The sequence below is a fragment of the Kitasatospora sp. NPDC101183 genome, assembly GCF_044767945.1.
Taxonomy (GTDB): Bacteria; Actinomycetota; Actinomycetes; order Streptomycetales; family Streptomycetaceae; genus Kitasatospora.
Window position 1 is genome coordinate 278,265 of sequence record NZ_JBIWOW010000002.1, and the last position, 109,877, is coordinate 388,141.

Annotated in this window: 114 protein-coding genes and 1 pseudogene (2 of these 115 cut by a window edge); 51 read left to right on the plus strand and 64 right to left on the minus strand. The window is 74.4% G+C overall.

Going from position 1 to position 109,877, the window contains the following annotated elements:
* A protein-coding gene (locus tag ACIRRS_RS03410; RefSeq protein ID WP_402964279.1) for a LysR family transcriptional regulator crosses the window boundary here: on the plus strand, window positions 1-480 show its 3' portion. 426 nt of this gene lie to the left of the window's left edge; 480 of the gene's 906 nt are visible here — the last part of the coding sequence; its start codon lies beyond the left edge, outside the window; it ends in the stop codon at window positions 478-480.
* Window positions 481-500: 20 nt separating this feature from the next.
* Here ACIRRS_RS03410 and ACIRRS_RS03415 read toward each other — a convergent pair whose 3' ends face one another.
* Window positions 501-1,148: a flavin reductase family protein gene (locus ACIRRS_RS03415; RefSeq protein WP_402964282.1), complete on the minus strand. Its 648-nt coding sequence runs from the start codon at window positions 1,146-1,148 to the stop codon at window positions 501-503.
* Between the two features lie 173 nt (window positions 1,149-1,321).
* Window positions 1,322-2,506 (minus strand): PQQ-binding-like beta-propeller repeat protein, encoded by a 1,185-nt coding sequence (locus tag ACIRRS_RS03420; RefSeq protein WP_402964285.1) that lies wholly within the window; start codon window positions 2,504-2,506, stop codon window positions 1,322-1,324.
* Between the two features lie 190 nt (window positions 2,507-2,696).
* On the opposite strand from ACIRRS_RS03420, the gene ACIRRS_RS03425 reads away from it, so the two are divergent.
* The 3 genes from ACIRRS_RS03425 (at window position 2,697) to ACIRRS_RS03435 (ending at window position 5,752) form a co-directional block, all read left to right on the plus strand.
* Window positions 2,697-3,536: a hypothetical protein gene (locus ACIRRS_RS03425; RefSeq protein ID WP_402964288.1), complete on the plus strand. Its 840-nt coding sequence runs from the start codon at window positions 2,697-2,699 to the stop codon at window positions 3,534-3,536.
* A gap of 68 nt (window positions 3,537-3,604) precedes the next feature.
* Entirely contained in the window at window positions 3,605-4,408 is an 804-nt protein-coding gene (locus ACIRRS_RS03430; protein ID WP_402964291.1) for a phosphotransferase, read from the plus strand.
* 165 nt (window positions 4,409-4,573) lie between these two features.
* Window positions 4,574-5,752 (plus strand): serine hydrolase domain-containing protein, encoded by a 1,179-nt coding sequence (locus tag ACIRRS_RS03435; protein WP_402964294.1) that lies wholly within the window; start codon window positions 4,574-4,576, stop codon window positions 5,750-5,752.
* On the opposite strand, the gene ACIRRS_RS03440 is transcribed toward ACIRRS_RS03435, so the two are convergent.
* Window positions 5,733-6,212, minus strand: a complete 480-nt coding sequence (locus ACIRRS_RS03440) for an Lrp/AsnC family transcriptional regulator (RefSeq protein ID WP_402964297.1) — start codon at window positions 6,210-6,212, stop codon at window positions 5,733-5,735. The two genes, ACIRRS_RS03435 and ACIRRS_RS03440, sit on opposite strands and share 20 nt — an antisense overlap.
* Window positions 6,213-6,306: 94 nt before the next feature.
* Between ACIRRS_RS03440 and ACIRRS_RS03445 the strand changes: the two genes are divergently transcribed.
* A complete protein-coding gene (locus ACIRRS_RS03445; protein ID WP_402964300.1) occupies window positions 6,307-7,119 on the plus strand; it encodes an LLM class flavin-dependent oxidoreductase in 813 nt (270 codons plus the stop codon).
* Window positions 7,116-7,553 (plus strand): nucleoside deaminase, encoded by a 438-nt coding sequence (locus tag ACIRRS_RS03450; protein WP_402964303.1) that lies wholly within the window; start codon window positions 7,116-7,118, stop codon window positions 7,551-7,553. The genes ACIRRS_RS03445 and ACIRRS_RS03450 overlap by 4 nt, the downstream gene beginning before the upstream one ends.
* 44 nt (window positions 7,554-7,597) lie before the next feature.
* Here the strand turns inward: ACIRRS_RS03450 and ACIRRS_RS03455 are convergent, their stop codons facing one another.
* The 3 genes from ACIRRS_RS03455 to ACIRRS_RS03465 all read right to left on the minus strand — a co-directional run bounded on the left by ACIRRS_RS03455 (window position 7,598) and on the right by ACIRRS_RS03465 (window position 12,188).
* Window positions 7,598-10,588 (minus strand): hypothetical protein, encoded by a 2,991-nt coding sequence (locus ACIRRS_RS03455; RefSeq protein WP_402964306.1) that lies wholly within the window; start codon window positions 10,586-10,588, stop codon window positions 7,598-7,600.
* Window positions 10,589-10,726: 138 nt separating this feature from the next.
* Window positions 10,727-11,329 (minus strand): TetR/AcrR family transcriptional regulator, encoded by a 603-nt coding sequence (locus ACIRRS_RS03460; protein ID WP_402964309.1) that lies wholly within the window; start codon window positions 11,327-11,329, stop codon window positions 10,727-10,729.
* Window positions 11,330-11,396: 67 nt separating this feature from the next.
* Window positions 11,397-12,188 (minus strand): SDR family NAD(P)-dependent oxidoreductase, encoded by a 792-nt coding sequence (locus tag ACIRRS_RS03465; RefSeq protein WP_402964312.1) that lies wholly within the window; start codon window positions 12,186-12,188, stop codon window positions 11,397-11,399.
* Between the two features lie 126 nt (window positions 12,189-12,314).
* Here ACIRRS_RS03465 and ACIRRS_RS03470 point away from each other — a divergent pair, with 126 nt between their 5' ends.
* The gene (locus tag ACIRRS_RS03470) at window positions 12,315-12,953 is read left to right on the plus strand and encodes an NAD(P)-dependent oxidoreductase (protein ID WP_402964315.1); all 639 of its coding nucleotides are present in this window, start codon (window positions 12,315-12,317) and stop codon (window positions 12,951-12,953) included.
* 132 nt (window positions 12,954-13,085) lie between these two features.
* Complete coding sequence (locus tag ACIRRS_RS03475) at window positions 13,086-13,997, plus strand: NAD(P)H-binding protein (protein ID WP_402964318.1); 912 nt, start codon at window positions 13,086-13,088, stop codon at window positions 13,995-13,997.
* On the opposite strand, the gene ACIRRS_RS03480 is transcribed toward ACIRRS_RS03475, so the two are convergent.
* From ACIRRS_RS03480 to ACIRRS_RS03495, 4 genes are all read right to left on the minus strand, one after another.
* Complete coding sequence (locus tag ACIRRS_RS03480) at window positions 13,994-14,488, minus strand: hypothetical protein (RefSeq protein ID WP_402964321.1); 495 nt, start codon at window positions 14,486-14,488, stop codon at window positions 13,994-13,996. The two genes, ACIRRS_RS03475 and ACIRRS_RS03480, sit on opposite strands and share 4 nt — an antisense overlap.
* A gap of 42 nt (window positions 14,489-14,530) precedes the next feature.
* Complete coding sequence (locus ACIRRS_RS03485; RefSeq protein ID WP_402964324.1) at window positions 14,531-14,683, minus strand: hypothetical protein; 153 nt, start codon at window positions 14,681-14,683, stop codon at window positions 14,531-14,533.
* Between the two features lie 61 nt (window positions 14,684-14,744).
* On the minus strand, window positions 14,745-15,230 hold the full coding sequence (locus tag ACIRRS_RS03490) for a YbaK/EbsC family protein (RefSeq protein WP_402964327.1): 486 nt from the start codon (window positions 15,228-15,230) through the stop codon (window positions 14,745-14,747).
* A gap of 7 nt (window positions 15,231-15,237) precedes the next feature.
* A complete protein-coding gene (locus ACIRRS_RS03495; RefSeq protein WP_402964330.1) occupies window positions 15,238-16,956 on the minus strand; it encodes a 2-isopropylmalate synthase in 1,719 nt (572 codons plus the stop codon).
* 205 nt (window positions 16,957-17,161) lie between these two features.
* Between ACIRRS_RS03495 and ACIRRS_RS03500 the strand changes: the two genes are divergently transcribed.
* From ACIRRS_RS03500 to ACIRRS_RS03530, 7 genes are all read left to right on the plus strand, one after another.
* Complete coding sequence (locus ACIRRS_RS03500) at window positions 17,162-17,857, plus strand: FadR/GntR family transcriptional regulator (RefSeq protein ID WP_402964333.1); 696 nt, start codon at window positions 17,162-17,164, stop codon at window positions 17,855-17,857.
* 423 nt (window positions 17,858-18,280) lie between these two features.
* Window positions 18,281-20,914 (plus strand): nitrate- and nitrite sensing domain-containing protein, encoded by a 2,634-nt coding sequence (locus tag ACIRRS_RS03505; protein ID WP_402964671.1) that lies wholly within the window; start codon window positions 18,281-18,283, stop codon window positions 20,912-20,914.
* Window positions 20,911-21,381: a roadblock/LC7 domain-containing protein gene (locus ACIRRS_RS03510; RefSeq protein WP_402964336.1), complete on the plus strand. Its 471-nt coding sequence runs from the start codon at window positions 20,911-20,913 to the stop codon at window positions 21,379-21,381. Before ACIRRS_RS03505 ends, ACIRRS_RS03510 begins: the two co-directional genes overlap by 4 nt.
* Window positions 21,382-21,479: 98 nt before the next feature.
* Window positions 21,480-21,845 carry a DUF742 domain-containing protein gene (locus ACIRRS_RS03515; RefSeq protein ID WP_402964674.1) on the plus strand — a complete coding sequence of 122 codons (366 nt, stop codon included), beginning with the start codon at window positions 21,480-21,482 and terminating at the stop codon, window positions 21,843-21,845.
* Window positions 21,846-21,849: 4 nt separating this feature from the next.
* Window positions 21,850-22,428, plus strand: a complete 579-nt coding sequence (locus tag ACIRRS_RS03520) for a GTP-binding protein (protein WP_402964339.1) — start codon at window positions 21,850-21,852, stop codon at window positions 22,426-22,428.
* Window positions 22,429-22,496: 68 nt separating this feature from the next.
* Window positions 22,497-23,630 carry an FAD-dependent monooxygenase gene (locus ACIRRS_RS03525; RefSeq protein ID WP_402964342.1) on the plus strand — a complete coding sequence of 378 codons (1,134 nt, stop codon included), beginning with the start codon at window positions 22,497-22,499 and terminating at the stop codon, window positions 23,628-23,630.
* Between the two features lie 45 nt (window positions 23,631-23,675).
* Window positions 23,676-23,876 carry a hypothetical protein gene (locus ACIRRS_RS03530; protein ID WP_402964345.1) on the plus strand — a complete coding sequence of 67 codons (201 nt, stop codon included), beginning with the start codon at window positions 23,676-23,678 and terminating at the stop codon, window positions 23,874-23,876.
* On the opposite strand, the gene ACIRRS_RS03535 is transcribed toward ACIRRS_RS03530, so the two are convergent.
* Window positions 23,873-24,466 carry an NAD(P)H-dependent oxidoreductase gene (locus ACIRRS_RS03535; RefSeq protein WP_402964348.1) on the minus strand — a complete coding sequence of 198 codons (594 nt, stop codon included), beginning with the start codon at window positions 24,464-24,466 and terminating at the stop codon, window positions 23,873-23,875. The genes ACIRRS_RS03530 and ACIRRS_RS03535 overlap by 4 nt on opposite strands.
* A gap of 144 nt (window positions 24,467-24,610) precedes the next feature.
* On the opposite strand from ACIRRS_RS03535, the gene ACIRRS_RS03540 reads away from it, so the two are divergent.
* Entirely contained in the window at window positions 24,611-25,699 is a 1,089-nt protein-coding gene (locus ACIRRS_RS03540) for an aminotransferase class I/II-fold pyridoxal phosphate-dependent enzyme (protein ID WP_402964351.1), read from the plus strand.
* Window positions 25,700-25,718: 19 nt separating this feature from the next.
* Here the strand turns inward: ACIRRS_RS03540 and ACIRRS_RS03545 are convergent, their stop codons facing one another.
* From ACIRRS_RS03545 to ACIRRS_RS03565, 5 genes are all read right to left on the minus strand, one after another.
* Window positions 25,719-26,480 carry a serine hydrolase gene (locus ACIRRS_RS03545; protein ID WP_402964354.1) on the minus strand — a complete coding sequence of 254 codons (762 nt, stop codon included), beginning with the start codon at window positions 26,478-26,480 and terminating at the stop codon, window positions 25,719-25,721.
* A 25-nt stretch (window positions 26,481-26,505) separates the two neighbouring features.
* A complete protein-coding gene (locus ACIRRS_RS03550; RefSeq protein WP_402964357.1) occupies window positions 26,506-27,030 on the minus strand; it encodes an AAA family ATPase in 525 nt (174 codons plus the stop codon).
* Between the two features lie 117 nt (window positions 27,031-27,147).
* Window positions 27,148-28,617 carry a hypothetical protein gene (locus ACIRRS_RS03555; protein ID WP_402964360.1) on the minus strand — a complete coding sequence of 490 codons (1,470 nt, stop codon included), beginning with the start codon at window positions 28,615-28,617 and terminating at the stop codon, window positions 27,148-27,150.
* Between the two features lie 110 nt (window positions 28,618-28,727).
* Window positions 28,728-29,495 (minus strand): leucyl/phenylalanyl-tRNA--protein transferase, encoded by a 768-nt coding sequence (locus ACIRRS_RS03560; RefSeq protein WP_402964363.1) that lies wholly within the window; start codon window positions 29,493-29,495, stop codon window positions 28,728-28,730.
* The gene (locus tag ACIRRS_RS03565) at window positions 29,492-32,689 is read right to left on the minus strand and encodes an amino acid adenylation domain-containing protein (protein ID WP_402964366.1); all 3,198 of its coding nucleotides are present in this window, start codon (window positions 32,687-32,689) and stop codon (window positions 29,492-29,494) included. The genes ACIRRS_RS03560 and ACIRRS_RS03565 overlap by 4 nt, the downstream gene beginning before the upstream one ends.
* Before the next feature lie 192 nt (window positions 32,690-32,881).
* Between ACIRRS_RS03565 and ACIRRS_RS03570 the strand changes: the two genes are divergently transcribed.
* Window positions 32,882-36,043, plus strand: coding sequence for a putative bifunctional diguanylate cyclase/phosphodiesterase (locus ACIRRS_RS03570; protein ID WP_402964369.1), 3,162 nt, complete (start codon window positions 32,882-32,884; stop codon window positions 36,041-36,043).
* Here the strand turns inward: ACIRRS_RS03570 and ACIRRS_RS03575 are convergent.
* The 4 genes from ACIRRS_RS03575 to ACIRRS_RS03590 form a co-directional block, all read right to left on the minus strand.
* Entirely contained in the window at window positions 36,022-36,933 is a 912-nt protein-coding gene (locus ACIRRS_RS03575) for a hypothetical protein (protein WP_402964372.1), read from the minus strand. The two genes, ACIRRS_RS03570 and ACIRRS_RS03575, sit on opposite strands and share 22 nt — an antisense overlap.
* A gap of 82 nt (window positions 36,934-37,015) precedes the next feature.
* Window positions 37,016-37,495 (minus strand): hypothetical protein, encoded by a 480-nt coding sequence (locus tag ACIRRS_RS03580; RefSeq protein ID WP_402964375.1) that lies wholly within the window; start codon window positions 37,493-37,495, stop codon window positions 37,016-37,018.
* Window positions 37,496-37,607: 112 nt separating this feature from the next.
* On the minus strand, window positions 37,608-37,940 hold the full coding sequence (locus ACIRRS_RS03585) for a hypothetical protein (RefSeq protein ID WP_402964378.1): 333 nt from the start codon (window positions 37,938-37,940) through the stop codon (window positions 37,608-37,610).
* Entirely contained in the window at window positions 37,937-38,434 is a 498-nt protein-coding gene (locus tag ACIRRS_RS03590) for a DUF6232 family protein (RefSeq protein ID WP_402964381.1), read from the minus strand. Before ACIRRS_RS03590 ends, ACIRRS_RS03585 begins: the two co-directional genes overlap by 4 nt.
* A 194-nt stretch (window positions 38,435-38,628) precedes the next feature.
* Here ACIRRS_RS03590 and ACIRRS_RS03595 point away from each other — a divergent pair, with 194 nt between their 5' ends.
* Entirely contained in the window at window positions 38,629-39,222 is a 594-nt protein-coding gene (locus ACIRRS_RS03595) for a dihydrofolate reductase family protein (protein WP_402964384.1), read from the plus strand.
* On the opposite strand, the gene ACIRRS_RS03600 is transcribed toward ACIRRS_RS03595, so the two are convergent.
* Complete coding sequence (locus ACIRRS_RS03600) at window positions 39,209-39,565, minus strand: winged helix-turn-helix transcriptional regulator (protein ID WP_402964387.1); 357 nt, start codon at window positions 39,563-39,565, stop codon at window positions 39,209-39,211. The genes ACIRRS_RS03595 and ACIRRS_RS03600 overlap by 14 nt on opposite strands.
* Before the next feature lie 98 nt (window positions 39,566-39,663).
* Here ACIRRS_RS03600 and ACIRRS_RS03605 point away from each other — a divergent pair, with 98 nt between their 5' ends.
* On the plus strand, window positions 39,664-40,533 hold the full coding sequence (locus ACIRRS_RS03605) for an NAD(P)-dependent oxidoreductase (protein WP_402964390.1): 870 nt from the start codon (window positions 39,664-39,666) through the stop codon (window positions 40,531-40,533).
* Between the two features lie 58 nt (window positions 40,534-40,591).
* Here the strand turns inward: ACIRRS_RS03605 and ACIRRS_RS03610 are convergent, their stop codons facing one another.
* Both ACIRRS_RS03610 and ACIRRS_RS03615 read right to left on the minus strand, forming a co-directional pair.
* Window positions 40,592-40,717: a hypothetical protein gene (locus ACIRRS_RS03610; protein WP_402964393.1), complete on the minus strand. Its 126-nt coding sequence runs from the start codon at window positions 40,715-40,717 to the stop codon at window positions 40,592-40,594.
* Between the two features lie 21 nt (window positions 40,718-40,738).
* Complete coding sequence (locus ACIRRS_RS03615; protein ID WP_402964396.1) at window positions 40,739-42,043, minus strand: alpha/beta hydrolase; 1,305 nt, start codon at window positions 42,041-42,043, stop codon at window positions 40,739-40,741.
* A gap of 67 nt (window positions 42,044-42,110) precedes the next feature.
* On the opposite strand from ACIRRS_RS03615, the gene ACIRRS_RS03620 reads away from it, so the two are divergent.
* Window positions 42,111-42,713 carry a TetR/AcrR family transcriptional regulator gene (locus ACIRRS_RS03620; protein WP_402964399.1) on the plus strand — a complete coding sequence of 201 codons (603 nt, stop codon included), beginning with the start codon at window positions 42,111-42,113 and terminating at the stop codon, window positions 42,711-42,713.
* Here the strand turns inward: ACIRRS_RS03620 and ACIRRS_RS03625 are convergent.
* Window positions 42,706-44,040 carry an RCC1 domain-containing protein gene (locus ACIRRS_RS03625; RefSeq protein ID WP_402964402.1) on the minus strand — a complete coding sequence of 445 codons (1,335 nt, stop codon included), beginning with the start codon at window positions 44,038-44,040 and terminating at the stop codon, window positions 42,706-42,708. The two genes, ACIRRS_RS03620 and ACIRRS_RS03625, sit on opposite strands and share 8 nt — an antisense overlap.
* Window positions 44,041-44,166: 126 nt before the next feature.
* Between ACIRRS_RS03625 and ACIRRS_RS03630 the strand changes: the two genes are divergently transcribed.
* Both ACIRRS_RS03630 and ACIRRS_RS03635 read left to right on the plus strand, forming a co-directional pair.
* Window positions 44,167-44,544, plus strand: coding sequence for a hypothetical protein (locus ACIRRS_RS03630; protein WP_402964405.1), 378 nt, complete (start codon window positions 44,167-44,169; stop codon window positions 44,542-44,544).
* A gap of 118 nt (window positions 44,545-44,662) precedes the next feature.
* Window positions 44,663-45,391 carry a pentapeptide repeat-containing protein gene (locus ACIRRS_RS03635; protein ID WP_402964408.1) on the plus strand — a complete coding sequence of 243 codons (729 nt, stop codon included), beginning with the start codon at window positions 44,663-44,665 and terminating at the stop codon, window positions 45,389-45,391.
* 37 nt (window positions 45,392-45,428) lie between these two features.
* On the opposite strand, the gene ACIRRS_RS03640 is transcribed toward ACIRRS_RS03635, so the two are convergent.
* The 4 genes from ACIRRS_RS03640 to ACIRRS_RS03655 form a co-directional block, all read right to left on the minus strand.
* Entirely contained in the window at window positions 45,429-45,797 is a 369-nt protein-coding gene (locus tag ACIRRS_RS03640) for a nuclear transport factor 2 family protein (protein ID WP_402964411.1), read from the minus strand.
* Window positions 45,798-45,800: 3 nt separating this feature from the next.
* Complete coding sequence (locus ACIRRS_RS03645) at window positions 45,801-46,037, minus strand: DUF397 domain-containing protein (RefSeq protein WP_402964414.1); 237 nt, start codon at window positions 46,035-46,037, stop codon at window positions 45,801-45,803.
* Window positions 46,038-46,104: 67 nt separating this feature from the next.
* The gene (locus ACIRRS_RS03650; RefSeq protein WP_402964417.1) at window positions 46,105-46,293 is read right to left on the minus strand and encodes a DUF397 domain-containing protein; all 189 of its coding nucleotides are present in this window, start codon (window positions 46,291-46,293) and stop codon (window positions 46,105-46,107) included.
* Window positions 46,290-47,168 (minus strand): Scr1 family TA system antitoxin-like transcriptional regulator, encoded by an 879-nt coding sequence (locus ACIRRS_RS03655; RefSeq protein WP_402964420.1) that lies wholly within the window; start codon window positions 47,166-47,168, stop codon window positions 46,290-46,292. Before ACIRRS_RS03655 ends, ACIRRS_RS03650 begins: the two co-directional genes overlap by 4 nt.
* A gap of 112 nt (window positions 47,169-47,280) precedes the next feature.
* On the opposite strand from ACIRRS_RS03655, the gene ACIRRS_RS03660 reads away from it, so the two are divergent.
* Window positions 47,281-47,748, plus strand: a complete 468-nt coding sequence (locus tag ACIRRS_RS03660) for an ATP-binding protein (protein WP_402964423.1) — start codon at window positions 47,281-47,283, stop codon at window positions 47,746-47,748.
* 555 nt (window positions 47,749-48,303) lie between these two features.
* On the opposite strand, the gene ACIRRS_RS03665 is transcribed toward ACIRRS_RS03660, so the two are convergent.
* Window positions 48,304-48,651, minus strand: coding sequence for a winged helix-turn-helix transcriptional regulator (locus ACIRRS_RS03665; RefSeq protein WP_402964426.1), 348 nt, complete (start codon window positions 48,649-48,651; stop codon window positions 48,304-48,306).
* Window positions 48,652-48,735: 84 nt separating this feature from the next.
* Between ACIRRS_RS03665 and ACIRRS_RS03670 the strand changes: the two genes are divergently transcribed.
* Complete coding sequence (locus ACIRRS_RS03670) at window positions 48,736-49,131, plus strand: YybH family protein (RefSeq protein WP_402964429.1); 396 nt, start codon at window positions 48,736-48,738, stop codon at window positions 49,129-49,131.
* On the opposite strand, the gene ACIRRS_RS03675 is transcribed toward ACIRRS_RS03670, so the two are convergent.
* Both ACIRRS_RS03675 and ACIRRS_RS03680 read right to left on the minus strand, forming a co-directional pair.
* Complete coding sequence (locus ACIRRS_RS03675) at window positions 49,098-49,652, minus strand: hypothetical protein (RefSeq protein ID WP_402964432.1); 555 nt, start codon at window positions 49,650-49,652, stop codon at window positions 49,098-49,100. The two genes, ACIRRS_RS03670 and ACIRRS_RS03675, sit on opposite strands and share 34 nt — an antisense overlap.
* Window positions 49,653-49,762: 110 nt before the next feature.
* Window positions 49,763-50,356 (minus strand): hypothetical protein, encoded by a 594-nt coding sequence (locus ACIRRS_RS03680; RefSeq protein ID WP_402964435.1) that lies wholly within the window; start codon window positions 50,354-50,356, stop codon window positions 49,763-49,765.
* A 156-nt stretch (window positions 50,357-50,512) separates the two neighbouring features.
* On the opposite strand from ACIRRS_RS03680, the gene ACIRRS_RS03685 reads away from it, so the two are divergent.
* The 3 genes from ACIRRS_RS03685 (at window position 50,513) to ACIRRS_RS03695 (ending at window position 53,237) form a co-directional block, all read left to right on the plus strand.
* A complete protein-coding gene (locus ACIRRS_RS03685) occupies window positions 50,513-51,469 on the plus strand; it encodes an ArsR family transcriptional regulator (RefSeq protein WP_402964438.1) in 957 nt (318 codons plus the stop codon).
* 108 nt (window positions 51,470-51,577) lie between these two features.
* Window positions 51,578-52,054: a hypothetical protein gene (locus ACIRRS_RS03690; RefSeq protein WP_402964441.1), complete on the plus strand. Its 477-nt coding sequence runs from the start codon at window positions 51,578-51,580 to the stop codon at window positions 52,052-52,054.
* A gap of 97 nt (window positions 52,055-52,151) precedes the next feature.
* Entirely contained in the window at window positions 52,152-53,237 is a 1,086-nt protein-coding gene (locus ACIRRS_RS03695; protein ID WP_402964677.1) for a transposase, read from the plus strand.
* Window positions 53,238-53,383: 146 nt separating this feature from the next.
* Here ACIRRS_RS03695 and ACIRRS_RS03700 read toward each other — a convergent pair whose 3' ends face one another.
* The gene (locus tag ACIRRS_RS03700) at window positions 53,384-53,560 is read right to left on the minus strand and encodes a hypothetical protein (protein ID WP_402964444.1); all 177 of its coding nucleotides are present in this window, start codon (window positions 53,558-53,560) and stop codon (window positions 53,384-53,386) included.
* 233 nt (window positions 53,561-53,793) lie between these two features.
* On the opposite strand from ACIRRS_RS03700, the gene ACIRRS_RS03705 reads away from it, so the two are divergent.
* A complete protein-coding gene (locus ACIRRS_RS03705) occupies window positions 53,794-54,012 on the plus strand; it encodes a ferredoxin (RefSeq protein ID WP_402964447.1) in 219 nt (72 codons plus the stop codon).
* Between the two features lie 94 nt (window positions 54,013-54,106).
* A complete protein-coding gene (locus ACIRRS_RS03710; RefSeq protein ID WP_402964450.1) occupies window positions 54,107-55,324 on the plus strand; it encodes a cytochrome P450 in 1,218 nt (405 codons plus the stop codon).
* Between the two features lie 147 nt (window positions 55,325-55,471).
* Here the strand turns inward: ACIRRS_RS03710 and ACIRRS_RS03715 are convergent, their stop codons facing one another.
* Window positions 55,472-55,972 (minus strand): hypothetical protein, encoded by a 501-nt coding sequence (locus ACIRRS_RS03715; protein ID WP_402964453.1) that lies wholly within the window; start codon window positions 55,970-55,972, stop codon window positions 55,472-55,474.
* A gap of 203 nt (window positions 55,973-56,175) precedes the next feature.
* Here ACIRRS_RS03715 and ACIRRS_RS03720 point away from each other — a divergent pair, with 203 nt between their 5' ends.
* The 4 genes from ACIRRS_RS03720 to ACIRRS_RS03735 all read left to right on the plus strand — a co-directional run bounded on the left by ACIRRS_RS03720 (window position 56,176) and on the right by ACIRRS_RS03735 (window position 59,605).
* Entirely contained in the window at window positions 56,176-57,306 is a 1,131-nt protein-coding gene (locus ACIRRS_RS03720) for a WD40 repeat domain-containing protein (RefSeq protein ID WP_402964456.1), read from the plus strand.
* A gap of 42 nt (window positions 57,307-57,348) precedes the next feature.
* Window positions 57,349-57,780 (plus strand): tol-pal system YbgF family protein, encoded by a 432-nt coding sequence (locus ACIRRS_RS03725; protein ID WP_402964459.1) that lies wholly within the window; start codon window positions 57,349-57,351, stop codon window positions 57,778-57,780.
* The gene (locus ACIRRS_RS03730; protein WP_402964462.1) at window positions 57,777-58,814 is read left to right on the plus strand and encodes a hypothetical protein; all 1,038 of its coding nucleotides are present in this window, start codon (window positions 57,777-57,779) and stop codon (window positions 58,812-58,814) included. Before ACIRRS_RS03725 ends, ACIRRS_RS03730 begins: the two co-directional genes overlap by 4 nt.
* Window positions 58,815-58,957: 143 nt before the next feature.
* Window positions 58,958-59,605, plus strand: coding sequence for a hypothetical protein (locus ACIRRS_RS03735; RefSeq protein ID WP_402964465.1), 648 nt, complete (start codon window positions 58,958-58,960; stop codon window positions 59,603-59,605).
* Window positions 59,606-60,117: 512 nt separating this feature from the next.
* On the opposite strand, the pseudogene ACIRRS_RS03740 reads toward ACIRRS_RS03735, so the two are convergent.
* A pseudogene (locus ACIRRS_RS03740) lies at window positions 60,118-60,480 on the minus strand (HD domain-containing protein); the annotation flags it as partial.
* Window positions 60,481-60,644: 164 nt separating this feature from the next.
* Between ACIRRS_RS03740 and ACIRRS_RS03745 the strand changes: the two are divergent.
* On the plus strand, window positions 60,645-60,977 hold the full coding sequence (locus ACIRRS_RS03745) for a hypothetical protein (RefSeq protein ID WP_402964468.1): 333 nt from the start codon (window positions 60,645-60,647) through the stop codon (window positions 60,975-60,977).
* Here the strand turns inward: ACIRRS_RS03745 and ACIRRS_RS03750 are convergent.
* Entirely contained in the window at window positions 60,974-61,495 is a 522-nt protein-coding gene (locus tag ACIRRS_RS03750; RefSeq protein WP_402964471.1) for a GNAT family N-acetyltransferase, read from the minus strand. The two genes, ACIRRS_RS03745 and ACIRRS_RS03750, sit on opposite strands and share 4 nt — an antisense overlap.
* A 45-nt stretch (window positions 61,496-61,540) precedes the next feature.
* On the opposite strand from ACIRRS_RS03750, the gene ACIRRS_RS03755 reads away from it, so the two are divergent.
* Window positions 61,541-62,227, plus strand: a complete 687-nt coding sequence (locus ACIRRS_RS03755; RefSeq protein WP_402964474.1) for a DUF6882 domain-containing protein — start codon at window positions 61,541-61,543, stop codon at window positions 62,225-62,227.
* 72 nt (window positions 62,228-62,299) lie between these two features.
* Here ACIRRS_RS03755 and ACIRRS_RS03760 read toward each other — a convergent pair whose 3' ends face one another.
* The 3 genes from ACIRRS_RS03760 to ACIRRS_RS03770 form a co-directional block, all read right to left on the minus strand.
* Window positions 62,300-62,611: a hypothetical protein gene (locus ACIRRS_RS03760; protein ID WP_402964477.1), complete on the minus strand. Its 312-nt coding sequence runs from the start codon at window positions 62,609-62,611 to the stop codon at window positions 62,300-62,302.
* A 93-nt stretch (window positions 62,612-62,704) separates the two neighbouring features.
* The gene (locus ACIRRS_RS03765; protein WP_402964480.1) at window positions 62,705-63,967 is read right to left on the minus strand and encodes an MFS transporter; all 1,263 of its coding nucleotides are present in this window, start codon (window positions 63,965-63,967) and stop codon (window positions 62,705-62,707) included.
* Window positions 63,964-64,818, minus strand: a complete 855-nt coding sequence (locus ACIRRS_RS03770) for a DMT family transporter (RefSeq protein WP_402964680.1) — start codon at window positions 64,816-64,818, stop codon at window positions 63,964-63,966. Before ACIRRS_RS03770 ends, ACIRRS_RS03765 begins: the two co-directional genes overlap by 4 nt.
* Before the next feature lie 135 nt (window positions 64,819-64,953).
* On the opposite strand from ACIRRS_RS03770, the gene ACIRRS_RS03775 reads away from it, so the two are divergent.
* The gene (locus ACIRRS_RS03775; protein ID WP_402964483.1) at window positions 64,954-65,880 is read left to right on the plus strand and encodes a LysR family transcriptional regulator; all 927 of its coding nucleotides are present in this window, start codon (window positions 64,954-64,956) and stop codon (window positions 65,878-65,880) included.
* A gap of 161 nt (window positions 65,881-66,041) precedes the next feature.
* Here the strand turns inward: ACIRRS_RS03775 and ACIRRS_RS03780 are convergent, their stop codons facing one another.
* The 5 genes from ACIRRS_RS03780 to ACIRRS_RS03800 form a co-directional block, all read right to left on the minus strand.
* On the minus strand, window positions 66,042-66,878 hold the full coding sequence (locus ACIRRS_RS03780) for an arylamine N-acetyltransferase (protein WP_402964486.1): 837 nt from the start codon (window positions 66,876-66,878) through the stop codon (window positions 66,042-66,044).
* A gap of 33 nt (window positions 66,879-66,911) precedes the next feature.
* The gene (locus tag ACIRRS_RS03785) at window positions 66,912-68,246 is read right to left on the minus strand and encodes an alpha/beta hydrolase family protein (RefSeq protein ID WP_402964489.1); all 1,335 of its coding nucleotides are present in this window, start codon (window positions 68,244-68,246) and stop codon (window positions 66,912-66,914) included.
* A 165-nt stretch (window positions 68,247-68,411) separates the two neighbouring features.
* Complete coding sequence (locus tag ACIRRS_RS03790; protein ID WP_402964492.1) at window positions 68,412-69,167, minus strand: hypothetical protein; 756 nt, start codon at window positions 69,165-69,167, stop codon at window positions 68,412-68,414.
* 112 nt (window positions 69,168-69,279) lie between these two features.
* Window positions 69,280-71,316, minus strand: a complete 2,037-nt coding sequence (locus tag ACIRRS_RS03795; RefSeq protein WP_402964495.1) for an FAD-dependent oxidoreductase — start codon at window positions 71,314-71,316, stop codon at window positions 69,280-69,282.
* A 174-nt stretch (window positions 71,317-71,490) separates the two neighbouring features.
* Complete coding sequence (locus ACIRRS_RS03800; RefSeq protein WP_402964498.1) at window positions 71,491-72,066, minus strand: TerD family protein; 576 nt, start codon at window positions 72,064-72,066, stop codon at window positions 71,491-71,493.
* A gap of 211 nt (window positions 72,067-72,277) precedes the next feature.
* Here ACIRRS_RS03800 and ACIRRS_RS03805 point away from each other — a divergent pair, with 211 nt between their 5' ends.
* Together ACIRRS_RS03805 and ACIRRS_RS03810 are read left to right on the plus strand one after the other, a co-directional pair.
* Window positions 72,278-72,574 (plus strand): hypothetical protein, encoded by a 297-nt coding sequence (locus ACIRRS_RS03805; protein ID WP_402964501.1) that lies wholly within the window; start codon window positions 72,278-72,280, stop codon window positions 72,572-72,574.
* A gap of 47 nt (window positions 72,575-72,621) precedes the next feature.
* The gene (locus tag ACIRRS_RS03810) at window positions 72,622-73,023 is read left to right on the plus strand and encodes a hypothetical protein (RefSeq protein ID WP_402964504.1); all 402 of its coding nucleotides are present in this window, start codon (window positions 72,622-72,624) and stop codon (window positions 73,021-73,023) included.
* Between the two features lie 94 nt (window positions 73,024-73,117).
* Here ACIRRS_RS03810 and ACIRRS_RS03815 read toward each other — a convergent pair whose 3' ends face one another.
* Together ACIRRS_RS03815 and ACIRRS_RS03820 are read right to left on the minus strand one after the other, a co-directional pair.
* Complete coding sequence (locus tag ACIRRS_RS03815) at window positions 73,118-74,674, minus strand: glycerol-3-phosphate dehydrogenase/oxidase (RefSeq protein WP_402964506.1); 1,557 nt, start codon at window positions 74,672-74,674, stop codon at window positions 73,118-73,120.
* A complete protein-coding gene (locus ACIRRS_RS03820; RefSeq protein ID WP_402964509.1) occupies window positions 74,671-75,273 on the minus strand; it encodes a TetR/AcrR family transcriptional regulator in 603 nt (200 codons plus the stop codon). The genes ACIRRS_RS03815 and ACIRRS_RS03820 overlap by 4 nt, the downstream gene beginning before the upstream one ends.
* 20 nt (window positions 75,274-75,293) lie before the next feature.
* Here ACIRRS_RS03820 and ACIRRS_RS03825 point away from each other — a divergent pair, with 20 nt between their 5' ends.
* The 3 genes from ACIRRS_RS03825 to ACIRRS_RS03835 are packed head-to-tail and all read left to right on the plus strand — an operon-like array spanning window position 75,294 to window position 78,146.
* Window positions 75,294-76,916, plus strand: a complete 1,623-nt coding sequence (locus ACIRRS_RS03825) for an FAD-binding oxidoreductase (RefSeq protein ID WP_402964512.1) — start codon at window positions 75,294-75,296, stop codon at window positions 76,914-76,916.
* Window positions 76,913-77,815, plus strand: a complete 903-nt coding sequence (locus tag ACIRRS_RS03830; protein ID WP_402964515.1) for a diacylglycerol kinase — start codon at window positions 76,913-76,915, stop codon at window positions 77,813-77,815. Before ACIRRS_RS03825 ends, ACIRRS_RS03830 begins: the two co-directional genes overlap by 4 nt.
* A 40-nt stretch (window positions 77,816-77,855) precedes the next feature.
* The gene (locus ACIRRS_RS03835; RefSeq protein ID WP_402964518.1) at window positions 77,856-78,146 is read left to right on the plus strand and encodes a hypothetical protein; all 291 of its coding nucleotides are present in this window, start codon (window positions 77,856-77,858) and stop codon (window positions 78,144-78,146) included.
* Window positions 78,147-78,299: 153 nt separating this feature from the next.
* Here the strand turns inward: ACIRRS_RS03835 and ACIRRS_RS03840 are convergent, their stop codons facing one another.
* The 10 genes from ACIRRS_RS03840 to ACIRRS_RS03885 all read right to left on the minus strand — a co-directional run bounded on the left by ACIRRS_RS03840 (window position 78,300) and on the right by ACIRRS_RS03885 (window position 88,904).
* Entirely contained in the window at window positions 78,300-78,659 is a 360-nt protein-coding gene (locus ACIRRS_RS03840) for a hypothetical protein (protein WP_402964521.1), read from the minus strand.
* Between the two features lie 30 nt (window positions 78,660-78,689).
* On the minus strand, window positions 78,690-79,310 hold the full coding sequence (locus tag ACIRRS_RS03845) for a hypothetical protein (RefSeq protein ID WP_402964524.1): 621 nt from the start codon (window positions 79,308-79,310) through the stop codon (window positions 78,690-78,692).
* A gap of 242 nt (window positions 79,311-79,552) precedes the next feature.
* Entirely contained in the window at window positions 79,553-80,911 is a 1,359-nt protein-coding gene (locus ACIRRS_RS03850) for a DUF2252 domain-containing protein (protein WP_402964527.1), read from the minus strand.
* 116 nt (window positions 80,912-81,027) lie between these two features.
* A complete protein-coding gene (locus ACIRRS_RS03855) occupies window positions 81,028-82,584 on the minus strand; it encodes a multicopper oxidase family protein (RefSeq protein WP_402964530.1) in 1,557 nt (518 codons plus the stop codon).
* On the minus strand, window positions 82,581-83,054 hold the full coding sequence (locus ACIRRS_RS03860; RefSeq protein ID WP_402964533.1) for a hypothetical protein: 474 nt from the start codon (window positions 83,052-83,054) through the stop codon (window positions 82,581-82,583). The genes ACIRRS_RS03855 and ACIRRS_RS03860 overlap by 4 nt, the downstream gene beginning before the upstream one ends.
* 264 nt (window positions 83,055-83,318) lie before the next feature.
* Complete coding sequence (locus ACIRRS_RS03865) at window positions 83,319-85,859, minus strand: ABC transporter permease (protein ID WP_402964536.1); 2,541 nt, start codon at window positions 85,857-85,859, stop codon at window positions 83,319-83,321.
* Window positions 85,856-86,680: an ABC transporter ATP-binding protein gene (locus tag ACIRRS_RS03870; protein WP_402964539.1), complete on the minus strand. Its 825-nt coding sequence runs from the start codon at window positions 86,678-86,680 to the stop codon at window positions 85,856-85,858. The genes ACIRRS_RS03865 and ACIRRS_RS03870 overlap by 4 nt, the downstream gene beginning before the upstream one ends.
* A 112-nt stretch (window positions 86,681-86,792) precedes the next feature.
* Window positions 86,793-87,581 (minus strand): aminotransferase class IV, encoded by a 789-nt coding sequence (locus ACIRRS_RS03875; protein WP_402964542.1) that lies wholly within the window; start codon window positions 87,579-87,581, stop codon window positions 86,793-86,795.
* Window positions 87,574-88,464 (minus strand): GNAT family N-acetyltransferase, encoded by an 891-nt coding sequence (locus ACIRRS_RS03880; protein WP_402964545.1) that lies wholly within the window; start codon window positions 88,462-88,464, stop codon window positions 87,574-87,576. The genes ACIRRS_RS03875 and ACIRRS_RS03880 overlap by 8 nt, the downstream gene beginning before the upstream one ends.
* Before the next feature lie 68 nt (window positions 88,465-88,532).
* Window positions 88,533-88,904, minus strand: coding sequence for a hypothetical protein (locus ACIRRS_RS03885; protein ID WP_402964548.1), 372 nt, complete (start codon window positions 88,902-88,904; stop codon window positions 88,533-88,535).
* 1,233 nt (window positions 88,905-90,137) lie between these two features.
* Here ACIRRS_RS03885 and ACIRRS_RS03890 point away from each other — a divergent pair.
* Window positions 90,138-91,250: a glycosyltransferase family 4 protein gene (locus ACIRRS_RS03890; RefSeq protein ID WP_402964551.1), complete on the plus strand. Its 1,113-nt coding sequence runs from the start codon at window positions 90,138-90,140 to the stop codon at window positions 91,248-91,250.
* 102 nt (window positions 91,251-91,352) lie between these two features.
* The gene (locus ACIRRS_RS03895; protein WP_402964554.1) at window positions 91,353-91,916 is read left to right on the plus strand and encodes a GNAT family N-acetyltransferase; all 564 of its coding nucleotides are present in this window, start codon (window positions 91,353-91,355) and stop codon (window positions 91,914-91,916) included.
* Between the two features lie 16 nt (window positions 91,917-91,932).
* On the opposite strand, the gene ACIRRS_RS03900 is transcribed toward ACIRRS_RS03895, so the two are convergent.
* Genes ACIRRS_RS03900 through ACIRRS_RS03910 form a run of 3 tightly spaced genes read right to left on the minus strand, consistent with a single transcriptional unit; the run spans window position 91,933 to window position 94,818 of the window.
* A complete protein-coding gene (locus tag ACIRRS_RS03900; RefSeq protein WP_402964557.1) occupies window positions 91,933-92,589 on the minus strand; it encodes a LuxR C-terminal-related transcriptional regulator in 657 nt (218 codons plus the stop codon).
* The gene (locus ACIRRS_RS03905) at window positions 92,574-93,875 is read right to left on the minus strand and encodes a sensor histidine kinase (protein WP_402964560.1); all 1,302 of its coding nucleotides are present in this window, start codon (window positions 93,873-93,875) and stop codon (window positions 92,574-92,576) included. The genes ACIRRS_RS03900 and ACIRRS_RS03905 overlap by 16 nt, the downstream gene beginning before the upstream one ends.
* A gap of 22 nt (window positions 93,876-93,897) precedes the next feature.
* A complete protein-coding gene (locus ACIRRS_RS03910) occupies window positions 93,898-94,818 on the minus strand; it encodes a DMT family transporter (RefSeq protein WP_402964563.1) in 921 nt (306 codons plus the stop codon).
* Window positions 94,819-94,906: 88 nt separating this feature from the next.
* Between ACIRRS_RS03910 and ACIRRS_RS03915 the strand changes: the two genes are divergently transcribed.
* Window positions 94,907-95,803: a LysR family transcriptional regulator gene (locus ACIRRS_RS03915; protein WP_402964566.1), complete on the plus strand. Its 897-nt coding sequence runs from the start codon at window positions 94,907-94,909 to the stop codon at window positions 95,801-95,803.
* Window positions 95,804-95,881: 78 nt separating this feature from the next.
* The gene (locus ACIRRS_RS03920) at window positions 95,882-96,283 is read left to right on the plus strand and encodes a hypothetical protein (protein ID WP_402964569.1); all 402 of its coding nucleotides are present in this window, start codon (window positions 95,882-95,884) and stop codon (window positions 96,281-96,283) included.
* On the opposite strand, the gene ACIRRS_RS03925 is transcribed toward ACIRRS_RS03920, so the two are convergent.
* Window positions 96,239-97,471 (minus strand): PucR family transcriptional regulator, encoded by a 1,233-nt coding sequence (locus tag ACIRRS_RS03925; RefSeq protein ID WP_402964572.1) that lies wholly within the window; start codon window positions 97,469-97,471, stop codon window positions 96,239-96,241. The genes ACIRRS_RS03920 and ACIRRS_RS03925 overlap by 45 nt on opposite strands.
* Before the next feature lie 129 nt (window positions 97,472-97,600).
* On the minus strand, window positions 97,601-98,218 hold the full coding sequence (locus ACIRRS_RS03930) for a DUF4232 domain-containing protein (protein WP_402964575.1): 618 nt from the start codon (window positions 98,216-98,218) through the stop codon (window positions 97,601-97,603).
* A gap of 276 nt (window positions 98,219-98,494) precedes the next feature.
* Here ACIRRS_RS03930 and ACIRRS_RS03935 point away from each other — a divergent pair, with 276 nt between their 5' ends.
* From ACIRRS_RS03935 to ACIRRS_RS03945, 3 genes are all read left to right on the plus strand, one after another.
* Window positions 98,495-99,199 carry an AMP-binding protein gene (locus tag ACIRRS_RS03935; RefSeq protein WP_402964578.1) on the plus strand — a complete coding sequence of 235 codons (705 nt, stop codon included), beginning with the start codon at window positions 98,495-98,497 and terminating at the stop codon, window positions 99,197-99,199.
* Window positions 99,196-99,657 carry an SsgA family sporulation/cell division regulator gene (locus ACIRRS_RS03940; RefSeq protein ID WP_402964581.1) on the plus strand — a complete coding sequence of 154 codons (462 nt, stop codon included), beginning with the start codon at window positions 99,196-99,198 and terminating at the stop codon, window positions 99,655-99,657. Before ACIRRS_RS03935 ends, ACIRRS_RS03940 begins: the two co-directional genes overlap by 4 nt.
* A gap of 162 nt (window positions 99,658-99,819) precedes the next feature.
* A complete protein-coding gene (locus ACIRRS_RS03945) occupies window positions 99,820-101,142 on the plus strand; it encodes a chitinase (RefSeq protein ID WP_402964584.1) in 1,323 nt (440 codons plus the stop codon).
* Window positions 101,143-101,208: 66 nt separating this feature from the next.
* Here ACIRRS_RS03945 and ACIRRS_RS03950 read toward each other — a convergent pair whose 3' ends face one another.
* The 4 genes from ACIRRS_RS03950 to ACIRRS_RS03965 all read right to left on the minus strand — a co-directional run bounded on the left by ACIRRS_RS03950 (window position 101,209) and on the right by ACIRRS_RS03965 (window position 108,553).
* On the minus strand, window positions 101,209-104,163 hold the full coding sequence (locus ACIRRS_RS03950) for a hypothetical protein (protein WP_402964587.1): 2,955 nt from the start codon (window positions 104,161-104,163) through the stop codon (window positions 101,209-101,211).
* Window positions 104,163-106,034, minus strand: coding sequence for an HSP90 family protein (locus tag ACIRRS_RS03955; RefSeq protein WP_402964590.1), 1,872 nt, complete (start codon window positions 106,032-106,034; stop codon window positions 104,163-104,165). Before ACIRRS_RS03955 ends, ACIRRS_RS03950 begins: the two co-directional genes overlap by 1 nt.
* Before the next feature lie 58 nt (window positions 106,035-106,092).
* A complete protein-coding gene (locus ACIRRS_RS03960) occupies window positions 106,093-107,145 on the minus strand; it encodes a hypothetical protein (RefSeq protein WP_402964593.1) in 1,053 nt (350 codons plus the stop codon).
* Window positions 107,146-107,545: 400 nt separating this feature from the next.
* Complete coding sequence (locus ACIRRS_RS03965; RefSeq protein WP_402964596.1) at window positions 107,546-108,553, minus strand: LuxR C-terminal-related transcriptional regulator; 1,008 nt, start codon at window positions 108,551-108,553, stop codon at window positions 107,546-107,548.
* A gap of 322 nt (window positions 108,554-108,875) precedes the next feature.
* Between ACIRRS_RS03965 and ACIRRS_RS03970 the strand changes: the two genes are divergently transcribed.
* From ACIRRS_RS03970 to ACIRRS_RS03980, 3 genes are all read left to right on the plus strand, one after another.
* Window positions 108,876-109,205, plus strand: coding sequence for a hypothetical protein (locus tag ACIRRS_RS03970; protein ID WP_402964599.1), 330 nt, complete (start codon window positions 108,876-108,878; stop codon window positions 109,203-109,205).
* Window positions 109,206-109,454: 249 nt separating this feature from the next.
* Window positions 109,455-109,673, plus strand: coding sequence for a hypothetical protein (locus ACIRRS_RS03975; protein WP_402964602.1), 219 nt, complete (start codon window positions 109,455-109,457; stop codon window positions 109,671-109,673).
* 51 nt (window positions 109,674-109,724) lie between these two features.
* Window positions 109,725-109,877: the 5' end (the start) of a LuxR C-terminal-related transcriptional regulator gene (locus tag ACIRRS_RS03980; protein ID WP_402964605.1), read on the plus strand. Its footprint extends 516 nt past the window's final position; 153 of the gene's 669 nt are visible here — the first part of the coding sequence; its start codon is at window positions 109,725-109,727; its stop codon lies beyond the right edge, outside the window.

A 109,877-nucleotide genomic window follows, 5' to 3' on the forward strand; every position in this document is an offset into this window, starting at 1 on the left:
CAGGGCCTGGTGGACGTCGCCTTCGTCTGGCTGCCGCTGCCCGACGAGGAGCGCTACGGCTGGACGGTCGTCGCCGAGGAGGCGCGCCTGCTCGCCCTCCCGGAGGCGCACCCGCTGGCCGCCCTCGACGAGATCGACTTCGCCGACCTGCTGGACGAGCCCTTCCTCGCCCTGCCCCCGAGCGCGGGCCCGCTGCGCGACCACTGGCTGGCCCTGGACGCCCGCGGCAGCCGCCCGGCGCGGATCGGCGCCGAGATCGCGGGCGCCGAGGAGACGTACGAGGCCCTGCTGGCGGGCCTGGGCGTCTGCCTGGTCGCGGCGGGCAACGCCCTGCTGGTCTCCCTGGACGGGGTCACCACCCGCCCGCTGCGGGGCGTGGGCGGCAGCCGCTACGCCCTGGCCTGGCGGCGCGAGGACGGGGACCGGCCGCTGGTGCGGGCGTACGCGGACGCCTGCCGGGCGACGGTCGCGGGCCAGTAGGGGCCTCCCGTCGGCCTCGGTCAGCGCGCCGGGACGGGAGGGCTGAGCCGGTGCGGCATCTTCCAGCCCTCGGCGAGGCTGGAGGGGTGGACGTTGTGGCCGCCGCCGAAGTACTCGCAGAACTTCATGATCAGCGGGTCCCAGCCGACGGGGTCCACGTACTGCGTGCCGGGCATCACCAGGTCCTCGTCGACGTGCACCCGCAGGACCTCCAGCTCGAAGCCGGTCAGGTTCGAGGCACCGGCGCCGGCGAACGGGTGCGTGGCGGCGACCCGGCACTCCACCTGGATCGGGCACTCGGCGACGCGCGGGGCGGCCACCGTCTCGGAGGGCTGCGGGGTGAGCCCGGCCGCCCCGAACTTGTCGCGCTCGTGGCGGTAGCCCCGCGAGGTCTTGAACTCGGAGAGGGTCGGCGTCCCGGTGAGCAGCGCGATCCGGTCGACGGCGTCGACCATCTCCGCCGACGGCAGGTTGAGCACGCATTCGCGCTCGCGCCGCAGGTTCGCCGTCGTCCGGCTGCTGTTGCCCAGCCCGATCATGCAGGACTGGTTCAGCCACCAGGCGGAGGAGTTCGGGGCGAGGTTGGGGGTGCCGTCCTCGTTGAGGGTGCTGATCAGGACCACCGGGGTGCCGAAGTACAGCACCTTGAGCCCGGGCACGACGTGCATGGGAACACCTTCCACGGATTCCACGGAGCGTGAGCGGATCGGGCCAGCGGCCGGTCGGGGCCGCGGGCCGTCAGCGACTCTGCCCGGGGCGGGCGGGCGGCGCTGGCGGTAATCCGACCTGGCGTTCCCCGCGCTCGGGCAACGGCGTTCGTCGCACCCCCGCCCGGCGCTCCTCAGAGGGAGAAGGCCTGCACCCCCGCGTCGCCGCCGCGGAACACGACCCCGCCGGCGGCGGCCAGGAACACCCTCGCGTACGCGCCGCCCGCGCCGATGCCCTCCGGGGCGTCGCGCCAGCGCGTCGCGCCGCCGGTGTCGACCGTGTGCACCCGGCCTCCGCCGGTGGCGACGTACACCCGCCCCTCCCCCTGCGTCATCGCGAGGGTTCCGCGCCCGGCGCCCTCGAACACGGCCGTCTGCCAGCGGGGTTCGCCGCTGTGCAGGTCGACGCCGACGACCCGGTCCCCGGTGAGCTGCAGGATCGTTCCGCCGACGGCGGCGGGCGGGCCGATCTGGGTGCCGCCCAGGTCCCGCCCCCAGAGCTTGGTCCCCGTCGCCCCGTCGAACGCCGCGAGGAAGGAGGCGCCCGCGGTCTCGACCGTCTGCGACAGCAGGACGAGGCCCTGGTTCACCACCGGCGGGACGCCGACGGCGGAGAACCCCGAGTTCTGCTGCCACCGCTGCTCGCCGCTCTTCGCGTCGAAGGCGTAGAGCCCCTTCAGGAAGTGGGCGGTGTAGACGGTGTCGCCGGCCAGGGCGAGGAAGCCGCTGCTCACCGGCGGGCTGCTCCAGCGGAGGCTGCCGGTGGCCGCGTCGTAGGAGTGCACCGTGGTGCCGGTGCTGGAGGTGCCGTTGGCCGTGGTGCCGTGCACGGCGAACACGGCGCCGCCGCCGATCGCCGGGTCCTGCACCCAGGGAAGGCTGGGCCGCCCCGGGGTCGGCACCGCCCACCGCACCTCGCCGGAGGCCGCGTCCAGGGCGAACAGGCGCGTCCCGGTGGCCACGCAGACCACCCCCTCCCCCGCCGCGACGGGCCAGCCGCCCTGGTCGCCGCCCACGGCCGGCTCCCCGAGGGCCCTCGTCCAGCGGACGGCGCCCGACCCGGCGTCCAGCGCCCGGACGGTGCCGTCCGTGGCGGAGGCGTAGAGCGTGTCCGGCGCCCCGGGCGCCAGCGCGAGCCGGCCGGTCGCCTCCGTGGTGCCCCACTTCCGCGCCCCCTGGCCGGAGCCCCCGCCCGCCCACATCCTGACGCCGCCCCACACGGCCAGGGCGGCCGCACCCCCCACCACGGCGCCCAGCACGCGCCGGCGCTCGGGAAGCGAGCGCTGGAGGGGTTCCATCCGTATCGTCTCTTCACTCACGCCGACATGATCGCGTACGGAGTCAAATCCCCGGCCGCCCCGGCCCGGCCGTCCAGCAGGCCGGTCGGCCCGACTCCCCGCGCCTACCGGGGAATTCGCCCTCGCGGGGCGGGGCCGCTGCCCTACTCTCGTGCCCGCCGTCGATCGACCGCGCCGGCCCGTACACACGCACGCACGCCCGAGGAGCACCATGGCCGACACCGTCAACTCCCTCGCCTCCCGCGTCCACGAGCTCCTGGTGGCGCATCTGAGCAGCCCGGCCGCCGCCGCGATACCCGGGCAGGGCGCGTTCGCCACGCTCGCGCGGGCGGTGCTCGGGGCGCCGCAGGGCGTGCACGTCGCGGCGGGGTTCCAGGACGTGATCGCCCGGGCCTCGGTGCTCGGCCCGGACGCGGCCTGGCTGGTCGCCGCCGGGCACGGCGGGCTGGCCGGGCTGGCGCTGAAGCAGAGACAGCCCGACCAGGCGCTGTACCACCTCGACCGGGCCGTCGCGGCGGGCTACAACGACTGCCTGGCCCTGCACGCCGCGCCGATGCGCGCCTTCCACGCCGACCCGCGCTTCCGGGCGGCCTACCAGCGGATGCGCATCACCCTCGCCGACCTGGACGAGATCACCTGGGCGCACCGGGAGATGCAGATCATGTCGCGCGACGCGAGCCGCGCCGCCGTGGACAACATCGGCCGCCGTGACACCGGCATCGGCCTCCTCCCCCAGGCCCCGATCCCCACCCGGGTGCCGGACACCCCCGGCGTGTGGATCGTCCGGATCGAACTCGCCGCCGTCCAGACCGTGTTGCAGCGCGCGATGATCAAGGCCGACACCAGCCGGGCCTCCGGCAACGCCGCGATCAGCGCCATCAGCGACACCTGGGACTACGCGGGCGCCCGCCGCGACGCCTGGCGCGCCGACGAACTCGCGGCCCACCGCCAACAGGCCGCCGACGCAAGGGCGTTCGTCGAACGCCCGGGCGTGAGCACCCTGGTGATCCCCTGCCCGCCGCTCGGCTCCCTCGTCCACCCGGCGGGCTGATCCGGCCACCGGGTCGGGTCGTGCGAACCCCCGGGGAGTGAGCCCCGCCGGGCGGTAGCGTGGGGCGCATGGCGAGCGACGGCGAGGAACTTGCGGGCGGGATGGTCAACGCGGGCGCGGTCTTCCGCCTCGGGTCGCTGGTGGACCGCCCCGCGCCGCCGAACGCCCGTGCCCTGCACGCGCATCTGCGGGCGCTCAGGGCCCACGGTTTCGACGGCGCGCCGACGCCCGTCCGCGTCTCGGCGGACGGGCTGCGCGAGCAACTCGGCTTCGTCCCCGGGGAGGTGGCCCTGCCGCCGTTCCCGGCCCCGGCGATGGCGGGGGCCGCCCTGCGCTCGGTGGGCGCCCTGCTGCGGCGGCTGCACGACGCGGCCGCGCACGTCCCCGTCGAGGCGGGCGTCGACTGGCCCTCCGACCTCGCCGACCCGATGGGCGGCACGCTGCTCTGCCACAACGACCTGTGCCCGGAGAATGTCGTCCTGCGCGGCGGACGGGCCGTGGCGTTCATCGACTTCGACCTCGCGGCCCCCGGGCGGCCCGTCTGGGACCTCGCCATGGCCGCCCGCTACTGGGTGCCGATGCTCGACCCCGAGTCCGCCGCCGCCCTCTACCCGCCCGGCCTCGACCCCGCCGCCCGGCTGCGCGCCCTCGCGGACGGCTACGGTCTCGCCCGCGCCTCGCGCGTCGAACTCCCCCTCGTGATCGAGCAGACCACCGCCGCCTGCCGCGCCTCCGTGTCCCGCCGGGTCGCCGCCGGGAACCCGGAGTACGTACGGGCGCTCGCCGAGCGCGGCGGCTGGGAGCGCTGGGACCGCGTGCAGGCCTGGCTGGTCGCCCGCCGGGCGGAGTTCACCGCCGCGCTCCTGCACTGAGCCCCCCGCGCGACTCCCCCGGGACTCCCTCGCGACTCCCTCGCGCAGGGGAGGCGGTGAATCACCGGCACCGGCGATCCGCGACCAGGGGGCGGCCCGGCAGGATCGTCCTCGTCGAAACCGGCCGGCACACGGCCGGCACCACCGCCGAGGAGCCCCACCGCCATGAACCGCCGCCGCGCCGCCCGCCTCGCCACCGTCCTGCTCTCCGCCGCCTCCCTGCTGCCGCTGGCCGCCCCCGCCTTCGCCGATTCGGCCCCCGCCACGGCCCCCGCGAACTCCGCCCCCACGAAGGCCCCCGCCGCGGCCCCCGCGACCACCGACCGGGCCGCCCTGCAGAAGGCGCTGGACGAGGTGGTCGCGGACGGCGTGCCCGGCGCCGTCGTCGAGGTGCGCGACGCCCACGGCACCTTCCGCGCCACCAGCGGCGTCGCCGACCTGGCGAGCCACCGCCCCGCCAAGGCCGAGGACCGGTTCCGGGCGGGCAGCGTGACCAAGAGCTTCGTCTCCACCGTCGTCCTCCAGCTGGTCGCCGAGGGCCGCCTCGGCCTGGACGACCCGATCGAGCGCGACCTGCCGGGCGTGGTGCCGAACGGGCAGAACATCACGGTGCGCCAGCTCCTGGGCCACACCAGCGGCCTGTACGACTACACCAACACCCTGCTCCAGCACCCGGACCCGATCCGCAGCGCGCGGACGGCCACCTACACCCCGCTCGAACTGATCGCGATGGCCGGCGCGCACGGCCCGCTGTTCGCGCCCGGCACCTCCTGGTCGTACAGCAACACCAACTACACCGTCCTCGGCCTGCTGGTCGAGCACCTGACCGGCCGCCCGCTCGGCGAGGAGATCGGCCGCCGCATCCTGCGCCCGCTGCACCTGAGGGACACCTACTTCGCCACGACCCCCGAGGTCTCCGGCCCGCACCTGAACGGCTACGAGTGGCTCGACGGCCCGGGCACCGCCCCCACCGACCTGACCGTCTTCAACCCGAGCATCATCTGGGGCTCCGGCACCATGGTCTCCACCACCGCCGACCTCGACCGCTTCTTCCGCGCCCTCCTCGGCGGCGCCCTCCTCCCCGCCGGCCTGCTGGACGAGATGCGCACCGGCCGCCTCATCGGCCCCGACGCCCGCGCCTACGGCCTCGGCCTGGAGTCCCGCACCTACTGCGCGGGCACGCCCGCCTGGGGCCACAGCGGCAGCGTCCCCGGCTACGAGACGTTCAGCTTCACCACGGCGGACGGGCGCCGCCAGATCACCCTGTCCCTCAACCGCAACCTCACCAACGCCCCGCAGACGAACGACGCCATCAACCGCGTCCTCACGGCCGGCCTGTGCTGAAGCCGGGCCTGGCGATCCCCCGCAGCGGCAGCGTGCGGCGGTACACGACGCTGGTGGTGGTGCTGCCGAAGCCCGCCAGTTCGTCCACCAGGGCCTCCAGGTGCTCCATCGAGGTCGCCGCGACCTTCAGCGTGTAGCAGTCGTCCCCGGTGGTGCGCAGGCACTCCAGCACCTCGCGCCGGTCGGCGAGGAGGCGGTGCAGCGGCTCGTGGCGGTTGCCGGGGTACTTGAGGCGGACGACGGCGAGGACGGGGTAGCCGACCCGGGTGAGGTCGACGGTGGCGTGGTAGCCGGTGACGACCCCGGCGGCCTCCAGGTGGCGCACCCGCTCGGTGGTGGCGGAGGGGCTGAGGTTGACGCGCCGGCCGAGCTCGCTCAGCGAGATCCGGGCCTCCTGCTGGAGCTGGTCGAGGATGGCCCAGTCGGTGTCGTCGAGGTCGGGAACGCCGTTCACGGTCATGGCGCGAATCTACCGGGAATTCCCCTGCGGGGAGCGGGGATCACCGCGAGGATTTCGTTCCGGTCGCCGTGATCACGGGCATAGCCTCGTCGGCATGCACCTTGGCGTCAACGTCCCGAACTTCGGGCCCGGCACGGACCCCGGCCTGCTGCGCGACTGGGCGCGCGTGGTGGAGGGGCTCGGCTACGACCTGCTCATGCTCTCCGACCACGTGGCGGTCACCCCCGACGTGGCCGTCCGCTACCCCGAGCCGTTCTACGAACCGTTCACCGCGCTGTCCTGGCTGGCCGGCGTGACCAATACGATCCGGCTGGGCACGACCGTCCTGATCGTCCCCTACCGGCACCCGCTGCTGACCGCCCGGATGGCCGGGAACCTCCAGCGCCTCAGCGGAGGCCGGCTCGTCCTCGGGGTCGGAGTCGGCTGGGCACGGCAGGAGTTCGAGGCGCTCGGCGTGCCGTACGCCCGGCGCGGGCGGATCACCGACGAGCACCTCGCCGCCGTCCAGGACGCGTGGTTCGAGGAGGCCGACCTGCCGCGCGTCCCGCTCTGGGTGGGCGGGCACAGCGGGGCGGCCCTGCGGCGGGCCGCGCAGTTCGGCGACGCCTGGCACCCGCTGCGGCTGCCGCTGGAGCGGATGGCCGAGGTCCTGTCCGGGCACGACCTGCCGGGCTTCGCCCCGCGCATCGCCTTCCGGCTGACCGAGGCCCCCGTGGAGGACCCGGAGCGGCCCGCCGGCGTCGGCACCCTCGACCAGGTCCTCGCCGACCTGCACCGGCTGCGCGACCTCGGCGCCGCCACCACCGTCCTCGACCCGTACCACGGCGACCCCGACGAGACCCTCCGGCCCGAGCGGGCCTGGCGGGACCTCGCCGAGGTGGCCGCCCACTGGAAGGCAGCACCGTGATCACCACCGCCGACGAGACCCTCCTGCGCCGCGCCGTCGCCGTCGCGGCCGCCGCGATCGCCGAGGGCGACGCCCCGTACGGCTCGCTGCTCGCCGCGGCGGACGGCACGGTCCTCGCCGAGGCCCACAACACCGTGCGCCGCGACGAGGACATCACCGCCCACCCGGAGCTGAAGCTCGCCCGCTGGGCCGCCCGCGTCCTCGCCCCCGGCGCGGCCGCCTCCACCACCCTCTACACCAGCTGCCAGCCCTGCGGCATGTGCGCGGGCGCGCTGCTGCGTTCGGGCATCGGCCGCGTCGTCTACGCCCTCTCCACCGACCAACTCGTCGCCCTGAACCCGGAGTCGGGCGCCTGGAAGCCGGTGGAGCACGAGGGCCCGGCCCTCTTCGAGGAGGCCCGCCTCCCCATCGAGGCGTACTACCAAGGGAGTTGACCGCCGTGTCCCGCCCTGCGGAGGGGGCAGGGCGGGACGCGCGCCTACAGGCGGAACGGGTTGCCGCCCTGCGCGGCGATGACGTACCAGGCCGTCGCGCCGGTGTGCAGGGAGGCGTAGTAGAAGTCGACCCCGTCGACTCCCAGGCCGTCGCGGGAGGCCGCGACGATCCCCCGCCCGTCGGTGTTGGGCGCGCCGGCCTGGGCCCTCTGCAGGGTGGCCATGAGGACAGCGGCCTTGCCGGCGTCCCCGGCGTCCCTGCGGGCCTGGTAGGCGGCCAGCAGGTGGGCGGTGCCCTCGAACCAGACCTTGGTGGTGTCCTGGCCGCTGAAGCTCACCCCGCTGTACGGACCGTCCGTGACGGCGAAGCGACCGGCCGCCCAGTCGACGGCCGGCGCGTAGGCCGGGTCGAGGGTGGCCAGGAAGCTCCAGGTCTGCACGTCCTCGGGTTCGAGGTCCTGGTTGGTGGTCACCCCGTCCAGGCCGGTGCCCGTCCACAGGTGACCGTTCGGGGCCTGCATGGACTTGACGAACCGGAAGGCGTTCGCCGACCGCTGCTGCCAGCCGGCGTCGCCGGTGACGCCGGCGAGCATCGCGAAGAAGGCGCCGGTGTCGATGTTGTGCTCGGTGGCCTTCCAGGTGATCGGGACCATGCTCTGCCCGGTGCCGTCGTCGTTGCGCAGCCCGCCGGTGTAGCCGCCGGCGCCGCGGGTGTCGGCGGCGTTGGCCTGGATCCAGTTCGCGGCCTTCAGCGCGCCGTCCAGGAAGCGCTGCCGACCGGTCGCCCTGTACAGCTTGGTGAACGCCATGCCCGCCCAGGCCATGTTCCCGGTGTAGACGGAGAACCCGCCCACGTACGGCGTGCCGCTCGCGGTGACGAACGGGTTCGGCTCGTACGAGGCGCGCAGCCGCCCGTCCGGGGTGATGTCGTGCTCCTGGGCGTAGAGCAGCGAGTCCCCGAGGGCGGTGGCGTGGGCGAGGTCGTCGCCGCCGCCGCGCTGGAGGAAGGCCTCGATGACGAGCGCGTCGTCGTAGGTGAAGGAGGCCTGGAAGCCGTCGGGGCCGAACAGCGCCGGGTCCTCGAAGTGCCCGCCCCGGTAGCTGCGGGGCACGCGCAGGGTGGAGCCGGTGGCGGCGGCGTCGAGCTGCTGGGCGAGGAAGGAGTAGGCGGCGTCCACGGACGGGCCGGAGGGCTTCACCGGTGGTGTCGTCTGGACCGGCAGGTTCATCTGGCCCGTCGCGGGCGTGCTCGGCGCGTCCGCTTCCACGTCCCCGATCGGCACCAGCTTGAAGAGCTGGTTGGCGTCGTTGTGGTCGCACGGTGCGAGAGCGGCGGTCGAGGCGCTGTTCGGCGCGCTCGCCCCGGGCCACAGGACGATGCAGGGCCCGCCCTTGCTCTGGAGGTGGAAGAACCAGTGGCCGCCCTCCCAGTCCGTCATCTGGAGCCCTACGTCGGCCGACTGGCCGAAGTACCGGTCGGGTGCCGCGAGGTTCCGGAAGATCCAGCCCCCGTCCGTGGCCTGGAGGAGTTCCCATTCGGCCCGGGGGTCACCGGGCGCGGTGCCCACGAGTCGGCCGCTCGGCAGGTCGAAGGCCATCGCCGTCCCGTTGCCGTCGACCAGTTCGTCGTGATCGTGCGGCCTGGGGTCGGAGCCCATCACCGTACCGGGGTTCGTGCCGCTGAGGTCGGTCCAGTTCGTCTGCCCGGTGGCCCCGTCGTGGACGGCGATCTTGGCGCCCAGCATCGGGAGGGCGTCCTCCAGGCCGACGAAGATCAGGCCGCCCGAGCACGTGGTGGTCATGGTCTTGGCCGGCGTCTTGCAGCTCCAGGTGCCACCCGAGGTGGCCGACACGATGCCGAGGGCCGTGAGCTCGGGCGGCGACACCTTGCTCGGGCCCCCGCTACCCAGGACGACGGCACCTCCGCTGTCCCCCCTGCGGGCCGCGATGGTCGACTGGTCGTTCGCCGTGAACTGCTTGACGGTGTTCCAGCCGTACATGAAGTGGTGCTCGACCTCGCCGCCGAGGCCGTCCGGGCCCTTGGCGTAGTAGTCCGTCACCTTCTTGGTGACCTCGATGTTGCAGATCTCGCCCGATCGGGCGCCCTCGTTGCAGATCCAGTTCCCCTCGTGCGGCACCTGCGCACCCGTCACCCACTTCTTGGCCTGCCCGGTGCCGGGCAGGTCGGCCGCGGCGCCGGTCCAGACCTGCGGCTGCACCGTGATGCCGGTGGCCGGCTGCATGGCGGCCACGTCGAGGTAGATGGGCCCGTCCTTGGTCTGCCGGGAGACGCGGGGCGACACCCGCAGGCCCGCCTGCGGCCCCTGCCTGCCGTCGTCGCCGACGCCGTACCGGACGTTGGTCTCGTTGTTCGGGAGGAAGCAGTGGTCCGCGGTGAGCATGACCGCCACGTGGTGGTAGTCGGCCGCGAACGCCGTGCTGCAGAACGGTTCGATGATCTGCGCGCCGCCCGCGCTCGCGTCGTTCCGGCGGGAGGGGTCCGCGAGGCTGATCTTCTCCACGCCGTTCGGCAGGACCGTCACGGGAACGCCCACCGACGCCACTGCCTGCCGCAGCCGCCGCGCGTCGTCCTCGCCACCCACCACCGTCGCGGTGAGGCCGCTGCCGTCCTGCGGCATCGCCACGTCGGTGATCCGCGCTCCGGTGGACTCGGCGATGCGCGTGACCTCGCGGGAGGCGGTCTTCAGCTCCTGCGCGCTGTGCGGCGCGGGCTTGATGTCGACGGGCACCGGGCTGTGCGCGGCGACCGCCCGGACCTCGGGCGTCACGTCGCCGTGCCAGTACACCCTGAGGCGCTTCGTCTGGGGGGAGGCGACCACGCCGGCCACGGCCTGGCGGTCGTTCTGGCCGAGGCTGTGCTCCACCGCCGTCGCGGTCTCGTTCATCCGGCCCTGGATCTGCATCAGTTGGTGCCAGGACAGGAACGGCGCCGGGCTCCCGAAGGAATCCGCCACGGGGGCGATCCCGGGTGCGGCGAGGACGCCGACGACGGCGGTCGCGGTGGCGAAGGGCACGAGGGCCCTTCGCCACCTCCCCCTGCGGCGGGTCGGATTGTGCGTCTGCTGGACCAACGTGGCTCCCCGGGCTCGTCCCTGGCGGCGCTTCAGCGCTCGCCCTCTCTCCGGGGTGACGTACGCGGGTGAACCCGCCGTTCAGTGCGCGAGCGCCCCGAGGGCGGCGCGGGCGAGGCGGCTCACCGCCGGGGCGGCGGCCTCCAGCGAGCGGCCCCCTTCCTCCTCCCCCTCCGCCGCCAGGGCGTCGAAGGTCTCGAAGGAGGTGAGGACGTACAACAGCGCCGCCGCGTCCTCCGGAGCCTTGGGCAGCCGGGAGGTCAGCACCTCCGCGCCGTGGCGGCGGCGGGCGTCGCGCTCGGAGATGACCCGCCCGACCTCCTCGTCGAGGGCGCCCAGCGCCCGCAGCCGGCGGGTGCAGTCCGGGTCGACGGACCAGAAGCCCGCCATCACCTCGACGAAGCCGTCCACCGCCGCCCAGGGGTCGTCCTGCCCGAAAGCCCCCGCCAGGCGGGCCATGCCCCCCTCGGCGGCGAGGGCGTCGCAGACGGCCTCCAGCAGGCCGGTGCGATTGCCGAACTGGTAGTAGACGGTCGCGCGGGCCACGTCGGCGCGGCGGGCGACGGCGTCCAGGGAGAGGGCCCCGCCCGCGGTGAGCTGGGCCCGCGCCGCCGCGACGATCCGGGCCCTGGTCTCGTCGACCTCGGCCTGCCGTTGTCCCATCCGGTACGACCGGGGGCTCATCGCGTCCTCCTCCGCTGCGCGCTATCCGTCTGCGTGGGAAGTATGGCCGATCGCGCCTGCGGCCTGCTCAGACGATGACCCGCCCGCCGCTGACGTCCAGGGTCTGGCCGGTGATCCAGGAGGAGGCGTCGGAGGCCAGGAAGAGCGTGGCCGAGGCGATGTCCTCCGGCTCCCCGAGCCGCCCGAGGGGGTGCGCGGCGGCCACGGCGGCCTGGACCTCGGGGGTCATCAGCGTGGCGGTGCGCTCGGTGCGCACGGCCCCGGGCGCGATGGCGTTGACCCGCACGCCCTGCCCGGCGGCCTCCAGGGCGAGGTGGCGGGTGAACATCAGCACCCCGGCCTTGGCGGCCGCGTAGGCGGCGGAGGAGCCGCCGGGCAGGCGGCCGGCGGTGGAGGCCATGGTGACGACGGAGCCGCTGCCGCGCTCCAGCAGGCCGGGCAGGAAGGCCTGGACGGTGAGGAAGGTGGCGGTGAGGTTCCCGTCCACCACGGAGCGCCAGTGCTCGGCCGTCTCCCGGGCGGTCGGAACGGGGTAGCCGTCGCCCCCGACGAAGGCGGCCAGGACGTCGACCGGGCCGAGTTCGCGCTCGATCCGCTCGGCGGCGCCGGCCAGGGCCACCGGATCGGTGCAGTCGGCGACGAGGCCGAGGGCCCCGGCCCCGCCGAGCCCCCGCAGCTCGGCGGCGACGGCGGTGAGCGCGGCCGCGTCGCGGCCGATGGCGGCGACGGCGGCCCCCTGGCGGGCGAAGGCGCGGGCGGTCTCCGCGCCGATCCCCCGGCTGCCGCCGGTGATCACGACGACCTTTCCGGCCAGGTCGGGGTGGGAGGGGGCGGTGTTCTGAATTCCCTGAACTGCCATGGCTGTTCGCTCCTTCGGGCTTGCATCGGCGGTCTGGTGCTGGTTCCCTGTGGTGCAACTAATTCATTCATACAGCGTGTCTGAATGAATCACAAGCGAGCCCACGGACCCCTTCAGGAGGACCAGATGAAGATCGCCGTCGTCGGCGCCAACGGACGCACCGGCCGCCTGGTCGTCGACCTCGCCCTCGCCACCGGGCACACCGTCACGGCCGTCGCCCGCGACCCCGCCCGCCTGCCCGCCTTCGCCCACGGCACCGCCCTCGCCGCCCGGGCCGACGTCGGCGTGCCCGGCTCCCTCCACGGGCCGCTGGCCGGACAGGACGTCGTCGTGGCCACCCTCGGCACCACCGGGCGGCAGGCCACCACCGTCTTCTCCGACGGCGCCCGCGAGCTGACCGCCGCCTGCGCCTCGGGCGGCGTCCGGCACCTGGTCGCGATGAGCTCGGCCGGGCTGGACACCTCGCAACTGCCCTACGTCCAGCGCCTGGTGACCACGCTCGTGGTCGACCGGCTCTACCGGGAGATCCACCGGGACCTCGCCCGGATGGAGGCGGCGATCACCGCCTCGCAGGGCGTCGCGTGGACGATCGTGCGCGCCCCGATGCTCAACGACAAGCCGCCCACCGCCCGCCCCCAGATCTCCTACGACCGCCCCCTCCCCCGCGCGGGCACCGCCTCCCGCGCCACCGTGGCCGCCTGGATCGCCACCCACCTCGACGACCCGGAGACCTTCGGGCACCTGGTGCACCTCGCCGACGGGTGAGCGCCTACGGGCAGTTCTGGGCGATGACCGAGATCCCCCTCTGATCACTGGGGTACGGTGATCCCCTGCGGCGCGTTCCAACTCCCGCGCTACACAGGCCCGTTGGGGCATACGAGCATCGGAGGACCCGGCGTGTCCAGGACAACGATCCCGAGGGAGCCACGGGAGCCGGGAAGGCCCTCCCGCCCCCGGAAGTACGGCCTGACGACCGTCGTCCTCGGCGCGAACGGCCGGATCGCCCGGCACGTCGCCACCGGGCTGCTCGCGGCGGGCGGGCCCGTGCGGCTGGCCAGCAGCGATCCGGCACGGGCTCAACTCCTGCACGGGGCCGAGGTGGTGGCCGCCGACCTCGCCCGGCCCGAGACCCTGCCGGCGGCCCTCGCGGGGGCGCGGCGGGTGTTCACCTACGCGAACGCGGAGACGGCCGGCGCCTTCGCGGAGGCGGCGAAGGCCGCCGGGGTGGAGCACGTCGTCCTGCTCTCCTCCGCGGCGATCGTGGCGCCCGGCGCGGAGGCCAACCCGGTCGCCCTGCAGCACCGCGCCGCCGAGGAGGCGATCGAACGGGCGGGCCTGGCCCGGACGTTCGTACGGCCCGGCATGTTCGCCACCAACACGCTCTGGTGGTGGCGCGATCCGATCCGCGCGGGCCGGTCGGTGCGGCTGCCCTACCCGGACTCCGAGTCGGCGCCGGTGCACGAGGCGGACCTCGCGGCGATCGCCCTGGCGGCCCTCACCGAGCCGGAGCCCCACGCGGGGCAGGCGTACACGGTGTACGGCGCCGAGTCGCTGACCCTGCGCGCCCAGGTGGCGGCGATCGGCGCGGCCCTGGGCCGGGAGGTGCCGGTGGAGGTGGTCACCCCGGAGGAGACGCGGGCCGAACTGGCCCTGACCATGCCGCCGTTGGGCGTGGAGATCGTCATGCGGCAGTGGGCCGCCCGCGACGGCGTCGCCGCCCCCGTCTCGGCCACGGTCGCCGAGGTGACGGGCCGCCCCGCGCGGACCTTCGCCGACTGGGCGCGGGACCACGCGGAGGACTTCCGCTAGAGACGCGCGGGCCCCACCCGGGGATCGTCGGCCGCCGAGGCCAGTTCGGCGGCGGCCGACCGCACCCGCGCCGTCCAGTCGGCCAGCCGCTCGACCCCGAGGTCCTCCAGGCAGCCGCCGCAGTCCACCTCGATGTAGAGGTTCGCGAACCGCCCCTCCGCCTCGGGGAATTCCGCGTCCCTGTCGACCTGGAGCTCCTCGACCAGCTCCTCCGGAGTCACCTCCCCGGCCGCCACGCGCTCGGCCGCCTCCCGCAGCTCGCAGCGGTGCGCGGTCTCCCAGGTCGGTACGGGAAGGCCGAGTTCGGCCAGGGCCTCGTGCAGCAGCTCGATCATCTCGGCCGCCAGGCCCCGGCCGGAGCGCCCGGCGAGCTCCCGCAGCGCGGGCGAGTCCTCCCCGGCCGCGAGCAGCTCGGCGGCGGCCATCGGTAGGTCTCGGGGCATCACCCGACAGGCCGTCTGGTGCCAGGCCAGGGTGTAAACGGGGTCCATGCCGCCATCCTCACCCGTCGCGCGGCCCCCGACCACCGGTTTTCAGACCGCCGGCACCCGCGCCCGCAGCAGGCAGAACTCGTTGCCCTCGGGATCGGCTCCGACCTCGACGTATCCGAGGACGGCGGCCCGGAAGACCGCGAGGCCCTCGGCGTCGGCGGCGGCGACAGCCAACTCGCGGACGCGGCATGCCATGTCGGCAGTGCAGGGCGCCGCACCGCAGCGGTGCGGCGCCCGTACGACTCAGCCCTCCGTGTCAGTCCTTCGTGACCGCCGACGGCGTTCCGCCGGTGACGCGCAGCAGTTCGCCGTACGTCAGCGGCACCACGGTGTGCGGGTGCCCTGCGGCGGCCCAGAGGACCTCGTAGCCCTCCAGCGCCGTGTCGACGACGGTGCGCAGCGGCGCCGGGTGCCCGGTGGGGGCGACGCCGCCGATGGCCTGGCCGGTGGCGGCGCGGACCTCGTCGGCCCCGGCCCGGGTGATCGCGCCGGTGCCCAACTCGGCGGCCAGGTAGGCGGTGTCGACGCGGTGGGCGCCGCTGGTCATGACGAGCAGGGGCTCGCCGTCGCACCGGAAGACCAGGCTGTTGGCGATCGCGCCGACCTCGCAGCCGAGCGCGGCGGCGGCCTCGGCGGCGGTGCGCGCCGAGTCGGGCAGGACGACGATCTCACCGGTGACGCCGGCCTCGTGGAGCGCCCGGGCGACGGCCTGGCTGCGGGCGGGGAGCGTGGAGTCGGTCATCGCCCCATCATGCCTTCCCGCTCGCGACGGCCCGGGCCGCGGCGCCGAGCACCGCCCGTACGCCCGCCGTGAGGACGTTGGTGTCCCGCCCGGCACCCCAGGCGGTCACGCCCCCGACCTGCGCCTCCACGTAGGCGACGGCCTCCGGCCCGGCGCCGACGGCGTGTTCGGTGAAGGAGAGGATCCGCGCGCCCAGCGCGTCCGCGACGGCGTCCAGCGGCCCGGTGCCGCCGCCCGTACGGCCGTTGACCTCGGCGCGGTCGCCGTCGACGCTCCAGGCCCAGTCGGCGGGCACGGCGTCCAGGTACTCGGCGCGGAACAGCGCGTACAGGTCGGCGGCGGTCATCTCGCGCCCGCTGTCGTCGGTGGCCTCCTGGACGACGCGGGCGAAGTCGATCTGGAGGCGCCGGGGCAGGTCCAGGCCCTCGCCGGTCTGGAGCAGGTGGGCGATCCCGCCCTTGCCGGACTGGCTGTTGACGCGGATGACGGCCTCGTAGGAGCGCCCGAGTTCGGCCGGGTCGATCGGCAGGTAGGGCACGGCCCAGGGTGCCTCGCGCTCGGGCAGGCCGGCGTCGGCGGCGGCCTTGGCGTGGTGGGCGAGGCCCTTGCGGATGGCGTCCTGGTGGGTGCCGGAGAAGGCGGTGTGGACGAGGTCCCCCGCGTAGGGGTGGCGTTCGTGGACGGGCAGGCGGTTGCAGTGCTCGACGGTGCGGCGGATCTCGTCGATGTCGGAGAGGTCGAGCATCGGGTCGACGCCCTGGGTGTGCAGGTTGAGGGCGAGGGTGACGAGGTCGACGTTGCCGGTGCGCTCGCCGTTGCCGAACAGGCAGCCCTCGACGCGCTGCGCGCCCGCCAGGACGGCGAGTTCGGCGCAGGCGACGCCGGTGCCCCGGTCGTTGTGGGGGTGGACGGAGAGGATCACGCCGTCGCGGCGCTCCAGGTGCCGGTCCATGTACTCGATCTGGTCGGCGTACACGTTGGGCGTGGCGATCTCGACGGTGGCGGGCAGGTTGTGGACGACGGGCCGCTCGGGCGAGGCGTCCCAGAGCCGGGTGAGGCCGTTGCAGACCTCCAGGACGTAGTCGGGCTCGGTCAGGTTGAACACCTCGGGCGAGAACTGGAAGCGCAGCCCCTCGCGCCCGGCGGCGAGCCGGTCCATGCGTTCGGCGGCCTCGGTGATCAGCGCCCGCACGCCCTCGCGGTCCTTGCCGAGGACGATCTCGCGCCAGGTGGGGGCGGTGGCGGTGTAGAGGTGGACGACGACCTTGGGCAGGCCCTGGACGGACTCGAAGGTGCGGTCGATCAGGTCGGCGCGGGCGGCGGTGAAGACGACGACGGTGACGTCCTCGGGGACCGCACCCGGGGTGGTGGCCAGGCGGCGGACGAAGTCGAAGTCGGTGCGGCTGGCGGAGGGGTAGCCGACCTCGATCTCCTTGAAGCCCATGGCCAGGAAGAGGTCGAACATCCGCTGCTTGCGCTCCGGGTCCATCGGCTCGGCGAGCGCCTGGTTGCCGTCGCGCAGGTCGACGGGGACCCACAGCGGCGCCCGTTCGGTGCGCCGGCCGGGCCAGCGGCGCAGCAGCGCGGGCACGTGGACGCGCTCGTGGGCGGGGCGGTAGCGGTGGGAGGGCATGGAGCCGCCGCGCTGGGGGTTCCAGGCGGGGGCGGCGGCCGGGACGGGCCCGGCGGGGGTGCGCAGGGTCGGGAAGGGTGTGGCGGGTCGCATCGCGGGGTTCCTCGGAGTCGGGGTACCGGCGACCGGCAGGACGGCGCCCCGCAGCGGGGTGCCGGTCCGGTCAGACCCCGCTGCGGCCGCCGAGAAGGAGGCCGCCCGGTACGCCTCGTACGCCCCGGGGGGCGAGGTTCCACGTCCGCATGGCCGGTAGGGTAACCACCGATCCACTCCTCAGACAACCTGACAGGTGAGCCCCGTGACCACGCCGACGCCCCCGCTGCGCCCCTCCCCCCTCGCCGAGCAGGCCGCCGAGCGGATCGGGCAGCAGATCCGCACCGCCGTCTGGCCGGTGGGCGCTCGCCTGCCGGGCGAGGTGGCGCTGGCCAAGGAGCTGGGCGTGGGCCGCTCGACCGTCCGGGAGGCGCTGCGCACCCTGGCCGCCGCGGGGATGGTGCGCAGCCGTCAGGGCGCGGGGGTGTTCGTGACGGCCGACCGCCCGGCCGAGGACTGGCCGGCCCGGCTGCGCCGCGCGGAGCTGGTGCACGTCTACGAGGTGCGCACGATGGTCGAGGTGGAGGCGGCCCGGCTGGCGGCGCTGCGCCGTACGGCGGCGGACGTGGCGGCGGTGGACGCGGCGCTGGAGGCCCGCCGGGCGGCGGGCGCGGGCGGCGACGCGGAGTTCGTGGACGCGGACATCGCACTGCACGCGGCGATCGTCGCGGCCGCGCACAACCCCGTCCTGGACGACCTGTTCGCGCAGTTCGCCCCGGTGCTGCGGGAGCACCTGGTGGCGCTGGTGGCCGTGTTCGAGCTGCGGGCGATGGACCGCGACCACGGGCTGGCCGCGCACGCGGAGCTGGTGGAGGCGGTGCGCGAGGGGGACGCGGAGCGGGCGGGGCGGGTGCTGGCGGCGGAGCTGGAGGCCACCCGGGCGCGGCTGCTCACGGAGTGAGACGGGCTCAGGAAGGTTCGTGGACCCCGGAATCGCGTCACACAGTTTTCACACCTTGGCCATTCGGAGGTCGCGACCCGCCATGACACTGTGTCAAGCCGCTCCGATCGGGCTTCCTTCGAGTACGGACGGTCAACGGGCGGATGACATTGTGTCCGATCGGTGATCAAGTACGACTCAGGCGGCGAACACCCGTTCACTCGAATCACACGGTATGACTAATATCGCCTCGTCAAACTCGACAGCACCCCGGCCGGTCGTCCCCCGCAAGGGAGGGCCGTCAGCCCCTAGGAGTCTGCTCTGCGCGCGCGTGCGAATCGGCGGCCCCCGACGCCGAAGGCCCCCCGCAGGCGTCGCCCGCGCCTGAGCCTGCGGGCGGCGCTGCTCGTCCTGGCCGTCGTCCCCAGCCTGGCCCTCGTCCTCCTGTGGGCCGTCACCAGTGGCGAGACCGTCTTCGACTTCCAGAGACAGGCGGCCCAGGGCCTGCTCGCCCAGAAGGCCGGTCAGCCGTCCAACATCGTCTACTACAACCTCCAGGAGGAGCGCCGGCTCACCGCCGAGGCGCTCGCCCGCCCCGGAGGAGACACCGGCCCGCTGACCCGTCAGCGCAAGGCCACCGACGAGGCGGTGCGCCGCTTCCAGTCGCTCTCCGGCGAGACGGCCGACAGCGCGCCCTCCGAGGTGCGCGGCGCCGTCGCCGAAGCCCGGCAGGCCATGAACCGGCTGCCCGAGCAGCGCGCCGCCGTCGACCACGGCTCCGTCGACCAGCAGGCCGTCTACACCTACTACACCGACCTCATCGCCGTGGACCTGCGGCTGTTCACCGCGCTCAGCCACGTGGACAACGGCGAGGTCACCTGGATCTCCAAGACCCTGGTCAACACCTTCTGGGCCAAGGAGATGCTCGCCCGCGAGGACGCGATCCTCGCCCGCGGCTGGCCGAGCGGGCGCCTCGGCGCCGCCGACCTCCAGCAGGTCCAGCTCGCCATCGGCGCCGGCGACCACCTCTACACCGGCCAGGTCCTGCCCTACCTGCCCGAGGCCGAGGCCGGCGCCTGGCGCGACCTCATGGCCGGGCCCGCCTGGCAGGCCAAGGCCTCGATCGAGCAGCAGCTCACCCGCCCCGTCGCCGCCGACGCCAGCGGCTCCGTACGGCTGCCCGCCGTCCAGGACCAGTGGCGCCAGGCCGTCGACCAGCTCAACCCGCAGCTGGTCAAGGCCATGGAGGCCCGCACCCAGGCCGTCGTCGAGGTCGGCAAGGGCAGCATCACCGACCTGCTGGTCAAGGTCGTCCTGACCGCCGTCGTCGGCCTCGTCGCCGTCGTCGCCGTGGTCGTCGCCTCCTGGCGGATCAGCCGCTCGCTGCGCCGTCGCGTCGAGGGCCTGCACGGCCAGGCCGAGGAGATGCGGCGCACCCTGCCCGAGGCCGTCGAACGGCTCGGGCGCGGCGAGCGCCTCGACGCCGAGGCGGCCAGCCCGGCCGTGGAGGCCGAGGGCCGGGGCGACGAGCTGGACCGGCTCGGCCAGGCCCTCAACCTCGCCCGCTCCTCCGCCCTGGCCGCCGCCGTCCGCCAGGCCGAGCAGCACCGGGGCTTCGAGCGCCTCCTCCAGCGCATCGCGCGCCGCACCCAGCTGCTGATCGGCCGCCAGCTGCGCAAGCTCGACGAGCTGGAGCGCCGGCACGAGGACCCGGAGGTCCTGGAGGGCCTCTTCGACCTCGACCACCTCACCGCCCGGCTGCGCCGCTACGAGGAGAACCTCGTCATCATCGCGGGCGGCCAGCCGCAGCGGCGCTGGCGCAAGCCCGTCCCGCTGCTGGACGTGCTGCGCTCCGCGCAGGGCGAGGTGCCGGACTACCGCCGGATCATGATCGAGGTCGAGGGCCACCCGTGGCTCTCCGAGCGGGCCGTCGGGCCCGTCGCCCACGTGCTCGCCGAGCTGATGGAGAACGCCACCACCTTCTCCAAGCCGCCCACCCCGGTGGAGGTGCGCGCGGCCATGGTCGGGCGCGGCCTGGCGATCGAGATCGAGGACCGGGGCCTGGGCATGGACCCGGACCAGTACGACGCGGCCAACCGGCTCATGGCCAGCCCGCCGCGCACCGACGTGCTCTCCCGGGCCGACGACATCCGCCTCGGCTTCCACGTGATCGCCCGGCTCTCGGCCCACAGCGGGCTGCGGATCGAGTTCCGGCCGTCCTCCTTCGGGGGGACGAGGGTGGTCGTCCTGGTGCCGCCCGAGCTGGTCATCGACGGGGACACCGGGCTGCCGGAGGACGCGGCGCCCGTCGAGCCGATCCCGCTGGTGCGCCAGTCGCGGCGGGCCGTGCTCGGCGCCTCCGCGCCCGCCCCGGAGGACGTCGTGGACGTCTCGGACGTCGTGGAGGTCGAGGTGTGCGCCCCCGCCGTCGCCCCGGTGGAGGTGTACCGGCAGCTGATCGCGGACGGGATCACCGTGCCGGCTCCGGCGGACCTGGGTCACGCTGAAGCCGGGCAGGACGGGCAGAACGGGGAGCCCGGACAGACCGGGCAGACCGGGGAGCAGCCGATCCAGCACAGCTCGCCCGTCTACCCCGACATCGCCTACGCCCGCATCACCTCCGCCGAGGCCCCGTACGCCGACGAGCAGTACCGCCCGGCGGACCACTACCGTCTCGCCGAGCGCCGCAGCCGCGAGTACGCGCCCACCGAGCCGCCGCAGCCGACGCCCGTCATGGGCGGGCAGAAGCCGCTGCCGCAGCGGGTGCGCCAGGCCAGCCTGGCCGCCGAGCTGCGGGTGCCGCCGCCGAGCCAGCAGTGGATCGACCCGGAGGCGGAGGCGGAGCCGGCCGGTGCCCCGGCCGCCCCGCCCGAGCCCCACCCCGTCCGGCGCTCCGGCGCCGCCATCGGCGCCTTCCAGCGGCAGTCCCGGGCGGCGCGCGCCCGCGGCGGCTCCTCCCCCGCGTCCCCCGTTCCCCCCGCCTTCTTCCCCGCTTCGCCCGCCGAAGCCCCGTCCTCCGCGGCCACCACACCCACCACCGCGGGCCCCCGACCGATACGAACGGATGAGCAGTCATGAACCGCACCACCGCCACCCACCAGGACCTGGACTGGCTGCTGGACGGACTCGTCGAGACCGTTCCCGGGACGCGCAACGCCGTCCTGCTCTCCGACGACGGCCTGGTGGTCAGCCACTCGGCCGGGATCGACCGCGCCGACGCCGAGCGGCTGGCCGCCGTCGCCACCGGCCAGCAGTCCCTCGCCCGGGGCGTCGGCCAGCTCTTCGACGGCGGGCCGGTGCACCAGGTGATCGTGGAGCTGGCCGAGTGCTGGCTGTTCGTCGTCGCCGCCGCCCAGGGCACCCACCTGGCCGTCATCGCCTCCCAGGAGGTGGACGCCGAGGTGATGTCGGTGGCCATGCACACCCTCGTCCAGCAGGTCGGCCAGAAGCTCGGCACCCCGACGCGGGGCGCCCTCGTCCCGGAGCAGGCCTCCGCCCCCGGGGCCTCCTCGTTCGACGCCTTCGCCGCGCGGAACCGGGCCTGAACCGGGTGGGCCGGCCGTTCGAGGAGGAGCCCCGGCGCGAACGGCCGCCGCACTGGAGCGAGGTGGCCGAGGAGGACGGGCTGGACGAGGCGGGCATCATGGTCCGCCCGTACACCATCACCCGCGGCCGCACCGCCCCCGACCGCGACGACCTCACCCTCATCACGGTGCTCACCACCGACGAGCCCGCCGCCGACGCCGCCCTCGCCCGGGGCAGCCGCTCCGGCAGCCGCGCCCTCCAGCGCGAGCACCGGCTGATCCTCGAACGCTGCCGCCACCCCGCGGCCGTCGCCGAGGTCGCCGCCGGCCTGGACCTGCCGGTGTCGGTCACCAAGATCCTGCTGGGCGACCTCATCGCCCAGGGGCTCCTCAGGGCCCGGGCCCCGATCTCGGTGGCCCGCGCCGCCGGCGGCATGGACCCCGCCCTCCTCTCGGCCGTACGCGACGGACTCCGGAGACTGTAGAACCATGGCAACACCCCAGCCCGCGGCCCCCGCCGCGGTGAAGATCCTGGTCGCGGGCGGCTTCGGCGTGGGCAAGACCACGCTCGTCGGAGCCGTCAGCGAGGTCGCCCCGCTGCGCACCGAGGAGTACCTGACCCGGGCCGGCATCGGCGTGGACGACCTCGACGGCATCGACCAGAAGGAGACCACCACCGTCGCCCTGGACTTCGGCCGCATCACCATCGGCCGGGAGCTGGTCGTCTACCTGTTCGGCACGCCCGGGCAGGAGCGGTTCTGGTTCATGTGGAACGACCTGGTCAACGGCGCCCTCGGCGGCGTCGTCATCGCCGACACCCGGCGGCTGGAGACCAGCTTCGCGTCCATCGACTTCTTCGAGAGCCGGCGCATCCCGTTCGTCGTCGCGATCAACTGCTTCCACGGGATCAACACCCGTACGCCGCAGGAGATCCGGGCCGCGCTCGACCTCGACCCGCAGGTGCCGATGCTGATCGGCGACGTGCGCGAGCGCGCCTTCGGGCGGGACGTGCTGCTCGCGCTCGTCGACCACCTGCTGGCCCTGTCCTCGTCGGCCCTGGCCGTCTGAGATCCGTTGAGCCCCACCTCCGCCTCTCCTCGCCTGCCTCTTCTCGTCCACGTACGGAGCACCACGCCATGACCCCACCCCTGCGCGTCCTCGTCCACGGCGGCGGCATCGGCGGCCTCACCGCCGCGCTCGCCCTCGCCCTCCGCGGCCACCGGGTCGACGTCGCCGAGCTGCGCGAGCAGCCGGAGGCGCTCGGCGTCGGCATCATCCAGCCCTCCAACGCCCTGCACGTGATGCGCGAACTCGGCGTCCTGGACGCCTGCTTGGCCGAGGGCTTCGAGTGGGGCACGCTGACCATCTGCGACCCGGCCGGCGGCGTCCTCGCCCGCATCCCGCAGCCGCGCATGGCCGACGCCCCCGCCAGCAACGGCATCCCCCGCCCGGCCCTCGCCCGCCTCCTCGCCGAGGCCGCCGCCAAGGCCGGTGCGACGCTGCGCTTCGGCACCACGATCTGCGCGCTGGAGCAGGACGCCGACGGGGTCGACGTCACCCTCGCCGACGGGCACGCCGGGCGCTACGACCTGGTCGTCGGCTTCGACGGCATCGGCTCCGCGCTGCGCCGGCGGCTGTACGGCGAGGCGTACGCGCCCGAGTACACCGGCTTCGCCAACTGGCGCTACACGCTGCCTCGTTCGCCCGAGGTGGACGGCGTGCTGATGTCCACCGGCAACCTCGCCGCCAAGGCGCTGCTCACCCCGATCAGCGACGGCCTCATGTACCTGGGCTCGGTGTTCGCCGAGGCCGAGGACTTCCGGCCCGACCCGGAGCGCGCCCACGAGCAGCTGCGCGAGCGCCTCGCCGGCTTCGGCGGCCCCATCGCCGAGGCCCTCGCCCAGGTCACCGACCCGGCCGCGGTGGTGTACTCGCGGATCTCCCAGGTCACCGTCGAGGAGCCCTGGCACGTCGGCCGCGTCGTCCTCGCCGGGGACGCCGCCCACGCCTCCACCCCGCACCTGGCGCAGGGCGCGGCCATGGCCGTGGAGGACGCGCTCGTGCTCGCCCAGGAGTTGGAGTCCGCCGACACCGTGCCCGCCGCGCTGGCGGCCTGGGAGGAGCGGCGGCGCCCGCGTGCCATGTGGGTGCAGGCGCTGTCGCGGGCCGTCCTCAAGCAGGAGACCGGCACGCCGACCACCGAGGAGGAGGACGCCCTCCTCGAGATCGGCGTCCCCGGCGCCGCGCACGTGCTCGTCAAGCCTTACTGAGCGCGGGAGTTGCCACCCTGCCCCGGCGCGGGGCAGGGTGGTGGCATGCCCTCCGACCCGTACGTGCTGCGCCTGCGTGAGGACGCCCGCCTGCGGCGGGCCGGGCGGCACTCCGTGCACTCCCTGGTCGCCTCCACCTACCAGGCGGCGGACACGATCGAGGCGGTCGAGGCGGAGGGCTGGCGGCTCGACCGCGTCAGCACCTTCGGTACGGGGCTGGCGCTGCTCGTCTTCCGGCGCGCCTAGATCAGGGAGGCGGCCGCCTCCCGGGCCTCGCGCAGCCATTGCTCCCGCTGGGCCGGCGAGGAGTCGGAGACCGTACGGAAGACCGTACGCCGCACGTCCGCCACCCCGGCGTACGGGAGGATGCAGGCCGCCCAGATCCGCTGCAGCGGGTCGCCGAACTCGCCCTGCTCGCGGGCCTCGGGGGTGTCCGAGGTGTTGAGCACCAGGGCCCGCCCGGCCCGCAGCAGCCCGGCGGGCTCCCCGGCGGCCGTACCGAGCTTGTACGCGACCCCGGGCACCATCACCCGCTGCGCCCAGCCGGTGAGGATCGCGGGCGGCATGCCCCACCAGTTGGGGTGGATCAGCACCAGGGCGTCCAGGGTCGCCACCTCGGCGCGGTGCAGGGCGAGTTGGGGGTCGCCGCTCTCCTCGTGGTCGGCGACGGTCTCCGTCTCCCCGGCGGTGAGCAGCGGGGCGAAGCCCTCCGCGTACAGGTCGTGCGCGAGGACCTCGCAGCCCCGCCCGCGCAACTCGTCGACCACCGCCCCGTACAGCGCGTGGTTGAAGCTGTCCTTGCGCGGGTGCGCCAGGTAGACCCCGATCCGACTCAACTCGTCTCCCCCTCCGACCGGCGGACCACGATGGTCTCACGGCGCCACTGGGGCACCACCGCCGGGACCAGGGCGCTCTTGCCGCCGCCCGACGGGCCGTAGCAAGCTGGGCGGTTGACCTGATCATCCATCAGAGGGGGTACGGTGCCCCAGGCGCCCCTGTTCCGCATGCTCGACCTGCACGAGGCGATCGAACGCGAACGGCAGCACCCGGGCGGGCGGCTCTTCGTCTCCGACTACAACGGCGGCCACCCCTTCGTCGCCGACTACCTCGGCCCGCTCGCCGACTCCCCGCCCCACCGCCTCGCCGACGTCACCCGCTACGCCGCCATCGACGAGGACCACGCGCTGCGCGCCAAGATCGCCCGGCTGCACAGCGACCGGGACGAGGAGGAGACCGGACCGGACCGCGTCATCCCCGCCGGCGGCTCCAGCGGCCTGCTCAGCACCTTCTGCACCTGGCTGCACCTGAACGGCGTGCGCCGGGTCCACTACCTGCCGCCGGTCTACTACAAACTCGCCTACTTCTTCCGCGAGTTCGGAATCGACCCGGTCTCCGTCAGCCCCCTGCACGCCCACCAGCCGGGCTTCGCCCCCGAGTTGCCCGACGAGCGGACCGTCCTGCTGCTGACCGACCCCCTCTGGTACACCGGGCGGCCCGTCCCGGGCGAGCTGATCAAGCGGATCGCCGACTGGCAACTGGCCACCGGCTCCACGGTGTTCGTCGACGGCACCTTCCAGTACCTGCACTGGGACGGCGCCCGCCGCGAGGAGACGGCCGCCCTGCCCGCCGAACTCACGCTGCGGCTCGTCTGCCCCACCAAGTACCTCTCCATCCACGGCTACCGCTGCGCGCACCTGATCGTCCCGAGCCGGCTGCGGGAGCCGCTCGCCGAGCTGCACCTCAACCTGCACGGGGACGTGACCGTCGCCGACCGGCAGTTCGCCCACCGGGCCGCCGACCTGATGCTCGACGGCGAGGGCAACCGGCGCCTGATCGAGCACGTCCGCGCCAACCACCGCGGGCTCCTCGACAGCGGCGCCCTGCGGGCCGACGCCCCCGTCGACACCGGCTACTTCCTCTTCGCCCGCCCTGCCGCGCCCGCCGACCGTCTGCTCGCCCTCGACCAGCGGCACTTCGAACTCACGGGCCACGACGGCTTCGTGCGGATCAACCTGCTCAACGGAACCGCCCTCGAAGGGCTTCGGGCGCTGGGCGCGCCCGGGCGGTGACCGGTACCGGTGTCCGCCGTCAGGCGGGGGTGATCAGCGCACGGCGCTCCCACACCGCCGCCGAGACGCGGGCCAGCAGCCGGGCCGCCGGGTCGGTGCGGTCGCTGCCGTCGGCGAGCGGGCCGGTGTAGCAGACGGCGAGCAGGTAGGGCGGGCAGTCCGGCGGGTGCACCAGGCCCACGCAGTGCCGGGATCCGGCCACCCAGCCGTTCTTGAACGCGATGCGGGTGCCCGGCGGGAGTCCCGCCGCCAGGTCCACCCGGAAGTCGTTGCGCTCCAGGACGGCGAGCAGCTCCGGCTCGTCGGCGAGGGAGCGCAGCAGCCGGACCAGGTCCCGTGCGCTGACGCGGTTGTGGACGCCGGCCTCGCGCGCCGCGTAGTCCTCGATCCCGCGCGGGGTCGCGCTGCGCGTGGCCCCGGCGCGCCGCCAGACCTCGGCGACGGCCTGCTGGTCGGTCCGCGCCAGGCAGAGGTTGGTGGCGAGGTTCGAGGAGTGGGTGATCATGCGCTCGGCGAGCAGCCGCAGCGGCGCCCGGGTGCCGAGCAGCTCCCAGGGCAGCGGATCGCTGTCCCAGGCGGGGTCGTTGCCGAACTCCCCGCCCACGACGGACTCGAACCGGTTCACCACCGGGATCTGCGCGTCGAGGTCCGCCCCGCCGCGCACGAGCGCCGCGAGCACGGCCACCTTCATCGTGCTCGCCGCATCGTGCAGCTCGTCGGGCCGCCGGGCGAACACCGGCTCCGCCTGCCCCGCCCAGGGGGCCACCACCACAGACAGCATGGCGGAAGCGTAGTGCGTGAGCCGCTCAGCCGAACGACGGCCACCGGCCGGCGGCCCACTCCCGCCAGTCCGCCCACCCCACCGGCGGGTCGGCGACGCCGCTTGCCGCCAGCTCCACCGCGTCGGGCTCCTCGAAGTGGGCCCGCCCGTACAGGATGTCGGCCTCGGTCAGCGGGTACGTCTCGGCCGGGGTGGTCGCCCAGCGGTGGGCGATCCGCCGGCGCTGAGTCTCGTCGTCCACCGACAGGTACACCATGCGGAAGCACGCGCCCTCGGCCTCGGCCAGCCACCGGATGGCGGACCGCTCATCCCGGGACCAACAGCCGTAGTCCACCACCACGTTCGTCCCCAGCCGGAGGGCCTCCAGCGCGAGCCAGAGCATGCGCCCCTCCAGCACGTCGCGCTTCCCGTCCTCCTCGACCATGCCGAACAGGGGGATCAGCCAGTCGTCGGCCGTCAGCCGCAGCGCGCCGTGCTCCCCGGCGAGCCGCCGGGCCGTCGTGGTCTTCCCGGCCCCTGGCAGGCCGACCATCAGGAACAGTGTGGTCATCCCCGGATCGTCTCAGCGAAACCGGCCGCGCGGCGGGCAATTCACCCCGGGCCTCGCCGCTTTCGGCCAATTCCGACACCCTCCGTCCGGGCGTGGCGCCCGGACGGAGGGTCCGGCTCAGGAGGCGGTGGGCGTCGGCGAGGCCCCGAGGAGGGGCCACTCGCGGTGGTACGGGGGCAGGGGGAGCCTGCCCTCGATCACCGGGGTGCCGAAGATCTTCAGGTGGGCGAGCAGGGAGCCGTTGAGGTCCACGCCGCCGACCAGGGACCAACTGCCCTGGACCTGCGGGGCCTTGCCCGAGGAGTCCGCGACCAGCGAGCCCTCGGCGCGGGCGCTGACGTACGGGGCGACGCCCGCCTCGACGCCGACGGTGTCGTACAGGCCGAGGCTGACGTCGACGCCCAGGGCGGCGCGGACGGCGGCCCTGCCGGTGAGGCGCAGCTGCACCGGGGTGACCTTGGTGTCGGCGCTGGTGGTGGGCGTCCAGCCCTTGCCGCCGGTGTAGTCGGCGCGGACGGCCCACGTCCCGGCGGCGTCCTGCTCGGCCTCCAGGTGCACCTGGCCGTCGGCGCCGACCTCCAGGTAGCAGGTGAGGCCGAGGTTGACGACGACGGGCAGCCCGGCGACGGTCAGCACGGGGCTGGCCTGGAGCTTGGCGAAGGGCACCCGTACGGGCGCGGCGCCGGTGCCGCGCTTGGCGTCGCCGGTGACCTTCCAGTGGGCGTGGGCACCGAGGTCGAAGCCGACGGAGGCGGTGCGCGGGCTGCTCGCGGCGGCGCCGTGGTAGGCGAAGTGGACGGCCGGGTGGAGCTGGAGGGAGCCGGTGGCCTCCAGGCTGAGGCCGTCGGGCAGCGGAACGGGGGCCGAGAGGACGACCTCCAGGGTGCCGGAGGCGTCGGCCTTGACCCCGCCGGGGCCGTCCGCGCCGACGGTCGCCTTGAGGTCCTTGACCAGCGGGGTGACGGTGATGCCGTGCGGGTCCACGGGCACCTGCCCGTCGGCCTCGGTGGCGCCGAGCAGTTCGGGCAGCGTCGCGGGGCGGGTGGTGAGGGCGAGGCTGTCGCGGGCGGCGCCGGGCTTGACGCCGGTGACGGCGAGCAGGGCGCCCTGGGGTGCGGCGGAGGTGGGCGGGCTGGCGAGGAGCTGGCCGGGCCGGGCGGCCGTCGCGTCCCCGGAGCCGGTGAGGACGGCGGTTCCGGCGCCCGCGTCGTAGCCGGTGAGCTGGAGGTTCGCGGCGGTGGGGGTGACGGCGGCGCCGTCCTTGCCGGGGCTGCCGATCGCCGCCCGCTGCTCGCCCGCCGGGGCGACGGCGACGGTGCCGCTCTTCTCGGCCGCGGGGGGACGGCCTGCGGCGCTGCCGGCACTGCCGGGGCTTCCCGCGCTTCCGGCGCGGGCGCGGGGGCCGGTGGCGCCGGGGGCGACGGCGGCCGGACTGCCCCCGGCGGCGGTCGCGTCCGCGGCCGTGGCGGCGGGTTCGAGCGCGGTCGGCCCGGGCGCGGAGGGGTGGCCGCAGGCGGCCGTTCCGGCGAGGAGGAGGGTGGCGACGAAGACCGTGGTTATCGAAGACTTGAGCGAGGGTTTGAACACGCGCCGCCATGTTACTGATGGGGAATCAGTTTGTCGAAGCGAGTTCAAGGCGAGTTCAAGGCGAGTTCAAGGCGAGTGCCGGGCGAGTGCCGGGCGACTGTATGCGCAGGTCAGCCCAGGCGCGAGCCCGGCAGCGGCCCCGTCCCCAGCGGCCCGGCCCCGCCCGGCGCGGCCAGCTCCTCCAGGTACCGCGCCCGTGCCATCGGCCGCGCCCCGAGGCTGCGCACGTGCGGCCCGTCCCACTGCGCGTCCAGCAGCCGGCCCCCGGCAGCCCCCCACCGGGCGCCGAGGTCCGCCACGGCCACCCGCGCGGCGTCCGGGCGGCGCCCGACCATCGAGTCCAGGCTCAGCACCGCCCCGGCCGCCACCCCGAACACCCCGCCGACCAGCTCCTCCCCCTCCCACACTTCCCCGCTGTGCGCCTGCCCCCGGGCGTACAGATCCAGCAGCGCGGCCCGCAACTCCCCGGTGAGCCATGCGGGTTGGCGGCCCTCGGCGCAGGCCTCGACCACCTCCCCGAAGGCCCGGTCCGCGCTCGTCCACCACCCCAGCCGGTTCCGCAGCCGCCGCGCCAGCCGCCCGGGCACCCGCACCCCGCCGGGCTCCAGCACCGGCCGGGGATCGGGCGACCACCAGGCCAGCGCGTACGGGTCCTCGGCCGGGTCGCCGCCGGGCAGCAGCGCGATCTCCCCGGCGGCGACGGCCCGTTCGTACCGCGCCTCGGCGTACGCGGCGGCGAACACGTCGGCCGCCGGGAGCGGGAACAGCCCCCGCCGGTACGCCTCCAACAGCTCCCCCGCCCCCAGCCGCCCGCCGAAGGCCACCGGGGCGTCCCCGGGCGCCCGCCCGGTCTCCAGCCCGGCGAACAGGGCGGTCACCTCGGCTCCCCCAGCATGCCGTCCTCCGCCATCCTCCTCAGGTAGTGGTCGAGCAACGCCCCGTCCACGTGCGGCAGTTCGACGCCGCTGCCCGCCAGCAGGGTGTCCGTGTTCTCCCGGTCGAACTTCGGGAACGGCGGCCGGAAGTACAGCTCGCTGATGCTCAGCTCCCCGCCCGGCGCCCGGTCCACGAACAGCGGGACGAAGGGCGCGATCGGGTGCATGGGGTGCCCGGCGGCGAAGCGGACGAGGTGGTGCACCCAGTCCTCGTACGGGAGTTCGGCGATCCGGTGCCCGTGCGACCGCAGCCGGGCCGCCAGCTCGGGGAGGGTGGCGGGCGAGGGCGAGGTGAGGTGGTAGACCTCGCCGTCCGCCGGGGCGTGGGCGGCGATGTGGGCGACGGCCTGGGCGAAGCGGTCGGCCGGGACGAAGTCGAGCGGCAGCCGCACGTCCGGGTAGGTGCCGCTGTCGGCGAAGTAGGCGATCAGGGCGCAGAGTTCGGTGCCGGGGTTCATCGCCCCGCTGGCGAGGTCCCCCGTGACGTCGTTGGTCCGCAGCACGGTGACGGGCAGCCCGGCGGCGGCCGCCTCGTGCAGCAGCTGCTCGGCCACCCACTTGCTCTCCACGTACCCGACACCGAGCCGCTCGGGGTAGGCCAGCGGCGTGCGCTCGCTGACCTCCGGGACCCCGGCCGCGCCGAATCCGGCGATCACGGCGAGCGTGGAGAGGTAGTGCACCGGCACGCCCCGGCTGTGCCCGGCGAGGCAGACGACCTCCCGCGTCCCCGCCACGTTGGCGGAGCTCAACTGGCGGTACGGGTAGAGGAAGTTGACCTGCCCGCCCAGGTGGTGGACGGCGTCGAGGTGCTCCGCAAGCCAGGCGTACGTCCCCTCGGACAGCCCCAGCCGGGGCGCGGTGAGGTCCCCGACCAGCGGCACCACCCGGGGGTCGAGCAGGTCGTGGCGCAGATACCGCTGCTGGGCGGAGCGCAGCCGCTCCAGGGCGTGCTCCTCGTCCGGCGCGCGCACCAGGCAGTGGACGCGGGCCCGGGTGGTGGCGAGCAGCGCGTGCAGCAGGTGGGCCCCGCAGAACCCGGTGGCGCCGGTGAGCAGGATCTCGACGGGGTCGGCGCGGCTGGGGGCGGGGTTCCAGGACTGCCGTACGGGGACGTCCAGGCGGGCCTCGTGCGCCCAGTCCACGGCCTCGGCGGCCGGTTCCGCCCCGGCGAGGGCGGCGGCGAAGGCGCGCAGGCGCGGATCGCCGAGCAGGGCCCGGGTGAGGGAGCGGACGGCGCCGACGGGGAAGCCGAAGACGATCCGGGCGCGCGCGAGCATCTCCATGGCGAGCAGCGAGGTGCCTCCGAGGGCGAAGAAGTCGTCCTCGGGGCCGACGCGTTCGACGGTGAGCAGCTCGGCCCACAGCTGCCCGAGCGCCGCCTCCCGGGCGTCCGCCGGGCTGCCGTCGGCGCGCGGGGCCGGGGCCGCCTCGGGGAGCCGCCGCCGGTCGATCTTCCCGGCGGGCGTGAGCGGCATCGCCTCCAGGGCCGTGAACGCGGCCGGGACGAGGTAGGAGGGCAGCCGCTCCGCGAGGTAGGCCCGCAGGTCCTCGCCCCGGGCGCCGCCCGTGTAGTAGGCGGTGAGGGTGCGCGAGCCGTCGGGGGCCGTGCCGTCCGCCGCCACGCGCGCCTGGCGCACCTGCGGGTGCCCGGCGAGGACGGCCTCGATCTCGGCCGGGTCGACCCGGTGGCCGAGGACCTTCACCTGGTCGTCGAAGCGCCCGAGGATCTCCAGCCGCCCGTCCGCGCGCCAGCGCCCGGCGTCCCCGGTGCGGTACATCCGCTCGCCGGGGCCGGGGGCGTACGGGTCGGGCAGGAACGATTCGGCGGTGAGGCCGGGGCTGCGCCAGTAGCCCCGGGCGAGGCCGGGCCCGGCGAGGTGGATCTGGCCCTTCTCGCCGGGGCGCACGGGGTTCAGCGAGGCGTCCAGCACGTGCACCCGCACCCCCGGCAGGGGCCGCCCGATCGGCACCGGCGCGACGGGCCCGGCGGCGGCCAGCACCTCGGGCGTGAGCTCGCAGAGCGTGGAGGTGACGGCCGCCTCGGTGACGCCGTACGCGTTGAGCAGCCGCACGCCGGGCAGCCGGGCGAGGCCCTCGCGGCAGTCGTCGGCGTGCACCGCGTCCCCGCCGACGACGACCAGCCGCAGGCCGTCCGGGGCGCGGCCGGCGGGCGGCAGCAGGCCCAGCAGCTGGTGCCAGTAGGCGGGCGTGAGGTCCACCACCGACAACCCGCCCAGCAGCGGGGCGAGTTCGGTCGGCGCCCAGGTCGGCGCCCCGCCCGGGACGAGCGTCGCCCCGGCGATCAGCGGCGCGAAGACCTGCTCCAGCGCGGTGTCGAAGCCCAGCGCGGCCAGCTGCGACACCGCGTCGCCGGGCGCGAGCCCGTACGCCTCGACCACCCGTTCCAGGGTGAACAGCAGCGCCCCGTGGGCGACGGCGACGCCCTTGGGGTGGCCGGTGGTGCCCGAGGTGTAGATCAGGTACGCGAGGCCGTCCGGCCCGACGGCGGCGGGCGCAGCCTCTCCCGCCTCCGTGGGCGCCACCTCCGCCACCCCCGGGAAGGCGCCACCCTCCGTGACCACCACCCGCGCCCCGCAGTCCTCCACCAGCCCCACCAGCCGCCGCCTCGGGCTCCCCGGGTCCAGCGGCAGCAGCGCCCCGCCCGCCTTGAGCACCGCCAGCCAGGCCGCCACCAGCGCGGGCCCGCGCTCCAGCAGGACGGGCACCACCTGCTCGGGCCCGACCCCGCGCTCGCGCAGGGCGCCGGCCAACCGGTCGCTCCACGCGTCGAGTTCTCCGTAACTCAGCGTGGCCGCCGCATCCTCGACGGCGACGGCCTGCGGCGCCCGGGCCGCCTGCGCACGGAACCGCCCGACGACCGTCTCCCCGGCCGCGCCCGCATCCACAGTGGCCCCGGGGAGCCCCAACTCCCCCGGCCGCCACACCCGCTCCACGTACGCCCGGCAGTCCGCCGGGGAGGCCGGCCCGTGCACCCGCCGCCACCCCTCGGGCACCTCGGGCACGCCCGGCCCGCCGGGCCAGAGCGCGTACCGACCGTGGCCGTCGACGACCACGGCGTGATGCCCGGGGCCGGGCTCCGCCTCCGTGCCCCGTGCGCTGTCTGCTGCTGCGTCCACCGGCTTGACCTCGTGCTGTGGCGGCAGAATGCTGGGAGTGCGACATTTCCGACTATACGCACTCACGGCCCAGGAGGACGCCCGGCCACCGAACCCCCGGGCGCCCCTCCCCGTACGCCCGTGCCCGACCAACCCCTCGCCCGAACTCCCCCGCCCGAGCGGCCGGGTGAAGTCGCGGAGGAGGTAGCATCGTTGACCCGTCGGCGCCGACGCCTGATGACCGGTTACCTGATCTGGATGGTGCTGTTCACCGGCGTCTACTACCTCAACCCGGCTCAACGCATCATCTGGTGGACGGGCATCGGCCTCGGCGGCGTCGCCGCCATCGTCGTCGGCGTCCGGCTCAACCGGCCCGCGCACGCCCGCTGCTGGTACCTGCTGGCGCTCGCCAACCTGAGCTTCACCGCGGGCGAGGTCGTCCAGGCCGTCCAACTGGACATCCTGCACCGCCCCAACCCGTTCCCCTCCGCCGCCGACGCCCTCTACCTGGGCGAGTACGTCCTGTACGCGGCCGGGCTGCTCGGCTTCCTGCGCCGGCGCACGGCCCGTCAGGACCGCGCCGGCCTGCTCGACGCGCTGATCCCCACCATCGGGCTGGCCCTGCTCTCCTGGATCTACCTGATCCTCCCGTACGCCCGCAACGAGGACCTCTCCTGGCTGCAGAAGGCCGTCTCGATCGCCTACCCCCTGGGCGACGTCGTCGTCCTCGCGCTGATCCTGCGCCTGCTCACCCCGCGCGGCGGCAAGTCCCGCTCCCTGCACCTGCTCGTCCTCGGCTCCGTCGGCCTGCTCGTCGCCGACGTGCTGTACGGGCTGATCCAGCTGCACGGCACCTGGCACATCGGCGGGCCGGTCGAGCTGGGCTGGGCGCTGTACTACACGGCCTGGGGCGCGGCGGCCCTGCACCCCTCGATGGTCGAGGTCACCAAACCGGTGCCGACCCAGCACCCCGACCCCGGCCCGGCCCGCTTCGCCCTGCTCACCCTCGCCTCGCTGATCGCCCCCGCCATCCTGATCATCGAGTCCCTGGCCGGGAACACCGGCAACGCGGGCGTCATCGGCGCCTTCTCCGCCGTGCTCTACCTGCTCGTCCTCGCCCGCCTCGCCGTCGTCGCGGTGGACCGGCGCCAGGCCGTGGCCCGGGAGCGGGCGCTGCGCGAGGCCGGCGCGCGGCTGACGGCCGCCGTCACGGTGGAGGAGGTCGCGGACGCGGTGCAGGAGGCCGCCTCCACCCTGATGCCCGCCGAGGCCGGGCACGTCGCCCTGCTGGCCGTCTCCGAGGGCGGCGTGCTGCACGTCCGGCACGCCGAGCGCGGCGCGGCCCGCCACGAGCCGGGCGCCACGGAGGACGAGGTCCTCGCCCTGTCCGCCCACCGCGAGACCGTCCTGCTGCCCGTCCGGGAGATCGGCAGCGACCTCGCCGCCCGCCTCGACGGCATGCCCGCCGCCCTGCTCTGCCCGCTCGCCCTCGCCGAGCGCCCCTCCGGGGACCCGCTGATCGGCACGCTGATCGTCACCGGCACCGAGATGGAGCTGACGGGCCTGTGGAGCTCCCTGGAGATCCTCGCCGCGCAGGCCGCCCTGGCCGTCGAGCGCGTGGTGCTGAGCCGGGAGGTCACCCGCCGCAACAGCGAGCTGTACTTCCGCGCCCTGGTGCAGAACGCCGGGGACGTCATCCTGATCCTCGACGAGGACGACGGCGTGCGCTACGCCTCCTCCTCCGCCGACCGCGTCCTCGGCTACCCGGCGCTGGACGGGCGGCCGTTCACCGACCTCGTCCCGCCGGAGGACAGCCGGGCCGTCGGCAAGGCGCTGGCCCGGATGCGGGGGCCCGTGGAGCCGCCGCCGGGCCGTGAGCAGGCACGCGAACAGCCCCGTGAGCAGCCGCGCGAGCAGCCCCGCGAGCACTGGCGGCTGCTGCGCCAGGACGGGACGCCGATCGAGGCCGAGGTCCGCCACACCGATCTGCGCGCCGACCCGACCGTCGAGGGCCTCGTCCTCACCCTGCGTGACGTCACCGAGCAGCGCCAGATGGAGCGCGAGCTGACCCACCGCGCCTTCCACGACTCCCTCACCGGCCTCGCCAACCGCGTCCTGTTCTCCGACCGGGTCGGCCACGCGCTCTCCCGGGGCGAGCGCAGCGGGGCCGTCACCGGGGTGCTGTTCATCGACCTCGACGACTTCAAAATGGTCAACGACACCCAGGGCCACGCCGTCGGAGACGAGCTGCTGGTCGCCGTCTCGCTACGGATCTCCACCGCGCTGCGCAGCTCCGACACGGCCGCCCGCCTCGGCGGCGACGAGTTCGCGGTGCTCGTCGAGGACGCGTACGCGCCCGCCGACGTGGACGCCATCGCGGACGTGGTCCTCGCGGTGTTCGCCGAGCCGTTCAAGCTGCGCGCAGGCGCCGTACGGGTCGGCGCGAGCATCGGGGTCGCGACGACGGAGGACAGCGTGGACGCGGCCGAGCTGCTCACCCACGCCGACCTGGCCCTCTACGCGGCGAAGGCGGCCGGCCGCCGCCAGTGGCGCCACTACCGCCCGGCGCTGCAGGCGGGGCTGGTGGAGCGGCACGAGCTGAACGAGAACCTGGACGAGGCGATCGCCGAATCCGCCTTCCAGCTGTACTACCAGCCGATCGTCGACCTGCGCTCGGGCGGGCTGGTCGCCTTCGAGGCCCTGGTCCGCTGGCCCCACGACCGGCGCGGCATGGTGCTGCCCGACGAGTTCATCTCCCTCGCGGAGGAGAGCGGCCAGATCGTCCCCCTCGGCGCCTGGGTCCTCGAACGCGCCGCCCAGGAGGCCGCCGCCTGGCAGGCCGCCACGCCGCGCGCGGTGCCGCTGCGGGTCAACGTCAACGTCTCGGCGCGGCAGTTCCGCGACCCGGGCTTCGTCGAGGTCGTGCGCCACGCCCTCGACGCCTCCGGCATCCCGCCGACCTCCCTCGTCCTGGAGCTCACCGAGTCCGTGCTGATGCGCCACGACGACCGCGTCCGCGCCGACATGGCGACGCTGACGGGCCTGGGCGTCGCCCTCGCCATCGACGACTTCGGCACCGGGTACTCGTCGCTGTCCTACCTCCGCGAGTTCCCGATCTCCCTGCTCAAGATCGACAAGTCCTTCATCGACGGCCTCGGCCACTCCCCCCAGCAGGACGCCCTCGTCGAGGGCATCACCCGCATCGCCGACACCCTGGACGTCCAGGTCATCGCCGAGGGCATCGAACACCCCGCCCAACGCGACCGCCTCGCCGCCATGGGCTGCCCCCTCGGCCAGGGCTACCTCTTCGCCCACCCCCTCACCCCCGCCCAGGCCCGCACCTTCACCCCGCCCTACTGGACGGCCACCCCGTGAGGATGCGCGGGGTCCAGCGGGCAGTAGTAGAGCTGGAGGTCGTTGCTACGCCCGATCGTGACGCCGACCTGTTCCTCGTCGCCCCCGATCGTCAGCAGGGGCCTCATCCGCTCACCGCACTCCTCGCACCACATCGGCCACGGGTCCATAGAACTCCACGGCCCCCAGCCCATCGCCTTCCACCCGGACGTCACCGCCAGCTCGCACTGGTAGTACGCCCGGGCACTCTCCACGTCCGAATACACCGGAGAGGCACCGACGAACTCCCGCGCGCACCAGTCCCCGATCCGCTCCCTCAGCCCCTCCTCCAGCTCCAGCGGCGCCGGGTACTCCGTCACCACCTCGGGGCGCACCACGCACGGTTCCGGCACGTAGCCGCCGTGGTCCGTCACATCCGCCGGCACCGGAGGCTCGGCCGCCACCTCTCCGACCGCCGCCGATGAGCGCCACACCACCCTCGTCGCCGGCGCCCAGTCCGGATCGTGCTCCAGCGGGCACCACAACACCTGGAGGACGTCGGCCCCTTCCGGCCACGGCAACAGCGGGACGTCCCGCGCGTACAGCTGCGCCACCGGCAGCATCGCGTTCGGCTGCCCGCTCGACAGGTGCCCCTCGAACGTCGCCTCAAGCGCCGCGTCCTGCTCCGGCGTGCGCCCCGTGACCTCGTACAGCGCCCGCCGCAGCCGCACGTCCGCGACCGTCACCGGCAACTCCGGGTCCGGATGGGGACCTTCACACACCGGCCAGGGCTCCCCCGTCGGCCACAGCAACGCCCCACCCACCGAGCTGTCCCCCACCCCCGGGTCCCCGCTCCGGGGGCACAGGCGTACGGCCTGCCGCGCCAGCGTCCCGAGCTCCGGGAAGACGGCGGCGACATCCGCTTTCTCCATCGGGGCGACGTGCTCCATCGAACCTCCCGTGATCATCGACCGGTCACCGGACCATAGCCCCGACCACCGTCAACACCCCGGCTCAGAGCCACTCCGCCAGGTCCTCAGCGGCCTCGCGGACCGCCGGGTCCTCGCTCGCGGCGGCGCGGTCGACGAGGTGCCGCAGCGCCTCCACGTCCCGGATGTACCAGAGCAGTTCGCCCAGCCTGCGCCACTCGTCCTCGTCCGCCGTCGGCAGGTGGCCCTCGACGATCCGCCGGATCTCCAGGCGGTTCTCCTCGCTCCACGACGCCCGCTCCAGCGCCTGCTTCGCCGCCAAGGCCGTCCGGACGCTCAGCACGCGCCCGACCAACTGCTCCGTCAACAGCGGAACGTCGTCCGACAGGTGACCGAGGAACGAGAGCGCGTGCACCGCGCTCACGCCGTCCGCCCGCAGCGCCTCGGAGAGCACCTCGGCGCGGGCGGAGGCCTGTTGGTGGAACGCCGCCCGCGCCCTGACGGCCTCCCCCTCGGCCGCCACCACCGCGTCCCACAGCTCCCGGTCCTCCGGTGTGATCCCCACGCGGCCCACCCCCTTCGTAGGCATCCATTCCACCACGGGCCGCAGGGCCATGAACGACGAGGAGTGGGAAGTCGGCCGGGCCGACTTCCCACTCCTCGCGCGCTCAGCCGGATCAGACTCCCAGCAGCGCCTTCGCGGCCAGGATCACCGGGACGCCCACCTCGCCGACCAGGGCGGCGATTCCGGTGATGCGCTGCACCAGGCCGCGCAGGCGCTCGGCCGAGGTCTCCGTGGCGATCGAGCCGGCCGCCCTGTCCACCTCCGCCCGGTCGTTGGCGCCCAGGTGCGGGCGCAGCCTCTCGATCTCCCGCAGGAGGACCTCGATGGGGGGCTCCTGCGCCGTGCTGCCGAGACCCTTGCCGCCGATCACGACGTTACCGGAGCCGGAGTTCACGACCTTGCCCGTGTTCCCCTGGCCGTACTGGTTGATCTGGTCTCCGGTCATGTTTTCTCGACACCCCCGTTGTTCACGATCTTGCCGATGTTGTCCCGGCCGTACTGGTTGATCACGTCGCCCTGTTGGATGGCGTGGGCCACGTTGATGACGGTCTGCGCGACGTCGGGGTGGCCGATCGCCTTGGTGATCTCCCTGACCAGTTCCTGGATCTCCTCCTGCTGCGTCGACCAGAGGGCGTGGCGCTGGGTGCCGGAGGTGTTGAGGACGAGGCCGTACACCGGGGGCGTCTGAAGTGCCTTGACCAGCCGCCAGACCAGGAGCGCCTCGCCGACCAGCAGGACGACGGTTCCCAGGTTGCCGACGACGGCGGCGAAGATGCCGCCCAGGATGAGCCAGCCGATGCTCCGGAGGATGAACTTCCTCCATGCGAGGCCCTTGTCCACGGTCAGTTCCCTCAGACCGACATGGGAGATGTTGCGCAGCGGATAGGCCTCGCCGCCGATCCACAGAACGCCTTCGTTGATGGTTACTTGGGCCGCCAAGGGACCCTCCTGCCCACTCACGAACGATGAGGTCTCAAGCGTACCGAGTCTGACAGGAAAGAGAGATGGACGTCACATTAATTTCCATTGCCCTGGACAGGCCGATGTGGCATGAGACATGACGAATCGTCAGACGTGCGATGTCAGTGACGGGTGATACGCAGGAGGCCCCAGGAGGAGCAGGAGAGGAAGCCATGAGCCGCCTGATCGTCGCGATGCAGACGTCCATCGACGGGTACGTCGACAGCAGCGTGCCCGACTCCCGCTGGCAGCAGTGGGGTTGGGGCCCGGACTGGCCGTGGAGCGCTGATCTGCGCGCGGACTACAACGCGCTGTTCGCGGGCACCTCCGGCATCCTCCTCAGCCGCCCGATGGTCGACGAGGGATACCTGGGCCACTGGTCCCGCATGGCCGCGCTGCATCCCGCCGACGCCGACTGGGAGTTCAGCCGCCGCATCGGCGAGCTGCCGAAGTTCGTCGCCTGCCGCGCAGACCTCCCCGCGCGGGAATGGCCCCGCACCGCCGTCCTCACCGGCGGGCTGCGCGAGACGGTGCCGAAGGCCCTGGAGGCAGCCGGCGGGGACGTGCTGTGCTTCGGCGGGGCGGGCTTCGTCGCCGCCCTCCTCGAAGCCGATCTCGTCGACGAGCTGCGCCTGTTCACCAACCCCGGCTTCGCGGGCGCGGGCCGCAGCGTCTTCGGCCCCACCCTCGCCTCCCGCGTCTTCCGGGCCACGGCCGCCACCACCTACGACTGCGGCATCGCCCAACTCGCCTTCAGCCGACGGTAGTCGAGCCCGCCACGTGACGCCGGCCCCAGGCGCCCAGTGGCGCCAGCGCCTCGTTGAGCCGCCGCCCCGAGTCCGTCAGCGCGTACTCGACGCGGGGCGGCACCTCCTCGTACGCCTCCCGGTGCACGATCCCGTCCGCCTCCAGCTCCCGCAGGTGCGCGGCGAGGACCTTCTCGGTGATCCCCGGCACCAGCCGCCGGAGTTCGCCGAACCGGCAGTGCGGCCGCTCGGAGAGCGCCCAGATGACCAGCACCTTCCACTTGCCGCCGATGACCTCCATCGCGGCGTCGATCCCGCACACGTGCGTACCCGCCGCACCGCCCGGCCTCGGCACGGTCGCCATCGCCCCACCCCTTCCGACCTCGTCGCTCACCTCAGGGTAACCACCCACTCCGAAGTGCGTACTTGATCACGCTCGGCCGCCCGCCGAGGCTGAAGCACATGCCAACGAACACCGCGAAGACCCCGCTCACCCTCCTCGGCCTGGGCTCCATGGGCACCGCCCTCGGCCGCGCCTGGCTCGCCGCCGGCCACCCCCTGACCGTCTGGAACCGCACCGCCTCCCGCGCCGAAGGCCTTCCCGTAGAGGTCGCGGCGACCGCCGCCGAGGCCGTCGCCGCCAACCGCCTGGTCGTCGTCTGCCTCCTCGACGACGACTCCGTGGAGAAGACCCTCGCCGAGGCCGACCTGCGCGGCAAGGACCTCGTCAACCTGGTCACCAGCACCCCCGCCCGGGCCCGCGCCCGCGCCACCTGGGCCGAAGAGCGTGGCGCCCGCTACCTGGACGGCGGCATCATGGCCGTCCCCCCGATGATCGGCGTCCCCGCCGCCGGGCCGTACGTGTTCTACAGCGGCTCGCAGGCCCTCTTCGAGGAGCACCGCGACACCCTCGCCGCCCCGGCCGACGCCCGCTACGTGGGCCCCGACGCCGGGCACGCGGCCCTGCACGACGTGGCGTTGCTCAGCGCGATGTACGGCATGTTCGCGGGCGTCTCCCACGCCTACGCCCTGGTGCGCGGCGAGGGCATCGCGCCGACCTCCCTGGCCCCGCTGCTCACCAACTGGCTGGCGGCGATGGCCGGTTCCATCGAGGGCACCGCCCGGCGCCTGGAGAGCGGCGACTACACGACGGGCGTGGTCTCCAACCTCGCCATGCAGGTCGCGGGCAAGGCCACCCTGCTGGGCACCGCCGAGGAGCAGGGAGTGAGCACCGAACTCCTGCTCCCCTACTTCGACCTGATGGAGCGTCGCCTCGCCGGAGGTGCCGTCGAGGAGGACCTCACGGGCCTCGTGGACCTCCTGCGCGGCTGACCGGGAACGGGCAGAACCGCCCGCCCCGCCGCGATCGGCGGGGCGGGCGGTTCCGTCGTCACGCCTGGCCGATGTACTCCGACGGGGAGAACACCTTGCCGTACCAGACCCCGTCGATCACCAGCGAACCCTGCGCCTGCGCGTACCCGCCGGCGCCGATCCAACGCATGAACACGACACGCATGGAACTCGTGCTTCCCGTAGGTCACTTGTGGTCGGCCAGGAAGGCCGGGATCTCCGCGCGGGTCGGGTGGTCGGGCAGTGGTGCCGGGGCGTCCTGGAGGAAGGCGGTGATGACGGCGGCCGCCCGCTCGTCGTTGCCGTCGAGCCCGTTCCACAGGTGGTGCCCGACCCCCGGCATGTACTGGGTGCGCCGGATCGCCGGGTCCGCGTCGAGGACGGCGGTCTCCCACTGGCGGACCTGGGAGGAGCATTCGGCGATCATCAGCATCGCGGGCACCTGGGAGAGCTTCAACTGCGGTGCGAGGGAGGGCGATTCCTTGACGGTCTCCTCGACGCGCAGGCTGGCGGCCGGGTTGAAGGCGAAGTTCTCGGCGCTGTTCTCGACAGGGATGCGGTGCGCGTCACCCGCGCAGTAGGCGGAGGCGGTGTCGCTGCCCAGGTCGGCGGCGGTGAACGCGTTCTCGCCCTCCGCCTGCCCGACCAGCCCGCTCCCCGGGCTGAGCAGCCCGAGCCGCATCAGCCCGAAGGCGACGGCGTAGCGCGGGGTGGTCGTCGAGCGCGGCCCGCTCATCGCGGGGGCGAGGTCGCGCGCGGACGGCTGCCCCTTCTGTCCGGTGATCCGCGCGGTGGGCCCGTCCATCGGCCCGGGTTCGGCGATGACGGCCCGGTGCACCCGCGCGGCGACGGCCGGGTCGGCGAGGGCGTTCGTGAGCACGACGCCGCCGGAGGAGAAGCCCAGGACGTCGGCCCGGCCCACGCGTTCGAGGACGGCGCCGAGGTCGCGGACGGACCGGGTGATCGAGTACTGGTCCATCGGCAGCAGGTCGCTGCGCCCGCCGCCGGCCTGCTCGTAGGTGTAGACGTCGTAGCCCTGCGCCGCGAGGCGTTGCAGGAAGCGGTGGTCCATCAGCGAGATCCCGCGCACGGGGCCGCCGTTGAGGTAGACGAACGGTACGGCGTGCGCGGCGGTGCCCGGTGAGGGCGGGTAGTGGTAGACCGCGACGCGGCTGCCGGTCGGCAGGTTCCAGTGCTCGGTGGCGACGAACGGCAGGTCCGGCGGGTACTGCCGGGCAGTGGGCGAGACCGGGACGCAGACGGTCGCGGCGAGGGCGCCTGCGGCGAGCACCGGCAGGAACGGTACGAGCCGGGCGGCCCGGCTGCGGCGACGGCTGCGCCGGAGCGCGACGGCGGCCCCGGCGGCGACGGTCGGCAGCAGGGCGGCGAGCCCCGAACCCGCCCCGTCCGTCAGGACGATGAGGCCGAGGAAGAGCGCGGTCAGCCCGGCGAAGGCGGCCAGGGCGAGGAGTAAGGCGCGAACGATGGACACAGCGAACCCTCAGAGTTTCCAAACGCTGTTTCAAAACGACGTTATCAGAACCACTAGGCTCGCTCGCATGGGTAGGCCGAGAACCAACGACGACACCGTCAAAGAGCGGCTCGTGGAGTGCGCGACCGAGTGGCTCGCCACGCGGCCGCGCGAGACGCTCACCATCCGCGCCGTCGCCACGGCCGCCGGGGCGTCCACGGCGGCCGTGTACTCCCTGTTCGGCAGCAAGGACGGGCTGATCGCGGCCGTCCGGGAGGAGGCCGTCGCCGGGCTGTACGGGGCCGTGACGGCGGTGGCGGCGGGCGGGGACGTGCTCGCCGACCTGCGGGCGCTCGCGGCGGCGTACCGGGGGTGGGGGGTCCAACACCCGCAGCTGTACACGGTGTTGTTCGGCGGGGTGCAGTCCTTCGAGCCCTCGGGGCCGGTCGGCGGACGCGACCCCGTCCGCCCGCTGGTCGAGGCGATCGGACGGGGGGTCGACGAGTCCGTGTTGGACGGCGAGCCGACGGCGATCGCCCTCTCCCTCTGGGTGGGCCTGCACGGCCTCGTGACCCTCGAACTCGCCGGGGCGTTCGACGCACCCACGGCCGAGGCGGCGTTCCGCTCGACGGTCAACGCCATCCTGCGGGGCTGGGCGACCCCCGAGGCGGCCGGCGGCGGATCTACTTGACGCTCAGGTGGAAGTCGCACGGATTGGCTTCGGTGCCCGGCGCGGTGACGTGGACGGTGAACCCACCCGTGGCGGCTCCGGCGGTCACGGTCAGCGGGGAGGCGGGTGCGACGCCGTCGGCATTAGTGACGGCGTCATGGGTCGTGGCGCCACCGGTGAAGGTGGAACCGGTGCGGTCGGGGTCGTGAATCGCGAAGCGGACGAGGGCGTTCGGCACCGGATGGCCCTTGACGTCCCTGGCGAGAACGGTGAGCCCCTGGCCGAAGGTGGCGTTCCTGTCCGCCTCGAAGTGGTCCCCGACGGTCGAGCTGAGCTGGTGCACCGCAGCGTGGGAAACGGTGACCACGGCGATCGCCAGACTGTGGAGGTCTCCGGCGGCGACGGCGACGACCTTCTTGCCGGCCGCCTCCTTGTTGATCCCGGACACCTGCCCGAAGCCGTCGTTCCCGGCGGCGAGAAGCTCACCCCGGTCGGTCACCGCCAGGCTGTGGGCGGTTCCGCCGGCGACGGCGAGGACCCTCTTGCCCTTGGCGGCCTCCTTGATCCCCGACACCTGCCCGTTCCCGTCGCCCCCGGCGGCGAGAAGCTCGCCCTGATCGGTCACCGCGAGACTGTGGAAGCCGCCGGCCGAAACGGCGACGACCTTCTTGCCCTTCGCCGCCTCCTTGATCCCTGACACCTGCCCGTCCTTGTCGAGCCCTGCTGCGAGAAGCTCGCCCTGGTCGGTCACCGCGAGACTGTGACCGAAGGTGGCCGCGATGGCGACGACCCTCTTGCCCTTCGCTGCCTTCTTGATCCCCGACACCCTCCCGTACTCGTCGTTCCCGACGGCGAGGAGTTCGCCCTGATCGGTCACCGCAAGGCTGTGGTAGTCGCCCGGGGCGACGGCGACGACCTTCTTGCCCTTGGTCTCCTTCTTGAGCCCCGAAACCTGCCCGACGCCATCGCTTCCGGCGCCGAAGATCTGCCCTTGGTCGGTCAACGCCAGAATGACGGTTTCGCTGGCGGCGAGGGCCACAACCCGCTTGCCGTCCACGTCCTTCCTGATCCCGGCCACCTGCCCGGTGTTGTCGCGCCCGGCGTCCAGGATCTGCCCTTGGTCGGTCAGCGCAAGACTGTTGGCCTCGCCGCCGGCAACGGCGACGACCGTCCTGCCCTTGGCAGCCTCCTTGATCCCCGACACCTGCCTGCGCCTGTCGTCCCCGCCGGCGAGGAGAACTCCCGTGAGGTGAGAACTGGTTGAGGTCACGCCTTGTGATCCCTTCGTCTTCCCGGTGAACCGAGGCGCCACCTTCTGACGACCAATCAGTTCGTTGACGACTGACATCGTGACGGTTCCGCACCGCCCGGGTCGCGCGACGCGCCGGATGGGCCCGGACAGGCGTTCGCCGAGGCGCGAGGATTTTCAACTTGGTGCATGGAAACGACCGTTGGGCGGCTATCGTGTGGGGGCATGACGTGGTGGCAGGCGGCCCTGTGGGGGCTGGCCGGTGGTGGAGCGGCCTCGCTGTGGACCTTGACCACCGAGATCGTGCGGGCGGGGTATTCGTGGCCGTGGCCCAGGGGCGACGTGTGGCCGTACGCGGTCGTGCGGACGGCCGGGCTGCTGCTCGGCGCGGTGGTGGCCATGGCCGCTCACAGCCAGATCAGTGGCCCCTGGCCGGCGTTCATCTTCGGGATCGCGGCGCCCGTCACGATCAGGGGAGCGCTCTCGGGCGTCGAGGTCGGGCCACGGCGTCTTCCCGGGCGCACTCCCGTGGAGCAGGCGGAGGAGGCCCTGCCGATGCCCCCTCAGCTCAAGAAGAGGGAGGTCCGTGAGGATGTCCTCTGACACGCCCTTCCTCAACCGCCTCGCAGCCGCAGCCCGCCCCACCAGCCCATGGCTCCGTATCCGGGCGTCCACCTGGTGGTCCCGCGTGCTCCTGGCCGGGGGCGCGCGAAGGCAGCACATGGCGGACGCGGATCTGCGATATACGGGCCTGCGCATGGTCCGGCTCGCCAACGCTGACCTGACCGGCGCTGACCTGACTGGGGCGAACCTGGCTGGCGCCTACCTGACCCGCGCAAACCTGACGGGCGCGAACCTGACGGGCGCGAACCTGACCAGAGCGATCCTCACCCACACAACTCTGGAATCCGTAAATCTGAGCCGCGCAGTGCTCCTCGAGGCACACCTTCGGGGCGCGAACTTGCGCTCCGCCGCGCTGCCGCACGCGATCCTGGTCGGAGCGAGGCTACGCGAAGCGAACATGGCCCATGCCGACCTGAGCGCTTCCTCACTCCATGGCGCCGACCTGACCGGCGCCGACCTGACTCGCGCCGTCCTGACCAACACGAGCCTGGGTGGGGCGAGACTGACAAACGTCGTTCTACGCAGTGCGAGGCTTCTCGGCACCAACCTGGTGAACGTCGACCTGACCGGCGCGGACCTGAACAGCGCGAGCCTGATCGAAGCAGACCTGACGGGTGCGGACCTGAGTGGCGCGGACCTGCGCGACGCGATTCTGACCGACGCGAACCTCGTCGCGGTGACCTGGTCGGAGCGGACGCAGTGGCCCAGCAGCTTGGTCCGGGCGATGCGCAACCGCTCAGTGCCGATCGGCGGCGGGCAGTACCAGGTCCAGGGCTCCGGGAGCAGCGGGGCGGACCTGTCCGTTCCGCCGGTTCCGGTGGGGTGAGTCCTCCCGGCGGTCGGGCCGGGAGGACTCAGCACGGTCAGGGGGCGACGCCGTCGAGGAGGAGGGTGGTCTCGTCGACGTGGCGGAAGCGACCGTCGGCGGCGAACTCGGCGAAGAGGTAGACCTCCATGCGGAAGGACGAGCCGTCCTTGTTGGTGACGGTCATGGTGTGGCGGTCGGCGTAGCGGTCGCCGTCGACCAGTTCGTCATGGACCTCGATCGAGCCGGAGGCCACGGTCGCACGGATGTTGGCGACGTGGGCGAGGAAGGCGGCGTGGTCGAGGGGGTGGCCGTCGGTGCGCTGGGTGTAGTCCGGGGTGATGTGACGCTCGGCGGCTTCGTGGAGGTCGAGGTCGTGGGAGAAGACGAGGTCGTTGACGGCGGCGCGGATGTTCGTCCGGGCCATGGGCTACACCGTCGCGGTGGCGGCGTAGGTGAGGAAGGACTGCCAGGCGGCCGGGTCGAAGGTGAGGTGCGGGCCGGAGGGGTCCTCGGAGTCGCGGACGAGGACGGCTGCGGTGGTCTCGGCGACCTCGACGCATTCGCCGCCTTCGTTGCCGCTGTAACTACTCTTCCGCCAGGCGATCTCGACGCATTCGCCGCCCTCGTTGCTGCTGTAACTGCTCTTGTACCAGAGGAGTTTCATGCTCCGTGACGGTACGCCAACGGCCCGCCGCCGGGAAGGCGGTGGGCCGTTGAGGGGAGGTCCGGGATCAGACCTCGGTGTTGGCGGCGAACTTCACGAACGCCTCCCATGCGGCCGGCTCGAACGCCAGCTGGGGACCGCTCTTGTCCTTGGAGTCACGGACGTGGACGATGCCGGGCGCATCCGCAACCTCGACGCACTGGCCGCCCTCGTTGGTGCTGTAGCTGCTCTTGATCCACGACAGCTTCGCGTTCATTGTTCTCCCAGCATCTTCTCGACCATGGACACGGATTCCTGCGGCGTACGAGCCTGTGCCCTGAGGGCGTTGTAGCGTACGTTCATAATACGGACTTCCTCCTGATCCGTGATCAGTCGGCTGCTCTGCTGAGCCTCGATGTATCCGTTCTGTGGCCGCCCCTTCGGCGTGATCAGCGTGAACGGACCACCCATTCCGGGATGCTCGGTTCGACTGAGGGGCATGATCTGGATAGACATCCCCCTCATCCGCCCCACATCCAGAAGCCGTTGAAGCTGTTCCCTGTGGACTTCCCAACCCCCCAGGGGCCGCAACAGAACACTCTCGTCGATGACCCAACTGAAGATCGCGCGTGGCCAGTTCGTCAGGATCTCCTGGCGAGCCAGCCTAGAGGCTACTCGCTGGTCGATGACATCCTCGGCCAGCAATGGCTGCCTCATCCCGTACACAGCACGCGCGTGCGCCTCGGTCTGAAGAAGTCCCGGAACCGCGAAGAGGCTGTACTCGTGGATCTCGACAGCCACAGGCTCCAGGGTGACGTAGCCCCTGAACCAGGCTGGGTAGCGCATTCGCGCCTTCTTGCGCGCATTTATCACGTCGTCCTTGGTGACGGCCAGCATGCCACCAGCATTGAAGAGCTTGTCCGTCGCCACCAGCAGTTCCGGCTGCGGCGTACGGGTACCACGCTCGACCGAGCCGATCAGCTGTTCTCCGTAGCCAACGTGCTCGCCGTACTCCTTCTGCGTCATCCCGGCCTGCTCCCGAAGGAGCTTGATCTGCTTGCCGATCGCCCGGAAGAAGTCCGAAACCTCCCCGAGGTCCTCCGGCGGTTCCGGCCGGATTTCATCATCGGAGTCGTTGTTGCGCTGCGCCATCGGGACCACCCCACTCAGCTGCATGAACAAAAGCTGTCCGCACCTACACAGGCACTCTCTGTACAGCCCGGGTGCATGGTCAGCGTATGTCCGTACCGGCACGCTTTGAGCCATGACGACGGAAATCCCCCTCCACAACCCCCGCAGTCACACCAGCCTCCTCCCCGCCACCCCCAAGGGCGCAGCCGTGGGCCGCCGCATCGCGAGACGTCAACTCACGCTCTGGGAACTCCACTCCGCTCACACGGAGTCCTTCCACTCCGCCCTCCTGATCGTCGCGGAGCTCGCCGCCAACGCGATCACGCACGGTCGCATTGCGGGGCGCGGGTTCGAACTTCACCTCTCCCTCACCACCCCCGTGCGCCGGGGCGTCACCACCCTCCGCATCGAGATCAGCGACCCCCGGGGCGAGCGCCTCCCCGTCCTCCCCACCACCCACCGCCCCGGTTCCCAGTCCGGGCGCGGCCTCACCCTCATCGACGCCCTCGCCGACCGCTGGGGCACCATCCCCCGCTTCCCCAACTCCAAGACCGTCTGGGCCGAACTCGACCTCGACCCCGTCACCCCCGATGCCCCCTGAACCCCGCCATAGTCACACCAGCGCGACCCTCTGCACCCTCCTCCCCCTCACCCTCCTCCTCGCGCTGCTCGCCTGGGTCCTCCCCCACACCCACCACCACGCCCCCAAGCCCCCACCTCCACCCCCAACCGCCACCGCAACTCCCTGACCACACAAGAGGAGTGGGAAGTCGGCCCCACCGACTTCCCACTCCTCACACACGTTCACACAAACCGGCCTCGTACGAGCGGTATACGGCCGCGCCGCAGACTACGAACCGAGACAGGCGTTGATCGCCCCGCTCGCCCCGGCGGGATTGGCAACGTCGCCGGGGACGGTTCCCACGAGACAAGCAATCGTCGCGGATGGATCGATGATGGCGCTCGCCGGTGACGCCGTCGCTCCGACGAATGCGGCGACTCCCAGCATGATGACAGCAATGCGACGCACGGGTGACACCTTTCGATAGACATAGTGTGTACACGCAGATTCCCCGTGCGATCCGCCTTCATGCAGCATGTCCCCCGTTCTGGCGTACGACTCCTCAGTGCGCTGAGCATCGAGCGGCAGTCCTCCTCAGCCGGACGCTCCACCACCGCGCAGCGCCGCTCCGGTCCGGTACAGCTCCACCAGCAGCGGGCGCAGTGCCTCGCCCCGCGCCGTCAGCCCGTACGAGGTCCGCACGGGGAAGCCGACCAGCCGCTCCCGTACCACCAACTCCCGCTCCTCCAGCGCCCGCAGGCGCTCGGCCAGCACCTTCGGGCTGAGGGTCGGCAGGCGGTCGCGCAGTTCGCCGTACGAGGCCGGGCCGTGCATCAACTCCCGCATCACCAGCGTGGTCCAGCGGCCGGCGATCGCGGCGAGCGCCACCTCCACGGGGCAGTCCGCCTCCGGGCGCGCGGTCCGGCCGCGCGCGTCCGGCACCAACTCCTCGTCCCAGGGCCGGAGCCGCCCGGACCCGTCGCTTTCCGTTTGGTGACCCACGCGGGACCCAACTTCACTACTCACATGACTCGCCACCCCGCCAGCCTCTCCCTGGCCACCGACCCCGCACAACACCCGGCCGTCTTCGCCGCCGCCTTCAACAGCGGGGACCCGGACGCCCTCGCCCGGGTCTACGAGCCCGGCGCCGTCTTCGTCCCCGCGCCCGGCCGCAGCACCACCGGGGACGAACTCACCCGCGCCAGCGCGGAGTTCCAGTCCCTCGGGCTGCCGATCACCGCCCGGCCCCGGCACGCGTACGTCGCGGACGACCTGGCGCTCCTCGTCGTCGACTGGACGATCGAGGGCACCACCCCCGACGGCACCAAGATCCACCTCACCGGCACCGCCACCGACGTCGCCCGGCGCGGGGAGGACGGGCGGTGGCGCTACGTGATCGACAACCCCTTCGGCACGGCCTGATACCGGTTCGGCAGGTACTCGACGACCAGCACCCTGTCCGTCCGGAACGCGTCGAGGTCCTCGCCGAACACCGCTTCGCCCTCGCGGACCTGGACGAACCTGAACGTCGCACAGGTGTCGTTGGCCGCGATGAGGAACCGCACCGGAGCCGGGGGGTCGAGTTCGGCGAAGAGCCCCCGCATCCCCATCGCGAGGGCGAACCCCTGGCGGAGGAGGACGCGTTGGGCGTCCTCCGAGACCTGGGGGACGCACTCGACGATCAGCCGGTCCACGGGGACGTAGTCCTCCAGGTGGAAGGAGTTGTGGGAGCTCTCCCACACGCTGAGGTTCTGGTAGTTCCCGGGAGCGTCCAGAGCACCGTTCGCCCCGCTCCCCCAACTGATCACCTCGCCCTGGCGGGTGATCCCCCTCGCCAGCAACTCGCGCAGCCCGTCGGACAGTCCCTCGGGCGGCATCAGCCCGGCCCCGTCGGCGAGCCCGAGCATCTCGACCGCGGCGTCGTTCATCGACAGCGTCAGCATGCGGCCCATACTCCCAACCGACCGCCGAACGCACCTCCGAGTTTCTCCCGCACCAATGACGTGCGCAGGAAGTCGGCCTGGCCGACTTCCTGCGCACACGGGGACGAACCTCAGTGGTCGCAGGTCGCGCCGTTGCCGTCGTCGTGGTTGGCGCCCGTGGAGAACTCGTGCGTGCCCGAGGTCAGGATCGTGCTGCACCCGTTGTACTCGGTGAACGAGAGCGCCGCGCGGAACGCCATCGGGTAGGCGTAGGTGCTCCCCTGGTCGTACTCCGGGACGTCGATCGACACGATGCCCGAGGTGACGAACTGGTAGCCCACGACGGGGCCGAAGGTGAGCCGGCCGGTGGAGTTGTGGCGCTCGTCGGCCAGGTAGATCGTGCCGCCGGCGATGAGCCCGCCGTTGCCGTTGAGATGGATCTCCGCGTAGACCTGGCGGCAGGACGGGATGTAGCCCATGTAGAGGACGCCGAGGCTGGTGTCCCCGATGGGCAGGCCGCCCCAGAGCTTCCGGTCCCAGATGTTCACCGGCGTGCCGAGCAGCAGGCGCCCACCGTCGTCGGCGGCGCACGAGTGCGCCTGTGCGCTCGCGCTCGTGGCCGGAGCGCCGATGGCGACGGCGATCGAGGAGACGGCGACGCCGAGGGCGGCGAGGGTGGTGCGCACGGTGCGACGGCGTCTGACGGGCTTTCCGGACGTTCCCATGTGATTGCTCCCTGTACCAGGACGGTTGGCCGCCGCGTGCCCCGCGGCCCGAGCATGGTCACGCCGGGGGTTCACCGGCCACCAGCTATTCGGTCCAGGGCCTCATGGTTGAACGTTTCTCCTGCGCCGGACGGCACTCGGGCGCCATCATCTGCTGTGCTCGAAATCAGCTTCGGGATGGCCGACCTGGCGCGGGTGCGCTTCGGCGTCTCCCCCATGGACCACCTGCTCAGCGGGGTCGCCGGCCCGGCGTACCACTGCGTGCGCGACTCGATCGGCCACGAGCGGTGGTGGCGCCAGGTCATGGCCCGCGCGCCGCAGCGGGCCGCGCCCCTGATCGAGCTGGTCAACGCGAGCCCCCTCGGCCCGCCCGACTTCCTGGCCCCCGCCGCCTCCGTCCCCGGGACCGGCCTCGGCGACGAACTCGACGCCCTCCTCGCCGTCGACGACGGCGACTTCCACCGGGCCATGGAGTTCTACGGCGACGGGCCCCGACTCCCGCGCCCCATCGCCGAACTGCGCGACGACCGGGACCGACGCCTCCGGCTGCTCACCGACGCCGCCTGGGCGCTGTACCGCGCCTGCCTCGCCCCCGACTGGCGCGACATCCGGCGTGCCCTGCGGGCGGACGTCGCCCACCGCGCGCACGCCCTCGCCGAGTCGGGCACCGGCGCGATGCTCGCCGGGCTCCACCCGCGCCTGGCCTGGAGCGACGAGGGCCGCCTCCGCTGGGGGAGCCCGGAGTGGAACCTCACCCACCAACTGGACGGCAGCGGGCTGGAGTTGCGCCCCAACCTGTTCCTCCACGCCCCGACCGCGGCGCTCGCCGAGGGCCGCACGGCCGTCCTGCTGTACCCGAGCCGACAGCGGCCGGCCCGCCGCGCCGACGGGCTGGCCGGACTGATCGGCCCCGCCAGGGCCCGCGCGCTGCTGGCGATCGCTGAAGGCCCGTGCGGCACGGCGGAGTTGGCCGCGCGCATCGACGTCTCCCCGCCGACCGCCTCGGCCCACGCCACCGCCCTGCGCAACGCGGGCGCCGTCACCACCGAGCGCCTGGGCCGACAGGTCCGGCACAGCCTCACACCGCTGGGGCGCGACCTGCTGCGCGGCTAGGAGCGTGGGTCAGTAACCGGCAACCCGCCTTCGATTCGTGCGGGAGTGGACCACCGACGACACAGGTACTGAGTGCAATCGCGGCGTGCCGAGCGTAGCCTCGTCCGCATGTGTCTGATGGTGTGGATTGGAACCGAACAGCCCGTACCGCCAATCCTCTGCACTGCCGATCCCCACCTCGTGACCTGCTATTGCGAGGTCCGCGAGATTGCCACCGACGCGCCCGCTCGAGCGCGCTTCACTTCACCACATGTGACCTACGTTGGCTCACATGAGGGCTGTGGTTGCGGATTCAACAGCTCCCAGCTCGAGTGGGAGGGATTCGCCGACGTGGCCGATGCGATGGCGCTCATCGACGCGATGCGAGACGAGGAGCGCGAGGAGCTCCTCGCGCAGAAACACTCACGGGAATGCCTGGCGGCGCTGGTGTCCGCGGCCCTTCCGCACGGGAAGGTCGACATATACATGTGCTGGGCCGGAGATGAGGACGAACCGCCCGACCGCGTGGAGAGCATCGAGACGCGATGGCTGACGGAGCGCTTGACTCCGCTCCAAGAGCGAGTGAAGTACACGGTGCTCGGCTGAGTAGGAGGCGCCAAGAGTGTGGGCCGGCAACCGGCAACCCGCCTTCGATTCGTGATCATTCGTACGGAATGATGGCTGTATGCGTGGTGGGGATGGGCTGTTCGAGGTCGAGCCGGTCGAGAACAAGCAGCCGCAGGGCCGTGCGGCGGCGGCGGCGGACAAGCGGTTCCGGGCATTCGACCCGCACCAGGCCCTGCTGCTGCCGCCGTCACTGGACGACCGGCTGCCCGAGGGGCACCTGGCCGGGTTCGTCGCCGACCTGGTCGACGACGTGCTGGATCCGGGACCGGTCCTGGCCGACTACACCGAGAAGCGCGGCTTCCCGCCCTACGATCCGCGCCTGATGGTGCGCCTGCTGATCTGCGGCTACACCACCGGCGTCCACTCCTCGCGGGCCATCGAGCGCAAGTGCGTCGATGACATCGCGTTCCGGTTCCTGGCCGCCGACCAGGCCCCGGACTTCCGCTCGATCTCCCGCTTCCGGCGCCGCCGCCAGGGGCGTGCCGGCACCAGTGACGAGAGCGCGGTCACCGAGGCCGGGCACAAGGCCGCCGCGAAGGCCCGGCCCAAACCGAAGGCGCAGGCCAACTTCACCGACCCCGACTCCCGCATCATGAAGAACGGCGCCGGCGCCTACATCCAGGCATACAACGCGCAGGCCGTCGTCGACGAGGCCCACCAGGTCATCACCGCCGCCGACTTGACGACCAACGCCTCGGACACGCTGGACTACACCACGATGCTCGACCAGTCCCACGCGAACACCGGCATCCACCCGGGGCAGGCACTCCTTGACGCCGGGTACTGCTCCGAGACGAACCTTGAGGCCGCCAAGGATCGCCAACTCGCCTGCGGCACCGAAACGTTCATGGCTACCGGCCGCCTCGGCCACGACGAGCAGGTCCCGCCCGCACCGCGCGGACGGATTCCGGCGAACGCCACGCTGAAGGAACGCATGGCCCGCAAGCTGCGGACCAAACCCGGCAAAGCCGCCTACATCCGCCGCAAGGCCATCATCGAACCCGTCTTCGGCCAGATCATGACCTGTCAGAACGGCCGCCGGCTGATGCTCCGCGGCGAGGACGGCGCCCGGGCGGAGTGGCGACTACTGGCTGCCTGCCACAACCTCCGCAAGATCTTCCGACACGTCGGAACCGCCGGTCTCACCGCGGCGATCGGCTGACCGGGCGGGGCCAGCCCCGCCCCATCAGGCCACTTCCCGGGCCGACAGGACCCGAACCTCCCGCCCAGCAGACACACGCCGGGCGCCCACAACCGATCTCGCCGACCACGACCGCCCAGCCCCTTGCCCGTTACTGACCCACGCTCCTAGGTTCCGTCCAGGACCGGCCGGAACTCGTCGTCGAGGTCGCCTTCGACGGCCTCCGGCGCGGCCCCCGCCGCCCCGCCGGGCCCACCCTGCGGTTCGCCCGGGTGGGTGCGCCACGGGCCGGGCAGGAGCGCCGCCGAGGCCTGCACGGCGCCCCCCGTACGGGAGTTGGCCACCGCCGAAGCCCTGCGAGGCCGTCCGCGCGGCCGCGTCCGGCACCCCGTCCGGCGAAGGGCCGCCGATGGAAACGCATTACGCCGCACCGGGGTTCACGCAAAGAGACCGAATCAGCCAATCTCGATCCGGCCACCGTACCCCTCCGTAGGCGGACCAGCGGCGGCTAGGTTGACCGGGACATCGAGAGGCGGCCGCCGGGCAGCCGGTGCCGCCCTGGCGAAAGGTGCCCGACATGCAGGTGAGCGTCGACCGGGACCGCTGCTGCAGTTCCGGTATGTGCGTGACGAACGCCCCCGAGGTCTTCGACCAGGACGAGCGGGACAGTCTGGTGATGCTCCGTCAGACCGTCCTCCTGCCCGAGCAGTTCGACGTCGTCAGGCTCGCCGCCGAGCTCTGCCCGGGCCTGGCGATCACCGTCACCGGGGACGAGCCCGCGCGGACCGGGGCCTGACGGACCCCGCCACCGGCCCCGCAGGCCGCTGGGTACCTTCCTGGGCCTCCCTGCGCCCCCACGAGGACACCCGCGACATGAGGAGACCCCCGCCTTGACCACCGCACCCACCACCACACCCACCGCCGCCGTCCCGTTGCTGCCCGCCGCGCACTCCGGCGGCTGCCCGTTCGACCCGCCGCCCGCGTACCCCGAGGCCGCCGCCACCGGGCCGGTGACCAGGGCCGAACTGCCCGACGGGGACCTCTGCTGGCTGGTCACCGGCTTCGCCGAGGTCCGCACCGTGCTGTCCGACCGCCGGTTCAGCGCCGACATCCGCCACCCGTCCTTCCCCCTGCTGATCGCCGGCGCCCGCTCGCTGATCACCGACAACCCGGACTTCCTGCGGCTCGACGACCCCGAGCACGCCCGCCAGCGCCGCATGATCACCGGGGAGTTCCTGGTCAAGCGGGTGGAGACGCTGCGCCCGGAGATCCAGCGGATCGTGGACGGTGTGCTGGACCGGATGACCGAGGGCCGGACCACGGCCGACCTGGTCACCGACTTCGCGCTGCCGGTGCCCTCGCTGGCGATCTGCCTGCTGCTCGGCGTGCCGTACGAGGACCACGACCGCTTCCAGAGCCTGAGCCGCACGATGCTCGGCCGGGAGAGCACCGTGGAGCAGCTCCGGGAGGCCCAGGAGGAGGTCCGGGAGTACCTGCGCGACCTGACGGGCCGCAAGCGCGCACAGCCGGAGGACGACGCCCTCAGCCGGCTCGCGGCGCGGGACGACCTGACCCCGGACGACGTGGCCGGCATGGCGGTGCTGCTGCTGATCGCCGGGCACGAGACGACCGCGAGCATGATCGCGCTGTCGGTCGCGCTGCTGCTGGAGCACCCCGAGCAGATCCCCGCCCTGGCCGACCCGGCCACCCTGCCGGGCGCGGTGGAGGAGCTGCTGCGGCTGCTGACCATCGTGCACACCGGCCTGCCCCGGGTGGCCCTGGAGGACGTGGAGTTGGGCGGCGTCACCGTCCGGGCCGGGGAGGGCGTGATGGCGATGCTCTCCACCGCCAACCGGGACGAGACGGTGTTCGGCGGCGAGGCCCACCGGGCGACGGACGAGCTGGACGTGCACCGGGACGCCCGGCGGCAGCTGACGTTCGGCTTCGGCGTGCACCAGTGCCTGGGCCAGCCGCTGGCCCGCGCCGAACTCCAGATCGCCCTGGAGACGCTGTTCCGCCGGCTGCCGGGGCTGCGGCCGGCCGGCGAGCGCGAGTTCCGCACCGACTCGTTCATCTACGGGATGCGGTCGCTGCCCGTGACCTGGTGAGCGGGGCCCGATGACGGGAGCGGCCGCGGCGACGGTGCCGAGGTAGACGCATCCGCGCGGTGCCGCCCCGTGCCGCCCGCCGCCGCCCGCCGCCCGCCGCCCCGGCGTGACGACCGGGAGCGGCGGGCGGCACCGGCCGTCCGGCTCCTAGGCGGCGGGCTCCCTCGGGTTCATGGTGCAGAAGAACACCCGGCCGTGCGGGACGTCGAGGTAGAAGCTGCCGGTGTAGTGGCCCTTCGCCACCGAGCGGTCGAACTGCTCGGACCGCAGCCAGCCCGCGAGGTCGCCCGTCTCGGCCTTCAGCTCCTCCGGGACAGCGCAGGTGATCTGCGCGTTCGCCCAGTCGCTCTTCAGCGCCACCAGCGCCGCCATCGAGCTCCCGCCGAGCTTCGCGACCCCGGTGAATTCCTGGTCCGTCGGCCCGGGCACGTCCTGCCGGGTGTTCGTGCCGAGGACCTTGGTCGCCCAGGTCGTCTCCGTCACCTCGCCGAAGTACGGGAACAGTTTCCGCACCAGCGCCGTGTCGTGACCGACCGTCGCCTTCGGCTTCGGCTTCGCCGCGTCGGCACCACCGCCCCCACCGCCGTCGCATCCCGCCAAAGCCACCACGGCCCCCGCCGCGACCACCAGCGCAACCACCCTGCGCACCAGCACAGTGCCACCCCCATTCGTTCGACGACGATCCTGCCGCACACCCTGCTCCCCCGCCAACCGTGCACCGGATGGCGAAGGCCGTAGCCTCCGTCCGGCGCGATTGGGGAACAGGCGCGGTCTCCGGGCACTAGGGTGGCCTGAATACCTTGAATTTACGGGTACTTGACCATGCGTCACATGCTCCGAAGGAGTCCAGGGTGTCGACCGTCAACACGCGCCTCTCGCTCGGACTGCACCTCGTGGTGTTCCGCATCCTCCGGATGCGCCTGCTGCTGGCCGTCGTCGTCGCACTGGCCCTGTTCCGGGTGATCTCGGCGGAGCAGGCGCTCATCGCCGCGCTGGTGGTCGTGGTGGTCCTCGTCTCCGCGAGGAGGGTGGCGCTGAAGGCGATCACCCCGCGGGTCAAGGCCGTGTGCCAGATCCGGGTGGGCGAGCGGCACCTGCTCGCCTCCGCGGGCCGCCGGCCGGTGATCACGGTCAACGACCCGGACACGGGGAACGTGGTCGCCACCCTGATCGGGCACCGCTGGGGGGTGAACGCCCTGTGCGAGGTGGAGGTCGACGGCCGGCCCCTCCTGGCCTCCGGCGGGGACGACCGGACGGTGCGGCTGTGGGAGCCGGGCTCGGGCAGGCAGGTGTCCGTCCTCAAGGCGACGATGGCCGCCCTGCGCGGGGTGTGCCAGGTGCGGGTGGGCGACAGAGTGCTGCTGGCCGCCGGCGGGGACGACCAGGCGATCCGGCTGTGGGACCCGGCCTCGGGCGAGCTGGTCCGGGTCCTCTCGCCCCGCGCCGGCGGGGTCATGGCGGTGAGCACGGTGCACTCCGAGGGCGGGGAACTGCTCGCCACCGCCCACCTGGACAGGACGCTGCGACTGTGGGACCCGGCCACGGGCGAGCAGCTCCGGGTGCTGACGGGCCACCACGACGGCTGGCCGACGGCCCTGTGCCAGATACGGGCCGCCGACGAGATCCTGCTCGCCTCGGCCGACACCCACCAGAAGGTGCGGCTGTGGAACCCGGCCACCGGGGAGCAACTCCGCTCCATGGAGGACGACTTCGGCTCGCTGCACGCCCTGTGCCAGGTCGAGGTCGGCGAGCGGCACCTGCTGGCCTCCGCCGGCGACGGGCCGGGCGTCAAGCTCTGGGACCCGGCCACGGGCGAGCACGTGGGCACCGTGGGCGGCGTCGAGGGCTTCACGGGGTCGTTCGGCTGCGGCTGGGTGCAGGCCCTGTGCCAGATCGACGTCGGCGGTGAACTGCGGCTCGCCACCGGCGGGTACGACAAGACGGTGAACACCTGGCGCCTCACGGACCTGAGCGTGTCCTAGGCTTCGGACAGCCCATCGCCCGAAGCCTCCGAGGGACGACCCGTGCACCTGCCGGACGAGATCCACGCCGAGATCACGGAGCTGTGCCGCGAGGGCGACTCCCTCGCCGGGGCACGGGAGTTCGCCCAGGCCAAGGAGCGCTACGTCGCCGCCCTGCGCCTGCTGCCCGGCGACCCGCGCCAGTGGGCGGCCTCGACCTGGATCTACGCCGCCCTGGGCGACGTCCACTTCCGCACCGGCGTCCACGACCGGGCGCACAAGTGCTTCCACAACGCCGTCCAGTGCCCCGGCGGGCTCGGCAACCCGTACGTCCACCTCCGCCTCGGCCAGACCGCCCTCGAACTCGGCGACCGGGACCGGGCGGCGGACGAGCTGATGCGCGCCTACATGGGCGGCGGCGCGGAACTCTTCGCCGAGGACGACCCCCGGTACCTCGCCTTCCTGCGCACCCGCGCGGAACTGGACCCGGCGTGAGCGACGCCTGGCGGCTCGACCCCACCTTCGCCGTGTGCCGCGAACTGGCGGACGGCACACCGCCGTCCGCCTTCGCGGGCGGGCCGTACGACGTGCGGGCGGTGGTGGCCTCCCTCCGGACCGGGGCCAAGGACGGATTCCTGCTCGACGAGATCCCCTGGGAGCGCTTCCCGCACGGCGACCGGGTCGGGGAGGCCCTGCGGCTGCTGCACACCGGGGCCCTCCCCGTCGGGGCGGACGTGGTCGGCAGCCTGTGCGCCGACGACGCGCGGGCGGGCGCCGTGCTCGCCGTCCCGTTCCTGATCCGGATCGCCGCCGACCCCCGCCACCCCCACCGCTCCCTCGCGCTCGCCGAGGCCTCCGCCCCGGCCCGCGCCCGGTACGTCGGGCGGGCGTGCCGGGACACGCTGCTGCTCCACCGCTCCGACGGGCTCGATGACGCCGACGACGACGGATACGGGTACGAGGTGACCGGCTACCCCGCCGCCTGGTCCGTCGCCGCCGCCCGGGCCGCGATCACCGCCGACGCGGGCCTCCTGCTGCCCCTGCTCGGCGATCCCGCCCCGGCGAACCGCGTCAACGCCGCGTACGCACTGGCGACCGCCGCCGACCCCGACCGCACCCTCCGGGGCGCGTTCCTCGACCGGTTCGGCGCCGAGCCGGACCCGACCGTCCGCGCCGCCCTCGCGCTCGCCACCGCCGAGGCGACGCGGGCCCGTCCACACCCGGCCGCAACGGCGTGGCTGCGGGCGCTGTGGCAGGACGGGGCCGAGGCGCCCGAAGTCCGCCTCGCCGCCGCGATCGGCTGGCTCTGCGTGACCGACGAGCCCGCCCCCTCTCGCCTGCGCGACGCCGTCGACGCACTCGCCACCGAGGAGCGGGCCCGCGCGATGGACCGTGCGCTGCCCTGGATGTCCGCCGCGAGCTCCTCGCGGGAGACCGGGCTGCATCGCTGCGTCCGCGAGATCCTCCACCCCGAACTCCCCTCCCCGGAGCCACGCTTCGAGGACCCGTGGAGCGCACCCGCGCGTTGATCCGTGGCCGACCGCCCTCCCGCACGCACGGGCGCAGGTATGGGTCCGGTACGTGCGCGCGGCCGGTCGCCTCCCCCGTTGAGGGGAGGCGACCCGCTCTCCAGGGGGAGGCGGGGACGCGGCGACCGGGCGAGCCTGGAGGCATGATCACCGCCGCCTCGCCCGTCACCCCGCCCGCCGCCGCGCCCGCCGTTCCCCCGCCCCCGCGCTGGGCGGTGTGGGCCGCGCACGCCGCCGCGCTCACCACCGTGCCCTCCGGGCTGTGGCGGATCGCGCTCGGCTTCGGACTGCCCGTCGGGTACGGGGAGTCGGTGCTGCGCGAGCAGTTCGACATCCCCGGGACCGGCACCGTCTACGTGATCGCGCTCAGCCTCGTCTCCGAGGCGCTCGCCCTGCTCACCCTCGGGCTGGTGCGGCCCTGGGGCGAGGTGGTGCCGCGCTGGATCCCGCTCCTCGGCGGGCGGCAGGTGCGCCCGCTCGCCGCCGTCGTCCCGGCCGCGCTGGGGGCGGTGGCGCTCACCTGGCTCTGGGGCGCCGGCGGCGGGGTCCTCAGCTGGTGGAGCATCGAGCACCACCCGGCGTACGACGGGCCGTGGCTCGACATCATCGGCGTCTGCTACCTGCCGCTCCTCCTCTGGGGCCCGCTGCTCGGCCTCGTCACCGTCTCCTACTACCTGCGCCACCTGACCCGGAACTCCGTCGGCAGCGAGCCCAACTCCTCCAGCTCCCCGGCGAGTTCGGGTGCCTCCTCCTCCAGCCGGCCGCCATCCAGCAGCGGCGCGGAGCGGTAGATCTTGCGCAGCGAGAACGCCCACCCCGGGCCCTCGCCCCCGGCCTCGACCTCCAACTCGTGGGCCTCGTACCGGATTCGGCGGCTCTCCTCGGCCGTCCCCTCGCAGGCCTCGAGGGCGGACCACAGCTGCTGGTCCGTCATCCGCGCCACCTCCTCCGCCTTGGACTCCGGCTCCGCCAGCAGCCGTTCGGCCAGACGCCGCACCACCGAGACCGGGCCCACGTTGTCCCAGGAGGTGTGCAGCCGCGCCTCCGCGCCGACCAGCCCCACCAGCACCGCCGCGTCCGCGCGACCGGCCGACACCACGCCGTCCACCAGGCGCAGCCGCGACAGCAGCGCCGCCGGGTCGACGTCCAGCCGCCCGGCCGAACGGCCGCTGCGGGCATAGGAGTCGAGGTGGTCGAGGCTCATCAGGCCGGGGCGCCCGACGAGCGGGGAGGGGCCCTCCAGTACGCGCTCGACGTCTCCGGCGGCGATCCCGTGCCGGTCGAGGACGCCGCGGACCGGCTCGGCGCGCAGCAGTTCCAGGCCGATGGCGTGGTGGTCGAGGCCGCCGAGGCCCTCGAAGGTGTGGCTCAGCGGCAGGTGGCCGATGTCGTGCACCAGGGCGGCCACGCGCAGGAGTTCGTCCCCGGGGTGGAAGTGCGCGGCGAGCGCGAGCACGCCGAGCGTGTGCTCCAGCCGGGAGTACGACTGCAGGGTGCTGAGCGCCGAGGCGCCGCCGTGCGCGACGAAGTGCAGGCGCCGCAGCGGCGCGGTGCGCAGCAGTTCGGCCTCCACCGGGGCCAGCCGGACGGCGGTGCGCCACAGCGGGTCGGTGAACTCGGGGGTCAGGCCGAGCACGTTGCTCGGGACGGCCGTTCGCGTACCCATGAAAATCCCTTGCCTCTTCCTGTCGGACCGGCTGGCTTTCGCCTCGCCCCATGATCGTCGCCGTCCTACAGCCAGGGAGGTGTGCAGCAGATGCGCACGCGTGGTCAGTCCTCCAGCCCCGTCCGCCTGTCCCCCCTCCCCACGCTCCCCACGACGGAGACGCCTTGCCCACCATCCGCATCACCGCGCTGACCGACCCCGAGCGCAGCCCGTCCGCCCACCGCCTGGCCTGGCTGGCCTCCGACGGTGACGGTACGCCCGTCGGCTCGGCGTTCCTACGGCTTTTCACCGCCCCCGGCGTCCTCCCCCGCCACCGGGAGCGCGGGCTCGCCCTCTGGATGAAGGCCGCCGCCATCCTCCACGCCCGCCGCCGGCACCCGCAGGTGGGCGGCCTGCTCACGGACACGGCCGACACCAACCCGTACACGAGGAACGTCAACGACGCCCTGGGTTACGCGCCGACGCACGCGACGTACGAGTACCAGCTGGATCTCTAGACCGGGAGGGCTCCGGGCACCCGCCGTTCGTAGCGGCTGAGCAGCACGGTGGGTGTCCAGCTCCCCTCGACGTCGCCGCGGTGCTCGAAGCCCCGGGAGCGGTAGTAGGCGCGCAGGCGGGGGTTGTGGGAGACGCAGTCCAGCCGCAGGAACTCCGCCTGCCGCTCGGCCGCCTGCCCGGCCGCCCAGTCGAGGACGACGGCGCCGAGGCCGGACGCCCACCGGCGCACCGCCAGCCGGTGCACGTAGGCGGCGGTGCCGCCGAGGTCGGCCCACAGCCGGTCGGCCCAGTCCACGGTCACCGTCCCGGCCACCCGCCCGTCCGCACGGACCAGCCAGGTCTCGCCGCGGGCGACGGCCTCCCCGATCCACGCCTCCTCGAACCGCGGCGGCCACTGGCTGATCCCCTGACCGCCCAGCCACCCCGCCGCCTCGTCGAGCACCTCCAGCACCTCGCCGGTGCGGGCCGCCCCGACCCGCTCGAACGCCACGTCCGTGCCCCGCCAGTTCGCATCCACGGGGGCATCATCCCAGGCCCCCTGCGGCGCACTAGGGTGATCGTCATGACGTTCTCCGAGGCCTTCCTCCGCACCGCCGAGCACCACGCCGCCTGGGGCGTCGAGCAACTGGAGGCGCTGGGGCGGGTCCTGCCCGGCGGGCCGTGGACGGCCGACCTGGAGCAGTGCCGCTACGAGTCCGCCGGCCGGACGGTCCGGGTGGGGCTCCTCGGCACGTACGACCGGGCCGCGCGCTCCTGGCTCTGGGGCTGGGCCAATCCCGGGTTCCAGGGCGCCCCGGTGGTCGCCGCGAGCGCGCGGATCGCCGAGTTCGGACGCCTCCACGGCGTGCCCGAGCTGCGCGAGGCGGGCGTGGACCTCTCCGTCTTCGCCGACCCGGACCGGGCCGCCGAGTCCCTCGCCTTCGTCGGCATGGGCGTCCTCGGCGCCGCGGGCTACATCGGCCAGCCGGCCGGCCCCTCCACCCGCGTCTACTTCACCCCCGACGACCCCCAACTCCCCCACCCCGCCCTGGACCCCGTCACCCTCCCCCGCTTCCTCCTCACCGGCGCCGGCCTCTTCGGCCGCTCCCCGCGCGAGGTCGTCTCGGGCTACTTCGCCCACCACGGAGTCCCCGTCGCCCAGACCCCGGACAGCCTCTCCGCCCGCCTCCCGGGCGGCACCACCGCCGTGGTCGCCTTCGACCCGCTGGGCCGCATCGCCTCGATCAACGCGACCGCCACGGGCGCCTGAGCGCGCGCCCGAGCGCGACGAGCCCGCGGCCGCATCGGAGCGATGCGGCCGCGGCACGAACTCAACGTGGCGTCACGGAACGAAGCGGACGCCCCGAGCTGCCGAGCGGGGCTCGTACTCCCCCGGGTTGAGCGTGACGTTGACGGGCCCCTCGCAGTCCGGGTTGGGGTAGAGCTCGGCGTGGCGGTCCGTCTCGTTCGCCAGCGGCCCTTGCGCGTCGATGGCGTGGCAGACGTTGTCGCTCGGGTCGGTGAGCCGCACCACACCGTGCGGCGAGAGGTACCAGAACGTGCCGGTGGCGGCGAACGCCGTGGCCGGGGCCGTCAGCGCGAGCACGGCGGCACCCACGAAGGCACCGGTGCGCAGGAGGACGTTACGCTTCATTGCGATCACTCCCAGTAGTCGTCCAGGAGCTTCAGGCTATCTGCGGCGAGTACGAACCACCACGGCGTCCGATGGCACGCGGCAGCGCCCGAACTACCCGGCCACGCCCTCCGAACGAGCACCGGAATCCGACTCCACCGCCCCTCGCGCCTCCCGCACCCGGAGAGGCGAGAGGGAGACGGGGAGGAAGGCGACCGACAGCAGCCCCGCTCCGCACCACAGCGTGGCGTGGAGCGTCGTCAGCTCCCCGAGGAGCCCCGCCAGCGCCGCGCCGAGGGCGAGGGCGCCGGTGAGGAGGAAGCGGAAGGTGGCGTTCATGCGGCCCAGGAGGGCGTCGGGGGTGGCGTGTTGGCGCAGGCTCACGCCCAGGACGTTGTCGACGCCGGTCTTGGCCATGGCCAGCAGCCAGCCGGCGCCCGCGAGCCAGAGCCAAGGGCCCCGGGCGGCGAGGGGGACGAGGAGGGCGGCGGGGGCGAGGGCGGGGCCGAGGAGGGCGAGGGTGCGGCCGTGGCCGAGGCGCCGGGCGAGGGGGCGGGCGCAGCGGGCGCCGAGGAGGAGGCCGATGCCGCCCGCCGCCCAGAAGAGGCCCAACGCCCCTGCGGGGAGGTGGAGTTCGCGGATGAACAGCACCGGGAGCATGGTGTTGATGATCTGGGAGCCCAGGTTCCCCACCGCCGCCGTGAGCGCGAGGGCGCGCAGTTCGGGCTTGCCGAGGACGTGCCGCAGTCCCTCGCCGATCTGCGCCCCGAGCCGTACGTTCGCGCCCCCGACGGGCGGCGGCGGCGGTGTGCGGCGCAGCGCGGTGAGCCGCAGCGCGGAGGCCAGGTACCCCGCCGCCGCGCAGGCGACGGCGACCGGCGCGGTGAGCAGCTGGACGAGCGTCCCGCCCACGCCCCGGCCCGCGATGTTGCCGACGGCCATCAGGCTGACCAGCGCGGAGTTCGCCCGTACGAGCCCCTCGCGGCCGACGAGTTGGGGCAGCACGCTCTGCGAGCCGATGTCGAAGAAGACGGTCGCGCAGCCGTTCAGCAGCACGGTCGCGTACAGCTGGCCGAGCGTGAGGGTGCCGAGCCACCAGGCCGCCGGGACGGAGGCGAGCAGGGCCGCCCGGAGCAGGTCGGCGGCGATGAGCACCCGCCGGTGGCGCATCCGGTCCACCCAGGCTCCGGCGGGCAGGCCGATGAGGAGGAAGGCGGCGGTGCTCAGCGCGGAGAGCACCCCGACCTGCCCGGGCGTCGCGTCGAGGGCGGAGACGGCGATGAACGGGACGGCGATGTAGCCGACGTTGGTGCCGAGTTGGCTGAGGGTGGACGCCCCGAAGAGCGTACGGAAGTCGGCGCTGCGCCACGGGTTCACGCCGCCCTCCGACCGCTGCGCGTCAGCCCGACGCCCGCGAGCACCAGGACCGTGCCCGCCACCACGCGCATTCCGACCCGCTCTCCGAGGGCGACGGCGCCCAGCGCGACGGAGACCACCGGCAGCAGGTATCCGACGGCGGCGGCCGTGACGGGGCCCTCGTCGGCGATGATGCGGGAGTTGAGGTGGAAGGTCACCCCGGTCGCGAGGACTCCGAGGAGCACGACCGCTCCGAGCCCGGCGAACGTGGCGTCCTCCGGAGCGGACCCGCCCGCCGGGAGCGCGAGCGCGCCGATCCCCGTCGCGGCGAGGAGCTGCGCGGCCGACAGCGCCAGCGGCCCCGTCCCCCGCCCGATGAGGTGCCGGGCCATGTAGGCGAAGGCCGCCGCGTAGCTGACGGCGGCGGCGAGCAGCGCCGCCACGCCCCAGCCCGTCAGCCCGCCGCGCTGCCAGGGCGCGAGGATGGCGAGCGTCCCGGCGAAGCCGGTCAGCAGGCCCGCGAGCCGGGCCGGCCGCAGGCCGCGCTCCGCGCCGAGCGCGAGGCCGATGACGAGGGACCACAGCGGCGTGGTGGCGTTCAGCGCGCCCGCCACCCCCGAGTCGACCTGCTGCTCGCCGACGGCGAGCAGCAGGAACGGCAGCGTGTTGCAGAGCAGTGCGGCGACGACGAGGTGCCCCCAGGTCCGGCGGTCGCGCGGCAGCCGCTGCCCGGCGGAGCGGGCCAGGAGCAGCAGCGTCCCGGCCCCCAGCGCGCAGCGCAGGACGGTGATGTGGAGCGGGGAGAGGCCGCCGGCCAGCGCGAGTTTGATCCAGAGGAAGCCCGACCCCCAGAGCAGGGCGAGGACCGCCATCCGCAGCGGGGTTCCGCGTGAGCCGTTGTGCACCGTCCGCCTCCAAGATCGGTTCGTCCGTCCTCCGGTACGGTGCCGCGCCCGCCGGTCGTAAGACAAGCGAAAAGATCTGGACGGAGCGTTAAGCTGCTCTACATGCTCGATGTGCGTCGCATGCAGGTGCTCAGGGCCGTGGTCGCCAGCGGGTCGGTCACCGCGGCCGCGCGGAACCTCGGCTACACGCCCTCCGCCGTCAGCCAGCAGATGGCGGCGCTGGAGAAGGAGGCCGGGATCGGCCTGCTGGAGCGGACGGGCCGGGGCGTACGGCCCACGGAGGCCGGCCGGGTGCTCAGCGCGTACGCGGACGTCATCGGCCGGCACCTCGCCGAGGCGGAGACGGCGCTCGCCGAACTGCGGGCCGGGCGCACGGGCCGGCTGGCCGTCCGCTACTTCGCCACCGCGGGGGCCGCGGTGGTGGCCCCGGCGGTGGCGGCGCTGCGGCGGGAGCACCCGGGCGTGCAGGTCGAACTCCGGCTCGGCGAGGCGGAGGAGTCCCTGCTGGAGCTGCGGGAGGGCCGGGCGGACGTGGCCCTGATGATCCGGCCGACGGACGCGCCGCCCGTGGACGGCCTCCGGTTCACGCACCTGGCCGACGACCGGTACCTCGCCGTACTGCCCCGGGGCCACCGGCTCGCCGCGAAGCGGGAACTCGACCTGGCCGACCTCGCGGACCAGCCGTGGGTCGGCAGCGACCAGCCCGGCCCGTGCCTGGCCCCCGTCCTGGAGGCCTGCGGGGCGGCGGGGTTCAGCCCGGGCTTCGTCGTCGAGAGCGGGGACTACGCCACCGCCCAGGGCTTCGTCGCGGCCGGGCTCGGGGTGGCCCTGATCCCCGAGCTGGGGCTGGGCAGCCGCCACCCGGGCGTGGTCGTGCGCAGGGTCCTCCGCCCGGAGCCGGTGCGGGCGATCCAGGCCGTGGTGCGCGAGCCCCTGCCCGCCCGGCCCGCGCTGCGCTCGCTGCTGGACGCGCTCGGGGACGCGGCCGCCGGGCGAACTCCCCGGGGCGCGTCGCCCGACACTCCCTAGGCCCTCTCTTTCGGATCTTGCCGGGCGCACGACGCCGGGCATCCCGCCTGGACGCACCGGCGAATCGTCCAAGTACGACCCAGTACGAGCACGATCCGCCGGCACGCCCAGCCGGGCGCCCAACGCCGCGCGCTGATCCGCCAAGATCCGAAAGAGAGGGCCTAGCCCTGCTCGGCCGTCCACTCCTCGTGCTGGGCGCAGGCGCGGCGCCAGAGCTCCGCGCGCTCGGCGTCGGTGATGCCCTCCTGGGAGATCCGGAAGACGTCGGCGAGGACCTCCTCGAACTCCTCCGCCGAGTCGATGACCCGATCCTCCGTCCCGGCCGCTTCGATCCGGCGCAGGAGGCGGCTGCGCAGGAGGAACATGCCCTTGGCGTCGCTGAGTTGGGCGGTGAGGGTCCGGACGAAGCCCGACTCGGGGGAGGTGGAGAGCCGGTGGTGCGTGGCGGCGAAGGAGGACAGCTCCACCGGCTCGGGCGCGAAGTCGACGGCCGTGAACGGGCCTTGGGGGTCATGGCGGAAGCGCCAGCCGCCCGGGGCCACCTCGGAGGGCTCCAGCGTGACGGTGAACGGCCCCTGGGCGTACGTGCCTTTGCGAAGCGGGACGGGCTCGTACAGGCCCCCGGCGAGGGCCACGTCGGCCATCCAGACCTCGCCGTCGAGGCGGACGGTGAGCCCGAGGTGCTCACCGCCGAGGTTCGGCTCGTCCTGCGGGGTGCCCTGGACGCCCGCCGTGTGGAGGGTGACTTCGTAGCCGAGGGCGTCCAGCAGCGCGGCGAACGCCCCGTTGAGGTGGAAGCAGTACCCGCCGCGCCCCCGCACGATCCGGTCGACGCACTCCGCCGGGTCGAGCGTGGTCGGCCGGCCCAGGTGGATGTCGAGGTTCTCGTACGGGACGCGCTCCACCGCCGCCCGGTGCAGCGCCCACAACGCCTCGGCACTCGGCGCCCCCGGCCGCTCCACGCCCAGCACGGCCAGGTACCCGTCGACGTCGATCATCCCCCTACCCTAGGCACCAACTCGCCCGCCCGCTCAGGGTTTCAGCAGCCCCCAGTACAGCGCCCAGGGCACGAAGGCCGCCCCGGAAGCGGCGAGCAGCAGGACCCGGCGCGCCCGGTGGCCGCGCAGGACGGCGAGGCCCGTGCACACGAGGGCCGCCACGGAGGCGAGTTGGAGCAGCAGCCACACCACCGGCCGGCCGAGCAGCACGGGCCCCGGCAGGCTGCCGGCCGTCAGCACCATGAAGAGCAGGTACGTCATGGACCCGAGCACCGCGAACGCCCCCGCCGACGCCGCCCAGCACGCGAGCCGTGGCAGGTCGGCGGGCCGGGGGTGGCGGCGCAGGCGGCGCAGCGCTCCGCCGAGCAGGTAGCCCCCGAAGCCGGCCAGACAGAACAAGGACAGGCAGGCCTGGAGCCACGGCCGCTCGTACCAGCCGAGCGGCGCCAGGGCGTGGCTCTCCACACCCTGCGCAGGCGGCGCGTCCACGCTGACCGGCGGCAGGCCGTCTGCCAGCTGCCCGATCCAGGCCGCCTCGTGGTCCGCGTAGTCGGCGGGCAGGGCGGTCGGCCGGTCGAAGCCGTCGTCGAAGGTGCGCTGGAGGTTGTGCCGCACGCCGGGGACGGTGCGGATGGTGAAGTGCCGGTTGCCGCCGTCCTCCAGCGCCTGCCGGACGATCCGCTCGCTCTCCGCCGGGGCCGCCTCGCGGTCCAGCGCGCCCCACTCGGCGAGCACGGGCTGGCGCACCCTCCGCCAGGCCGGGACGGGGTCGTAGTCCGCCTCGGCGAACAGTCCGGCCCCGGCGAGCTGCCGGATCGCGGTGACCTGCATGGCCTCCGTCAGTGAGCCGGACACCCCGGCGTGACGCAGGAACTCCCCGTACGCCCACGCCTGTTGACGGGCCGGGGTGAGGCCGACGGCGCCCGCGGTGATCACGTACGCCACGTCGTCGGAGCGCCCGGCGGCCAGCGACACCGCCCACGCACCCTCGGAGAGCCCCCACAGCCCAACCCGGCCCGGGTCCGCCTCGGGGCGGGTCCGCAGCAACCGGACGGCGGCGAGCGCGTCCTCGGCCAGTTGTCCGAAGTCGCGGTGGGTGGTGGAGTACCCGTCCGTGCGCTTGTCGTAGATCAGCGTCGGGATTCCGTGCCGGGCGTACGCCTCGGCGCCGGGCCGCAGTTCGGCGGTGGTGACGGGGCCGGCTCCGCCGACCATCACCAGCGCGGGGCGGTGGGCGGCGCCGCGCGGGGCGATCAACTCGCCGTGCAGGGTGGTGCCGTCGGCGCCGGTGAAGGACACAGGGGTCGCGACCGGCGCATCGTCCGCCCAGGCGCTCAGCGGCACGAGCATCGCCAGCAGAACCCCCAACAGGCCCGCCCACACCGCGCGTTGAGATCTTGCCCGCATTGCTCCCCCACCCCGTGACGATCGTGCTCCTCAGGCCCCACAGCCTTCCGGAGCGGTCGCCGGGGCGGGATGGGGGCGCCTCCCGGATCGCCGAGGGGGTTAACCCCCGCCCATCGCTCGCCCGCCTCACACCGCCGCGCCCGGCGCGGCCACCGCCGTGGGCGGGGTGGTGGCCCCGGCCGTGGTGCCCAGGGTGCGCTCGACCTTGGCGACGGCCGTGCGGTAGTACATCGAGGCCGCCTGCGAGGAGGAGCCGTCGCGCTGGAAGAAGCCGAAGACCATGCCGACCGTGCCGAAGCGCTCCAGCCCGATGTAGGCGTTGAGCTGCACGCCGCCGAGCGTGCCGTCGAGGCGGACGGCGGGGGCGTCCGGGCGGTCGCCGAGGGTGACGGGGCTGACGTTGAACGTCGTCTCGTCGGGGGTCCCGGCGTCGAAGGTCACCGTCTTGCAGGCCTTGAACGCGTCGGCGGCCTTGGCGAAGTCGGCGGTCACCTGGTTCAGGTCCCCCGCCGTGAGGGACTGCGACACCATCGGGTTGTCGTCCTGCCCGTCGAGTTCCGTCTCGGCGTGCGGGACGGTCGAAGGCGGCGGTGTGGCATGGGAGTTGAGCAGCGCGGACAGCGCGTCGCAGCCGCTCACCGGGCTCGGGTTGCCGCCCGGGCCGGGGCTCGGCGTGGAGGGCACCTCGGTGAAGCCGGACTGCGGCCCGAGGTCGTTCGCGGTGAGCAGCGCTGCCTTCAGCTGGTCCGTGGACGGGAGTTGGTCCGCCGGGGCCGCCGGGGCGAAGGAGGGCGAGGCGGAAGCGAGTTGGGCCGGGCCCAGGGCGACCGCCGCGCACAGGGCGGCGGCGGTGAGGGCGGAGACAGGCCTCGGGAGGGACATGCGGGGCCCCCGGTCGAGAGTTCGGGCAGGGACAGCCACCAGTGTCCCACCGGGGCCTGCCGGGGGCGCGCGGGCGGGGATCGCCGCAGGTCAGGGCGATCCCCGCCGCACCTCACAGGGCGGCGGCCAGCTCCGTCCCCTGCTTCACGGCCCGCTTGGCGTCCAGCTCCGCCGCGACGTCCGCCCCGCCGATCAGGTGCGCCTCGATGCCGCGCTCGCGCAGCGCCTCGTACAGGTCCCGGCGCGGCTCCTGCCCCGTGCACAGCACCACGGTGTCGACGGGCAGCAGCTGCCGCTCGCCGTCCACGGTGAAGTGCAGTCCGGCGTCGTCGATCAGGTCGTAGGTCGCGCCGGCGACCATCACCACGCCCCGGTGCTTGAGTTCGGTGCGGTGGATCCAGCCGGTGGTCTTGCCGAGCCGGGCGCCGACCTTGCCGGTCTTGCGCTGCAGCAGGTGGACGCGACGGGGCGGGGTCGGGCGCTCGGGCGCACGCAGTCCGCCGCGCTCGCGGTACTCGGCGTCGATGCCCCACTTCGCCTGGAACACGGGCGGGTTGAGGCTGGCCCCGTCGCCGGAGTCGGTCAGGTACTCGGCGACGTCGAAGCCGATGCCACCCGCGCCGAGGATCGCGACGCTCTCGCCGACGGGCGCGCCGTCGCGCAGCACGTCGAGGTAGCCGAGCACCTTGGGGTGGTCGAGCCCCGGGATGTCGGCGGGGGTCCGGGGCGTGACGCCGGTGGCGAGGACGATCTCGTCGAAGTCCTCCCCCGCCAGCTGCTCGGCGTCGACGAGGGCGCCGAGGCGCTGGGTGACGCCCAACTCGGCCAGCCGGGTGCGGAAGTAGCGCAGGGTCTCGTCGAACTCCTCCTTGCCGGGGACGAGTCGGGCGATGTTGAGCTGGCCGCCGATGGTCTCGGCCGCGTCGAACAGTGTGACCTCGTGGCCGCGCTCGGCGGCGGAGACGGCGAAGGCGAGACCGGCCGGGCCCGCCCCGACCACGCCGATGCGCTTCTTCAACTGGGTGGGCGAGAGCACGAGTTCGGTCTCGTGGCAGGCGCGCGGGTTCACCAGGCAGGAGGTGATCTTGAGGTTGAAGGTGTGGTCCAGGCAGGCCTGGTTGCAGCCGATGCAGGTGTTGATGGCGTCGGCGCGGCCCTCCCGGGCCTTGGCGACGAACGCGGAGTCCGCGAGCAGCGGGCGGGCCATCGACACCAGGTCCGCACAGCCGTCGGCGAGCAACTGCTCGGCGATCTCGGGGGTGTTGATGCGGTTGGTGGTGACCAGCGGGATGCCGACCTCGCCCATCACGCGCTTGGTGACCCAGCCGAAGGCGCCGCGCGGCACGGAGGTGGCGATGGTGGGGATGCGGGCCTCGTGCCAGCCGATGCCGGTGTTGATGACGGTCGCGCCAGCCGCCTCCACGGCCTTGGCGAGCCGCACCACCTCCTCCAGGGTGGAGCCGCCGGGTACCAGGTCGAGCATGGAGAGGCGGTAGACGATGATGAAGTCCTCGCCGACGCGCTCGCGCACCCGCCGGACGATCTCCACGGGGAAGCGCATCCGGTTCTCGTACGGGCCGCCCCACTCGTCCTCGCGCCGGTTGGTCGCGGCGACGACGAACTCGTTGACCAGGTACCCCTCGGAGCCCATGATCTCGACGCCGTCGTAGCCGGCCAGGCGGGCGAGTTCGGCGCAGCGGGCGAAGTCCTCGATCGTCTGCTCGACCTGCTCGGCGGTGAGCTCGTTGGGGACGAACGGGCTGATAGGCGCCTGGAGCGGGCTGGGGGCGACGAGGCCGGGGTGGTAGGCGTAGCGGCCGAAGTGCAGGATCTGCAGGGCGATCTTCCCGCCCTCGGCGTGCACGGCCTCGGTGACGACGCGGTGCTTCGCCGCCTCCTCCTCGGTGGTGAGCATGGCGCCGCCGTCCCAGGGGCGGCCGGCCTCGTTGGGGGCGATGCCGCCGGTGACGATCAGGCCGACGCCGCCCCGGGCGCGCTCGGCGTAGAAGGCGGCCATGCGGTCGTAGCCGCCGGGGGCCTCCTCCAGGCCGACGTGCATGGAGCCCATGACGACCCGGTTGGGCAGGGTGGTGAAGCCGAGGTCGAGCGGGCTGAGCAGGTGCGGGTACGGGCCGGGCTCGGGGGTCATCGGCGTCTCCTGCGTGCGTGCGTCTCCGGGGTGGTTGTTACCGAAGGGTAGGGGACGGCCTCGAGGCTATGCAACTAGTTGCATAGCCTCGTCCGGCGAACCGATCGGGGGCAAGGAAGGGCAGGAAAAAGCCCCGGCCCCGTGCGGGGACCGGGGCTCACGCCGCAGTCGGCCTCAGACGTTCACGCCGTAGTCCGTCGCGATGCCGCGCAGGCCGGAGGCATAGCCCTGGCCTATGGCGCGGAACTTCCACTCGGCGCCGTTGCGGTACAGCTCGCCGAAGACCATCGCCGTCTCGGTCGAGGCGTCCTCGGTGAGGTCGTAGCGGGCCAGCTCCTGGCCGTTGGCCTGGTTCAGGATGCGGATGAACGCGTTGCGGACCTGGCCGAAGTTCTGCAGGCGGGCGTCCGCGTCGTAGATCGACACCGGGAAGACCACCTTGGCCACGTCGGCCGGCACGCGGGAGAGGTCGACCTTGATCTGCTCGTCGTCGCCGTCGCCGCCACCGGTCAGGTTGTCGCCGCTGTGCTCGACCGAGCCCTCGGGGCTGCGCAGGTTGTTGAAGAAGACGAAGTGCTGGTCCGAGACCACCTTGCCGAGCGCGTTGCACAGCAGCGCACTCGCGTCCAGGTCGTAGTCGGCCCCGGTGGTCGTGCGAACGTCCCAGCCGAGCCCCACGATCACGGCGCTCAGACCGGGCGCCTCCTTGCTCAGCGAGACGTTGCCGCCCTTGGCCAGCGAAACTCCCACAATGCCCTCCTCGGATCTCCCTGCGAACGAATCTACAACACTGTAGAGATCTCCAGAATCCGCCTGCGGGCGGGCTCCCCCCGGGTATTTTTCAGGGCCGACCCCGGGAACCGCCACCCCCCGGACGACGTCCGTCCGCCGCGCCGCGCCGGGGAAGGCCGCCCGACCTAGACTGACGGTGATCCTCACGGCGCCCCGGCGGGAGGCCCCCATGCGCAGGCGGTACAGCTTCCACCTCGACGAGAACGGGCACTCCGTCACCGTCAACGTCCGCTCCGGCACGGTGATCACGGAGACGGAGCTGCTGGTGGACGGCAAGGAGTGCGCCTTCCACCGCGTGCACGGCCACGGCGTCTATCCGCTGCTGCTGACCGGCCAGCTGGCCGAGGAGCCGCCCACCCCGCTCGCCGTCCGGCTGGAGCGCACGGGCGAAGCCGAGCACCCGCTGACCTGCACCCTCGAACTCGGGGGCCGCGACCACCCGATGCCGGAGCGCACGGCGCGCTGATCGCCACCTTTGCCCGTGAATGTCACGGAACCGTACAATCCGATCACGTGAACTCCAGTACCGAAGAACCCGCCGACACCTTCGCCGAGTTGTTGCGCGAGGCCATGACCGGCGCCGAGCGCTTCGGCCACCGCCAGCACGTGCGCCTCACCTGGCTCGCCGTACGCCAGTGCGGGCCCGACGGCGCGCTCGACCTCATCGCCGAGGGCATCCGCCGCACCGCCACGGCCGCAGGGGCGCCGCAGAAGTTCCACGTGACCATGACCCGGGCCTGGGTCCGGCTGGTCGCCCGGCACGCCGACGAGGCCGACGACTTCGACGACTTCGCGGCCCTGCACCCCGAACTGCTCGACAAGGACCTGCTCTCCCGGCACTACCGACCCGGGACGCTCACCGACGAGCGGGCCCGCACCGGCTGGGTCGAGCCGGACCTCACGCCGCTGCCCTGATCCACCGCCTCCCGAGGGGCGCCTCCGGGCGCCCCTTCTCCTTCCCCGGACTGCCGGCAATCCAGTGTGTGCGGCGCCGGGCCCCTCTCCCCTCTCACGCCTCCGTCAGCTCGCCGACGATCTCCTCCACCGCCTTGCGGGCCCGGTCGGCGTCCTCGCGCACGAGCCCGAGGCGCGTACGGCGGTCCAGGACGTCGGAGGCGTCCAGGGCACCCTCGTGGGTGACGGCGTAGACGATCTCGGCCCGGGTGACGTCCAGCCCCTCGGCGATCGGCTCCAACTCCCCCGCCGCCAGCACCTCGTGGGCCAGCCCGCCGTGCCGGGCGAGCAGCGAGGCGGGCAGGCCGCTCGCCTCCACCGGGCGGCTGTCCCGGTGCCCCGGGGCCCCGATCAGCGGCAGCCGGGCCGTCCAGCAGGCGCGCCCCGGCAGGCCGCGCAGGCCCACGGCCTTGTCGACGGCGTCCTGGGCCATCCGCCGGTAGGTGGTGAGCTTGCCGCCGACGACGGTGATCACCCCGTTCGGGGACTCCAGCACCGCGTGCTCGCGGGAGATGTCGGCGGTGTTCCCGCCACCGGTGTCGATCAGCGGGCGCAGCCCCGCGTACGCGCCGCGTACGTCCGCGCGGGTCAGGGCGGTGGCCAGGGCGGCGTTGACGGTGTCCAGCAGGAAGGTCAACTCGCCGTCGCTGGGCTGCGGTTCGTCCGGGACGGGCCCGGGCGCGTCCTCGTCGGTGAGCCCGATGGCGACGCGGCCGAGCTGCTGCGGCAGCGCGAACACGAACCGGCTGATCGAGCCCGGCACCGGCACGGTGAGCGCGGCCGTCGGGTGGCCGAGGGCGGCGGCGTCCACCAGTAGGTGGGTGCCCCGGCTGGGCCGCAGCCTGATCGAGGGATCGACCTGGTCCGCCCAGACGCCGGTGGCGTTGATCACGGCGCCCGCCCGGATCTCCAGGCCCTCCCCGGTGAGGGTGTCCACCAGGCGGGCGCCGGTGCCGGTGACCTCCTCGGCGCGGACCCTGGTCAGCACGGTGGCGCCGTACTGCGCGGCCGTACGGGCCAGGGCGACCACCAGCCGTGCGTCGTCCACGAGTTGGCCGTCGTGTGCGACCAGCGCGCCGCGCAGGCCCTCCGTCCGTACGCCCGGGACGAGCCGGCGGGTGCGGTCCGCGTCGATGCGGCGCACCCGGGGCAGCACGGCGGCCGGCGTACCGGCGGTGCGGCGCAGCACGTCCCCCGCGTGGAAGCCGGCCCGGATCAGGGCCGCCTGCCCGGCGCCAACCAAGTCCGGGAGCAGCGGCACGAGTTGGGGCATGGCCCGGGTCAGGTGCGGGGCGGTGCGGGTCATCAGCACGCCGCGCTCGACCGCGCTCTCCCGGGCGACGGCAAGGCGCCCGGTCGCGAGGTAGCGCAGGCCGCCGTGGACGAGCTTGGAACTCCAGCGGCTCGTCCCGAAGGCGAGGTCGCGCGACTCGACGAGGACGGTGCGCAGCCCGCGCGAGGCCGCGTCCAGGGCGACCCCGGCGCCGGTGACGCCACCCCCGATCACCAGCAGGTCGATGCGCGGGTCGGCGGCGAGGGCGTCGAGGTCGCAGCGGCGGCGCTGCGCGTCGAGTCGGCCGGTCCCGGCGTGGGGGTTGCCCGTGGGCGTCATGGCGCGAGGTATCCGTTCAGTGCTCGGGCCAGTTCGCGGCGCCAGGCGGCCTCGGGGAGCAGGGAGGCGACCATGCGGTGCGACTGGACGGTGGACTGGGCTATCAGCAGGACCATGGCGGCCAGTTCGACGGGCTCTCCGGCCCGGATCGAGCCGTGCGCCTGGCCCTGCTCGATGCCGGCGCGCAGGGCCTCCAGCAGGCCGCGCTGGCTGGTGCCGAGCCGCTCGACGACGTACTCGAGCAGCAGGTCGGAGTCGTCGGAGTGCAGCAGGGCGCCGAGCACCGGGTGGTCGCGCAGGCGGACGGCGACCTCGACGATGCCCTCGACGAAGGTCTCGCGGTCGGCGTAGGCCAGCACGGCGCCGCCCTGGATGGTGGCCAGGATCTCCCGGGTGAGCAGCGCGCCGATCACCGCCTTCACGTCCGGCCAGCGGCGGTAGACGGTCGGGCGGCTGACCCCGGCGCGGCGGGCGATCTCGGCCAGCTGGGTACGGCGCACGCCGAGGTGGACGACCAGGTCGGCGGCGGCGTCCAGGATGGCGTCGTCGGTGCTGCGGGGCTCGCCCATGAGAGAGGACTCGACGTTACTACTTGACATGATGTGTGAAACTGTAACGCATGGCACCAGAGACGCAAGCAGGACCTGGCGGCGCCGCGCTGCCGCTCCCCCCGATGAAGTGGAACGCCTGGGGCGACCCGGCGCAGGCCAAGGAGCTGTCCGCCGAGGTCAAGGGGCTGCTCGCCGCCGCCCTCGGTGTCACCGGCGACGCCGCCCCCGGCCCCGAGGCCGACGAGGCCGTCCTCACCCCCTCCCGGATCGACGCCGAGGACCTCGAAGCGCTCGCCCGGGCCGTCGGCAAGGAGCACGTCAGCGCCGCCGACGCCGACCGCCTGCCCCGCGCCGGCGGCAAGTCCACCCCCGACCTGCTGCGCCGCCGCGCCCGCGCCGCCCAGGACGCGCCCGACGCCGTCGCGCTGCCCGGCAGCGAGGAGGAGATCGCCGCCGTCCTCGCCCTGTGCGCCGAACGCCGCATCGCCGTCGTCCCCTTCGGCGGCGGCACCAGCGTCGTCGGCGGCCTCGACCCCGAGCGCGGCGGCCTCCGGGCCGTCCTCTCCCTCGACCTGCGCCGCCTCGACCGGCTGCACAGCCTCGACGAGACCTCCGGCGAGGCCGTCCTCGGCGCCGGCCTCACCGGCCCGGCGGCGGAGGCGCTGCTCGCCGAACGCGGCTGGGAGCTCGGCCACTACCCGCAGAGCTTCCGCTACGCCACCATCGGCGGATTCGCCGCCACCCGCTCCTCCGGCCAGGACTCCGCCGGGTACGGGCGCTTCGACGAGATGGTGCGCGGCCTGCGCGTCGTCACCCCCGTCGGCGTCCTCGACCTCGGCCGCGCCCCCGCCTCCGCCGCCGGCCCCGACCTGCGCCAGCTCTTCCTCGGCTCCGAAGGCACCCTCGGCGTCATCACCGCCGTACGCCTGCGCGTCCACCCGCTGCCCGCCGTCAAGGCGTACGAGGCGTGGAGCTTCCCCGACTTCACCACCGGGACGGACGCGCTGCGCGCCGTCGAGCAGCAGGGCACCGGGCCGACCGTCATCCGGCTCTCCGACGAGGCCGAGACCATGGTCAACCTCGCCATGACCGAGAAGATCGGCGGCACCCCCGCCGTCAGCGGCTGCCTCGCCGTCACCGTCTTCGAAGGCACCGCCGAACAGGTCGCGGCCCGCTCCGAACTCACCCGTGCGGTGCTCCTCGCCGCCGGCGGCACCTCCCTCGGCGAGGCCCCGGCCCGCGCCTGGGAACACGGACGCTTCAACGCCCCGTACCTGCGCGACTCCCTGCTCGACGCGGGCGCGCTCTGCGAGACCCTGGAGACGGCCGCCAACTGGAGCGGGCTCGCGGGCCTGCGCTTCGCCGTCACGGCCGCCCTCACCGAGGCCCTGCCCGGCGCGCTCGTGCTCTGCCACGTCTCGCACGTCTACCCGACCGGCGCCTCCCTCTACTTCACCGTCGTCGCCGCCCTCGGCGAGGAGCCGCTGGAGCGGTGGGCCGCCGCCAAGCGGGCCGCCTGCGACGCGATCGTGCGCTCCGGCGGCACCATCAGCCACCACCACGCCGTCGGCGCCGACCACCGGCCCTGGATGACCGACGAGATCGGCGACCTCGGCGTGCGCGTCCTGCGCGCCGTCAAGGCCGAACTCGACCCGGCGGGCATCCTCAACCCGGGCAAGCTGATCCCGTGACGGGACCTGCCCAACGGGTGGCCGTCCTCACCAACCCGGCGGCCGGGGCCGGCCACGCCGGCCCCGCCGCCGAGCGGGCCGCCGCCCGGCTGCGGGCCCTCGGCCTCCAGGTCGACGCGCACGCCGGACGCGACGCGGCGGACGCCGGGCGGCTCGTCCGCGAAGCCGTGGCGGGCGGGGTCGACGCCGTCGCCGTCGTCGGCGGGGACGGCATGATCAACCTCGCCGTCCAGGAACTCGCCGGCACCGCCGTCCCCCTCGGCGTCATACCGGCGGGCACCGGCAACGACCACGCCCGCGAGTACGGCCTGCCCCTCGGCTCCCCCGAGGCCGCCGCCGACGTCGTCGCGGCCGGCCGCACGCGCACCGTCGACCTCGGCAGCATCACCGGCCCCGACGGCGCCGTGCGCTACTTCGGCTCGGTGCTCGCCACCGGGTTCGACTCCCTCGTCAGCGACCGCACCAACCGCCTGCGCTGGCCGCGCGGCCGGATGCGCTACAACCTCGCCATCCTCATCGAGTTCGCCAACCTGCGCCCCCTCCCCTTCCGCCTCACCCTCGCCGACGGCACCGTCATCGACCGCGACCTCACCCTCGCCGCCGTCGGCAACACCCGCAGCTACGGCGGCGGCATGCTCATGTGCCCGGGCGCCCTCCCCGACGACGGCCTCCTCGACCTCACCCTCGTCGCCGCCATGCCCCGCCTCCGCATCGCCCGCTTCTTCCCCACCCTCTTCAAGGGCACCCACATCCACCACCCCGAGGTCACCACGCTGCGCACCCCGTCCCTGCGCATCGAGTCCCCCGGCATCACCGCCTACGCGGACGGCGAGTTCATCGCCGCCCTCCCGGTGGAGGTGAAGGTCGAACGGCAGGCCCTGAGGCTCCTGGTGCCGTGAACGCAGGCAGACCGACGGACCACCGGTGTACGGTCCCGGCATGGCCGATGTGACGATCAAGGTCCCCCGCGAGACGCACGACCGGCTGGCCGCCCTCGCGGCGGCCGCCGGCACCACGATCGGCGCCCAGGTGGCCCTGCCGGCGGCGGCGTACCCCACCGCCGAGCAGATCACGAAACGCGTCGCCGAGGGCCGCCGCCTGCTGCGGGAGCACTGCGGGATGACCCTCACCGACACGGAGCTGGACGAGGGCCCCGACCTGCTGCAGCGCGTCTACGCCATCGCCGCAACGGATGCCCGCGCCAGGCTCACTCCGAGGCACAGCATGTGATCGCCCGGAACTGCTGTGCCGACCGCTAGAGATGCGCCCTGAACTGGCGGGCGGGGTGGCCCGGTTCGGCGGCTGTCGCGGCGGGTTGGGGCTCCGTGAGCCGCTCGCGCTCAGGGTTCTACAGCTCCAGGCCGCAGGGCGGGGTGCCGTCGCTCACGAGTTCTCCGAATCCTCCGAGCCGTTCAGGTCCTCGGGGGTGAGGCGGCGCCAGGCGACCTCGTCGTGCCAGGCGGGCTCGCCGGAGATCCAGCCCCAGAGCAGTTCCTCCGCCCGCTCGCGGGACTGGAGGTCCACCGCCCGGTAGTGCCGGTCGGCGGAGCCCTCGCGGTACTCGACCTGCCAGTCCTCCGGGCCGTGCTGGTACGCCTGGGCGTAGTCCTCGTCGGCGCGGCTGACCACCAGGAAGTCCCGCCCGGGCACCTCCAACTGCTGCATCGCCCGGACGAGGTCGGGGCGGCCCTCGGCGGGGACGGGGGCGAGGCCGTCCACCTCGACCTGGTACGTCTTCGTCATGCCGGTCACCCTTGCACACGGCACTGACAATCAGCCGACCAGCGAGCGGACGTCCCCCGTGGTGGAGACGGCGGTCGGGCGGCCCGAGGCCGCGTCCACCTGGTAGACCTTCGCCCCGGTGTCGGAGGTGACGGTGATCTGCCCGGGGCCCGTCCACCGGGCGGAGCCGAACGCCCCGTCGGTCGGGAACCGCTCGCGCATGTCGACGATCGTCCAGTGGCGGGCCGTCCAGCCGCCGCCGGTCTCCAGCCGAACCGTCCACTGCTGCGACTCCGTCTCCCCGGTGCCCTCGTCGTGGACGACCACGAGCACATGGTCGGCGCGTTCGGGCGAGCTCGTCCGCGTCTCCGTCGCCGGGAGGAAGCCGCCCAGCCCCAGGGCCGACACCCCGGCCGCCGCCAGCGCCACGCACCCGGCGAAGCCCCCGACCAGCCCCGCCCCCAGGCCGATCGCACCGGCGCGGCCCCGCACGAGCGAGCCGACCAGCAGCAGCACCCCGGCCAGCCCGACCATCAGCAGCGGCCGGTTCAGCGCCTCCGCGACCGCCCCGTGCCCGCCGAACCGGCCCTCCCACCGGCCGAGCACACACAGTGCCAACGGCACCAGCGCCCCGCCCGCCAGGACCGCGCCCACCACGCGTCGTCTCGCCATCCTCAACCCCCTTCGCGTACAGCCTAGTCGGCCGACCGGATTCCCCCGCCGGGGGGAGGCGGTCGGCACCCGGGGCGGACGCAGAGGCCCGGGGCGCCGAGCAGCATCGGGAGTGTGAACACGAACGACGACGAAGCCTCCCCCCGCATCCGCCGGATCGCCTACGCGGGGCATGGGCCCGTACGGCCTCGCCCTCGCGGCCGCCGCCCGGTCCTACCAGCGGCGCACGCGCGGGAACGCGGTCACACCCCCGGCGTCGCGGTGATCCGCCCGTCCGCGACGGCGGCCGTCAGCTGGGCGTGGTCCGTCGCCGTCCGGTCGGCGTAGTGGACGGCGAAGTCCGCGATCGCCTCCGCGAAGACGTCCGAGCCGCCGAGGTACCCGGCGATGGCGAGGCGGTCGCCGGTGCGGGCGTGGGCGCGGGCGAGGGTGCGCCCGCAGAGGTCGGCGTAGGCGCGCAGGGCGGCGGGGGTCATGGCGGCGACGTCGGCGGAGCCCTTCATGTCGCGCAGTTGGCGGCCGTAGTAGTGGCGTCCCTCGGGGCCGGTGGTCCAGCCGAGGAAGATGTCGCTGCTCGCCTGCATCAGGTGCTGGCCGGTGACGACGCGGCGCCCGCCATGGTGGGCGGCGACCTCGGCGTCCACCCGGGTGGGCGGCAGGTGGTCCTCCAGGACGGAGCGGCCGGCCTCCTTGAGCTGGAGGAACAGCGGGTCGTCCGCGTCCCGGCCCTCCAGCAGGACGATGTAGCAGCGGGTGCCGACGCTGCCGACGCCGACGACCTTCGTGGCGGCGTCGACGAAGCGGTAGCGGTCGAGCAGGACCCGGCGGTCCTCGGCGAGGGTGGCCCGGTAGTCGCTGAACACCTTGCCGACGGCCCGCAGTTCGGTCTTCTTCAGCGGTTCGATCAGCGGCGGCGAGCTGACGATGCGCCTCTGCCCGTCCCGCTCCTCGGTGAGCTTGCCGAAGGCCTGGAGGCTGGTGCGGCGCCGGGCGCGGGCGAGGTCGGACTCGACGCGCTTGCGCTGCTTGGGCTTGCGCAGGAGGGCGAGCAGGTCGGCGGTGTCCACCCGGGTGTACCAGACGTCGAGTTCGCCCCGGCCGGCGAGGCGGCGCACGGCGGTGGCGTAGCCCTGGGCGGCGGTGAGGGCGGCGCGGCGGGGGCGGTCGCCGTCCTGGCCGTTGTCACGGGCGGCGACGGCGAGGCTGGCGGCGAGGCGCTTGAGGTCCCATTCGAAGGGGCCGGGGTAGGTCTCGTCGAAGTCGTTGACGTCGAAGAGCAGCGCCCGCTCCGGCGAGGCGAAGACGCCGAAGTTCAACAGGTGGGCGTCGCCACAGAGTTGGACGGTGATCCCGGTGTCGGGGACGGCGGCGAGGTCGGCGGCCATGACGGCGGCGGCGCCGCGCAGGTACGTGAACGGGGTGTCGGCCATCCGCCCGTAGCGGATCGGCAGCAGCCGGGCGACCCTGTCCTCGCCCTGGCGGACCAGCACCTCCAGCGGGTCGGGCCGGTCGGCGGCGGGGATCCACCGCCCGTGCTCGGAGCGGGAGATCCGCTCGCGGGCGGCGCGGCCCTGGCGGCGGCGTTCGGCGGGGGTGGTCATGGCGCGGCTCCCAGCGGGTCCCGACAGTACGGCCTCCCGCAGAGGCTAGGACAGGACGGCCGGAGGGCGCAGCGCCCGCCCTCCGGCGCTACGCCGTCCGAATGACGGGACGTGTCCTACTGAACGGTGAAGTCGGCCATCATCGCCATGTCCTCGTGCTCCAGGTTGTGGCAGTGCAGCATGTACGTCCCCGCGTAGTCGGTGAAGCGCACCAGCACCTCCGCCGTCTCGGCCGGGCGCAGGTCGACGGTGTCCTTCCATCCGGCGTCGTACGGGCCGGGCTCCTTGCCGTTGCGGCCGTACACCTGGAACTGGTCGAGGTGGACGTGCACGGGGTGGTGCAGGTCGGTGGAGAAGCGCCACAGCTCGGTGGCGCCGAGGGCGGGGGCGGCGAGGTCGCGGCCGGGCTCGTACGGGTCCCCGTTGATCGTCCAGCCGTCGCCGCGGCTGCGACGGAAGGCGAAGTCGCGGGTGACGGTGACGGCGTTCGGGTCCAGCGGCGGGACGGCGGAGAGGGTGTCGGGCACCCGGGCGTCGTCGGCGACGGCGCGGGAGGTGACGTCGAAGCGCATCACCTCGGCCGTGCGGCCGCTGCCGAATCGGTTCAGCAGGCGGACCCGGGTGCCGGGGGCGTAGCGGGAGAAGTCGACGACCACGTCGAAGCGTTCGGCGGGGGCGATCTCGATCGCGTCGTGGGCGAGCGGCGCGGCGAGCAGGCCGCCGTCCGAGCCGATCTGGACGAGGGCGTCGCCGCCGGAGGGCTGCGGGTCGAGTTCCAGGCGGTAGAGGCGGGTGTTGGAGGCGTTGAGCAGGCGCAGCCGGTAGTGGGCGCGGTCGACGTCCAGGCGGGGCCAGGGGGCGCCGTTGACGAGGATCACGTCGCCGAGCAGGCCGTTGGCGTAGTCGCTGGTGACGCCGGGCCGGGAGGGGTCGACGGCCGGGTAGTGGAAGGAGCCGTCCTCGGCGAAGGAGCGGTCGGCGAGCATCAGCGGCAGGTCGCGGTCCCCGTGCGGCAGGGGCAGGGCGGCCTCCTCCTCGTCGCGCAGGAGGTGGAAGCCGGCCAGGCCGCGCCAGACGGCGGGGCCGGTGAAGCCCATGCGGTGGTCGTGGTACCAGAGGGTGGCGGCGCGCTGGAGGCCCGGGTAGGTGTGGACGCGCTCGCCGGTGACGGTCCGTCCTCCCGACATGCCCGACATGCCCTCCATGCCCGCCATCGCGTGGTCGGTGGAGCCGACGGGCAGCAGCAGGTCCGTCGGGTAGCCGTCGCTGTCGGCCGGGGTGTGCCCGCCGTGGAGGTGGACGACGGTCGGCACGGGCAGTTCGTTGCGGTGCCTGACCACGACGGCCCGCCCGGTGCGGGCGGCGACGGTCGGCCCGGGGAAGGTGCCGCCGTACGTCCACGCCTCGGTGGTCACCCCGGGCAGGATCTCCAGCTTCGCGACCTGCTGGGTGATCTCGTAGTGGTCGGCGGCCCCGTCGGAGAGCACCGGGGTGAGGACCCTCGGCACGGGCAGCGGCACCTGGAAGGCGTCCGGCAGAGGCAGGTCGCTGGTGAGCAGCCGGCCGGGGCGGCCCTCGGCGAGCAGCAGCGCGGCGGAGGGGACGGCGACGGCGGCCAGCGCGCCGGCGCCGAGGACGGAGGCGCCGAGGCCCAGGAAGCGGCGCCGGTTCACCGGGCCACCTCCACCGGGCCGCCCGGGCGCGGCAGCATGCCGGGGCCCTCGGCGTCGGCGGGGAGCCGGGCCTCGGGGACGGGCAGCGGCAGCCGCCAGACGCCGACCAGGGCGAACAGGACGCCGGAGACGGTCAGCACCCCGAGGACGACGTGCAGGCCGACCGCCCGCTCCTGGCCCGAGACGATCTGGCCGACGACGGCGCCGACGAGCCCGGCGGTGCCCCACAGCGGCCACTGCGGGCCCCGGCCGGGCCAGCGCAGGAGCACGGCGGAGAGCAGCTGCACCAGCAGGGCGGTGGCCAGGACCGTCGCGGTGTCCGCGTGGGCCCTGAGGGCGTCGTAGGTGCCGTTGAGGAAGCTGCCGGCCAGCACGACCTGGAGCAGCGCCAGGAGCGTGACCGTGGTGGTGGTGACGCGCAGCAGGATCAGCGGCCAGCGGGGCGCGGCGGGCGCGGGGGGACTGCTCATGTCGCTCTGGTCTCCAGCTCTTGCGCGGCGGCGGCGCTCGCGCGTCCACGCCGCCCGGATGGTCGGGGAGGCGGCGTGAGCGTAGCTGACTTGGCGTCATAGTCCGTCATTCGGCGGTGTGTTCGGGTCGGCGCCGGGCCCCTGTGGCGGGGTCCGGCGCCGAGATTTTCGCCCGTTCGGAGCAGTTCGGAGGAGTCCGGAGCAGTCCGGAGCAGTTCGGAGCAGTGTTGGAGCGGTTCGGAGCAGTGTCAGGGCGATGCCCCGTCACGCGCTCCCGACGGCCGACACCGGGTTGCGCCGCATCAGCGCCCGGACGGGCAGCGCGGTGGCGGCCAGGCAGAGCATCAGGGCCCCGCCGGGCACCCCTGTCGCCAGCAGCGGCGGGATGTACGGGGCGGTGCCGGTGATCGCCCGGGCGACGGGCACCAGGGTGGCCCAGGCGATGGCGGCGCCGAGCGCCACACCGGCGGCGGCGACGAGCAGCGCCTCCCAGCGCACCATGCCGCGCACCTGGCGCCGGGTGGTGCCGGCCAGGCGCAGCAGGGCGACCTCGCGGCGGCGGTCCAGGACGGTCATCACCAGGGTGTTGGCGGCGCTGACGGCGGCGAACCCGCCGAGGACGGCGGCCATCACGGTGTTGGCCCAGCTGTTGATCCCCTGGTCGCGGTCGGCCTGGGCGGCGTACCCGGCCCGGTCGGTGACCGCCCCCGCCCCGAGGCCGCCGAGCGCGGCGGCCACCGCCGTCCGGTCCGCGCCGGGGGCGTCGGCGACGAGCACGCGGCCGTCGTAGGCGGCGGTGACGTGGGTGGCGACGGCGGCGCGGGGCAGCAGGGCCTTGCCGAGGCCGAGGCCGCGCCCGTAGGTGGCGACGAGGGTCGGCTTCACGGCGGTGCCGTCGCCGAGCCAGAGGGGGAGGCGGTCGCCGACCCGGACGCCGAGGGTGTCGGCGAGCATCGCGTCCAGGGCGAGGGTGTCGGTGGAGCGGCCGAGGTCGGCGAGGGAGCCGCTGCGCACGTCCAGGTCGAGGACGCGGGGCAGGCGGGCCGGGTCGCCGTCGACGGCGAGGGCGTCGGCGCTGGAGAGGCTGCCGTTGTGCTCGTAGACCAGGCCGGTGGAGAGCAGGCCGACGGCGGCGTCCACACCGGGCAGGCGGGCGGCCCGGTCGGCGGTGCCGGCGGGCAGGCCGGGGCCGGCGGCGGTGACCACGTGGTCGGCGGTCACTCCGGCCCGGACGTTGTCGTCGGCGGTGTGGCGCTGGGTGCTCTGGATCGCCAGCAGGGTGCCGCAGAAGGCGGTGACCAGGACGATCGGGGTGACCGCGGAGGCCAGGCGGCGGGCGTTGGCGCGGGTGTTGTCGGCGGCCAGCGAGCTGGGGGCCCCGAAGGCGCGCAGCGGGGCGCCGAGGACGGCGACGAGGACCCTGGCCACCCACGGGCCGAGGAGGCCGACGGCCGTCATCAGGCACATGACCACGCCGAAGGCGGAGGTGCCGGCCTGCTCGCCGCTCATCTGCGAGGCGACGATCGCGAGCACCACGCCGCCGACGCCGAACAGCAGGCCGAAGGCGGCGCGGACCTTGCCGGCGCCGGCGGGCTCGACGGCGGCCTCGCCGAGGGCCTGGCCGGGGCGCAGCCGGGAGGGGCGCCGCGAGGCCAGGTAGCCGGCGGCGAGGGCGGCGAGGGTGCAGGCGGCGACGGCGACGAGGACGGGCAGCGGGCCGACGCTGAGCCGGACTCCCTGCGGGACGGCGCCGCGCTCGACCAGCTGGTCGAACCACCAGTGGGCCAGGGCGAGGCCGGGCAGGGCGCCGAGCAGCGCGGCGGCGGGGGCCAGCAGGGCGGCCTCGGTGGCGATGGTGCGCCGGATCTGGCGCGGGGTGGCGCCGACGGCGCGCAGCAGGGCGAACTCGCGGGCGCGCTGGCCGGTGGCGAGGGCGACGGTGCTGACGACGACGAAGATCGCGGTCATGGTGGCGTTGCCGCCGAAGGAGCCGCCGATGGCCGTCAGCAGGACGCGGGCCTGGCCGAGGCCGGGGTGCTCGACGCCTCCCCGGCCGTCGCCGGTGTACGTGTGGGCGTCGGCGCCGACGGCGCGGCGGACCTCGGCGGCGAGGGCGGCGTCGGTGGTGCCGGGGCGGGGCTGGACGGCGACGGCGTCGATGCGGCCGGGGTGGCCGGAGAGGCGGTCGGCCGTGGTGTCGGCGAACCAGGCGGTGGGGCCGGCCTGCTGGGCGGCGGCGAGCCCGGCCAGGCGGTAGCTCGCGGTGCCGCCGGGCGCCGTCAGGGTGAGGCTCGCGCCGGGCGCGAGGTGGGCGGCGCGCGCCGTGTCGGCGTCGAGGACCACCTCGTTCGCGCCGGGCGCGCGGCCTTCGAGGAGGGTGTCCTGGGGGCCGGCGATGCCGAGGGCGGCGAAGGCGCGGCCGGTGAGGGCGGGGAGGCCACCGGCGGTGTTCCCGGCGTTCCCGGCCGGCATCGGGAAGGCCGAGTCCGGGCGGGCGGAGGCGACCCCCGGCAGGGCGGCGATCCTCGCCGTCAGGGCCGCGTCGATCCGGACCCGCTCGGGGGCGGGCTTCTCCTGGACGTGTTCGCTGTGGCCCTTGGTGACCTCCATCGAGACGTTCTGGTCGGCGGCGACCACCACCGGGCTGCTCGCGTACCGCACGGGGTGCAGGCCCGCCGTCACGCCGGTCTGGAGCAGGGTGCCGCAGGCCGTCACCACAGCCGCGCCGAACAGCAGCGCGACCAGGGTGCCGACGAAGGAGGCGGGCCGGAAGCGCACCGAGGCGCGGGCCAGTCCGTTGCTCATGCCGCCGCCCCCGCCTTCGCGGCCGGGCGGACGGTCAGGGCGAGCATCCGGTCCGCGACCGCCTGCGGGCTGGGGTGCGGCAGGTCGTCGACGAAGGCGCCGCCCGCGAGGAAGAGCACCCGGTCGGCGAAGGAGGCGGCCATCGGGTCGTGGGTGACCATGACGACGGTGGCCCCCAGCCCGTCCACCGCCCGGCGCAGCAGCCCGAGCACCTCGTGCGCGGTGGCCGTGTCCAGGGCGCCGGTCGGCTCGTCGGCGAAGACCACGTCCGGCTCGGTGATCAGCGCCCGGGCGATCGCCACCCGCTGCTGCTGCCCGCCGGAGAGCTGGCCGGGCCGGCGCCGGGCGTGCTCGCCGAGGCCGACGCGGGCGAGCAACTCCCGTGCCCGGGCGCGGTCCTGGCGCTCACCGGCGAGGCGCTGCGGCAGCAGCACGTTCTGCTCGACGGTCAGCGAGGGCAGCAGGTTGAAGGACTGGAAGACGAAGCCGATCCGGCTGCGGCGCAGCCGGGTGAGGTCGTTCTCGCTCAAGCCGCTGATCTCCCGGCCGCCGAGGAGGATCTGCCCGCCGTCGGGCCGGTCCAGGCCGGCGGCGCACTGGAGGAAGGTGGACTTGCCGGAGCCGGAGGGGCCCATCACGGCGGTGAAGCTGCCGCGCTCCAGCGCGAGGTCGAGGCCGCGCAGGGCGTGCACCGTCTCGCCGCCGCGCCCGTAGCTGCGGCGCACCCCGCGCAGTTCGACGGCGGGCGGCGCGGGCCGGTCGATGAGGTGCGGCACGGGCGGGTGCGCGTCGGCGGTCGGGCGGTCGTGGCGGCGTGCCATGGAGGGGGCCTTCCTTCGGGATCGTCGCTGGTCGTCGACGGGTTCCAGGCTAGGAAGGCCGTGGGCGCACCACCATGGAGGCGCCTGGCGGGTCAGGGGTGGGGTTAACCCCCTATACGGTCTCGGGTTCCACCGACCGGTAGGCGGCCCGCAGTTCGGCGAGCACCGGGTGGGCGGGGTCGAAGACGGCGTCGTCGACGGCCGCGACCGGGCGCAGGCCGACGCCCGCGTTCACGGCGAACGCCCCGTCGAACTCCGCGAGTTCGCCGCGGTGCACCAGCCGGTGGGACTGCGGCCCCTCGTACGCGCCCCCGAGCAGGGCGGCGGTGACGCCGGGCAGCACCGGGCCCTGCGGCCAGACCAGCTTGCGGCCGGCCAGCAGGCCGAGGTTCCAGGTGGCGCCCTCCGTCACCCGGCCCTCCTCGTCGGTGAGCACCACGTCGTCGTATCCGGCGAGTTGGGCCTGCCGCCGGTGGTGCACCAGGCCGAACAGGCCGACGTGCTTCACCTCGGGCAGCTCGCGCCGGTACACCGCCGTCCGCGCCCGCAGCGGTGCGGGCCCGGCGGCGGGAGCCGGGCGGGTGGTGACCAGCAGGGCGGGGGCGGCGGCGGCCGAGGGGCGCTCCAGGCCGAGCCCGGGGTCGTACACGGTGACCCGGACGATCACGGGCGCGCCGCCCGCCGGGAGCACCGCGCGGACGCGCTCGCGCACCGCCTCCCCGTCCAGCTCGGCGGCGAAGAGCGCACGGCAGTCGCGGACGAGCCGCTCCAGGTGCAGTGACAGGCCCCGGACGCGGCCGGCCTCGACGCGCATCGTGGTGAAGTGCCCGTAGTTCAGCAGCCCCAGGGCGGCCAGGCGCGCCGGGTCGGCGGGCGCGCCGTCGATCTCGATCTCAGCCATCCCCCGAGTCTGCCAGCTGCGGCCTGCGGCCGTGCGCCTCCAGCTGCTCGATCCGGTACGCCAGGCCCTCCGGCTCGCCGCCGTCCGCCCAGCGCCAGGCCTCCGCCCACCACTGCGGCCCGCGCACCAACGGCCGTCCGGCCAGGGCGAGATGGACGGCCAGGGTCGAGCGGGCGTACTCGTGCACCCAGCCGTCCGTGCCCCGGTAGTGGGCCGTCTCGTCCAGCCGCAGCCTGTCGCCCTCGCACCCGGCGGCCAGTATCGGCACCCACCCGCCGCGCGGGTCGGCGACCATCAGGAGCAGCCGCCCGTCCTCCTCGCGCACCCGGTAGGGCGGCAGCTGGGGCATCCGGGCCAGTTCGACGGCGCCGCGCCAGCCCACCACCCAGAGGCCGCGCCGCAGGTAGTAGCGCACGGCGGGCCGCCAGGACCAGTGCGCCTCCAGCCGGTAGCCGGGCAGGCCCTGGGCGGCGGCGGCCTCGTACACCGCGTCCAGCGCACCGGAGGCCAGGCCCCGGCCGCGCGCCCGCGGCCGTACGTACAGGGAGGAGACGGCGAGTTGGCCGGGGCCCTTGGTCCAGTTGTCCACGGCGACGGTGCCCGCGACGGCGCCGTCCGCGTCGAGCACCCAGTAGCGGCGGCGGTACAGCTCGCCGCCGGGCCACTCCCGGCCGCTCTCGCCCAGGCGCTCCCGCCAGGTGCGCTCGGCCCCGGGCGTCAGCGCGTCCGGGTCCACCAGCTCGCCGAGGCCGCCCTCCACCAGGGACGCCAAGTCCCAGAGGGCGAACCGCCGTTCCTCACCCTCGACGGCCGCCCGCAGCCGCGGCCCCGCCGCCAGCCCGTCCTGCGCCCGCTCCACCGCCGCGTCCCACGACCTCACCACGGCGACCACTCTAGTGGGATTGCGCGCACGAACCGTCATCCGGACTGCACCGAACGTCAGTTCAGGTTCTAGCCGGGGATTCCGCGCACGAGGCGGCAGCGGTGCGCCACCGCCTCCGAGCCGCCGCTGCCGCGGACCACCGCGACGAAGCCCTCCGCCTCGGCCTCCAGCTCCTCCCTGCTCGGGCACAGGAAGGTGAACAGCCACACGTGCTGGGTGGAGTCGCGCTCCGGCAGCAGCGACCAGCCGCCGCCCCAGGCCCCGGCGAGCGCGTTCACGCAGTGCGCCATCGCGAGGTCCTCCCGGCCGCCCCACGCCTCCCGCATCCAGCGGTCGAAGTTGCGGCTCGCCGCCTCGGCGTCCTGACGCGTCCCCTGGCCGGCGAGCAGACGGTTGACGAGGGCGCCCTGCGGCTCCTGTGCTTCCCCGTGGATCTCCATGGCCGCCATGCTTGCGGCATCCCCGCCGGGGCCGCAAGGGCGCATCGGGTCGCGGGGGTAGGGGAAACCCGACCACAGGACTCGACCTGGCCCCGCTGACCGCGCTGAGCTGCGCCGATGCAATGGAGGGGTGAACGGACGAGCGCGGTGGTGGTGCGGCGGATGGCTGGCGGCGGCCGGGTGGGCGTGGGCCTTCCCGCTGCTCTCCGGCCTCGGGCCGCACCGGAGTTGGGGATGGTGCGCGGGGGCCGGTTACCTCGCGGCGGCCCTCGCCGTGGTGGTCGCACGACGCTCGCGCATCGAGGCCTCGGTGGTCGTCGCGCTCGCCGGGGCGGTGGCGGTGCCGCTGCTCGCCCTCGTCCTGACCGGGCAGGGGCAGAGCGAGGTCGGCGTCATCGAGCGCTCCGGGGCGCTGCTGCTGCACACCGGGACGCCGTACCTGGAGGCGCCGCGGACGGTCGGGGAGTACACGCCGTACCTGCCCGGGATGGCACTGCTCGGAGTGCCCCGGGCCGTACTCGGGCCGCTCGGTGACGCGCGGCTCTGGTGCGCCGGCGTGTTCCTGCTCTGCCTGCTGCGCAGCGTGCCTCCCGGGCGGCGGCTGCGCGCCGGGGCGCTCGTCGCCTCGCCGGTCGTCGCGCTGCCGATGGCCGTCAGCGGGGTCGACCTGCCGATGACCGGGCTCTGCCTGCTCGCCCTCACCCGCGCGGGGCAGGGCCGCGCCGTCGCCTCCGGCCTCGCCCTGGCCGGGGCCTGCGCGCTCAAGTGGACGGCCTGGCCCGCACTCGCCGTCGTCACCGCCCTGCTCGCGGCCGTCGCCGGACGGCGCACGGCGCTGCGCGGGGCCCTCGTCGCGGCGGGCGGCACGGCGCTGCTCGTCCTGCCGGTGGCGCTGCGCTCGCCCGGGCCGCTCCTGCGGCAGGTGTTCGCCTTCCCCCTCGGCCGGGGCGGCCTGCCCACCCCCGCCGCCAGCCCGCTGCCCGGACGGCTCCTCGCCGACCTCGGCCCGGGCGGCTGGTACGCGGCCGTCGGGCTGCTGCTCGCCGCCGGGCTCGCGATCGGGCTCTCCCTGCTGTACCGGCCGCCCCGGGACGCGGCGGGCGCCGCCCGCCTCCTCGCCCTCGGGCTCGCCGCGGCCTTCCTGCTGGCGCCCGCCGGGCGGTTCGGCTACCTCGCGCTGCCGCTCGTGCTCATCGTCCTCGCCCCTTCCCTGAATCGAGGCCCGTCCCCGTCATGGGCACCACCCTCATCGTCACCAACGACTTCCCGCCCCGTCAGGGCGGCATCGAGACCTTCGTCCACGCCATGGCCGTCCGCCGGCCCGGCCACGACGTCGTGGTCTACACCTCCGCCGAGCCGGGTGCGGAGCGCCACGACGCGGCCCTCCCCTTCCCCGTGGTCCGCGACCGCGCCCGCACCCTGCTGCCCACCCCGCGCGTCACCCGGCGCGCCGCCGAACTCGCCCGCGCCCACGGCTGCGACCGCGTCTGGTTCGGCGCCGCGGCCCCGCTCGCCGCGATGACCCCCTCGCTGCTGCGGCAGGCGCCCGGCATCCGCCGTACCGTCGCCACCACGCACGGGCACGAGATCTGGTGGGCCCGCACCCCCGGCGCCCGGCGGCTGCTGCGGCGCATCGGGAGCAGCGTCGACGTGGTCACCCACCTCGGCGAGTACAGCCGCGCCCGCATCGCCCCCGCGCTCGGGCCGGGCGCCCGGACCTCGCGGCTCGTGCCGGGTGTGGACCCGTCCGTCTTCCGGCCGTCCCCGGGCGCCGATCCGGCGGGGCCCGTCGTCCTCTGCGTGGCCCGGCTGGTGCCGCGCAAGGGGCAGGACATGCTGATCCGCGCCCTGCCCGCCGTCCGCCGCGCCGTCCCCGGGACGCAGCTCGTCCTCGTCGGGCGCGGCCCGGACGAGGACCGCCTGCGCCGCCTCGCCCTGCGGCTCACCGAGCCCGGCACCGTCCGGTTCACGGGCGGGCTCGACCACGCCGACACCGCCCGCTGGTACGGCCTCGCCGACGTCTTCGCCATGCCCTGCCGCACCCGGCGCCTCGGGCTGGAGGCCGAGGGCCTCGGCATCGTCTACCTGGAGGCGGCCGCCTCCGGCCTCCCCGTCCTCGCGGGCCGCTCGGGCGGCGCCCCCGACACCGTCCTCGAAGGCGTCACGGGCCACGTCGTCGACGGCCGCGACATCCTCGCCATCGCCGCCGCCCTCACCCGCCTCCTCCTCACCCCCACCGCCATGTCCGCCGCCGCCCGCACCTGGGCCACCCACCACTGGTCCTGGACCACCTCCGCCCACCACCTCACCACCCTCCTCGACCCCTCCGTCCCGCTCCCCGCGTGAAACCCGCTGCACAGGAGGTCGGCCCCGCCGACTTCCTGTGCAGCGGGGTACCGCACCGTAATTCCGTTGAGGGCGCCCTGCACCTCGTGCATGATCCGCCCCGTGACCACGTACCTGGAGAGCGAGCGCCTGACGCTGCGCCGATTCACCGCCGACGACGCGGACCTGCTGATCGAGCTGGACGGCGATCCGGCGGTGATGCGGTTCCTGTCCGGCGGGGAGGCGACTCCCGCCGAGGTCGTCCGCGAGCAGCACATACCGGCCATCCTCGCCGGCTACGACCGGTGGGACGGCGAACTCGGGCTGTTCGCCGCGTACGAGCGGGAGGGCGGGGAATTCGTCGGCTGGTTCTGCCTGCGCCCCCGGAAGGAGGGCCCGAGGGACGAGGCCGAGCTCGGCTACCGGCTGCGGCGGGCGGCCTGGGGGAAGGGCTACGCCACCGAGGTCTCGCTGGCCCTGCTGCGCAAGGGCTTCGCCGAGCTCGGCCTGACCAAGGTGTGGGCCGCGACGATGGTGCTCAACCGCGGTTCGCGCAACGTCATGGAGAAGGTCGGCATGACGTTCTCCCACCCCCTCCCCACGCCCGACGACATGGCGGCCGTCGAGGGGGCCGACCTCGGCGGCGTGCAGTACGAGATCACGAAGGAGCAGTGGGAGCGGCGCTGACCGGCCACCCCGCCGCCTACTCGGCGCGCAGGTGGGTGAGGACGGCCAGCACGCGGCGGTTGCCCGACGTCGGGTCCAGGTCGAGCTTGGTGAAGATGTTGCCGCAGTGCTTCACCACGGAGGCCTCCGTGATGTGCAGGCGCGCCGCGATCGCCTGGTTGGTGAGGCCCTCGGCCATCTGCGAGAGGACCTCGCGCTCGCGCGGGGTCAGCCGCGCCAGTGGCCGCTCCGCGGTCTGGGCGCGCAGCAGCACCCGGACGACGTCCGGGTCGATGACGGTGTCTCCCGCCGCGACCCGCCGCAGCGCGGAGAGGAACTCGGCGACGTCCCCGACCCGGTCCTTCAACAGGTAGCCCAGGCCCGCCGGTTGGGCGCCCGCGGCGGCGAGGAGCCGGGTCGCGTACGGCGTGGCCACGTACTGGGAGAGGACGAGGACGGGCAGGCCCGGGTGCCGCTCCCGCAGGGCGAGGGCCGCGCGCAGGCCCTCGTCCGTGTGGTCGGGCGGCATGCGGACGTCCGTGACGACCACGTCCGGCCGGGAGGCGTCCACGGCGGCGGTGAGCGCGTCCGCGTCGCCGACGGCCGCCGTGACGGTGTGGCCGCCGAGGGTGAGGAGTTCGACGAGGCCCGCGCGCAGCAGCACGGCGTCCTCGGCGATCACGACGCGGAGCACGGGACCTCCAGGCGCAGGGTGGTGGGGCCCCCGGCGGGGCTGGTGACGGTCAGCCGGCCGTCGAGGAGGGCGGCCCGGTCGGCGAGCCCGGCCAGCCCGGCGCCGGCGGCGGGATCGGCTCCGCCCCGTCCGTCGTCCGTCACCCGGACGACGAGCCGCCCCCGCTCGATCCGGCCGTGGACGGTGATCGCGCTCGCGCCGCCGTGCTTGGCCGCGTTGGTGAGCGCCTCGGTGACGGTGAAGTAGGCGGTGGACTCGACGAGGGCGGGCAGCCGCCCGGGCAGTGCGACGTCCACGGCCACCGGGATCGGGTGGCGCAGCGCGACCTCGTCGACGGCGGCGGCCAGGCCGTGGTCGGTGAGCACCTGCGGGTGGATGCCCCGCACGAGCCCGCGCAGCTGCTCCAGCGCCTCGCGCGCCTCGCCGCGTGCCCGGGCGACCAGCTCCGAAGCCCGTCCGGCGCCCTGAAGTTCGTACTCGGCGAGCCCCAACGTCATGCTGAGCGCCACGAGTTGCTGCTGCGCCCCGTCGTGCAGGTCCCGCTCCAGGCGCCGCCGCTCCGCCTCGAAGGCGTCGGCCAACCGGGCGCGGGAGCGGGTGAGTTCGAGGACGCGGTGCCCGAGGTCGTCCCGCCGGGGCCCGATCAGCATCCGGGCCAGCGCGACCTGGGCGCCGGTCAGCAGCGCCCCCGCGTACGCGCACAGCAGCAGCCCGGCGAGCCCGACGGCGCTGAACGGCAGGGCGGCGAGCGGGCCGTCCACGGCGTGGCCGGGGAGCAGCATGACGGTCTCCGGGGCGAGCGACCACACCACCAGCGGGGAGATCACGAACGCCCCCGACAGGGCCAGCAGCAGCGTGAACCCGAGGGAGGGGACGGCGAGGACGGTCGCGGTGAGCACGGCGTGGGCCAGCTCCCGCCAGGTCGCGCGCTCGCGCAGCCGCGTCCGCAGGCGGGCGCCGCGCCCGGCCCCGGGCAGGCGGCTGTGCGGGTCGGGCAGCGGGACGGGCTCGACCAGGCGCAGCCGCCACCGCTCCACCGCCCCGACCGGGATGCCCGCGAGCGCCAGCGCGAGCAGCACCAGCAGCCCGAGCCCGACGGCGGACAGGCCGAGCCCGAGGGTCAGCAGGGCGGCGAGGGTGACGAGCAGCGGCGGGCCGATCAGGGCGCCGCCGAGCAGGTGCGCCCAGCAGCGCGGCGTCCAGCGGGTGAACGGGAAGGCCAGCGGGCGGGCGCGCAGCGCGGCCAGGACGGCCACCGGCTGCTGCCCCTCCCCCGCGTCGTTCACCCGTCCACTCTAACCGGCTCGCTCAACCCGCTCGTTGACGAACCTTCGGTACGACGGCGGGCACCGGGCGGGGCCGGGTGAGGGAGACGGCCGCGATCACCAGGGCGCCGCCGGCCAGCGCGTTCCAGCCGACCGGCTCGGAGAGGAGGGCGGCGCCGAGGAGCGTGGACCAGAGCGGGGTGACGTAGGTGACGGCCGAGGCCACCGTCGTCCCGGCCGCCCGGACCACGCCCAGGTTCAGCAGGTAGGCGACGCCCGTGCCCATCGCGCCGAGCACCAGCAGTGCGGCGGCGGCGCCCCCGCCCGGCCAGTGCGGGGCACCCGCCGCGAGGGGGGCGACCAGCGCCAACTGGGCGGCCGCGCAGCCGATCTGGAGCGCGGACAGGGTGGTCACCGACTCCGCGCGGCCGGCGAGGAAGCGGCGCATGTACGCGAACCCGGCGCCGTAGCAGCAGGCCGCCGCCAGGCAGGCCGCGCCGCCGGCCGCCGCGCCGGAGCCCAGGCCGTGCCACACCCCGAGGACGGTGAGCACCCCGGCGAAGCCGAGGGCGAGGCCTACCACGCGGCGGGCGCCGGGGCGGCGCTCCTCGGGGACGGTGAGCACAGCGAACAGGACGGTGAACAGCGGGGTGGTGGCGTTCATCACCCCGGCGAGGACGGAGGAGATCCGCGTCTCCCCGTACGAGAAGAGGGTGAACGGGACGGTGTTCAGCAGCACCGCCACCACCGCCGAGTGGCCCCACAGCGCCCGGTCCCGCGGAACGGGCTCCCCGCGCGCCACCAGCACCGCCCACAGGGTGAGCGCCCCGGCCAGGCAGCGCCACAGCGCGACCCACACCGGCGGGACGCCCGCGTCCACCGCGACCTTGATCAGGGCGAAGCTCGCGCCCCAGATCGCCGACAGCGCCACGAAGGCCGGCAACCAGCGCCGCACTCCGACCACCTCCCTCTCCTCGTGTGTGGACAGAGGGTGGCGCGGATGCCGAGGATGAGTCCAACACGTCGGGGTGATCGGTCGATGAGGAGGTCTCATGAGCGGTCTCGTGAGCGGCGGTGCGGAGGTCAACCTGGCGCAGCTGCGCGCGCTGGTCGCGGTGGCCGACACGGGCGGGTTCCGGGCGGCGGCGGACGAGCTGGGCGTCAGCCAGTCCGCGGTCTCCCACGCGGTGGCCGCGCTCGAACGGGCCCTGGGCGCCGCCGTCCTGCTGCGCGGGGCGCCGAGCCGGCCGACCCCGCTCGGCGAGCGGGTGCTGCCGCACGCCCGGACGGCCGTCTCCTCGGCGGCCGCCGTACGGGCGGTGGCGAGCCGGCACCTGGGCGGGCTCGCGGGGACGGTGCGGCTGGCGGCGCCGACGACGGTGTGCCAGTCGGTGCTGCCGGGGCTGCTGCGGGCGTGGGGGGAGGCGTACCCGCAGGTGACGGTGCGGGTCTTCGAGGGGGAGGACGCGGAGCTGGCCACCTGGCTGGAGGCGGGGACGGTCGACGCGGCGGTCCTCGTCGACGCGGGCCCGCTGCCGCCGGGCGCGGTCGCGCTGGGCGCGGACTCCATGCACGCCCTCCTGCGGCGCGACCACCCGCTGGCGGGCCAGGAGGCGGTGCACGTCGGGGAGTTGGAGGACGACGACTTCCTACTCTCGGAGGGCGGCTGCGAACGCCGCATCCGCGAGGCCTACCGCCGCGCGGGCGTGCGCTTCGCCCCTCGGCACCGCATCCGGGACCTGAACACCCTGATCGGCATGGTGCACGCGGGCGTCGGCGTCTCGGTGATCCCCGCCCTCGCCCAGACGATGCTGCCCCCCGAGTGCGTCCTAATCCCCATCCGCCCCGCCGCCCACCGCACCCTCACCCTCACCGGCCCCACCACCCGCCCCTGGGCCCCGCCCGTGGCGGCCCTCCTGGAAGCGGTCGGGGCGGAGGCCCCGGCGTAGCCCGGAACGTGGCCACCGGCCTGTCGGTCGGCCTCGCTACGCTCGCCGGACGTGATGCGGCGAGGGGGAGGCACCGGCGTGGACCAGCCCGTTCTGCGGTTGGCGGAGAAGTACTCGTGGCTGGAGCTGGCCCCGGCGGACGAGGAGAACGAGTGGCGGGTGCGCGCCGAGTACTGCGAGACGTTCACGGCCGACTTCACCACCTGCCTGACCGTCGCCGAGGCCGCCGACTTCGCCGAGCGGATGCTCGCCCGGCTGGACGGCTCGCCCCACAGGTTCTCGGAGAGGGTGTCCGAGGGCCGCAACAACCCGTTCGAGCTGACCGCCCTGCCGCTCGGATCGGTCGGGTTCGTGCTGATGGCGTTCCTCACGCCGAACGGCGACGACACGGTGTGCCACCTGCAGCTGGAGTTCGGCCCGTTCCGCACCGAGGAGCTACGGGCGGGTCTCGGCGACTTCCGGGCCGCGTTGGCGGTCTGAGAGGAGCCTCGGGAAGGTGCCCACCGCGTCGACGGCCATGGCGAGTTCGGCGACGACCTTCGGGTCGTCGAGTGGGCCGCGCAGGTACTCCTCGAGGCGGTGCATGCGGTAGCGGACGGTGTTCTGGTGGCAGTAGAGGGCGCGGCTGGCCTCGGCGGCGGAGCCGTGGGCGTCGAGCCAGGCGCGGGCGGTGGCGAGGAGGGTGGTGCGGTCGCTCTCGGGGAGGGAGAGGACGCCGCCGAGGATGCGGTTGACGGCGCGGCGGGTGGTCTCCAGGTTGGTCATCACCAGTTCGGTGAGCGGGGTGTCGTCGAGCTGGCGCACCCCCGCGCTGCCCACCGGGAGGGACTCCAGGGCGACCTGGGCGTAGCGCAGGGCGCGCGGGGTCTGGTCGAGGCGGTCGTACGCCGGGCTGATGCCGACCCGGCCGGTGGCGGCGGCCCGGACGGCGTCGAGCACCTGCGGGACGGCCCGCCGGGTCGGGCAGGACAGCACGCCCATCTCGTGGCCCGGCTGGGCGCGCCAGGCGGAGCCCGCGTCCAGGGTGCGCAGGCGCGCTTCGAGGCCGGGCAGCGGCGGGGTGCCGGGGGCGGCGGCCTCGGCGGTGACGACGATGAAGGTGCCCCGGTACGGGAAGTCGAGCATGTGCGCGATCTCCCAGGCGGTGTCGTCCCCGGGCGGCGGGCCGTCGACGAGGGCGGCGACCAGCGCGGAGCGCCGCCGGTCGGTCTCGACCAGGCGTTCGGCGAGGGCGTCGCGGTAGGCGGCGGTGAGCGCCTGGGAGTAGAGGTCGGAGACCTCCCAGAACCCGGTGGCGGCGACCAGCAGCGCGGCCTGGGCGGACGGGCCCGCCGTGTCCGCCTCGTCGACGAGTTCCTCCCAGAGGTGGAGGAACCCGAGCCGGTAGGCGCGCAGCACCTCGGGCAGGGGGACGCCCTGTTCGGCGCGGAGCCGGCCGGTGGCGGTCGCGGCGGCGACGTCCACGCTCGCGGCGGAGCCGGCGAGGTAGGCGAGGACGAAGCCGATGTTGCCGCGCAGGGAGCCCCTGAGGTCGTCGGGGGCCACGTTCTTGTAGTGGTCGATCTCGGTCACGAGCCGGTGGGCCAACCCGGAGACGTGGGCGTCGAGCCGGGCGATGACGATGTTCGCGAGGCCGACCACGGCCGGATCGGGGGCTGCCTGATGCACGGGGGCGAGTCTGCCGCACGGCCGGGAGGATCGTCCGATGGTCGCCGGGATTCCCCCGATTCGGGGGAACACCCGGCGCGCGGTTGACGCCGCGCGCCCGGCCCGGACCCCGCACGCCTACGCCGGCGCCTACGACAGCGCCTCCCCCTCCGCGGCCCGCCAGTAGCCGATCCGGGTGCTCGGGTTGATCGCCAGCCCGCCCGGGCCGGGCGACTCCACGGCGACGTGCCCGTCCGTGCCGCCGCCGTCCTTGCCGACGAGGGCGATGTTCACCGTCTTCGCCCGGTGGTTCTGGGTGGACTCGCGCTGCCCCATGGTGATCGCCGCGTACGCGGTCCTCCCGGGCGCGAGGACCACCGCCGCCGGGGGCTTGCCTCCCTCCGCCACCGCCAGGTCGTGCCCGGCCACCGGGTCGGAGACGACCGGGGCGCGGTGCAGCGCGCAGGGGGCGGTTCCCTTGTTGGTGGCGGTGAGCAGCACGGCGCTCGACGCCTCCTTGAGGCCGAACGTCAGATCGGTGAGCAGGCAGTCCGCCGCAGCGGTCGGAGCGGGGGCGGGCGCGCTGCTGGTCGTACCGGTCGGGGACGCCGCAGGTGAGCTGGACGGCACGGAAGGAGCCGAGGGCGCGGAAGGAGCCGAAGGCGGCGCCGCCGAGGTCGAGTCGTCGTTGCAGCCCGTCAGCACGGCGGAGAGCAGCAGGACGCCGCCCCCGAGGACGGCGGCGCGGGCGCGGAGCGCGGTTCGCATGACGGTGCATCCCTCCGGAACGCGTGGATCGGACCCACCGTCAGAGACGGTTCGACGCGGGCCTGTCGTTGCGCTCCCGCCGCAAAACTTCGGCAAAACCGGCTGCCGGTTGTCGCCGATCGTCGCCGGTTGTCGCCCACGACAGCCGCCCCCCGCAGAACGCTGTCGGTGTCCACATGGGCCCGCGCCCGCCGGACCCGCCAGGATCGTCCCCGTGGGCCCACCCCACGGGCACCACCGCACGAGCCGACCGACGACCAGCCGGAAGAGCACCGCATGAGCAACCTCGCCACCAACCTCACCGACGCCGCCGGGCAGTACCCCCAGCGCCCGGCGCTGCGCCACGGCGCGGACACCCTCACCTACGCCGAACTGGACGAGCTCAGCGCCCGCGCCGCCGGCGGCCTGCTCGCCCACGGGGTGCGCCCGGGCGAGCGGGTGGGCCTGCTGCTGCCGGACGTCCCGGCGTTCCCGGTGCTCTACTACGGCGCCCTGCGCCTCGGCGCGGTCGTCGTCACGGCCGCGCCCGGGCGTACGGTCCACGGCGCCCGCCTGGTCTTCGCCGCCGGGAGGAGCGACGGGAGCGACCGGTTCCGTGTCCCCACCGGCCCCGACTTCCTCGGCCAACTCGCCTTCTGGCCACGCCACTTCGAGGTCGCCCCACGCGCCGACAGCGATCTCGCCGTGCTCCACCACGGCCGGGCGGTGAGCGCGCTGACCCACGGCGCCCTGCGCGTGGACGCCTTCACCGCCGCCACCGCCCTGCTCGCCCTCACCCCCGACCACACCGTGACCGCCGCCCTGCCGCTGGCCGTGCCGGGCGGGCAGAGCTGCGGCCTGAACGCGGCGGTCCTCGCCGGGGCCTGCCTGACGCTGCCCGGCGGCGCCGCGCCCCGGCAGCAGCACCGCCGCCGGCCCCCGACCCGCCGGGACGCCGTCACCCCGACCCCCGCCGACGCGAAGCCGGGGCGGCGGCCGTGACGTACCACGAGCCCACCCGGGTGCCGGCCCAGCGCTCCACGGCCGTCGGCGTCACCGCCGCCCTCCCCCTGGCCGTCATCGGCGAGGACGCCACCGTCACCGTCCCGGCCGTCCTGCGCTACCACGCGCACGACCCGTACGCCGTCCACCTGGACATCCACACCGGCGAGCCCGAGCCGATCACCTGGTTCTTCGCCCGCGAGCTGCTCCGCGAGGGCCTGTGCCGCACCGCCGGGCAGGGCGACGTGACGGTGCGCCCGGGCGCGGACGGCGCGCGGACGGGCCACCTGTTCCTCACCCTCACCGGGCCGCAGTCCGCGGCGCTGCTGCGGGCACGGACCATCGACGTCGCCCATTTCCTGGGCCGCAGCGAGGAGTTGGTGCCCCCTGGCTCCGAGCACGAACGGCTCGACCTGGACGCGCTGGCCGACCGGCTGCTGGGGAGGGATCTTGACTAGCGCGCTCCCTTCCGGGGGTTGACCGGTCTCCACGACAGGTCTATACCAGTGACAGTCCACGGCGCGGACCGCGTGCCCGTGGACGGTCCGGCCGATCCCGCGCCACCCCCACCTCGGCGCGACCGGCCACTTCCCCCACCGCCGTTTCCGGAAAGGCCCCCGATGGAACGCGCTCTTCCCCCACGCCCGGCCGCAGAGAGCCCGACGGCGCAGCGCCCGACGGCAAAGAGCCCCAAGAGCCGCCGCAGCCGCACCGCCCTGGCCCTCGCCGGGGCGCTCGGCCTGCTCGCCGGAGGCGTCGGCGCCCTGGCCGCCACCGGCTCCGCCTCCGCCGACACCACGGGCGGCGGCCTGGGCAGCAACTGGTACGCCTCCGCGCCGTACCTGATGCCCGAGGACAACAGCCCGCCGGACGCCGCCGCCGTCATGGACGCCACCGGCCAGAAGGCCTTCCAGCTGGCCTTCATCCTCGCCCAGGGCAACTCCTGCGCGCCCGCCTGGGGCGGCACCTCCTCGATCGACACCGACACCACCATGCCGAGCGTCATCCAGACCATCCGCGGCAAGGGCGGCGACGTCTCGGTGTCCGTCGGCGGGTACGGCGGCACCAAGCTCGGCCAGGTCTGCGGCACCCCGGAGGCCACCGCCGCCGGGTACCAGAAGGTGATCACCAAGTACGGGCTCAAGGCGGTCGACTTCGACCTGGAGGAGCCGGAGTACGAGAACACCGCGGCCATCCACAACGAGATCGGCGCGGCGAAGATCCTCCAGCAGAACAACCCCGGCCTCTACGTCTCCGTCACCACCGCCGGGACGAACGCGGGCACCGGCTGGTTCGGCACCCAGATGCTGAACGAGGCCAAGTCCCAGGGCTTCACGCCGAACAACTTCTCGATCATGCCGTTCGACGGCGGCTTCAACGGCGCGGCGGCGCAGACCGACGCGCTGACGAAGTTCAACCAGATCCTCCAGACGACCTTCGGCTGGAACGAGGCGACCGCCTACGCCCACGAGGGCATCTCGATGATGAACGGCCGCACCGACGCCGCCGAGTACTTCCGGCAGGCGGACTTCCAGACCGTCCTGGACTTCGCGACCTCGCACGGCCTGGCCCGGTACACCTACTGGTCCGTCAACCGCGACCGCCAGTGCCCCGGCCCGGTGGACCCGGGGCTGTCGGGCTCCTGCTCCAGCGTGGCGCAGAACGACTGGGACTTCACCAAGTTCACGGTGAAGTTCGCCGGGGCGACCCCGCCCACCACCCCTCCCACCACCCCGCCGAGCACTCCCCCGACCACCCCGCCGACCAGCCCCGGCACCCCGGGCAGCTGCACCGCCCCGGCCTGGAGCGCGGGCGCGGTGTACACGGGCGGTGCCAAGGTCTCGTACAACGGGCACACCTACCACGCCAAGTGGTGGACGACCAACGAGGCCCCGAGCGCCAGCGGCCAGTGGGGCGTCTGGGCGGACGACGGCCCCTGCTGATCCACCGGCAGCGCGAGGAGGGGCGGGCGCCCGCAAGAGCGCCCGCCCCTCCCACGTCTACCCAGCTCAGCCCGCGAACTGCTCCCGCAGCTCCGCCAGGATCTGCGCCGCCTCCGGCAGCCCGGCCGCCTCGCAGCGCGCGACGGCGGCCGTGAGCCGGCGCACCGCCGCCTTGGTGCGCCCGAGGTCGCTGCCCTCGATCAGCGCCGCCAGCCGGACGGCCTCCGCGCGCGGCGCCTCCGCCTGCTCGCCGCCGCGCTCGTACGCGGTGACGGCCCGCTCGACCTCGGCCAGGCCCTCCTCGTGCCGCCCGACGATGGCCAGGCAGCGCCCGCGCTCGTAGTGCGAGGCGCCGATGACGTACCACTCGGTGTGCTCCTGGCCGAGGCGGCGGGCGGTCTCGCCCACCTCGTCGGCGGCGGCCAGGTGGGCGAGCGCCTTGTCCAGCCCGTCCGGGCCGTGCTCGCGCACCGTCAGCTTGGCCAGCTCGCGCAGGGTGCCGGCCATCTGGTCGACCTGCGGGGCCTTCTCGTGCGAGGCCCGGGCGCGGGCGAGGGCCGCGTCGGAGGCCTCCCAGCGCTCCGCGTGGGCCAGGGCGACGGCGGCCTCCAGGGCGACCATGGTGTGGGTCTCCTGGTCCTCCCAGCCGGCCACCGCGTCGGCCAGGCGCAGGAACTCCTCGGCGGAGTCGCGCCACTCGTCCAGCTCGGCCAGGCCCCGGGCGAGGTCCAGCCGGGCCTGGGCGAGCATCCGCTCGTCCAGCCCGTCCGCGTCCAGCAGCACCGACTCCAGCACGGCGACGGCGTCGCCCGTACGGTCCACCGAGCGCAGCACGTCCGCGAGTTGCAGCCGCACCTGGGCGGCCTCCTCGACGGCCTCCTTGCCCTTGCGGTCGAAGCGCGCGGCGGCCTCCGACAGGGCGCGCACGGCGCCGCCGGTGTCCCCCGCCTGCATGGCGGCGTGGCCGAGCATCATGTACGTCGGGGCGTACGGGTACGAGGTGTCGGCCCAGCGGGAGGCCTCGGCCAGCGCCCGGTGGAACACCTCGGCGGCCTGCGTCCACTCGCCGGACTGCAGCAGCACCTGGCCCAGCAGGCCGAGCACCCGGGGCGTGTGCCAGGGCAGCCCGTTGGCGTCCAACTGGCCCAGCACCTCGCGCAGTTCGGCCACCGCCTCGGGCATCCGGCCCTGACGGGCGGCCGCGTCGGCGGTGTACTGGCGGGAGGTGGCGGCCCGGCGCTCGGAGCCGAGGGCGACGGCCGCCTCCCGGTAGGCGCCGGTGACGGCCTCGAAGCGGGCCGCGACCTCCGCCGGGGGCTCGGGCAGCGCCTCGACGAGGTCCTGGTGGGCGGCGTAGGCGCGGGACTGCAGGACGATCAGGTAGTCGTCGTCCGTCATCCCGCCCTCGACGGCGGTTCCGGCACAGGCCCGCAGCGCCTCGGCCGCGCCCAGCGCCTCGTCCAGCGCCGGCCAGTCGGCGGGGCGGCCGCCCTCGGACTCCTCCTCGCCGAGGCCGACGATCAGGGCCCGGGTGCGCACCATCAGGGCCTGGCCGGGAAGCCCGGCCCGGTCGAACAGCTCGGCGGCGGCGAGGAGTTCGACGCGCCCCTGCTCGTGGTGGTCCTTCTCCAGCTCGTCGTGGGCGCGCTGCTCGGCCAGCTCGGCCTCCAGCCGCTCCGGGCCGCCGAGTTCGGCGCTCTCGGGGTGGACGAAGCCCTCGGCCTGCGAGCGCTCGGCGACGCGGTGCCAGAGCCGGTCGGCGTCCGGGTGGCCGAGGAGGTCCAGCTCGCGGGCGCGCAGCACCAGGGCGGTGAAGTCCTCCGGCTCCGGCTCGGCCTCGCGGCGCGGGGCGGGCGCGACGGCCGGGGCGGCGGCGACCTCGGGCGCGGCGGCGGCCCGCACGCCCAGGGCCAGCGGCTCGGCCAGCAGCGGGGTCGCGGCCAGGCGCCCGCGGCGGTCGGCGCTCGTCGCGTCGGTGCCGTTGCGGGCGTCGAAGCGGGCCGCCAGCGCGTCGGCCTCGGTGCGCACGTGGGCGAGCAGGGTGTCGACCGTCCAGGCGGTGCCGGCCGGGCCGCTGACCGTCAGCTCTCCGTGGCCGGCGCCCGCGAGGGCCGCGAGCAGCACCTCGACGCCGGTCAGGAAGGACAGCCGGGAGCCGGGCTCGCCCGTCACCGTGAACAGCTCGCGGTTCTCGGCGAGCAGCTCCAGGCCGCGCGGCTCGTTGCCCGTCAGGGCGCAGAACTCGATGTGGCGGCCGACGGCGCCCAGCATCGAGGCCTTGCCGCGGGCGTAGCGGTAGCCGGACAGGTGGGCGGAGCGGGCCTCGTCCAGCTTGCCGCTGCGCACCAGCGGCAGCAGGGCGACGGACTGGCTGAGGTAGGGCTCCTCCTCGCAGGTGCTGCGGCCGGAGAGCACCGGGGCGAGGATCTCCAGGGCGCGGGCGTCGCCGCCCTCGACGCCCTCGCTGCCCTCGGCGCCGTCGCGCAGGAAGTGCCGGGCGCGGCTGCGGGTCTCACAGGCGTGGCAGTCGCTCAGCTCGGTGCGCGGGCGGGCCGTCCAGAGCTCGTACGCGTCCTGCACGCCGACGCCGGTCTCGGCGGCCAGGTGGTAGCGGCGGGCGTAGTACGGCTGGAGGTCGAATCCGGCCGCGCGGTAGCGGTCGCGCATCTCGGTGTGCCAGCGCTCGATGGCGCTCAGCGGGACGTCCGGGCTGTCCAGCAGCGAGCCGGCGACCCACTTGAAGCGCCAGAACACCTGGTGCCGGGCCCATTCGCTGAACCCGTCCGGGTCCTTGTCCCAGAGCTTGAGGATGCGGGCGAAGACGACGGGGCTCTTGGTGCTCTCGCCGTCGTACTCGTAGGCCTCCATCAGCTCCATGAGGGCCATCGAGCGGATCTCGGTGTCCTCGAACTGCTCGGCGGCGTCGACGAGTTCCTCGGCCGTGACGGTGCGGGTGCGGCCGTACGGGCGGGCGTCGTTCTCGCGCAGCGCGGCCATCACCGCCTCGGGGGTGTCCAGCATCACGCCTCCTTCTCGTCGGTTCCGGAAGCACCGGCGGCCTCGTGGCCGAGCATGGCGTGGTCGAGCAGGCTGATGAAGGAGCGGTTGAGCAGGGCCGACTCGCTGGCCTTGAGCGGGCGGCGGGTCATCAGCACGGCCTGCCCGTACAGCGCCTCGACGGCGGTGACGGCCAGCTCCCGGCTGGTGACGGTGGCGGCGCGGCGCACCAGCGGGTTGAGGTGGTTGAGGACCAGCTGGGCGCGGGGCACCTCGGCGCGCAGGGAGCCGAGGATGTCCGCCCAGAGGCCGTCCGCCTCGTCGGCGAGCTGGGCGCGGGTGCGCTCGTGGCGGGCCTCGCGGTTGTCCAGCAGCAGGGCGGGGGCGTTGGTCGGGTGGAAGCTGCGCAGCGCCACGTCGCAGTCGAAGCGGCCGACGACCTCGCGGGCGATCGCCAGGAAGGCGTTGGCGGCGAGCTCGGCGGCGGGGTCGACGGTGTCCAGGTGCGCGGTGACGGTGCCCGGGTCGAGGTCGGAGACGGAGACCCCGGGGCGGATCTCGGGCAGGCGGTGCACGAGGTCGCGGTCGTAGGTGTAGCCGCCGTTGACGACGCCGAGGCCGGCGGCGCCGGCGATCGGGGCGACCTGGCGGAACTCCTCGACGGTGCGGGTGACCAGCACCACCGGGTGGGCGCGGGCGAACTCGTCCAGGGTGACGTTGCCGTCCGTCGTCTCGAACGGCAGCCAGGGCAGCATCATCCGCAGCAACTCGTCGTCGTAGCGGGCGAGTTCCTTGACGGCCAGGTGGTGGACGGACAGGAAGCGGTGCAGCAGGGCCGGGTCGCTCGCGGAGAGGCCGGTCAGCCAGTCGCGGATGCGGGCGCCGAGGGCGTCGCGCACGGCCGCGAGGGTCTCGTCGGCGTACAGGCCCTCGCGGGAGGCGGTGGGGCGAAGGCCGTCGGTGTCGACCACGCAGCGGACGAAGAAGGCCCAGTCCGGCAGGAGTTCGGGCGCCTGGTCGGAGAGCAGCATGCCCTTGAGGTGGACCCGGTGGCCGTTGCGGCGCGAGGGCGGGGCGGCGTCGGGCAGGACGTAGGCGACGCCGCGCAGGCCGACCAGCGGCAGGTCGAGGTCGATGGTGTCCAGCGGGGCGAAGTCGAAGGTCTCGCGGCAGTACGCGGTGAGCGCCTCGCGCCGGGTGATCGGGGAGGCGTGGCGCTCGGCCCACGGCGGGGTGCGGTTGATCCGGTGCTCGGTGCCGCCCGCGTCGACGACGGTGACGTCGTGGCGCAGCAGGCTGCCGAAGTCCCGGGCCAGGGAGATCACCCGGGCCGGGCGGGTCCACTCGGCGGCGTCGGCGCGCGGGGCGAGGGTGACGGTGGTGCCGGGCTCGGGCTTGGCCGAGGAGGGCAGGGTGCGGATGGTGTAGCTGCCGTCGGACATGCCGCGCCACTCGATGACGGGGGCGTCCGGGGAGCCCGCGTGCCGGGTGACGACGGTGATCTCGTCGGCGACGACGAAGCAGGCGAGCAGGCCGATGCCGAACTGGCCGATGAAGTCACCGCGGGCCTTGGCCAGGCCGTCGCCGTCGAGGCGGCCGTCGGCGTCGCGCTTGGAGCTGCGGCCGATGGTGGCGAGGAAGGTGTGGACGTCCTGCTCGGTCAGGCCGATGCCGGTGTCGGTGATGCTCAGCTCGTCGTCCGCGCGGACGGTGATGGACGCCGGGGCCTGCGGGTCGAGGGCGCGGCGGGCGGAGATCGCGTCCACCGCGTTCTGCATCAGTTCGCGCAGGTAGACGCGCGGGCTGGAGTAGAGGTGGTGGGAGAGCAGGTCCACCAGGCCGCGCAGGTCCACCTGGAAGGTGTGCGCACTCGTCGGGTTGTCGGTTGGGGACACCGGAGGCTCTTTCGGTCGCGGAGGTGTGGAGTGGGTGTCTGGGGTGCGGGGCGCGGCGTCAGTACGCGGCGGCGGCGCGGGCGCTGTGGGACTTGAAGGCCTTGACCGGGTCCCCCGAGAGGTAGTGCCAGGGGGACTCGGTGACCATGCCGTCCAGGGCGTCGAACAGCAGGCGGGCCGTCTTGGGCTGGTCGGCGAGGGAGAAGGCCATGGCGAAGGTGTTGAACGTCGCCTGCCAGCCGCGCGTGGGCGTGAAGTCCGCGTGGAGGACGGAGCGGAACGCGGCCTCCTGGATCTCGCCCAGCACCGTGGGGCTCGTCAGGTAGGCGTGGTCCTCGCCGTCGGGCAGGTCCAGCCAGCGCTCCAGGTGCGCCAGGACGACCAGCTCGCCCAGCGGGCTGCCCTCGGGGGCGGCCAGCATCGAGGAGCGGGCGAACTCGTGCATCTCGTCGTGCGAGCCGCCCCACTTGGCGCACAGCTGCTGGAGCCGCTGGCGGTGGGAGGACAGGTGCGCGGGGTCGCGGCGCACCGCGGCCTCGAAGCGGCAGGTGGCGATCTCCGGGCCGAGGGAGATGCCGCGGGCGCTGATCTGCAGGAAGTACCAGGGGGCCAGCCAGGACGGCTCGCGCTCGGCGACCTCCAGCAGCTGCTCCTCGGCCGTCTCCAGGCGCTCGTGGAACAGCTTCCACTGGGCCTCGGAGACGTTCTTGGCGCGGGCGCTGCTGCGGGCCTCCCAGCCCCAGGTGATGTGCCGGGCGCCGGAGACGAGCAGGGCGAGGGTGTCCTCGGGGTCGGCGGCGACGGCGCGGGCGGACCACTCCTCGGAGCCGGCGGTGTCGCTGACCGCGCCGACGAGCGAGACCAGCGCGGCGCCGTCCCCGGAGGCGGCCTCCAGGGCGGGGCGCAGGGCGGCCCAGTCGCCCGCGGCGGCCTGGTTCAGCACCCGGCGGACGGTCTCGTCCCCGAGGGCGGGGTCGAGCCGCGCCGCGGCGCCCGGGGCGGCGGGAGCGGGCCCGGCGGCGGGCGCCTCGGCGGTGCTCCGTCCGCGCCCGAACCACCCCGCTCGGTCCTGCGCTCCATCCCCGCCGGAGCGGCGTCGGAACAGCGGCATGTCATGGCCCCCTCGAACATCATCGGCATCATTCGCATGGCCTCACTGCGGCCACCCAGACTGAGTACATATCACGCCCGGCCGACATCCGTTTCCCCAGCCCAGCGCCCTCGGCCGCCCCCGCCCGGGCGCGGCGGAGCGGGATGCCGCCGGGCGCGCCGGAGTTGGGCCCCGCCACCGCCTCCCGGGCCGGGCGGCCGAACCGGACACCGCAGGTGGGGACGCCGGGCGGGAGGGCGCTGGGCCCGTCTTGTCGGTCAGCCCGGATCAGGCCGCGGCGTTGGGGTGCGTGCATCGCAAGGCGGAGGAGGGAGCCACTGCGGAGCATTGGCGACCGACGACAACGCGGCGAGGTGCGTGCCCCGGCGTCGCGGCCCCGGGAAGACCGGCAAGACGGGCCCTAACGGTTCTGCGCGGGCTCGCCGAGCCAGCCGAGGGCGGCGACGTTCAGGCCCGCCTGGAAGCGGCTGCGGGCGTCCATGCGCACCATCAGGTCCGCCATCATCCGCCGCACCGTCCGCAGCGACACCCCGAGCCGCTGGGCCGCCCGCTCGTCCGTCAGCCCCTCCGCGAGCAGCCGCAGCAGCTCCCGCTCCTGCCCGGTGAGCCCGTGGGGGTCGCGCGGGGCGCTCTCGCCGAAGGGCCGGGCCTGGTCCCAGGTCTGCTCGAACAGCGCGCGCAGGGCGGCGATCACCCCCGGGCTGCGCAGCAGCACCGCCCCCTTGCGGGCGTCCTCCGGGTCGATCGGGACGATCGCGGTGGCGTTGTCCACCAGGATCATCCGCAGCGGCAGCGTCGGCAGCGTCCGCACCGCCCCGCCGAGCCCGTGCAGCCAGCGCGCGTACTGCACGGTGGCCGGGTCGTTGCGCACGCTGTCCTGGTACACCGTCCGCATCCGCACCCCGCGCTGCAGGGTCTCCTGGTCGAGGGCGCGGCTGGCCTCCATGACCTGCGGGGGCTGCGGCCCGCCGGGGGCGAAGGAGAGCACCTCGGCGGTGGCGTCGGCGGCGAGCTGCACGAGCCGGTCGCGGACCTCGCCGAGGTCGGAGACCAGTTCGACGCCGGGCTGGTTGGAGGGCGCGTTGACGGTCGCGTAGTCGGCCATGAGATTGGCCATCGCGGTGCGGCTGCGCTCGATCTCCCGCTGGTGGCGGGCGGCTTCGGCCTCCTGCCGGGCGAGCAGGGTGGCCATGCCCAGTTCGGGGTTGACGGCCCGCCAGCGGTCCTCGGCGCCGGTGGGCCGGGTGAGGGCGAGGTCGGCGAGGTGGTCGAGCGCGGCGCGCACCTCCGTGACTCCGGCCTCCAGCAGGTCGGCGATCTCCGCCGTGTCCAGCTCGGGGTGGAGCAGCATCGTCCGGTACACCGCTTCCTCGAAGGGTCCGAGGCCGAGCGGTCCCACCCCGCTCACCAGGCCGTCCCCGGACGTTCCCCCATCGCGCACCCCTTCCGCCGCAGTCTTCTCCACTGCCGTCGCGGAACCGGGCGGCGGGACCGGGCGGCGTCCTTCGAGGGGGTCAGCGTAGCGTCAGCTGTGCGAACGTAGAACGCTTTCGCGGAGATGAATTGTCCACGGAATGGGCGAGTTGTGAACGCCACGGCCCACCGCCGACCCGATTTCCCCACCGTGCGGGCCGTTTGGCGGCCCGCGACCCTGGCATCTTGCTGCCTGACAGATTTCTGACACCCGTCCGCGGCACTGCGGCGCCCGAGCATCCGTCAGTCTTGGTTGGGTGCACGTCATTCGACTCCAGCTGCGCGCACCGGACGGCGGTCCGCACGAGCGGCGCACCCCCGCCCCCGGTGCGGTGTGCGACGGTCTGGAGCGTGCACTGCCCGGGCCCGATCGGATCGACCACGCCCGGGTCCTGACCGGCCCGGGCACGGTGGACGCCGTGCTGTTCGTCCTGGCGCCCGGCGTGCTGGCCGCGGAGGCCGCCGTGGGTGCCGCCTGCGGCGAACTGACCGGGCCGCTCGGGGCGTTGCCGGGCTGGTCCGTCCCGCACTGCGCGCTGGACAGCCGCCTGGCGCTGGGCCTGTACGAGCTGCCCAGCCCGCTCTGACTCCAGCGCGGCTCAAGGCCGCCCCGAGGTGGCCTCAGGGTGTCACGGCACTCTCGTGCCACCTCCGGATGCTGACACGCACCCCCCTCACCGGCCACTCTCGTTCATGTCGCCGCGAACGGCGGACCGGACACCGGGACAGCAGCCCCCCAGGGGCCCGGGAGAAGGACCCGCCGCGAGAGGGACGGCGCAGCACCGTGCGTCCCGGAAGCAGCCCGGGGCCACTCGGACGAGAGGACAGGCACCGCCATGGCGAAGAACGCCCGTTTCATCACGATTGTCGCCCTCAGCTTCGGCATCCTGACCGGCACGGCCGCCACGGCCGCCACCGCCTTCGCGGACGACGCCTCCCCCTCGACCGTCCCCGCCGTCTCCACCACCACCCCCGCCCCGCAGCCCACCGGCACCGCGACCGGCACCCCCTCCCCCCGGCCCACCACCGGCGGTGACACCTGGGGCTGGGGCTGAGCCGGCCCGCCACCCCCTCCCCCGCCGACCCCGACCCTGCGAGGTAGCCGGATGAGCATCCTGCTGGACCAGCCCCTGCGCCACCGCACCCCCGCCCCGCCACCCGTCACCACCACCGCCGTCCGGATCCTCCTCGCGGACGGGCACCACCTCTTCCGCTCCGGGCTCGGCGCCCTGCTCGACCGGGAGGAGGACCTGGCCGTC

Coding starts and splice junctions, on each gene's coding strand:
- ACIRRS_RS03525 (WP_402964342.1), top strand. CDS start 22,497: ATGACCCCACCCCTGCGCGTCCTCGTCCACGGCGGCGGCATCGGCGGC.
- ACIRRS_RS03890 (WP_402964551.1), top strand. CDS start 90,138: ATGGGCACCACCCTCATCGTCACCAACGACTTCCCGCCCCGTCAGGGC.
- ACIRRS_RS03790 (WP_402964492.1), bottom strand. CDS start 69,167: ATGTCCCTCCCGAGGCCTGTCTCCGCCCTCACCGCCGCCGCCCTGTGC.
- ACIRRS_RS03760 (WP_402964477.1), bottom strand. CDS start 62,611: ATGAAGCGTAACGTCCTCCTGCGCACCGGTGCCTTCGTGGGTGCCGCC.
- ACIRRS_RS03575 (WP_402964372.1), bottom strand. CDS start 36,933: ATGGAGAAAGCGGATGTCGCCGCCGTCTTCCCGGAGCTCGGGACGCTG.
- ACIRRS_RS03735 (WP_402964465.1), top strand. CDS start 58,958: ATGATCACCGCCGCCTCGCCCGTCACCCCGCCCGCCGCCGCGCCCGCC.
- ACIRRS_RS03655 (WP_402964420.1), bottom strand. CDS start 47,168: ATGGCGCAGCGCAACAACGACTCCGATGATGAAATCCGGCCGGAACCG.
- ACIRRS_RS03645 (WP_402964414.1), bottom strand. CDS start 46,037: ATGAAACTCCTCTGGTACAAGAGCAGTTACAGCAGCAACGAGGGCGGC.
- ACIRRS_RS03495 (WP_402964330.1), bottom strand. CDS start 16,956: ATGCGACCCGCCACACCCTTCCCGACCCTGCGCACCCCCGCCGGGCCC.
- ACIRRS_RS03885 (WP_402964548.1), bottom strand. CDS start 88,904: ATGGAGATCCACGGGGAAGCACAGGAGCCGCAGGGCGCCCTCGTCAAC.
- ACIRRS_RS03860 (WP_402964533.1), bottom strand. CDS start 83,054: ATGAGCAGTCCCCCCGCGCCCGCCGCGCCCCGCTGGCCGCTGATCCTG.
- ACIRRS_RS03870 (WP_402964539.1), bottom strand. CDS start 86,680: ATGGCACGCCGCCACGACCGCCCGACCGCCGACGCGCACCCGCCCGTG.
- ACIRRS_RS03845 (WP_402964524.1), bottom strand. CDS start 79,310: ATGGCGAGACGACGCGTGGTGGGCGCGGTCCTGGCGGGCGGGGCGCTG.
- ACIRRS_RS03705 (WP_402964447.1), top strand. CDS start 53,794: ATGCAGGTGAGCGTCGACCGGGACCGCTGCTGCAGTTCCGGTATGTGC.
- ACIRRS_RS03620 (WP_402964399.1), top strand. CDS start 42,111: ATGGGTAGGCCGAGAACCAACGACGACACCGTCAAAGAGCGGCTCGTG.
- ACIRRS_RS03630 (WP_402964405.1), top strand. CDS start 44,167: ATGACGTGGTGGCAGGCGGCCCTGTGGGGGCTGGCCGGTGGTGGAGCG.
- ACIRRS_RS03445 (WP_402964300.1), top strand. CDS start 6,307: ATGCACCTTGGCGTCAACGTCCCGAACTTCGGGCCCGGCACGGACCCC.
- ACIRRS_RS03825 (WP_402964512.1), top strand. CDS start 75,294: ATGGCACCAGAGACGCAAGCAGGACCTGGCGGCGCCGCGCTGCCGCTC.
- ACIRRS_RS03935 (WP_402964578.1), top strand. CDS start 98,495: ATGAGCAACCTCGCCACCAACCTCACCGACGCCGCCGGGCAGTACCCC.
- ACIRRS_RS03595 (WP_402964384.1), top strand. CDS start 38,629: ATGAGCCGCCTGATCGTCGCGATGCAGACGTCCATCGACGGGTACGTC.
- ACIRRS_RS03545 (WP_402964354.1), bottom strand. CDS start 26,480: ATGCTGTCTGTGGTGGTGGCCCCCTGGGCGGGGCAGGCGGAGCCGGTG.
- ACIRRS_RS03780 (WP_402964486.1), bottom strand. CDS start 66,878: ATGATCGACGTCGACGGGTACCTGGCCGTGCTGGGCGTGGAGCGGCCG.
- ACIRRS_RS03460 (WP_402964309.1), bottom strand. CDS start 11,329: ATGAGCCCCCGGTCGTACCGGATGGGACAACGGCAGGCCGAGGTCGAC.
- ACIRRS_RS03520 (WP_402964339.1), top strand. CDS start 21,850: ATGGCAACACCCCAGCCCGCGGCCCCCGCCGCGGTGAAGATCCTGGTC.
- ACIRRS_RS03795 (WP_402964495.1), bottom strand. CDS start 71,316: ATGACCCCCGAGCCCGGCCCGTACCCGCACCTGCTCAGCCCGCTCGAC.
- ACIRRS_RS03975 (WP_402964602.1), top strand. CDS start 109,455: ATGGCGAAGAACGCCCGTTTCATCACGATTGTCGCCCTCAGCTTCGGC.
- ACIRRS_RS03850 (WP_402964527.1), bottom strand. CDS start 80,911: ATGACCACCCCCGCCGAACGCCGCCGCCAGGGCCGCGCCGCCCGCGAG.
- ACIRRS_RS03440 (WP_402964297.1), bottom strand. CDS start 6,212: ATGACCGTGAACGGCGTTCCCGACCTCGACGACACCGACTGGGCCATC.
- ACIRRS_RS03650 (WP_402964417.1), bottom strand. CDS start 46,293: ATGAACGCGAAGCTGTCGTGGATCAAGAGCAGCTACAGCACCAACGAG.
- ACIRRS_RS03550 (WP_402964357.1), bottom strand. CDS start 27,030: ATGACCACACTGTTCCTGATGGTCGGCCTGCCAGGGGCCGGGAAGACC.
- ACIRRS_RS03805 (WP_402964501.1), top strand. CDS start 72,278: ATGCGCAGGCGGTACAGCTTCCACCTCGACGAGAACGGGCACTCCGTC.
- ACIRRS_RS03415 (WP_402964282.1), bottom strand. CDS start 1,148: ATGCACGTCGTGCCCGGGCTCAAGGTGCTGTACTTCGGCACCCCGGTG.
- ACIRRS_RS03530 (WP_402964345.1), top strand. CDS start 23,676: ATGCCCTCCGACCCGTACGTGCTGCGCCTGCGTGAGGACGCCCGCCTG.
- ACIRRS_RS03915 (WP_402964566.1), top strand. CDS start 94,907: ATGAGCGGTCTCGTGAGCGGCGGTGCGGAGGTCAACCTGGCGCAGCTG.
- ACIRRS_RS03640 (WP_402964411.1), bottom strand. CDS start 45,797: ATGGCCCGGACGAACATCCGCGCCGCCGTCAACGACCTCGTCTTCTCC.
- ACIRRS_RS03770 (WP_402964680.1), bottom strand. CDS start 64,818: ATGGCGGTCCTCGCCCTGCTCTGGGGGTCGGGCTTCCTCTGGATCAAA.
- ACIRRS_RS03585 (WP_402964378.1), bottom strand. CDS start 37,940: ATGACCGGAGACCAGATCAACCAGTACGGCCAGGGGAACACGGGCAAG.
- ACIRRS_RS03755 (WP_402964474.1), top strand. CDS start 61,541: ATGACGTTCTCCGAGGCCTTCCTCCGCACCGCCGAGCACCACGCCGCC.
- ACIRRS_RS03690 (WP_402964441.1), top strand. CDS start 51,578: ATGTGTCTGATGGTGTGGATTGGAACCGAACAGCCCGTACCGCCAATC.
- ACIRRS_RS03930 (WP_402964575.1), bottom strand. CDS start 98,218: ATGCGAACCGCGCTCCGCGCCCGCGCCGCCGTCCTCGGGGGCGGCGTC.
- ACIRRS_RS03865 (WP_402964536.1), bottom strand. CDS start 85,859: ATGAGCAACGGACTGGCCCGCGCCTCGGTGCGCTTCCGGCCCGCCTCC.
- ACIRRS_RS03600 (WP_402964387.1), bottom strand. CDS start 39,565: ATGGCGACCGTGCCGAGGCCGGGCGGTGCGGCGGGTACGCACGTGTGC.
- ACIRRS_RS03470 (WP_402964315.1), top strand. CDS start 12,315: ATGAAGATCGCCGTCGTCGGCGCCAACGGACGCACCGGCCGCCTGGTC.
- ACIRRS_RS03660 (WP_402964423.1), top strand. CDS start 47,281: ATGACGACGGAAATCCCCCTCCACAACCCCCGCAGTCACACCAGCCTC.
- ACIRRS_RS03680 (WP_402964435.1), bottom strand. CDS start 50,356: ATGGGAACGTCCGGAAAGCCCGTCAGACGCCGTCGCACCGTGCGCACC.
- ACIRRS_RS03815 (WP_402964506.1), bottom strand. CDS start 74,674: ATGACGCCCACGGGCAACCCCCACGCCGGGACCGGCCGACTCGACGCG.
- ACIRRS_RS03465 (WP_402964312.1), bottom strand. CDS start 12,188: ATGGCAGTTCAGGGAATTCAGAACACCGCCCCCTCCCACCCCGACCTG.
- ACIRRS_RS03430 (WP_402964291.1), top strand. CDS start 3,605: ATGGCGAGCGACGGCGAGGAACTTGCGGGCGGGATGGTCAACGCGGGC.
- ACIRRS_RS03670 (WP_402964429.1), top strand. CDS start 48,736: ATGACTCGCCACCCCGCCAGCCTCTCCCTGGCCACCGACCCCGCACAA.
- ACIRRS_RS03510 (WP_402964336.1), top strand. CDS start 20,911: ATGAACCGCACCACCGCCACCCACCAGGACCTGGACTGGCTGCTGGAC.
- ACIRRS_RS03820 (WP_402964509.1), bottom strand. CDS start 75,273: ATGTCAAGTAGTAACGTCGAGTCCTCTCTCATGGGCGAGCCCCGCAGC.
- ACIRRS_RS03485 (WP_402964324.1), bottom strand. CDS start 14,683: ATGGCATGCCGCGTCCGCGAGTTGGCTGTCGCCGCCGCCGACGCCGAG.
- ACIRRS_RS03515 (WP_402964674.1), top strand. CDS start 21,480: ATGGTCCGCCCGTACACCATCACCCGCGGCCGCACCGCCCCCGACCGC.
- ACIRRS_RS03605 (WP_402964390.1), top strand. CDS start 39,664: ATGCCAACGAACACCGCGAAGACCCCGCTCACCCTCCTCGGCCTGGGC.
- ACIRRS_RS03625 (WP_402964402.1), bottom strand. CDS start 44,040: ATGTCAGTCGTCAACGAACTGATTGGTCGTCAGAAGGTGGCGCCTCGG.
- ACIRRS_RS03490 (WP_402964327.1), bottom strand. CDS start 15,230: ATGACCGACTCCACGCTCCCCGCCCGCAGCCAGGCCGTCGCCCGGGCG.
- ACIRRS_RS03835 (WP_402964518.1), top strand. CDS start 77,856: ATGGCCGATGTGACGATCAAGGTCCCCCGCGAGACGCACGACCGGCTG.
- ACIRRS_RS03675 (WP_402964432.1), bottom strand. CDS start 49,652: ATGCTGACGCTGTCGATGAACGACGCCGCGGTCGAGATGCTCGGGCTC.
- ACIRRS_RS03960 (WP_402964593.1), bottom strand. CDS start 107,145: ATGCCGCTGTTCCGACGCCGCTCCGGCGGGGATGGAGCGCAGGACCGA.
- ACIRRS_RS03950 (WP_402964587.1), bottom strand. CDS start 104,163: ATGCTGGACACCCCCGAGGCGGTGATGGCCGCGCTGCGCGAGAACGAC.
- ACIRRS_RS03610 (WP_402964393.1), bottom strand. CDS start 40,717: ATGCGTGTCGTGTTCATGCGTTGGATCGGCGCCGGCGGGTACGCGCAG.
- ACIRRS_RS03840 (WP_402964521.1), bottom strand. CDS start 78,659: ATGACGAAGACGTACCAGGTCGAGGTGGACGGCCTCGCCCCCGTCCCC.
- ACIRRS_RS03945 (WP_402964584.1), top strand. CDS start 99,820: ATGGAACGCGCTCTTCCCCCACGCCCGGCCGCAGAGAGCCCGACGGCG.
- ACIRRS_RS03875 (WP_402964542.1), bottom strand. CDS start 87,581: ATGGCTGAGATCGAGATCGACGGCGCGCCCGCCGACCCGGCGCGCCTG.
- ACIRRS_RS03435 (WP_402964294.1), top strand. CDS start 4,574: ATGAACCGCCGCCGCGCCGCCCGCCTCGCCACCGTCCTGCTCTCCGCC.
- ACIRRS_RS03775 (WP_402964483.1), top strand. CDS start 64,954: ATGCTCGATGTGCGTCGCATGCAGGTGCTCAGGGCCGTGGTCGCCAGC.
- ACIRRS_RS03480 (WP_402964321.1), bottom strand. CDS start 14,488: ATGGACCCCGTTTACACCCTGGCCTGGCACCAGACGGCCTGTCGGGTG.
- ACIRRS_RS03635 (WP_402964408.1), top strand. CDS start 44,663: ATGGCGGACGCGGATCTGCGATATACGGGCCTGCGCATGGTCCGGCTC.
- ACIRRS_RS03425 (WP_402964288.1), top strand. CDS start 2,697: ATGGCCGACACCGTCAACTCCCTCGCCTCCCGCGTCCACGAGCTCCTG.